This window comes from Streptomyces sp. CLV115, from assembly GCF_038448545.1.
Lineage (GTDB): Bacteria > Actinomycetota > Actinomycetes > Streptomycetales > Streptomycetaceae > Streptomyces > Streptomyces sanglieri.
The window spans coordinates 1-111,593 of sequence record NZ_JBCEWQ010000005.1 but is presented as its reverse complement, the minus strand read 5'-3'; the positions used below and the strand labels follow the sequence as shown (position 1 = coordinate 111,593).

Below are 111,593 nucleotides of genomic sequence, written 5' to 3'. Positions count from 1 at the left end.
CTCGTCGACCTCGAACCGGTCGTACGTCCAGCCGTCGAGGCCGAGTTCGGCGTACGCGGCCCGGTGGAGCACCGGGGAGAGCGAGTGCGCGATGGGCGAACCGAGGACGGCTGCCCGACGGCGCCGATCAGCCGAGGCCATGCTTTTCCTTGAACTTGTCGTTGAGCTTGTCGTGGTCGGCGGCCGTCTTGGTGAACTCCGTCTTCTTGCCGTCGAGCGAGATGAAGTACATCCAGCCGTCGCTGGTGGGGCTGAGCGTGGCGCGCAGGGCTTCGTCGCCCGGGTTGCTGATCGGACCCGGCGGAAGTCCCGCGTGGTAATAGGTGTTGTAGGGATCCGGGTTGGTCAGGATCTCGTTCGAACTGATCTTGATCTTGCTCTGCTTCTTGAGGTAATTGAAGGCGGAGTCGAATTGGAGCTTGCGGTTCGTGGCGATGTTGTCGGGCTTCAAGCGGTTGTAGACGACTTCGGCCATCTTGCGGAAGTCGTCGTGCGTGAGCCCCTCCGCCTGGACCAGGCTGGCGACCGTGAGGACCTGCCAGGGGCCATCCAGCTTGTACTTCTTGGCCGTTCCTTCGAGGTCGAGCTTCTTGTACTCGTCGTTGGACCGCTCGACCATCTTCTTGAGGATCGCCTCCGGCTTGGTCTCCTTCGTCACCGGATACGCGGCCGGGTAGAGGAATCCTTCCAGCGGATCCTTGATGTCCTTGTTCTTGCTCGCCCAGTCCGGCAGACCGAGGTCGGACGCATCGGACTTGGCGATGCCCTCGGTCGTGCCCGCCTTGAGGTCCAGCTTCTTGTCGACCAGCTCGTAGATCTGGACGTTGCGGCGTCCCTCGGGAATCACCAGAAGGTTCTGGCTCTTCGGGTCGACCATCATCTTGACGGCCTCGGCCGCGGACATCTTCGAGTGGAGGAGATACACCCCGGCCTGGATCGACTTCCCCTTGGGGTTCTCGCCCTGCGCGGAGACGAACGCGTCGACGCTCTTGACGACACCCTGCTTCTTCAGGATGTTGCCGATGTCGTAGCCGAAGGCTCCCTTGGGGATCTCCACCTCGACCGATCCGGAACCGCTGCCCGCGTAGTCGGGCGCCGCGCCGAACTTGTCCTTCCAGTACGAGTAGCCGAAGTAGCCCGCCCCGCCGAGGCCGCCGACCAGGACCAGCGAGACGACCAGACAGGCACAGCCGTTGCGGCTCTTCTTCTTGCCCTTGCCCCGGCGCTCGTTGCCGCCGCGGCTGCCGCGGCGCGACTCACGCGGGTCGTCGTCGTGGTCGTCGTCCTTGCCGTCGCCGTTGTCGTCGCGGTCGCCTTCGTCGTCGGCGCCCGTGAAGAACGGGTGGGTCTCCTCCGGCTGGACCTCGGGGTCCCAGTCCGGAGTCTGCGTCGGGGCCTGCTGGGGAGCGGCCTCACGACGGCCCGGGGGCTGCGGCGGCGGATACGCCTCCGGCGTGCCGTAGTAGTCCTGCGTCTCCCCGTAGCCGCCCTGTCCGCCGTACGGGTCGGCAGCCGGCTGGGCGTCGTACGGCATCGCGGCGGGCTGCTGCCCGGTGCCCCAGCCGCCGTTGTCGTACTGCGGCTGCTGGGGCTGCTGCGGCTGCTGCGGCTGCTGCGGCTGCTGCGCATACGGATCCTGCGGGACTCCGTAGCCGGGTTGCTGCTGCTGGTAGTGCTGCTGCGCGTACGGATCCTGCGCCTGCGGCTGCTGGGCGTACGGGTCCTGCTGCTGCGCGTACGGATCGTGCGGGTAGGGCTGCTGCTGGCCGCCGTACTGGCTCTGGCCGTGGGGGGACTGCTGTCCTCCCCATCCCTGGTCCCCGTACAAGGGGTCCTCGGGATGCCACGGTTCGGAGCCGGGGCCCCGGCCATACTCAGTCATCGATCCCCTAGAGCCGCGAGACGACGTTCCGTCTCTTGCTGTGCGGTGTTTGTTCGAAGCACCGCCGCATCGCGCGGAACGTTACCGTATCGCGATCAGACAACCACTTCGACGCCTTCGCCGGGTGCTCGGCCCGACGCCCGTTCGGACTCCAGAGCGTTCTGAAGGATCACCACAGCGGCAGCTTGGTCGATGACGGATCGGCCTTTCTTGGACTTCACGCCCGAAGCGCGCAGCCCCTGACTGGCCGTCACTGTGGTCATCCTCTCGTCCACCAGGCGCACCGGAATGGGTGCGACCGAGCGGGCGACCTCCTGGGCGAAGACCCGGATCTTGGCGGCGGCGGGCCCCTCACCGCCGCCGAGGGACCGCGGCAGGCCGATGATGATCTCGATCGGCTCGTACTCCTCGACGATCTGCCCGAGCCGCCGGTGGGCCGCCGGGACATCACGTCCCGGTACGGTCTCCACCGGCGTGGCGAGGATCCCGTCGGGGTCGCACGAGGCGACCCCGATCCGGGCGTCCCCGACATCGATCGCGAGACGACGACCGCGGCGCATCTGCGTCATTCCCGTCGTCACGCCGTCTCGGTGACGAGGCGTTCGACGGCGGACACCGCGGCGCCGATGGCCTCGGGGTCCTGGCCGCCGCCCTGGGCGACGTCCGGCTTGCCGCCACCGCCGCCGCCGAGGGTCTTGGCGGCGGTACGGACCAGGTCACCGGCCTTGAGACCGCGCTCGCGGGCGGCCTCGTTGGTGGCGATGACGGTGAGCGGACGGCCGTTGGCCGTGGTGAACAGGGCCACGACGGCCGGTCGGCCGCCCTGGATGCGGCCACGGACGTCGAGGACGAGCCTGCGCAGGTCGTCGGCGGTCGTGCCGTCGGGGACCTGGCCGGTGACCAGGGCGACGCCGCGTACGTCCTTGGCGGACTCGGCCAGTCCGGCGGCGGCCTGGAGGACCTTCTCCGCGCGGAACTTCTCGATCTCCTTCTCGGCGTCCTTCAGCTTGCCGAGCATTCCGGCGATCTTCTCCGGGAGCTCCTCGGGACGGCCCTTGACCAGCTCCTGGAGCTGGGCGACGACCGTGTGCTCCTTGGCGAGGAAGTTGTACGCGTCGACGCCCACGAGGGCCTCGATGCGCCGCACACCGGAACCGATGGACGACTCGCCGAGCAGCTTCACCAGACCCAGCTGGGCGGTGTTGTGGACGTGCGTACCGCCGCAGAGCTCCTTGGAGAAGTCGCCGATGGTGACGACCCGGACCCGCTCGCCGTACTTCTCGCCGAACTCGGCGATGGCGCCCTGCTTCTTGGCCTCGTCGATCGACATGACCTCGGCCTGGACGTCGAGTTCGCGCGAGAGCACGTCGTTGATCTTCTGCTCGACGTCGGTCATGACCGAGCCGGGGACGGCGTTCGGCGAACCGAAGTCGAAGCGGAAGCGGCCGGGCTGGTTCTCCGAACCGGCCTGGGCGGCCGTCGGGCCGAGCGCGTCGCGCAGGGCCTGGTGCGTGAGGTGCGTGGCCGAGTGGGCGCGGGCGATGGCACGGCGGCGCTTGACGTCGATCGAGGCGAGGACCGGAGCGCCGACGGTGACCTCGCCGACCTGGACGACACCCTTGTGGACGTGGACGCCGGGAACCGGCTTCTGGACGTCGCGGACCTCGATGACGGCGCCGGTGTCGAGCCGGATCCGGCCCTGGTCGGCGATCTGGCCGCCGCCCTCGGCGTAGAACGGGGTGCGGTCGAGGACGACCTCGACCTCGTCGCCCTCGGACGCGGCCGGGGAGGACACACCGTCGACGAGGAGGCCGACGATGGTCGACTCGCCCTCGGTGGAGGTGTAGCCGGTGAAGTCGGTGGCGCCGGAGCTGTCGGCGACCTCGCGGTAGGCGGACAGGTCGGCGTGACCGGTCTTCTTGGCGCGGGCGTCCGCCTTGGCGCGGTCCCGCTGCTCCTTCATCAGGCGGCGGAAGCCCTCCTCGTCCACGGCGAGGCCCTGTTCGGCGGCCATCTCCAGGGTGAGGTCGATCGGGAAGCCCCAGGTGTCGTGGAGCAGGAACGCCTTGTCGCCGGCGAGGACCTTGCCGCCGGCGGACTTGGTCTCGGTGACGGCGGTGTCGAGGATGTTGGTGCCGCCCTTGAGGGCCTTGAGGAACGCGGCCTCCTCGGCGAGGGCGACGGTCTCGATGCGCTTGCGGTCGGTGATCAGCTCCGGGTACTGCTGCCCCATCGTCTCGATCACGACGTCGACCAGGTCCTTGACGACCGGCCCGGTGGCACCCAGCAGCCGCATGTTGCGGATGGCGCGGCGCATGATCCGGCGCAGCACGTAGCCGCGGCCCTCGTTGCCCGGCGTGACGCCGTCGCCGATGAGCATCACGGAGGTGCGGACGTGGTCGGCGACCACACGGAGCGAGACGTCCGAGCCGTGGTCGGCGCCGTAGCGGACGCCGGTCAGTTCGGTGGCCCGGTCCATGACGACGCGCAGGGTGTCGGTCTCGTACATGTTCTGTACGTCCTGCAGGATCATGGCGAGGCGTTCCAGGCCCAGACCCGTGTCGATGTTCTTCGACGGCAGGTCGCCGAGGATCGGGAAGTCCTCCTTGCCGTCACCGGCGCCGCGCTCGTACTGCATGAAGACGAGGTTCCAGATCTCCACGTACCGCTCGTCGTTGACGGCCGGGCCGCCCTCGACGCCGAACTCGGGACCGCGGTCGTAGTTGATCTCGGAGCAGGGGCCGCAGGGTCCGGGGACGCCCATGGACCAGAAGTTGTCCTTCTTGCCCAGCCGCTGGATGCGCTCGGCCGGCACACCGATCTTGTCGCGCCAGATGGCCTCGGCCTCGTCGTCGTCGAGGTAGACCGTGATCCACAGCCGCCCGGGGTCGAGACCGAATCCGCCGTCCGCCACGGAGCTCGTCAGAGCCTCCCAGGCGTAACCGATGGCGCCTTCCTTGAAGTAGTCGCCGAAGGAGAAGTTGCCGCACATCTGGAAGAACGTGCCGTGCCGGGTGGTCTTGCCGACCTCTTCGATGTCCGGCGTACGGACGCACTTCTGCACGCTGGTGACGCGCGGGGCGGGCGGCTTGACCTCGCCGAGGAAGTACGGCTTGAAGGGCACCATGCCCGCGGGGACCAGCAGCAGAGTCGGGTCGTCCGCGATGAGCGACGCCGAAGGGACGACGGTGTGACCGCGCTCCTCGAAGAAGCTCAGCCAGCGGCGACGAATTTCAGCCGACTCCATCAGTGGTCCTCATTCCGGTTGTACGACTTGTAGGGGAGCTTGCGGTATTCGGTGGTCCCGAGGGACCTTTCGGGGCCGACGGGCTCGGACGCCTCGACGACGTAGTGCCGCCGCACCGGGAGGTCCGGATCGACCGGCGCCTCAAGGCCCAGCGCCTCGCCCAGCTCGGCCTCGCGCCGCGCCATGGACTCACGGACGTCCAGGGCGAAGTCCTTGAGCCTGTGCCCCGTCTCGATCGCCCGGTCCGCGGCCTGCGCCGCGAGGCTCTCGGGGGTGAGCTGCTTGAGCTTCCGGTTGACCTTGGCGGTGGCCCAGACACCGGCGGCGGCGCCGGCGGTGAACCAGAACGTACGGCGGAACATGGCTGCGTCAGTCCTTCGATCCGCGGGAGTTTCTGCCGTTGCGCTTCCTGCCGCGCGCCGACGGCACGGTACGGCCGACGACCACGGCCCGGCGGGCGGGTTCCGGTGAGGGGTCGGCCCTGCGGCCGATGGCCCGCCGCACCCCGTAGCCGAACGCGGCGACCTTGACGAGCGGGCCGCCGAAGGTCGAGGCGACGGTGGTGGAGAGCGCGGAGGCGTTGGAGGTGACTTCCTGGACGTCCGTCGCGATCGCGTCGACCTTGTCGAGCTGGGTCTGCGCGGAACGCACCGTCGCGGAGGCGTCGGCGAGCAGCGGGACCGCCTGTTCGGTCACGTCCGCCACGAGCTTGGTGGTCGCCCTGAGCGTCTGGGCCAGCCTCACCAGCACGACGGCGAGGAACGAAACCAGGATCGCCCAGAAGACGGCCACCAGGATCCCGGCCACCTCTCCACCGGACACAGTGCACCGCTCTCTAGCTTGTCGCTGTCTCTGTCTGTCTCTCCGGCGACGGCCGTCGCAGCGGCCGGTCGTCGTCCCCCGAGCCTATCGCGCCGGTGGTCGCACCCCATACCGCATTACCCCCGGAAAGGGTGGGCGTTGCCATAAGGAGATTGTACGGAGAGCTTTCAAGCCAGTACTCTGCGTGTCTCATGCGACGCCCCCAGCGCTCCGTTCCGTCCCCCCACGATCCGAACGGCCCCACCGCGCCCGGAAACCTCCCGGCGGAACTGAACAGATTCGTCGGCCGGGAGAACGAACTCGTCCGTCTCGCCCAGCTCCTGGAAGAGTCCAGGCTCGTCACCGTGATCGGCGTCGGCGGCGTGGGCAAGACCCGCTGCGCCGCCAGGATCGCCGCACTACTGGAGAAACGGTACTGCGACGGTGTCCGGATGGCCGAGCTCTCCGACATCCACGACCCCGAACTGCTGGAACACGCCCTGGTCGACGCCCTGGGGCTCACCGACCACACCGGCAGACCGCCCCGCGCCACCCTCGTCGAGCATCTTGCCGACCGCCGCCTCCTCCTGGTGATCGACGGCTTCGAGCACCTGGTCGACGCCTGCGCCGACCTCGTACGCGAACTGCTGCGCCGGGCCCCGCACCTGCGGGTGCTGGCCGCCGGGCGGCTGCCGCTCGAACTGGACGGGGAGCTGACCTTCCCGCTCCCCCCGATGACGGACGAGGACGCGATGCTGCTCTTCGCCGAGCGGGCCGTCGCCGTGCGGCCGGACTTCGAGCTGACCGACGAGAACCGCTCGACCACCCGGGAGCTGTGCCGCCGCCTGGACGGAATCCCGCTCGCGCTGGAGCTGGCCGCCGGGCGGCTGCGCGCCCTGTCCACCGTCCAGGTTCTGCAACGTCTGGACGACCGCTTCCGGCTGCTGACCGGTTCGAGCCGCAGCGCGCCGGCGCGCCACCAGACGCTGCGGACGGCGATCGGCTGGAGCCATGAACTCTGCGCTCCGGAACAGCGGTTGCTCTGGGCCCGGCTGTCGGTCTTCGCCGGACAGTTCGACCTGGAGGCCGTCGAATACATCTGCAGCGGCACCGGTCTGCCGGCCGAGTCGGTGCTCGACGTGCTCTCCGGACTGCTCGCGCAGTCCGTCGTGCTGCGCGAGGACTCGGAGCGCGGCACCCGCTACCGGATGCTGGACACGGTGCGGGAGTACGGCGCCGAGTGGCTGGCGGCCACCGATGACACCGACCGGCTGCGCCGCCGCCACCGGGACTGGTTCCTGGGGCTGGCGACCTGGTGCGAGCTCGACTGGTTCGGCCCGCGCCAGGGCGAGGTGGCCACCCGGGTCGAGAGCGAGCTGCCGAATCTGCGGCGGGCGATGGAGTATTCGCTGGAGAGCCCGGGCGAGGCCCATCTCGCGCAGTATCTGGCGGGCACCCTGTGGTTCCTCTGGGTGGGCTGCGGCCGGCTGTCGGAGGGGCGGCACTGGCTGGACCACGTGCTGGAGGAGGACACCCCGTACGACTCCTCGCGGCTGAAGGCGCTGTGGGTGCTCGGCTACGTCGCCGTGCTGCAGGGCGATCCGATCGGCGCGGTCGCCGCGCTGCAGGAGTGCCGGGACGAGGCGGAGCAGGCCGGTGACCCCACCGCGCTCGCGTACGCGGTGCACCGGACGGGCTGCCTGGCGCTCGTCACCGACGACATCGCCCGGGCCCAGGAGCTGCTGGACGAGGCACTGCGCCGCTACCGGGAGCTGGGCGAGCTGAACAGCAATGTGCTGATGGCCCAGATCGAGCTCGCGATGGCGATCGGCTTCCAGGGGGATCCGGACGGGGCGGCCGCGATCTGCGAAGAGGTCCGGGAGATCTGCGAGGACCACGGGGAGCGGTGGGCCCTGTCGTACGCGCTGTACGTACTGGCCTTCGTGGCGCTGCAGCGCGGCCGGCCGGAACGGGCCCGGGAGCTGCTCGGCCAGTCGCTGGCGATCAGCCACGCCTTCCACGACCTGCTCGGCTCGGTGCTCGCCCTGGAGCTGCTGGCGCTGATCACGGCCGTCGAGGGCGATCCGGCGGAGGCGGCGGTGCTCCAGGGGGCCGCCGACCGGATCTGGCCGTCGGTGGGGCTGCCGCTGTTCGGGTCGGCGCACTACGGGCAGCCCCGGGTGCGCTGCGAGGAACTGGCCCGCCGGGAGCTGGGCGACGACCGTTACGAGGCGGGGCTGCGCACGGGCGGGCAGCTGGATCCGGACAGCGCGGTGGCCAGAGCTCTGGCGAGCGGCCCCGCGGGGCACCGGGAGGCTCCGGGGCGGCTGCCCGGGACACTGCCCGGCCCCGGGAAAACGCTCAGGCCCGCCGCCTCCCGTACTGCGGGGAGGGGCGGGCCCGAGCGCTGGTGAGAGCGACTACGCCTGGATCAGCGGGCGTAGTACTCGACGACGAGCTGCTCGTCGCAGATCACCGGGATTTCCTTGCGGTTCGGGTCCCGGTCAAGGCGGAAGGCCAGGGCCTTCAGGTTCACCTGCAGGTAGCGCGGGGTCTCACCGTCGGTGTCGTAACCACCCTCGCGGGCCACCTGGAAGGGGTGCTTGTCGCGGCTGCGCTCGCGGACCATCACGATGTCGTCGGGACGGACACGGAACGACGGCTTGTCGACCTTGCCACCGTTGACCTCGATGTGGCCGTGGACGACCATCTGGCGGGCCTGGTAGATCGTCTTGGCGATACCCGAACGCAGGACGAGGGCGTCGAGACGGCGCTCGAGCTCGACGACCAGCGCCTCGCCCGTCTTGCCCTCGGCCTTCTTGGCGCGGTCGTAGGCGCGCGCCATCTGGCGCTCGCTGATGTCGTACTGCGCACGCAGGCGCTGCTTCTCCAGCAGACGGACCTTGTAGTCCGAGTTCTGCTTGCGACCACGGCCGTGCTCGCCCGGCGGGTAGGGGCGGGCCTCGAAGTACTTGACAGCCTTCGGCGTCAGCGCAATGCCGAGCGCGCGGCTCTTCTTGACCTTGGGACGCGACTGGTTAGGCACGTTCTCCAGACCTCCGTTGTAGGTTAGGTTAGGCTCACCTTACTTAAGGAGATCGCATGTCTCGCCCGGGGAACACCAGTCACATCACGGACAGCACTGACAGCGTCGACACCCCTCGGGGTGCCGATACGACGGAGGACCGATCAGATCGTGGTCAGCCGCGTCCCGGCGGGCTTGAAAACACTCGGATGCCGTCAGCAGCCGAGCGCACACGAACTCTCGTACAGAGTACCTGCTCGTCGGCGCTGCTCATCCCCGGGGTGGACACGGCGGCCTGGGACCAGCTGATGCCACTCACCCAGAACGTCGGTCCCGACGGGGATCTGTTCCTCGAACTCCCCGCCGATTCCCCGGCCGTACGGACCGCGACGCACGCCGAGGACGACGAGCTGACGGCTGTGCTGGAGTTCACGGACGTCGCCCCGGTCTCCGTCCCGCACCGCATCCGCGGCCGCGCGTGGGTCTCCGGCCGGCTCACCACCGTACCCGGCCTCTCGGGGCCCGGCCGGATGACGCTCAGGCTGGAGACGGGCGAGGCGTACGTCGACGACCTGTGGGGCGCCGAGGAGGTCGAACCGGAGGAGTTCCGGGACGCGGCCCCCGATCCGCTGATCGAGTACGAGGCCGAGCTGCTGCAGCACCTGCACTCGGCGCACGGCGAGCAGCTGGCGACGCTGTGCGGACTGCTGGGCGAACGGACACGGGGCCGCTGCGCCGCCCATCGGCCGTCCGTCGTGCCACTCACACTGGACCGGCACGGGCTGCGGCTGCGGCTCTGCGACGACCGGGGGCAGTGCTACGACGCCCGCTTCGAATTCCCCGCTCCGGTGCGGGACGTCGATGAACTGCGCGACGCGATGTACACGCTCTTCGAGGCGGCGGCGCGCTGAGCGGGAGCGCCGCCCCGCGCCCCCTCAGCCCGCCGACGGGCCGGTGTCGTCACCGGCCGTGCGGCCGAGCCGCTCGCGGACCCGCTCCACCACATCCGCGTAGCGCGCCTCCGCGCCGTACCGCGTGGGCCGGTAGTAGTGCTTGTCGCGCACGGCGTCCGGGGCGTACTGCTGGGTGGCGATGCCGCCGGGAACATCGTGCGGATACACATATCCCTGGGCATGGCCCAGCTTGGCTGCGCCCTTGTAGTGGCCGTCGCGCAGATGGGCCGGAACAGGACCCGCGAGACCCTTGCGCACGTCCTCCTGGGCGGCGGAGATCGCCAGCGTCGCCGCGTTGGACTTGGGGGCCAGGGCCAGCGCGATCGTGGCATGGCTGAGGGTGAGCGCCGCCTCCGGGAAACCGATCATGGCGACCGCCTGGGCGGCCGCGACGGCGGTGGGCAGCGCCGTGGGGTCGGCGAGGCCGATGTCCTCGCTGGCCGAGATCATCAGCCGCCTGGCGATGAACCGGGGGTCCTCCCCCGCCTCGATCATCCGGGCCAGGTAGTGCAGGGCGGCGTCCACGTCGGAGCCGCGGATCGACTTGATGAGCGCGCTCGCCACGTCGTAGTGCTGGTCGCCGTCCCGGTCGTACTTGACGGCCGCGCGGTCGACGGTCTCCTCCAGGGTCAGGAGGCTGATCTCCTTCTCCTGCTTGGACAGCGCGGCACCGGCCGCGGCCTCCAGCGCGGTCAGCGCCCGGCGGGCGTCGCCACCCGCGATCCGCAGCAGATGCGCCTCGGCGTCCTCGGGCAGGGACACCGCGCCGCCCAGCCCGCGCTCGTCGGCCAGGGCGCGCCGCAGCAGGCCGCTCAGATCGTCGTCGGTGAGCGATTCCAGGGTGAGCAGCAGCGAACGGGACAGCAGCGGCGAGATGATCGAGAAGTACGGATTCTCGGTGGTCGCCGCGATCAGCGTCACCCAGCGGTTCTCCACCGCCGGCAGCAGGGAGTCCTGCTGCGCCTTGGAGAAGCGGTGGATCTCGTCGAGGAAGAGGACGGTCTCCTTGCCGTAGCCGCCGGTGGCACGGCGGGCGCCCTCGATGACGGCGCGCACCTCCTTGACACCCGCGGTGATCGCGGAGAGCTCGACGAAGCGCTTGTTGGTGGCCTTGCTGACCACGTACGCCAGAGTCGTCTTCCCGATGCCGGGAGGGCCCCAGAGGATCACCGAGGACGGGCCGGCCGGCCCGCCGCTCCCGTCGCCGACCAGGCGGCGCAGCGGCGAGCCCGGCTTGAGCAGATGCTGCTGGCCGACGACCTCGTCGAGGGTGCGGGGGCGCATCCGGACAGCCAGTGGGCTGCTGGACGGGTCCTTCTCCTGGCGGTCTTCGGCAGCTGCGGTAAAGAGGTCGGGCTCCACGTTCGAAAGCCTATGCCACGGGACCGACATCCCTGCCGGGCCGGTGGCCCGGGAGGGACGAAGGGCCGGTCAGCTGGTCCAGAAGTCCCACCAGCGGGTCAGGATCAGCATGCCGATGATGCCGACCCACAGGACCGGCGGCACCCAGTGGAACTCCGTCAGGCCGTTGCGCAGCCAGTTCGGCGCGGGGATGATCCGGTGCTTGATGTTGTGCGTGGTGATGTAGCAGAACATGAAGATCGTCGCGACCCAGGCCAGGCAGCACCAGAGGCAGAGCGAGTTGATGTTGTAGAGCGACTGGTACTGGAGCCAGGTGCAGAAGCCGACGCCGAACAGCGTGCCGGCGTTCATCCCGAGCCAGTACCAGCTGCGGAAGCGGGCGCCCGCGAGCAGCGCCAGCCCGATGCCGATGATCACGGGGTAGGTGGCCATGCCGAGCATCGGGTTCGGGAACCCGAAGGCCGCCGCCTGCTCGCTCTTCATGATGTTGCCGCACGCGACGACCGGGTTGAGGCTGCACCCCGGTGTGAAGTTGGGGTCCTCCAGCAACTTGAACTTGTCGATCGTGATGACCCAGGCGGCCAGGAGTCCGGCAGCACCCGTGATCACCAGCAGCAGTGCGAGCGCCCGACCGCCGCCGATGGTCCTCTTCCCGCCGTCCTCGTCCTGTTCGGAGGAGGGATGGTCAACCGCTGCTGTCGTCATATCGCCGTTCCATCAGTGAGTGGCCTGCTGGGCACGGTCATTGTGCCGTACCACGGCACAGGTCTTCTGTTCGATGGACATAAAGGTGTGCCCGAAGGTCTACGCACGACCGGCGCGGAACTCAGGGGTCCGCGAGCGGCTCCGTGCCGTGACCGAGCTCGCGGTGGAGGTACGCCGCCCGAGGAGGCGCTGCGGCGGACCGACCGCCGTCGAGGGCCCGGACCTGGAGATCCCGGCCGGGCGGGGGTGTTCGGGATCCTCGGGCCGAACGGAGCCGGGAGGAACACGGCGGTGGGGATCCTGCCGGGTCGTCGCAGCCGCGACGGAGGGACCGCCGCGGTGCTCGGCCTCGACCCGGCCCGCGCCGACCGTCGCTGAGGTTCCCAGGTCGGCATCGCCCGGCAGGATGAATCCGCGGTCGCCGGGTTGACGGTACGCGGGACGGCGGCGCGCATCGGCCGCCACTGCCCGGGGCCGCCGGCGGCCGGCGTCGAACAGGCCGGGAGTACGGGAAGGTCGCGCCGGTCCCCGGCGCCCGGTGCGTCGGCGGGCCGGTGCCGTGCCTGCCGGCCTTCCGGCGGAAGGACCGGCGCGAGGGCCGGCCGGGGTGCGCACGGCCCCGGCGCGAGAGCCGCCCGGGGGTACGCACGCCCCGGCGCGCGTGGCTTCGGGGTGGCCGGCGGATCGTGCCGCCGGCCACCCCGACCGCGTCTCAGGCCAGGCGCTCGCGGACCGCCCCGACCACGTCGGACAGCGGCACGGCCGTCTGCTCACCGGACTCCATGTCCTTGAGCTGGACCGCGCCCTCGGCCAGGTCACGCTCGCCCGCGACGATCGTGAAGCGGGCCCCCGACCGGTTCGCGCTCTTCATCGCGCCCTTGAGGCCCCGGTTCCCGTACGCGAAGTCCGCCGCCACACCCTCGCGGCGCAGCTGCGTGACGACCCCGAAGAGCACCCGGCGGGCCTCCTCGCCGAGCGGCACCGCGAAGACGCTGGTGGTGGCGGGCAGTTCGAGCTCGACGCCCTCCGCCTCCAGCGCGAGCACCGTGCGGTCCACGCCGAGCGCCCAGCCGACCGACGGGAGCGCCGGTCCGCCGATCATCTCGGACAGGCCGTCGTAGCGGCCGCCGCCGCCCACCGCGGACTGCGAACCGAGTCCGTCGTGGACGAACTCGAAGGTGGTGCGGGTGTAGTAGTCGAGGCCGCGGACGAGCTTCTCGTCGTCCTCGTACACCACGCCCGCCGCCGAGAGCAGGTCGCGCACCTCCTCGTGGTACGCCTTGCAGGCGTCGCAGAGATAGTCGCGCAGCACCGGGGCGCCGGTCAGCTGCTTCTGCACCTCGGGCCGCTTGTCGTCGAGGACCCTCAGCGGGTTGATCTCGATGCGGCGGCGGGTCTCCTCGTCCAGGTCGAGCTCGCGCAGGAAGCCCTGGAGCGCGTCCCGGTAGACGGGGCGGCACTCCTTGTCGCCCAGCGAGTTGAGCAGGATGCGGAAGTTCCGCAGGCCCAGGGCGCGGTACGCCTGGTCGGCCAGGATGATCAGCTCGGCGTCGAGCGCCGGGTCCTCGGCACCGATCGCCTCGGCACCGACCTGCGAGAAGTGGCGGTAGCGGCCCTTCTGCGGGCGCTCGTAGCGGTAGTACGAGCCGGAGTACCAGAGCTTCACCGGCAGGTTGCCGAGCTTGTGGAGGTTGGCCTCCAGCGCTGCGCGGAGCACCGAGGCGGTGCCCTCGGGGCGCAGCGCCAGCTGGGAGCCGCCCTTGGTGGTGAGGGTGTACATCTCCTTGGTCACGATGTCGGTGGACTCGCCGACACCGCGGGAGAACAGGGCGACGTCCTCGAAGCCGGGCGTCTCGATGTAGCCGTAGCCGGAGTTCTTCAGGGGGGCGGAGATCGCCTCGCGCACCGCCAGGTACTTCGCGGAGTCGGGCGGGGTCAGGTCGTACGTGCCCTTGGGGGCGTTGAAAGTGCTCACGGGATTTCTCTCGTCACATTCCTCGTCGGGGCGCGTCCATACCGTGCAGATACGGATTCGAGGCGCGCTCACGGCCGATGGTCGTCTGGGGTCCGTGGCCGGACAGCACCACGGTCGAGTCGTCGAGCGGCAGGCACACGCGGGCCAGCGACTCGAGCAGCTCGGCGTGGTCGCCGCCGGGCAGGTCGGTGCGTCCGACGGAGCCGGCGAAGAGCAGGTCGCCCGAGAAGAGGATCTGCGGAACGTCCGCGGCCTCGGGCATCCTGAACGTCACCGACCCCTTGGTATGGCCGGGCGCATGCGCGACACCGAACTCCAGACCGGCCAGCTTCAGCAGGGCACCGTCGCTCAGCTCCTTGACGTCGTCCGGCTCCCCGATCGTCAGCTCGCCCATGAGCGGCATCCCGATGGAGCGGCCGAGGGCCTTCTCCGGGTCGCTCATCATGTACCGGTCCTCCGGGTGGATCCAGGCGGGGACGTCGTGCGCGCCGCACACCGGGACGACCGAGGCGACGTGGTCGATGTGGCCGTGGGTCAGTACGACGGCGACGGGCTTCAGCCGATGCTTCTTCAGTGCTTCCTCGACTCCGGCCGCGGCCTGGTGGCCCGGGTCGATGATCACGCACTCCTCGCCTGCGGCCGGGGCGACCAGATAACAGTTGGTCCCCCAGGCCCCTGCGGGGAACCCGGCAATGAGCACGATCGTCCTTAATGGTCGTCCGACGGCGGATTGCGACTGAGAAGGTCGCGGCAGTTCAGAGCCTACCGGCGCTCCTCATTCCACAGCTAACCCATATACGGTACGGGGCAGCCAGGGCCTCATCCCACGACCTACAAGGAGATCACCCGGTGGTCAGCAGCGATCAGCGGCGGCGGCAGCTCGCCAGGGAGAAGTTCGAGCGGCAGCAGCAGCGCCGGGAGGAGGCCCGCCGCAGGACGAGGCGGCTGACGGTCGTCATCGCGTCCGCCGTGGCCGTGGTGGCGGTCATCGGGGTGGGTTCCTATCTCGCCCTCGGCGACGACGACAAGAAGGACAAGGCGGACGCGGCCGCGAGTGCGAGCCCGTCGGCCAGCGCGTCGCCGGAGCCGAAGGAGAGCAGCGCGCCCGAGCCCGCGATGAAGATCGGCAAGAAGGCCGAGTACACGTTCTCGCTCAAGACGAGCCAGGGCGACATCGCGTTCGCGATGAAGGCGGCGAAGACCCCGCACACCACGAACTCCTTCAAGTCGCTGGCCGACAAGGGCTACTTCGACGGTACGAAGTGTCACCGTCTGACCACTCAGGGCATCTTCGTCCTCCAGTGCGGCGACCCCAAGGGCGACGGCACCGGCGGTCCCGGCTACACGATCCCGGACGAGAACCTGACCGCGCTGGGCAAGGCCGGCGCGGACGGCACGGTCACCTACCCGGCGGGCACGGTGGCGATGGCGAACACCGGCCAGCCGCACAGCGGCGGCAGCCAGTTCTTCCTGGTGTACAAGGACAGCAAACTGCCGCCCACCTACACCCCGTTCGGCACGATGGACGAGGCCTCGCTGAAGGCCGTCAAGGACATCGGCGCGGCGGGCGTGGCAGGTGGCACGGCCGACGGTGCGCCGAAGAAGGCCGTGGACATCTCGAAGGCGGCCGTCGCCAAGTCGTGACCGGCTGGGGCGGCCGGACCGGTCCGGCCGGTGCCGACGGGCGCGGGACGGATTTTTTTCGGCCGCGCTGAGTGCGGACAGCCGGGCGGCCGGTCGCCTAGATTGGCGTTGTGCAGGGCGGGCGCTGCCCGCCCCAGGAAACTGTGGACGATGCCAGGGGGGCGAACCCCCTCGCGGGCATCAGGTGGAGGAGGCGCTGTGAGCAGCGACCCGTGGGGCCGTGTCGATGAGACCGGCACCGTGTACGTGCGGACAGCCGACGGCGAGCAGGTCGTCGGATCGTGGCAGGCGGGTTCCCCCGAGGAGGCTCTGGCCTACTTCGAGCGCAAGTACGAGGGCATTGTGGTCGAGATCGGCCTCCTCGAACGGCGGGTGAAGACCACCGATCTGTCGGCGAAGGACGCGACGACCGCCATCGAGCATCTGCGTCTGCAGGTGGACGAGCATCACGCCGTCGGTGACCTCGACGCGCTGCGCAAGCGGCTCGACGCGCTCGTCGCGACGGTCGACTCGCGGCGCGAGGAGCGCAAGGCCCAGAAGGCGAAGCAGACCGACGAGGCGAAGCACGCCAAGGAGGCCCTGGTCGTCGAGGCCGAGGAGCTGGCGCAGAGCGAGCAGTGGCGCTCCGCGGGCGAGCGGCTCCGTGCGCTGGTCGACACGTGGAAGGGCCTGCCGAGGCTCGACCGCAAGTCCGACGACGAGCTGTGGCACCGCTTCTCGCATGCCCGCTCGGCGTTCTCCAAGCGCCGCAAGGCCCACTTCGCGTCGCTGGACGCCCAGCGCGAGGAGGCCCGCAAGGCCAAGGAGAAGCTGGTCGTCGAGGCGGAGTCGCTCTCCGGCTCCACCGACTGGGGGGCCACGGCCGCCCGCTACCGCGACCTGATGACGGAGTGGAAGGCGGCGGGCCGCGCCCAGCGCGAGGCCGAGGACGATCTGTGGAACCGCTTCCGCGGTGCCCAGGACGTCTTCTTCGCCGCCCGCGGCGAGGTCTTCGCCGAGCGGGACGCGGAGCAGGGCGAGAACCTCAAGCTGAAGGAGGAGCTCGCGGTCGAGGCCGAGCGTCTGGTGCCGGTGAAGGACCTGAAGGCGGCCAGGGCCGCGTTCCGGGCCATCAACGAGCGCTGGGAGGCCGTCGGCCACGTACCGCGCGACGCCCGCCCGAAGGTCGAGGGGCGGATGCACGCGGTGGAGCGGGCGCTCCAGGAGGCCGAGGAGTCGGAGTGGCGGCGGACGAACCCGGAGGCGCGTGCGCGTGCCGCGGGTCTGACCGGTCAGCTCCAGGCTGCCGTGGACAAGCTGCGTTCGCAGATCGACACGGCCCGCGCCTCGGGCAACAACGCCCGCGCCGACAAGCTGGCCAAGGAGCTGGAGGGCCGGCAGGCGCTGCTGGACCAGGCTCTGAAGGGGCTTGAGGAGTTCGGCGGCTGATCCCGCCCGGACGAAGAGGAGGGCCCCGGTACGTTCCGCGTACCGGGGCCCTCCTGCTGCGCGGCCGCTACGGCCTGCGGGCCGAGGTCACCCGGTACACGTCGTAGACGCCCTCCACGCCCCGTACCGCCTTCAGTACGTGGCCGAGGTGCTTCGGGTCGCCCATCTCGAAGGTGAAGCGCGAGGTGGCCACCCGGTCCCGGGAGGTCTGCACGGCCGCCGACAGGATGTTGACGTGCTGGTCGGACAGGACGCGGGTGACGTCCGAGAGCAGCCGGGACCGGTCGAGGGCCTCGACCTGGATGGCGACCAGGAAGACCGAGGACTGGGTCGGCGCCCACTCGACCTCCAGGATCCGTTCCGGCTGCTGCGACAGCGAGTCGACGTTGACGCAGTCGGCGCGGTGCACGGAGACGCCGCTGCCCCGGGTGACGAAGCCGATGATCGGATCGCCGGGGACGGGCGTGCAGCAGCGGGCCAGTTTGACCCAGACGTCCTCGACGCCCTTGACGACCACGCCCGGATCGGCGTTGGAACGGCGCTTGTTGCGGCTGCGCGAGGGCGGCGAGCTCTCGGCGATGTCCTCGTTGGCCTCGTCCTCGCCGCCGAGCGCCTGGACCAGCTTCTGCACGACACCGGCGGCGGCGACATGGCCCTCGCCGATCGCCGCGTACAGCGACGAGATGTCGGGGTAGCGCATCTCGTGGGCGAGGGTGACCAGGGAGTCGCCGGTCAGGATGCGCTGGATCGGCAGGTTCTGCTTGCGCATGGCGCGCGCGATGGCGTCCTTGCCCTGCTCGATCGCCTCGTCGCGGCGCTCCTTGGAGAACCAGGCCCGGATCTTGTTGCGGGCACGGGGCGACTTGACGAAGCCCAGCCAGTCCCGGGAGGGACCGGCGCCGGCCGCCTTGGAGGTGAAGACCTCCACCAGGTCGCCGTTGTCGAGCGTCGATTCGAGCGGTACGAGCCGCCCGTTGACCCGTGCTCCTATGGTCCGGTGGCCGACCTCCGTGTGCACCGCGTACGCGAAGTCGACCGGGGTCGCACCCGCGGGCAGCGCTATGACGTCGCCCTTGGGCGTGAAGACGAAGACCTCGTTGCGGGAGAGGTCGAAGCGCAGCGACTCCAGGAACTCGCCGGGGTCCTCGGTCTCCTTCTGCCAGTCCAGGAGCTGGCGCAGCCATGCCATGTCGTTGACGGTGTCCTGGCTCCGGCCGCCGCCCGTGTTCTTGGGGACGTCGGTACGCACCTTGGAGGCGCCCGCGACGGCCTCCTGCTTGTACTTCCAGTGCGCGGCGATGCCGTACTCGGCGCGGCGGTGCATGTCGAAGGTGCGGATCTGCAGCTCGACGGGCTTGCCGCTGGGACCGATCACCGTGGTGTGCAGCGACTGGTACATGTTGAACTTGGGCATCGCGATGTAGTCCTTGAACCGGCCGGGGACCGGATTCCATCGCGCGTGGACGGTACCGAGCGCCGCGTAGCAGTCGCGGACGGTGTCGACGAGGACCCGGATGCCCACCAGGTCGTAGATCTCGGCGAAGTCCCTGCCCCGCACGATCATCTTCTGGTAGACGCTGTAGTAGTGCTTCGGCCGCCCGGTGACGGTGGCCTTGATCCGGGCGGCGCGCAGGTCGGCCTGGACCTCGTCGGTCACTATGGCGAGGTATTCGTCGCGCTTGGGGGCCCGTTCGGCGACGAGACGGACGATCTCGTCGTACATCTTGGGGTAGAGGATCGCGAAGGCGAGGTCCTCCAGCTCCCACTTGATGGTGTTCATGCCCAGGCGGTGCGCCAGCGGGGCGTAGATCTCAAGCGTCTCGCGGGCCTTCTTCTCCTGCTTCTCCCGCTTGAGATAGCGCATGGTGCGCATGTTGTGCAGCCGGTCGGCGAGCTTGATGACCAGGACCCGGGGGTCCTTGGCCATGGCGACGACCATCTTGCGCACGGTCTCGGCCTGGGCGGCCTCGCCGAACTTGACCTTGTCCAGCTTGGTGACGCCGTCGACGAGCAGGGCGACCTGGTCGCCGAAGTCGCGGCGCAGGGTGTCCAGGCCGTACTCGGTGTCCTCGACGGTGTCGTGCAGCAGTCCGGCCATCAGCGTCGCCGGGTCCATGCCCAGCTCGGCGAGGATCGTCGTCACCGCGAGCGGATGGGTGATGTACGGGTCGCCGCTCTTGCGCTTCTGGCCGCGGTGCCAGCGCTCGGCGACCTGGTAGGCCCGCTCGATCTGGCGCAGCGTGGCCGTCTCGATCTTGGTGTCGTTGCTCCGGACGATGCGCAGCAGCGGTTCGAGCACCGGGTTGTACGGGCTGGAGCGCTGCACGCCGAGACGGGCCAGCCTGGCCCTCACCCGGTTGGACGAGCCGCCGGAGCGGGTCGTGGGGGCGCTCGGCGGGACCGGCCTGGCCGCGGGCTTGGCGGGCGGCTTCGGGGCGGACGCCGCCGGGGAGACGGGTGCGGCCGGCTGTGCGGGCGAAGCGGCCGCGGCCCCGGGTGCCGCGGCTCCCGCCCGGGCAGGGCCCGGTCCGGGCTCGGGGGCCGGGGGCTTCGGCTTGTCCGCGGGCTGCTTCTTCCCGGGCGTGGCTGAGGCCGCCGCGGGCTTGTCGGGCTGCGGGGCGGCGACTGGCTGGGCCTCGTCTGGCAAGAGCGCTCCTCGTGCGGATCCGGGTACCCGGAAAGGCCATCGTATCGACCCCGCGGCCGGTCCTCCCCCGGGGACCGTGAGAGTCCTGACAACGCGGGACGGGCACCCGGTTGTTCCCGGGTGCCCGTCCTGTGCCTGCGTGACAACGGCCCTCGTGTGCCGTTGGGCCGGAGATCAGCCCGTCCCAACCATGCAGTGCCGAGCCAGTGCTCGCATCAGGGCCTAGCTCAGATGGTGAGGGCGGAGAGGCCCCGCCCCTTCCCACCCTGCCCCCGTCAGTACCACCGCAAGAGGGCTGCCCCCTTGACCTTCATCTCCTTGGTGTCGGCAACGTTGCCCCACGGCACCTTTATCTGGCCGCTCTTCCCGCAGCCGGCGTTGTACCAGGTCTTCTTCCCCTTGGCATTGAAGCCCTTGACCTGCACACAGATGCTGCTGCCCTTGTAGACCTTCCAGGCGTAGCCCATCTTCATGCCCTTGGAACCGAAGTGGGGACAGCGATCGTTGATCGTGCTCCATTTCCCCGGGATCGACCCTGCATTCTTCCAACCCGGCATGCAGCCGCCCTTCGCACCCTGGGTGGTCGGCGCGGGCGCAACTGTCTGGCTCGCACTCGCAGGAGCGGCGCCCGCAGCGATTGCTGCAAAGGAAAGAAGGGAAATCGCCCCCGTGGCGATCTTGCGCGAAATCCTCATGTGGTTCCTCCCGTTGAGATGCCGATCAGCAGCATCAGGAAGATCCAATCAGGTAGTCACATAATCTGGCACCTACCTTTCGAGCCATTCTTGATCTCCATGGTGATGCGCAAACGCGAATCGGGTGCCCAGAAGAATCCTGGACACCCGATTCGTGCAATGCGGTACTCACACGTGGATGAGTGCCTCCAGCGGAGCACCCGCCAGACCCTGTTCCAGCCGGGCACGTCCGTCCAGGAATCCGAGCTCCATGAGGACTGCGACGCCCGCGACCTCGGCACCGGCCCGCCGGATCAGCTCCAGCGAGGCCTCGGCGGTGCCGCCGGTGGCGAGGATGTCGTCGATGACCATGATCCGGTCGTCGGCGGACAGATCCTCCGCGTGGATCTCGATCTCGGCGGTGCCGTACTCCAGCTCGTACGCCTGGCTGAGCGTGGCTCCGGGCAGCTTGCCCGCCTTGCGGACGGGTACGAAGCCGAGCCCGGCCCGGACCGCGACCGGGGCGGCCAGGATGAAGCCGCGCGCCTCCAGGCCGACGACCTTCGTGGCGCCGTGCCGTACGCACAGCTCGGCGAGGGTGTCGGTGAGCGCCGAGAAGGCCACCGGGTCCGCGAGCAGCGGGGTGATGTCCTTGAACAGCACGCCCGGCTTCGGGTAGTCCCGGACGTCGCGGATCCGGCTGAGCAGGAGCTCGCGGGTGGTGTCGGTGGTGCTGGTCATCGACGCTTCCCCGGGGTCCGGCCGTGGCCCCTGGGGGGCTGCTGGCGCTGGCCGACGACCGCGGCGGCGGGCGTCGCGTCCTGCGGGTGGTCGTCGTCCGACTGCTCGTCCTCGGCGGACTCGCCCTTGGCGGCGGCCGCCGCGCGCTTGGCGAGGATCCGCTTCTTCAGGGCCTTCATCTGCGGGTCGCGTTCCTTGAGGTCGGCGACGAGCGGCGTGGCGATGAAGATCGAGGAGTACGCACCGGCGGCGAGGCCGACGAAGAGCGCCAGGGAGATGTCGTTCAGCATGCCGGCGCCGAGGACGCCGCCACCGATGAACAGCAGACCGGCGACCGGCAGCAGGGCCACCACGGTGGTGTTGATGGAGCGGACCAGTGTGCCGTTGATGGAGCGGTTGGCGATCTCGCTGTAGGTCCACCGGGTCTGCTTGGTGATCCCGTGGGTGCCCTCCTTGAGGCTGTCGAAGACGACGACCGTGTCGTAGAGGGAGTAACCGAGGATGGTCAGCAGACCGATCACGGTGCCCGGGGTGACCTCGAAGCCGACCAGGGCGTAGACACCGACCGTGATGGTGATGTCGTGGATCAGCGCGACCAGGGCCGCGATGGCCATGCGCCACTCGAAGGCGATGGCCAGGTAGATCACCACGAGGACCATGAAGATGCCGAGGCCGGTCCAGGCCTTGTTGGCGATCTGCTCACCCCAGCTGGGGCCGACCAGGTCGGCGGCGATCTTCTCCGCGGGAACGTCGAGGTCCTTGGAGAGCGTGCTCTTGATCTCGTCGGACTTCGCGGTGTCGACCTCGGTGATCTGGATGCGCAGACCGCCGTTGCCGAGCTTCTGGACGATCGCCTGGTGGCCGGAGGCCTCCGTGGCCAGGTCCTCCGCCTTGGCGACGGTGACGCTGGTCTTCGGGGTGGTGAAGACCGCGCCGCCCTTGAACTCGATGCCCATGTTCAGGCCGCTGACCGCCAGGCCGACGATGGCCGTGATGGTGATCAGGATCGAGATCCCGTACCAGATCTTGCGCTTGCCGATGAAGTCGTAGCCGACCTCGCCTCGGTAGAGACGGGCGCCGAGAGTGCCGAGTCGCGACATCTCACGCCTCCTTCGGGTCAGTGGGGGCGTTGACACGGCGCGAGCGGCGAAGCGGCGGCTTGGCGCCGAGCCGCTTCGGGTCCAGGCCGGACCACGGGTGACCGCCGGCGAAGAACTTCGTACGGGCCATCAGCGTCATGACCGGCTTGGTGAAGAGGAACACCACGACCACGTCGAGCAGGGTGGTGAGACCCAGCGTGAACGCGAAGCCCTGGACCTTGCCGACGGTGACCACGAAGAGCACCGCGGCGGCGAGGAACGACACGAAGTCGGAGACCAGGATGGTGCGCCGGGCGCGCGGCCAGGCCCGCTCGACGGCCGGACGGAGCGTGCGGCCCTCACGGATCTCGTCGCGGACGCGTTCGAAGTACACGATGAAGGAGTCCGCGGTGATACCGATGGCCACGATGGCGCCGCAGACCGCCGGGAGGTTCAGCGCGAAGCCGATGGCCGGGCCGAGCAGCGACATGAGCGTGTAGGTCAGGATGCCGGAGGCCAGGAGGCTCAGAAGCGCGATGAACGCGAGGCCCCGGTAGTAGGCCACCAGGTAGATGACCACCAGGGCCAGACCGATGGCACCGGCGATCAGACCGGCCTGGAGCTGCTCGCCACCGAGCGCGGCGGTGACCGTGGTGACGCTCTGCTCCTTGAACGAGAGCGGGAGCGCACCGTAGGAGAGCACGTTGGCCAGGTCCTCGGCGGACTGCTGGGTGAAGCTGCCGGAGATCTCGGCGTTGGCGCTCAGTGCCGTGCGTACGGAGGGCGCCGAGACGACTTCACCGTCGAGCGCGATCGCGAACTGGTTCTGCGGCGACTGCTGCTGAGCGAGCTGGCCCGTGATCTTCTGGAACTTCTTGGCGCCACCCTTGGTGAACTCCATCTGAACGATCCACTGACCGTTCGTCTGGTCGATCGCCGCCTTGGCGCTGTCCACGTCGGTGCCGGACACCTGGGCCGGGCCGAGGACGTACTTCGCGTCGCCCTCGGAGCTGCACGCGACGACCGTGTCGGTGGGCTTGGCCCCCCGTGCGGCCTCGGCGCGGGACGCCTTGCTGGAGCAGTCCAGCGCCGCGAACTGCTTCTGCAGCTTGGCCGCGGCGGCCTCGTCGGCGGACGGCGTGGCGTCGGCCTTCGGTGTGGCGTCGGCCTTGGGCGTGGTGCTCGCCTTGGGGTTCGGCGTGGCGTCGGCCTTGAGGGCGCCGGTGACCGCGCGGCCCTGGGTGGTGGCGCTCGCGTTCGGCGTCGCCGACGTCTTGCCCTTGTCGGCGGTGGGGGCGCTGGGGCTGCCGGACGGGGTGGGCTTGCCGGACGACGAGGCGCTGGGCTCCGGGGTGGGCGTGCCCTGGGCAACGGTCAGCACCGGCCGGAAGTAGAGCTTGGCCGTGGTGCCGACCTGCTCCCGGGCCTGGGCCGAGTTCGTGCCCTTGGGAATGTTGACGATGATGTTGCTCTTGCCCTGTGTCTGGACCTCGGCCTCGGAGACGCCAAGACCATTGACACGGCGCTCCATGATCTGGACCGCCGTGTCCATGTTGGTCTTGTTGATCGCCGATTCCTGGCCCGGCTCGCTCTTCGCCTCAAGCGTGATCGAGGTGCCGCCCGCCAGGTCGATGCCGAGCCGTGGGGTTGGTTGATCGGCCAGGAACATCCCGCCGGTGAGCGCGACCATGGCGATCAGGATCAGAGCCAGGGAGCGCCCCGGCCTGCCCTGACCGCCTGCCGGCGCCCGCCTCTTCTTCGGTGCTGCCACCTTCTCGTTTCTCCCTGTCCAACCGCCCCGCGCCGGGTACGCGCCCGAGCGGCCACGAAGTGTAGTGGGGACCCGTCCCCGCAGAAGACCGCACGGTACCGGGAATGCCGGATGCCGGTGGGCTCACGGCATCCCCGGGCGTGGGTTACTTCGCGTCGGCCTCGCCGTCGTCCTTGCCCTCGGCCTTCTTGCCGGACTCGTCGTCCTTCGGCGCGGCGTCCTCGGTCTTCTTGCCGAGGTCGATCCGGGCGTCGTCCGAGGCGTCCTTGTCGGCGTCGTCCCCGGTCAGCGAGGAGGCGTCGTCGGGGACGACGGTGCCGTCGAGGTCGAGACCGCTCTCGTCGTCGCCGTGGACGATGCGGTTGTACTCCGCGTCGTCGAGGACGGCGCCGATGGCGTTCTTGGCGTAGATGGCATGGACGTCGGGCGCGATCTCAAGGAGAACCGTGTCGTCGTGCAGCTCCTTGACGGTGGCGTACATGCCCCCGATCGTCCGGACGCCGGTGCCGGGCTGCATCTCGTTGCGCATCTGGGCGGCGGCCGCCTGCTTCTTCTTGGCGGACCGCGTCATCAGGAACATGGCCCCGATGAGCACGATGAAGGGGAGGAGAGTCACGGGATTCACGGGACGAGTTTCCTTCGCACGACCGCGCTCGAAGGCGGCCTGTATCTACGGGGGTGGGTACACCGACCTGTAAGGGCGGCATCGGCGGAGTCTAAGCGAGTCCGCATCGATGGAACAACGCCCGGCGCCGCCCTGTGGTTCCTGCTCCGGTCAAGCTGTGACAGATCACGCCCCGAACAGGCCCTGTTGTCCCTTTCCGCCTTGCTGCGGAGGCACGAGCCCCAGATGGGCCCAGGCCGCGGGTGTCGCGACCCGTCCGCGCGGCGTCCTGGCCAGCAGGCCCTCCCGCACCAGGAAGGGCTCCGCGACCTCCTCGACGGTCTCGCGCTCCTCCCCCACGGCGACCGCGAGGGTGGACAGCCCGACGGGGCCGCCGCCGAAGAGCTTGAGCAGGGCGCCGAGCACCGCGCGGTCGAGCCGGTCGAGACCGCGGGCATCGACCTCGTAGACCCCGAGGGCGGTGGCGGCGACCGGGCGGTCGATCCGTCCGTCGGCCTTGACCTGGGCGTAGTCGCGGACGCGGCGCAGCAGCCGGTTGGCGATCCGGGGGGTGCCGCGGGAGCGGCCGGCGATCTCGGCGGCGCCGTCCGCGTCTATCTCCACGTCGAGGAGGCGGGCGGAGCGGTGGATGACGCGCTCCAGCTCGGTGGGGGCGTAGAACTCCATGTGGCCGGTGAAGCCGAAGCGGTCGCGCAGCGGCGGCGGCAGCAGTCCGGCCCTGGTGGTCGCGCCGACCAGGGTGAACGGCGGCAGTTCCAGCGGGATCGCCGTGGCGCCGGGGCCCTTGCCGACGATGACGTCGACCCGGAAGTCCTCCATCGCCATGTAGAGCATCTCCTCGGCCGGCCGCGACATGCGGTGGATCTCGTCGAGGAAGAGGACCTCGCCCTCCTGGAGGGAGGAGAGGATCGCGGCGAGATCACCCGCATGCTGGATCGCGGGGCCGGAGGTGATCCGGATCGGCGCGCCCATCTCGGCCGCGATGATCATGGAGAGGGTGGTCTTGCCGAGGCCGGGGGCACCGGAGAGCAGGACGTGGTCGGCGGTGGCGCCGCGGGCCCGGGCCGCCTTGAGGACCAGGTCGAGCTGTTCGCGCACCTTCTCCTGGCCGACGAATTCGTCCAGGTCCTTCGGGCGCAGCGCCGCTTCGACCGCGGTGTCCTCGCCGTCCGCGTCGGCATGGACGAGGCTCTCTTCGAGCCGCTCGTCGGTGTCGGGTCCGGTCTCGTCCCAGTTCATTCAGTCTGTCCCGCCTCGGGTGTTTCGGTGCCGTGCGGTGCCCGGCCCGGCGTCGGGGTGTTCCCCGGGGTGCGGCGCTCCGGTCAGCGCGCGCGGTTGAGGGTCTGGAGTGCGGCCCGCAGCAGCTGCGGCACGGGGGCCGCTCCGCCCTCGGCGATCGCCGCCTCGGCCTGCGGGGCGACGGCGGTGACCGCCTCGTCGGCCTCGCGGGTGGCGTAGCCGAGGCCGATCAGGGCGGCCTGGAGCTGGTCGCGCCAGGAGCTGGTGACGGCGGTACCGATGCCCTGGCGGCCGATGTGTGCGCCGACCGGCTCGCCGAGCCTGTCCTTCAGTTCGAGGAGGAGTTTCTGCGCGCCCTTCTTGCCGATGCCGGAGACGGCGGTGAGCGCCTTCTCGTCGCCGGTGGCGACCGCGGTGCGCAGGGCGTCCGGGCTGTGGGTGGCGAGCATCGCCTGGGCGAGCCGGGGCCCGACACCGCTGGCGGTCTGGAGCAGCTCGAAGACCTGCCGCTCGTCGTCGTCGGCGAAGCCGTAGAGGGTGAGGGAGTCCTCCCGTACGACGAGGGAGGTGGCGAGCCTGGCCTCCTTGCCGATCCGGAGGGGGGCGAGGGTGTTGGGCGCGCACTGGACGGCCATGCCGATGCCGCCGACCTCGATCACGGCCGTGGTCGGGGCGAGTGCGGCGACGGGGCCGCTGACGAAGGCGATCATCGGGGGACCTTCCGGACGGGAACTGCGGGGGTACGGGGGACGCGCGGGGTGCGGGACGCGGTGGCTGCCGCGTGGGCCTGCTGGAGGCGATTGACGGCGGGGGCACGCCAGATGTGGCAGATGGCGAGGGCCAGGGCGTCGGCCGCGTCGGCCGGTTTCGGCGGGGCGTCGAGCCGCAGCAGCCGGGTGACCATCGCGCCGATCTGTGCCTTGTCGGCGCGGCCGCTGCCCGTGACGGCGGCCTTGACCTCGCTGGGGGTGTGCAGGGCGACGGGGATGCCGCGGCGCGACGCGCAGAGCATGGCGACGGCGCTGGCCTGGGCGGTGCCCATGACCGTACGGACGTTGTGCTGGCTGAACACCCGCTCCACGGCGACGAATTCGGGCCGGTGCTCGTCGAGCCATTCCTCGATGCCGCGTTCGATGGCGACCAGCCGGTGGCCGAGCTCGGCGTCGGCCGGGGTGCGCACGACCCCGACGCCGAGCATCGTCAGGGGGCGGCCGGCGACGCCTTCGACGACGCCGACACCGCACCGGGTCAGCCCCGGGTCCACGCCCAGCACCCGCATGGGACGCCCCCTCCGTACCGATCGGTCAACTGTTCCCGCAGGCTATCGGCTCGCACTGACAATGCGACGGGCCGACGGGGTGTGTCCCCGTCGGCCCGTCGCTGAGGGCTGCGCCGAGCGTGGCTCAGGCGTCGACCTTCTCCATGACCTCGTCCGAGACGTCGAAGTTGGCGAAGACGTTCTGCACGTCGTCGCTGTCCTCCAGCGCGTCGATCAGCTTGAAGATCTTGCGCGCGCCTTCCTCGTCCAGCTCGACCTGCATGGTGGGCAGGAAGTTGGCCTCGGCGGAGTCGTAGTCGATGCCGGCCTCCTGGAGCGCGGTACGGACCGCGACCATGTCGGTGGCCTCGCTGACGACCTCGTACGTGTCACCGAGGTCGTTGACCTCCTCGGCGCCCGCGTCGAGCACGGCACCCAGGACGTCGTCCTCGGTCAGCTCGCCCTTGGGGACGATGACGACGCCCTTGCGGTTGAAGAGGTACGAGACCGAACCCGGGTCGGCCATCGAGCCCCCGTTGCGGGTCATCGCGACCCGTACGTCGGAGGCGGCACGGTTGCGGTTGTCGGTGAGGCACTCGATGAGCACCGCGACACCGTTGGGGCCGTAACCCTCGTACATGATCGTCTGGTAGTCGACGCCGCCCGCTTCGAGACCGCCGCCGCGCTTGACCGCGGAGTCGATGTTCTTGTTCGGTACGGAGCTCTTCTTCGCCTTCTGGATCGCGTCCACGAGGGTCGGGTTGCCCTCGGGGTCCACACCGCCGGTGCGGGCCGCGACCTCGATGTTCTTGATCAGCTTCGCGAAGAGCTTGCCGCGCTTGGCGTCAATCACGGCCTTCTTGTGCTTCGTCGTAGCCCATTTAGAGTGGCCGGACATCTGCCTTCTCCTTCGCGTCACCAAAAACGATTCGAACCCGAGAGATCCTACCGGGATCGAGTCAGCCGACTGCGCGCACCATGTCCACGAACAACGCGTGAACGCGATGGTCCCCGGTCAATTCCGGGTGGAAAGACGTAGCCAGGGCGTTTCCCTGACGGACGCCGACGATATGACCGCCGTGCTCCGCCACCACCTTGGCCTGCGCACCGACGGACTCCACCCAGGGGGCGCGGATGAACACGCCCTCCACGGGGCCGCCCTCGATTCCGGCGACCTCGACGGCCGCCTCGAAGGACTCGTTCTGTCGCCCGAAGGCGTTGCGGCGCACGATCATGTCGATCCCGCCGATCGTCTCCTGGCCCGAGCGCGGGTCGAGGATCTTGTCGGCGAGCAGGATCATTCCGGCGCAGGTGCCGTAGACGGGCATGCCCTCCCGTACCCGCTCGCGCAGCGGTTCCAGCATGCCGAACAGGGAGGCCAGCTTGGACATCGTGGTGGACTCGCCACCGGGAACGACCAGACCGTCGACCTCGGCGAGTTCCTCGGGACGCCGGACCGGCCTGGCCAGGGCGTCGGCCGAGGCCAGGGCGATCAGGTGTTCCCGTACGTCGCCCTGGAGAGCCAGGACTCCGATCACAGGGGTGTCGCTCATCAGTGATTACCAGCCACGGTTGGCGTAGCGCTCGGTCTCGGGCAGGGTGTCGCAGTTGATGCCGACCATGGCCTCGCCCAGGTTCCGGGAGGCGTCCGCGATGATCTTCGGGTCGTCGTAGAAGGTGGTGGCCTTCACGATCGCGGCGGCACGCTTGGCCGGGTCGCCGGACTTGAAGATCCCGGAGCCGACGAAGACGCCCTCGGCGCCGAGCTGGCGCATCAGCGCGGCGTCGGCGGGGGTGGCGACACCGCCCGCGGAGAACAGCACGACGGGCAGCTTGCCGAGCTCCGAGACCTCCTTGACGAGCTCGTACGGGGCGCGGAGCTCCTTGGCGGCGGCGTACAGCTCGTTGTTGTCGTAGCCGCGCAGGCGGGCGATCTCGTTCTTGATCTGGCGCAGGTGACGGACGGCCTCGACGACGTTCCCGGTGCCGGCCTCGCCCTTCGAGCGGATCATGGCCGCGCCCTCGGCGATCCGGCGCAGGGCCTCGCCCAGGTTGGTGGCGCCGCAGACGAACGGGGTGGTGAAGGCGAACTTGTCGCTGTGGTTGACCTCGTCGGCCGGGGTGAGGACCTCGGACTCGTCGATGTAGTCGACACCGAGGGACTGCAGGACCTGCGCCTCGACGAAGTGGCCGATGCGCGACTTCGCCATCACCGGGATGGAGACGGCCTCGATGATCTCCTCGATCATGTTCGGGTCCGACATCCGGGCCACGCCGCCGTCCTTGCGGATGTCGGCCGGAACCCGCTCCAGGGCCATGACCGCCACGGCGCCCGCGTCCTCGGCGATCTTCGCCTGCTCGGCGTTGACGACGTCCATGATCACGCCGCCCTTGAGCTGCTCGGCCATGCCGCGCTTGACGCGCGCGGTGCCGGTGGCCGGGGAGTCGGACTGCGGGGTGGTGGGAAGCGTGGACATGGATCGACCTCACTCGGAGAAAAGTTGCTGAAAAACGCTGCTCGGTGCAGTGCTGAGCAAACTCTCCGCGAACAGGCCACTGCAAGGGCCAATGGCAGGCCGGTGGATCGTTTTGAACGCGTACGGGGCGAGATGTGGCCCCCGTCACGCGCGAGCGGGGCGGTCCGGTCAGCTGACGGGGCGGTCCGCCAGGGCCACCGGGGGTTCGTCGTCCATCTCGAAGGCCAGCGGGAACGGGGCGTGTCCGGCCAGCCGGAACCACCGCACCTTGCGGTGCCGGCGCAGCGCGCGCGCCGCGCGCACGGCGTCGTTATGGAACCGCCGGGCCATGGGCACACGGCGCACGGCGGCGGCGAGTTCGAGCGCCGCCTCCTCGCCGCCGGGGATCTCCTTCACGGCCTCCACCTGCGCCGTCTCGCCGAAGACCGCCCGCAGCGCGGTGCTCAGCTCGCTCTCCGCGACCTCGCGGTGCTCCTCCTCCGCCTGGCGGGCCGCGTGCGCGGCCTCGTACAGGACGATGGAGGCGGCCGGATCGAGGACACCGGAGGTGGCCAGTTCCTGGGTGACCGACGCACGGCGCAGCAGCTGCGCGTCGAGGGCGGCCCGAGCGGCGTCGATGCGGGTGTGCAGCCGGTCCAGCCGTCCGGCGGTCCAGCTGAGGTACATACCGATCGCGACGATCGCGACGGCGATCCAGATGAGGGTTTCGATCACGGGCGGCAAGGCTACCGGTGAGGCACCGACGGCGTGCCCGCCCGGCCCCGGCTCCCCGGCTCCCGGCCGGCGGCCCTCACTCCCGAGCCAGCCCGAACCGGGCACGCAGTCCCGTGCGTTCGTCGGCCGCCACCGAGGCCGCCCCGTCGGTCACCGTCTCGTACACCGCGAGGATGTCCGCCCCGACCGTCGACCAGTCGAACCGGCGTACGTGCGCGGCGCCCCGCTCACGCAGCTCCGCACGCCGCTCCGGGTCGCCCAGCAGCCGGATCGCCGAAGCGGCCAGCGCGTCCGCGTCCTCGTTGGCGAAGAGCTCGCCCGCCGCGCCGAGGTCCAGCACCTGCGCGAACGCGTCCAGATCGCTGGCGAGGACCGGGGCACCGGCCGACATGGCCTCGACCAGGATGATCCCGAAGCTCTCGCCCCCGGTGTTGGGGGCCACGTACACATCGACGCTGCGCAGCAGCCGCGCCTTGTCCTCGTCGCTCACCATGCCGAGGAACTCGACCCGCCGGCGCATCGCCTCGGGCAGCGAGGCGACGGCCTCCTCCTCGTCGCCCCGGCCGGCCACCAGCAGCCGGGTGTCCGGGCGGGCGTCGAGGATCGCGGGCAGGGCCCGCATCAGGACCGGCAGGCCCTTGCGGGGCTCGTCGATGCGCCCGATGAAGCCGATCGTGCCGCCCTGCCACTCGGCCTTGGGCTCGGCGGCGGCGAAGAAGCCGACATCGACGCCGTTGGGGATGACGACGGCGTCACCGCCCAGGTGCTCGACCAGGGTGCGGCGGGCGTACTCGCTCACCGCGATGCGCGCGCTGATCTTCTCCAGCGCCGGCTGGAGGATCGGGTACGCGGCGATCATGGCCCGGGAGCGCGGGTTGGACGTGTGGAACGTGGCGACGATCGGCCCCTGCGCGGCCCAGCAGGCGAGCAGCCCCAGCGACGGCGAGGTCGGCTCGTGGATGTGGATCACGTCGAAGGTGCCGTCGTGCAGCCAGCGGCGCACCCGGGCGGCCGAGAGGAAGCCGAAGTTCAGCCGGGCGACGGAGCCGTTGTACGGGACGGGTACGGCCCGGCCCGCCGACACCACGTACGGCGGCAGCGGCGTCTCGTCGTCGGCGGGCGCCAGCACCGACACCTGGTGGCCCAGCCGGATCAGGTGCTCGGCCAGGTCGCGGATGTGGAACTGCACCCCGCCGGGCACGTCCCAGGAGTACGGGCAGACGATGCCGATCTTCACGTCGGGTCCTCCCGGGTCTCCAGATCGGCGAGCCAGAGCCGTTGCAGCATGTGCCAGTCCTCCGGATGGTCGGCGATCCCGACGGCGAAGGCATCGGCCAGCGCCTGTGTCATCGAGGACGTCTTCTCGGTGCGGTCGCCCGACTCGGGCAGCTCGACCGGCGCGTGGATCCGGGCCTTCATCACGGGCGTGTCGTCGTAGGAGAGCGTCACCGGCAGCAGCAGTGCCCCGGTCTGCTGGGCCAGCAGTGCCGGCCCGGCCGGCATCCGCGCGGTGTCGCCGAAGAACGTCACCTCGACCCCGGAGGCGGACAGATCGCGGTCGGCGACCAGACAGACCAGCCCGCCCGCCCGCAGCCGCCTCGCCAGGGTGCCGAAGGCCGCCCCGCCGCTGTGCGGCAGGACCTCCATGCCGAGCCCCTCGCGGTAGGCCACGAACCGGTCGTACAGGGTCTCGGGCCTGAGACGCTCGGCGACCGTGGTGAAGGGCACCTTGAGATCGGTGGTGACCCAGGCTCCCGCCAGGTCCCAGTTCCCCAGGTGCGGCAGGGCGAGGATGACGCCGCGCCCGGCGTCGAGTCCGTCGGTCAGCCGGTGCGCGTCCCGGACCTCTATGGACGCCTTGATCCGTGCCGGACTCCAGGTGGGCAGCCGGAACGACTCCATCCAGTAGCGCATGTACGAGCGCATCCCGGCCCGGGAGAGCTCGGCCAGCCGGGCCGGTGACGCCCCGGGGACGACCCGGGCCAGATTCGACTCCAGCCGCAGCACGCTCTTGCCGCGCCGCTTCCAGACCTGGTCTGCGATGGTGCGGAAGAGAGCCCGGGCGACCGGCTCGGGCAGCTTCTTGACCGCGCCCCAGCCGAGCCCGTACAGCCCGTCGGTCAGCCGGTCCCGCGGGCCGTTGCGCGGCTGGACCGGATCGTCGCTCACGGTGCGGTCCCGGTCCCCGGCCCCGCGGCGGCCGCCTCGGCCGCGTCGGCCTCGGCGGACTCGCGGCGCACGGTCACGACCCGCTGCACGAGCGTCACCAGGCTGCCCACGGCGACGATCCACAGCGCGATCGGCAGCAGGACCTGGATCCCGGGCACACCGAACTTGTGCAGACCGGCGAACCCGGCCGCGACCAGCGAGATCACCAGCCGCTCGGCACGCTCCACGAGCCCGTTGACCGCGACCGGCAGCCCGATCGACTCGCCGCGCGCCTTCGTGTACGAGACCACCTGGCCGCTGGCCAGACAGAAGATCGCGACCGCGCAGAGCGCGTTGTCGTCGCCGTTGCCCGCGTACCAGAGCGCGAATCCACCGAAGATCGCCCCGTCGGCGACCCGGTCAAGGGTCGAGTCCAGGAACGCGCCCCAGCGGCTGGAGACACCGGCCTGCCGGGCCATGTTGCCGTCGACGAGGTCGGAGAAGACGAAGATCGTGATGACGATCGTGCCCCAGAAGAACTCCCCCATCGGGAAGAAGACCAGCGCACCTGCCACCACCCCGGCCGTACCGATCAGAGTGACCGCGTCAGGGCTCACGCCGAGACGGAGCAGCAGCGCGGCGAACGGTGTGAGGACACGCGTAAAAAATGCACGCGCGTACTTGTTCAGCATGGCCTTCCCGAGGGTCGGTGGGCCGCGCGGCCCCTACGGCCACCGGCTGGCCCATCGTAGTCACGACCGCCGGACTCCACCGTCCGGGCACCCGGCGTCGCGCGGCGAGGTGCCATGTATGGACGCGGCCTGCCCCGAGTGGAAAGCTCGAATTACCGCGGGCGTCGCCGTAGCCGCCGCGGCGGCTCCCCAGTGCCCGTGCAGCTCTCTCCCCGCATCGCGTCGGTTTTCCTCCGCTCCCCGCCACTATCTGGGAGGCACGCATCATGGGCGACAGGACACACGCACACACCGGGGCCGCCGGCAGGGCAGCGACGGCCGGCCGGCCCTCATCCGTACGGAATGTGGTGCTGGTCGGCCACAGCGGCTCCGGAAAGACCACGCTCGTCGAGGCGCTCGCGCAGACCGCGGGCGCCGTCAACCGGGCGGGCCGGGTCGAGGACGGCGCCACCGTCTCCGACTACGACGAGATCGAACACCGCCAGCAGCGTTCCGTACAGCTCTCCCTGGTCCCCGTCGAATGGGGCGGGTACAAGATCAATCTGCTGGACACCCCCGGCTACGCGGACTTCGTCGGGGAACTCAGGGCCGGTCTGCGCGCGGCGGACGCGGCCCTGTTCATCGTGTCCGCCGCGCAGGAGGCCGAAGCGGTGGCGGGTGCCACCCGCGCCGTCTGGGAGGAGTGCGCGGCCGTCGGCATGCCGCGCGCCGTCGTCGTCACCCATCTGGACACGGCACGCACCTCGTTCGAGGAGATGACCCGGATCTGCGGTGAGATCTTCGGCGGTGACGACCCCGATGCCGTGCTCCCGCTCCATCTGCCCGTCCACGGCCCCGAGGGCGCCGACGGGCACGCCCCGCTCACCGGGCTCACCGGACTCCTCGGCCGGCGGATCTTCGACTACTCCTCGGGCGAGCGGCGGGAGAACCCGCCCCCCGAGGAACAGCTGCCGGCGCTCCAGGAGGCCCGCAACCGCCTCGTCGAGGGGATCATCGCCGAGAGCGAGGACGAGACCCTGATGGACCGGTACCTCGACGGGGCCGAGGTCGACATCAGGACACTCGTCGACGATCTGGAGCGCGCCGTGGCCCGGGGCACCTTCCACCCGGTCCTCACCGCCGCCCCCGCCGCTCCGGGCGCCCGCCAGGGCGTCGGCACCGTCGAGCTGCTGGACCTGATCACCGGCGGCTTCCCGACCCCGCCGGAGCGCCCGCTTCCCGACGTCACCCCCCTGCACGGGGCGTCGCGGCCGGTCCTGACCTGTGACCCGGACGGCCCGCTCGTCGCCGAGGTCGTCAAGACGGCCTCCGACCCCTACGTCGGCCGGATCTCGCTGGTCCGGGTCTTCTCCGGCACCCTGCGGCCCGACCAGACCGTCCATGTCTTCGGCCACGGGCTCACCGATCCCGGCCACGAGCCCCGGCCCTTCCACGAGACCGAGGTGCGCGTCGGGGCGCTCTCCTCCCCCTTCGGCAAGCAGCAGCGCCCGGTCACCTCCTGTGTCGCGGGGGATCTGGCCGGCGTCCCCAAACTGGGCGGTGCCGAGACCGGGGACACCCTCTCCGATCCGGACCGGCCGCTGATGCTCGATCCCTGGACCGCACCGGACCCGCTGCTTCCGCTGGCCATCGAGGCGCACAGCAAGGCGGACGACGACAAGCTCTCCCAGGGGCTCGCCCGGCTGGTCGCCGAGGACCCGACCATGCGCCTGGAGCAGAATCAGGACACCCACCAGGTGGTCCTGTGGTGCCTCGGCGAGGTCCACCAGGACGTGGCGCTGGACCGGTTGCGCAGCCGCTACGGCGTCCAGGTCGACGCCGTACCGCACAAGGTGCCGCTCCGTGAGACCTTCGCCGCCCCGTCGACCGGGCGCGGCAGGCACGTGAAGCAGTCCGGCGGCCACGGCCAGTACGCCATCTGCGAGATCGACGTGGAGCCGCTGCCTCCGGGCTCGGGCATCGAATTCGTCGACAGGGTGGTCGGCGGGGCGGTGCCCCGTCAGTTCGTCCCGTCCGTCGAGAAGGGGGTGCGGGCGCAGGCCGCCCGCGGGGTCTCGGCCGGCCATCCGCTCGTCGATGTGCGCATCACGCTGCGGGACGGCAAGTCCCACTCGGTGGACTCCTCCGACGCGGCGTTCCAGACCGCGGGCGCGCTGGCCCTGCGCGAGGCCGCCGCGGACACCCGTATCCAGCTCCTCGAACCCGTCGCCGAGGTCCGGGTCCTGGTCCCCGACGACTATGTCGGGCCGGTGATGAGCGATCTGTCCGGGCGGCGCGGCAGGGTGATCGGGACCGAGCAGTCCGGCACCGGCCGCACCCTGGTGCGGGCCGAGGTGCCCGAGCTGGAGATCGGCCGGTACGCGGTCGACCTGCGCTCCCTCTCCCATGGCGCCGGCCGGTTCGACCGGGCGTACGCCCGGCACGAAGCAATGCCCCCGCAGCTCGCCGAACGCCTCCGGGGACGGCCGGAGAACGACCCGAACGACTCATGACCGGCCATGCCGCCCGTCTTTGTCCACAGGGGCGGGCGGCGCGGCGATCCGGACGATACGCTTTGGTCCCAGCTCAGAAGGTGTGCCGGGCACGGCAGTTGGGAAACAGCCGCAGGAGCAGTTCCTCGGCGGTGAGTGGGGGCGACAGTGGCCAGCGACGGATTCGATTTCTCTCCCGGAGCACAGATCCCGCTCCAGGGGTCGGGCGGACAGGCGGTGGCGACGAACGCCCTCGCCTCCGCCGCGTACCGCGACAGCCCGGTGGAGAAAATCCTTGAAGCCAACAGCGAATGGCACAAGTCCGAAGTCAAGGTGGGCCGTTCCAAGCTCTTCAAGTCCGACTATTTCAAGCCCAATCTCGGCGAGGCGTTCTCCCGCGCCGTCCAGGAGCGCATGCTGGGCGGCGCCCGCGGCGCCCTCATCCAGTCCTTCGGGACCGACCCGCAGGCGGTCGTCGAGCACTGCCTGTCCGCGAGCCGACTCCGCAAGAGCCGTGACACCAAACTCACCGCCGTCACCGCTCTGTTCGGCTTCGTCTTCCTGCCCGGCATGATCCTGTGGGTCCTCGCGTTCCGCCTGCGCGACCTTCTCGGCGGCACCAAGGACAAGGCCCTCTCCGCCCTGGGCAGCGCGCTGCTGCCGATCATCGGCATCGTGGCGCTGGTCCTGCTGGTCGGCCTGCCGCTCAATGGATTCCTGGCGCTCTACGTCCGGGCGATGATCATCGCCCCGGTCATCGGCTGGTTCATCGCCAAGCGGATCGCCGAGTCCTCCGCCAAGGACATGCGCGCCCGCTGGGAGGGGCTCCTCTCGGGCGGCGGCGTCGTCGCCAAGATCCCCGAGGCCGTGCCGAAGAACCCGAACGAGACCTCCCGCGAGGCGCTCCGCCAGGGCCTGGAGAAGCTCACCGCCGAGCAGCAGTCCAACTCGGTCTTCTACGCGGGCCCCAAGGGCATCCTCGGCATGGGCACCCGCTGGGGCAGCTGGCAGCTCGCCGAGGAGCTCGTCTCCAAGGAACCCGGCAAGGAGTTCCACCAGTTCCGCAGCTGGGACCTGATCCGGGCCATCCACGACCAGCTCAAGGTGCTGGAGCGCGGCCCGCTGAACACCGGGGGGTTCCCCACCCCGTCGGTCACCCACTGGATCGTGTCCCCCGTCGGGGAGAACGCCGGCTCGGTCTCCCGCCCCGACGGCGAGGACGTCGCCACCTTCCAGGTCAAGCCGCACGAGATACAGCGGATCTGCAACCACCAGCAGTTCGGCAGCGGCGACCGGCACTATCTGGGTGTCCAGTTCACCCTCTGGGAAGGCCAGTTGATCATCACGATGATGATCACGGTCACGGTGCTCCACGAGACCCTGCGCATCGAGGTCACCGGACACGCGCTCGGCCCGGTCCACTCGCTGTTCACCAGCAAGCCCGCGGCCAAGACCAAGACGGTCAACAAGACCGTCCGGTTCTGGGAGACCCGCGACATCACCCTCCCGCTGGTCGAGCCCAGTGAGGTCGTCCGGCTCGCCCTGCGCGCCCCGTTCACCTGGTATCCGCCGCTGCTGGACTACCTGGGCGGCAAGATCGCCCTGCCCGAGCCGTTCGGCCTGCGGCACGCCTGGGCCGAGAAGCCGTGGCGCCACCGCTTCATGGCGGACGACGCGATGCGTGCCGCGACCCCGGTCCTGCGCGCCGTCCACAGCGCCGCCCTGCGCGTCCTCAAGGAAAACGGCGTCGACATCGAGCGCTTCGACAACCGCTCGATGATACTGAGCGGCGCGGTGCAGGACCCGACCCCGCGCAAGGCCGACCTGTACGACGCGTAGCCGGGCGCCCCGGCGCACGAAGGCCGCCCCGGCGGGAGACGCCGGGGCGGCCCTTGCGCAGGACATGGCCGGGATCAGCCGGCCGGCCAGGCGTCGGCCAGCATCTTGCGGGTGTCGGCGAGCAGCTGCGGCAGCACCTTCGTGTGGCCGACCACCGGCATGAAGTTGGTGTCGCCACCCCAGCGCGGCACCAGATGCTGGTGCAGATGGGCCGCGATGCCGGCCCCCGCCACCGAACCCTGGTTCATGCCGATGTTGAATCCGTGCGCCCCCGAGGCCGCCCGCAGTGCCACCATCGCCCGCTTGGTGAAGTCGGCCAGCTCCATGGTCTCCGGACCGTCCAGCTCCGTGTAGTCCGCCACGTGCCGGTACGGCACCACCATCAGATGGCCGCCGTTGTACGGATACAGGTTCAGCACCGCGTAGACGTGCTTGCCGCGCGCGACGACGAGCCCGTCCTCGTCCGAATTCGACGGGATCCCGCAGAACGGACAGCCGTCGCCGGCCTCCGGACCGGTCGGCTTGTTCTCGCCCTGGATGTACGCCATCCGGTGGGGCGTCCACAGGCGCTGGAACGCGTCGGGCGTTCCCACTCCGATCTGCTGCTCCGGCTCACTCGTCATGGCGATCAGCATATTGCTTCACTCCAGCGGTGCGTGTCGCCGGGGCCGCACCAGTGGGCCTACGGCGATGCTGAGGCGATGAGCGACCGGTCCGCCGACTCCGCCCCTCCTCGTCTCCTGCTCTGGGAACAGCGCACCGAGGTGCCGCTCCTCGGCATTTCGCTGATCTTCCTGCTCGGCTACGCGGTCCGGGTCCTCGCCCCCGACGACGCCGAACCCTGGCGGGACATCGCCCTCGCCCTGGTCGGCACCACCTGGCTGGTCTTCGCGGCGGACTACGCCGTACGGCTCCGGCTCAGCGGCCTCGGCCACCGCTTCGTCCGGGTGCACTGGCTGGACACACTGGTGCTGCTGCTTCCGCTGCTGCGGCCGCTGCGCCTGATCCGGGTCTACACCGCGGTCCAGCAGCGCCGGGACCAGCCGCGGCTGAGCCTGTACGCGCGCGTGATCAGCTACGCCGGCGCGTCGGCCCTGCTGCTCGGCTTCTCGGCGGCGCTCGCGGTCTACCACCAGGAACACAAGGACCCGGACTCCACGATCCATACCTTCGGCGACGCGGTGTGGTGGGCGTGCGAGACGCTCACGACGGTGGGGTACGGGGACGCGGTGCCGGTCACGCCGGGGGGCCGGATCGTCGCCACGGGTCTGATGATGTGCGGGCTGGCGCTGCTGGGGGCGGTGACGGGGTCGTTCTCGTCGTGGCTGCTCCAGGTCTTCCGGCGGGAGGACGAGAAGAGGCCCCCGGAGGGCGGGTAGCTCTCCGGGGGCCTCTCACCTTCGAGGTGTCCGTCAGACCTGGACGCGGTCCTCGACGGCCTTCTGGATCTTGGCGATGGCGTCCTCGACCGGGATGCCGTTCTCCTGCGATCCGTCGCGGTAGCGGAAGGAGACGGCGCCGTTGGCCATGTCCTCGTCGCCCGCGATGATCATGAAGGGCACCTTGGCCTTCTGCTGGTTCCGGATCTTCTTCTGCATCCGGTCCGAGGAGGCGTCCACGTCGACCCGCAGCCCCTTCCTGCGGGCCTTGGCCGCGAACTCCTGGAGGTACGGGACGTGCGCGTCACCGATCGGGATGCCCACCGCCTGGACCGGGGCCAGCCACACCGGGAACGCACCCGCGTAGTGCTCCAGCAGCACCGCGAAGAACCGCTCGATGGAGCCGAACAGGGCGCGGTGGATCATGACCGGGCGCTGCTTGGTGCCGTCCGGGCCGGTGTACTCCAGGTCGAAGCGCTCCGGCAGGTTGAAGTCGAGCTGCACGGTCGACATCTGCCAGGTGCGGCCGATGGCGTCCTTGCACTGCACCGAGATCTTCGGGCCGTAGAACGCGGCGCCGCCCGGGTCCGGGACCAGCGGCAGGCCCTGCTTCTCGGCGACCTGGCGCAGCGTCTCGGTTGCCTCTTCCCAGATCTCGTCGGAGCCGACGAACTTCTCCGGATCCTTGGTGGAGAGCTCCAGGTAGAAGTCGGTCAGGCCGTAGTCGCGGAGCAGGTTCAGGACGAAGGTGAGCGTCCGGTCGAGCTCCTCGGCCATCTGCTCCTTGGTGCAGTAGATGTGCGCGTCGTCCTGCGTGAAACCGCGCGAGCGGGTCAAACCGTGCACCACGCCGGACTTCTCGTACCGGTACACCGTGCCGAACTCGAAGAGGCGCAGCGGCAGTTCACGGTAGGAACGGCCGCGCGCGTCGAAGATCAGGTTGTGCATCGGGCAGTTCATCGGCTTGAGGTAGTAGTCCACCCCGTCGTCGAGCTGCATGGGCGGGTACATGCCGTCGGCGTACCAGTCCAGGTGGCCGGACTTCTCGAAGAGCTTGCCCTTGGTGGCGTGCGGGGAGTAGACGAACTCGTAGCCCTCCTCCTCGTGCCGGCGGCGCGAGTAGTCCTCCATGGCGCGGCGGATGATGCCGCCCTTGGGGTGGAAGACCGCGAGACCGGGGCCGATCTCGTCCGGGAAGGAGAAGAGGTCCAGCTCGTTGCCGAGCTTGCGGTGGTCGCGCTTGGCGGCCTCCTCCAGGAACTCCAGGTGCGCCTTCAGCTCGTCCTTGGTGGGCCACGCGGTGCCGTAGATGCGCTGGAGCATCGGGTTCTTCTCGCTGCCGCGCCAGTACGCCGCGGCGTTGCGCATCAGCTTGAACGCCGGGATGAACCGGGTGGTCGGCAGGTGCGGACCCCGGCAGAGGTCCTTCCAGCACAGGTCGCCGGTCTTCGGGTCGAGGTTGTCGTAGATGGTCAGCTCGCCGCCGCCCACCTCGACGTCCGCGCCGTCGTCGGAGGAGGCGGAGCCCTTGATGCCGATGAGCTCCAGCTTGTACGGCTCGTCGGCCAGCTCCTCGCGGGCCGCCTCGTCCGTCACGACCCGGCGGGAGAACTTCTGGCCCCGCTTCTGGATCTCCTGCATCTTCTTCTCGATGGCCTTGAGGTCCTCGGGGGTGAACGGCTTCTCGACGTCGAAGTCGTAGTAGAAGCCGTCCTTGACCGGCGGACCGATGCCCAGCTTGGCCTCGGGGAAGAGCTGCTGCACGGCCTGCGCCATCACGTGCGCGGTGGAGTGCCGCAGGATGTTCAGGCCGTCCTCGGAGGAGATCGCGACGGGCTCGACGATCTCGCCGTCGGCGACGACGTACTCCAGGTCCTTCAGCTCACCGGCGACCCGGGCGGCGACAACGGTGCGCTCGCCGGGAAAGAGCTCGGCCGCCGTAGTGCCCGTCGTCACCACGCGCTCTTCCCGCTCGGAATCGCGTTGGATGATCACACGGACGTCTGACACCGGTCTCTCCTGACTCAGGGGGAACGCACGCGTTCACAGTGCGCGTGCGCTACGAATCGTACCGAGGAGCGGGCCCCCTCTGCGAAACGGATTGGGCAGCCGGCCCCACCGCTCCCCCGCGGGCCCCCGGTCCCGGGCCCTGTTCGCCGGTGCAGGCCTCCTCGAAGTGGTCGACATTCTCCTGGAGCGACTTCATCATCCGGTCCCGTTCCGCGTCGTCGACCTGCACGGGCACGACGTGCGAGGTCCTCGTCAGCCGCCGGAAGCCGCCGCGGCTCTCCAGCCTGCCCTCCACCCGGATCGGCAGCCCCACGAGATGGGCGTGGCCGGCGATCCGGTACGCCTCCTCGTCCAGCTCCAGCCGCACGTGCGGCACCTCGGCGCCGGCCAGCACCCGCAGCCGGACGATCCCGGCGCCGCGCGGTGCCGAGCGGCGCATCCGGACGACGGCGCCGGTGATCCGTACCGGCACGGCGGGCTCGTCGTGCAGGTAGCGGGCGCCCGCCCGGCGCAGGGCCGGCAGGTCGCCCGGGGAGAACTCCACCGGCTCGGGCCGCGCCGGGCAGCCCTCGGGCGTCCCGGCGGCGGGTGCCCACTCCAGCGCGATCCCGGCCCCTTCCGAGCCCCGGACGAGTGCGATGACGGCCTCGGTCAGCTCCCGGCTGACGCCCGCCTCGACAGCGGTGTCGAAGGCCTCGTAGCCGCCGGTGGCCCGCTGGTAGTCCACGGCCTCGCGGGTGGCGTGCAGCGCTCGGTGGAGGCGTACGGCGACGGCGCGGCCCGGCTCCACCGGCACGAACGCGGCGAGTTCACGGCCGCCGGGCGCGGGCCCGACGAGGAGGCCTTCGAGCGCGGCCCGGGCCCTGCGGCGGTGGCGTGCGCCGTGGTAGCCGGTGTTTGCGCGTACGGCGAGGGCTCCGGCGAGCAGTATCTGCCGGGCGGCGGTGTGCAGCCGCTCCGCCCCGGCCCAGCCGGCCGCGCCCGCGACCGCTTCGGGGACCTCGCGCCACCAGCGGATCTCGTCGCTGGGCACGGCGAGGGAGACCAGGACCTCGCGTGCGGAGGGTGCGGCGCTGCGGGCGAGCGCGGTCAGCGCCTCGGCGAGGAGGTCCTCACTGTCGGGGAAGGCGGTGGTGTCGGGGACCAGGAGGCTCGTCCCGCCGCCGGGCGGGGCCGGTGGGCCCGGTGGGGTCCACCGGCTGTAGCGCCCGGCCGCCCCGCCCCTGCGCTGCCAGCCGTGCCGGCCGAGCAGTGCGCCGAGCACCGCGGGGTCGACGCGGGCGGGGTCCGGGACACCCCAGGGGAGCCGGACTGCATCGCCCCCCGGTCCCGCGGTCCCGACGGGGTGCGGGCGGGTGGCCGGCGGGGTCGCTCCGTCCGCGCAGTCGTCGTATTCGCCCATCGGCCGGTGCATCAGGGTCTCCCTCCCGCCCCTACGCGGGTCATGATCTCGCAGAGCGCCCGGTCGTCGAAGATCCGCGAGGTGGGGATCCGCACGGTCGTCCGGTGCCGGCCCGTCACCGCGTGGCCGGCCAGGTTGGTCCAGTAGCAGCAGTGCCGCAGGTCCAGCCGGTCGTGTCCGGCGCGCAGCCAGTCGTCCTGGCTGCGCGGCACGATCATCACGACGAGGATCTTGTGCACCGACACGGGGGTCCGCGCCAGTTTCACGAGGTGGGCGTTGTCGAGAGTGAAGGCGAATGTCGGTCCCGGCGGGTTCGGCGGGATCTGGTAGGTGCACTTGAGCTGCACCTTTATGGTCACTTCGTCGTCCACGGCATGGCCTGGGGCGCCGTGGCTGACATGCCAGTCGATGCCGTTGTCGGGGAAGGGCTGCGACAGGGAGCACCCCGCCGCGGCCGCGACGGCGTGCAGATGGCCCACCTGGAGCGTCTCCATGCAGGCGGTGGTTGCGAGTGTGCCGCGCAGCGGTTGGATCCGCTGGGACAGCAGCCCGCTCGGTTCGGGCTGCGCGAGCGCCATGGCTGCGTGTGCCTTCCGGGCTGTGCCGATCGGTTCTCCGGGGCGGGCGACGGACAACTTCCGTATCCCTCACCTGTGTTGTCACCGCACCGGAAGGCCCGCAAACGGCGTATCAGGCAAAGGGCGCGGGTATCACCGGACCGGGCAGAGGAATCACACATCTGCCGTTCGGGCACGAGGAGTTCGGGGATGACTCACTGGTACGAGGGGCCGCTGGCCGCTTTTGACACCGAGACAACAGGAGTCGACGTCGAGGGGGACCGGATCGTCTCGGCCGCCCTGGTCGTCCAGGACGCGGCGGGCGGGCGGATGCGCGTGACCCGCTGGCTGGTGAATCCGGGGATACCGGTACCCGTGGGGGCCACCGAGATCCACGGTCTGACCGACGATCACCTTCAGCGCAACGGCCGCTGGCCGGCGCCGGTGGTGGAGGAGATAGCCCGTGCGCTGGCCGAGCAGTGCGCGGCGGGGCGCCCGCTGGTCGTGATGAACGCGCCGTTCGACCTGACGCTGCTGGACCGGGAGCTGAAGCGCCACCGCGCCTCGTCGCTCGGGCCGTATCTGCAGAACTCCCCGCTGTGCGTGCTGGATCCGCGGGTGCTCGACAAGCATCTGGACCGCTACCGCAAGGGCCGGCGGACCCTCACCGATCTCTGCGAGCTGTACGGCGTGGTGCTCGACGGCGCCCACGACGCGGCGGCCGACGCGGCGGCCTCGCTGGAGCTGGTGCGGGCGGTGGGGCGGCGGTTCTCGTCCCGGCTGGACCGGCTGACCCCACCGGAGCTGCACACCTTGCAGGCCGTGTGGCATGCGGCGCAGGCACGTGGGCTGCAGGCGTGGTTCACGAAGAACGGCGCGGCGGAGGCGGTGGATCCGGCGTGGCCGCTGCGTCCGGAGCTGCCCGCCGCGGCGTGACCGGATGCCCGGTGTCCGCTTGCGCACACGCAGAAGCCGGTCCGTCGATTCTGCTGACGGACCGGCTTCTTCCGGGTGGGCGATACTGGGTTCGAACCAGTGACCTCTTCGGTGTGAACGAAGCGCTCTCCCACTGAGCTAATCGCCCGGGAACGGGTTGAACCATACAGGTCTCCGCGGGTCAGGTTCAAACCGCTTCCAGCCAGGCCGCGAGACCCCGCCGCCCGGCACGCATCATCAGGGCGTGATTGGCCCGGAACACCGGGCGTCCGGGTACCGCCAGCAGCCGCATCAGCCGCCGGCGCACCTCGACCTCCTGCTCGTAGACGGCCCGGCTGCCACCGTCGTGCGGGCCGACCGTCCACCGGATCCAGCCGTCCAGATCACCGCTGAGCGTCGCCTCGATCACCCCGGCCCGGGGGTCGCGGCGGCGTTCGCGGACGGTCATGACGAGGTCGTACGGGAGGAGCGAGCGGATGCGGGTGGTGCCGGTGGTGCCGTCGACCGGGGTGACCTCCCGGACCTGCGGCCACCAGCGCGGGTAGTCCTCGGCGCGTTCGAGGATCTCGTACACGGCGCCGGGTGGTGCGGGAAGGTCCCAGACACTCACGAATCGGTAGTGGCTCCAGTCCATGACCCCAGTCTGCTCGTACTCAGCCGGGCAACTGAGTATCCGAGCGCATGTCCGGACCTGTGGCTCGCGCCACACTCGCGTTCATGGAACATGTGCCGCCACCCGCCGAGGAATTGGCGCTCCTCGATCGCGAACTGGCCCGGCTGGACGCCCGCCGGTCCCAGTTGCTGGTTCGCCGTGCCTGGCTGCTGAGCGTGCTGACGCCGCCCGCCGGGCCGCCCGCCGGATCACCGGCTCCGCAGTTCGCCGCCCCGTTCGGGCCGCCCCCGACAGCCCGGCCCGCAGCCCCGTTCGCGCCTCCGCCCGGGTCTCCCGCCGCGGAGGCCGGACCACGCAGCGCGCAGAACGTGCTGCTCACCCTGGGCGGTCTGCTGCTGACGGTCGCGGCGATCGCGTTCACCCTGGTCAGCTGGGGTCACATGGGGATCGCCGGCCGTTCGGCGGTGCTCGCCGTGGTGACGCTCGCGGCGCTCGCCGCCCCCGCCGTGCTGCTGCGCCGCGGGCTGTCCGCGACGGCCGAGTCACTGGGCGCCCTGGCCTCCGTGCTGATGGTCCTCGACGCCTACGCGCTGCACCGGGTCGCGATACCGGACGCCGACGGGCCCGGTTTCGCCGCGGCCGCCTCGACCGTTCTGGCGGTGCTGTGGGCCGGGTACGGGCTGCTGCTCGACCGGCTCCGGCTGCCGCTGCCCCTGGCGGTGGTGAGCGCCCAGCTGCCCCTGCTGCTGTGGGCCTGGTCGGCGGGTGCGGGTGCCTCGGTGTTCGGCTGGGCGCTGCTGCTGACGGCGGCGCTGGACTGCGCGATCGCGGTGCGGGGGCCGGGCCTCGCGGTCCGGGTGACGGCCTGCGTCGGCGGCTGGACGACGGGCCTGCTGGGACTGGCGGTGGCCCTGGGGCAGTCGGTGTCCGCCGATGCGGTGCCGGACGCGCTGGCACCGGCCGCGCTGCTGCTCGCGGGCGCGGTGATCGCACTGTTCGGGGCGTGGCGTGCGCCCCGGGGCCTCGCGGTGGCCGGCGGTGTGCTGGCCGGGTTGTCCGGGGTGGCCGCGGTGGGCGGTGTGCTGCGTGCCGGGATGGCGTGGGACTGGTCGTTGCCGGTGTATCTGCTGTGCGGCGTGGTGCTGTTGGCGTCGGTACGGGCGCCGTTGCCCCGGCCGGTCGGGCAGGGCCTGGTGTGGGCCTCGTCGGCGGTGACCGCGGCCGCGGTGCTGGCCTCGGCGCCGCCGGTCGGGATGTCTCTGATGGGCACGGTGTCGCAGCTGGCCCGCGTGTGGTCCGGCGCTCCGGACGGTGGTGTCCGGGCCGCCCTGGGCACGGAGGGCCTGGCGTGGTCCCGGCTGACCGCGGCCCCGCTGGTGCTGCTGGTGGTGGCCGGTCTGCTCGGCCTGGCGCACCGGTCGTGGGACCGGCTGGTACGCGCGGCCGGTCCGGTGGTCCGGCCGGGTCCGGCCTGGCGGAACGCGGCGGGGACCGTCGCGACGGTGCTCTGCTGGGCGGGGCTCGTCACGTTGCCCGCGGTGCTGGGACTGTCGTACGCGCTGGCCGTGGCGGCGCAGTCGGTGCTGGTCGCCGCGGTGTTCGCGGTGGCGGTGCGGGCGCTGCGCCTCGGGGCGGTTGCCGTGGGGACGGCCGCGCTGGTGTGCGGGCTGGTCGGCGCGGTGAGCACGGGACTCCTCGCACTCGCGGCCCAGGCCACCACGTACGCGGTGTTCGCGGTGCTGCTGCTGGTGTCCGGGGCGGTCGCGGTGCTGCTCGACGACACCGCGACGCCGCCCCGGGGACTGCCGCGGGCCCGGGCGGCGCGCGCGGCGGGGACGCTGCGGATCGCGCAGTCGGTGTCGGCGTGCGGGGCCGTGCTGTGCGCGACGGTGCTCGCCCGTGCGGCCGGGGCGTCGCTGGGACTCGCCGGACACCGGGCGGCACCGCTGATGCTGGCCGTCCCCCTGGTGACGGTGCTGCTCGGGGCCCGGCTGCGGAACCGCCCGTCGGCCCTCCCGGTCGAGCTGACCGGCGCGACGGCGGCCGCGGTGGCGGTGGTCATGGCGGTGCCGGACCGGCCGTTCCTGGCGCTGGTTCTGGCGCTGGGCGGAGTGCTCGCGGCGGGCACGGCCGTACGGGCCGAACGCCGGCCGGTGGCCGGGTACCTGGCGGTGGCGCTGTTCGTCCTGGCGGCCTGGGTGCGGCTCTCGGCCTCGGGGATCTCGGCCCCGGAGGCTTACACCCTGCCGGTGACGGTGCCCGCCCTGGCGGTCGGCGTGCTGCGCAGGCGGCGCGACCCGGAGGCGTCGTCGTGGACGGCGTACGGAGCGGGTCTCACGGTGACGCTGGTGCCGAGCCTCTTCGCGGCCTGGATCGATCCGCACTGGCTGCGGCCGCTGTTGCTCGGTGCGGCGGCCCTGGTGATCACCCTGGCGGGCGCCCGGCTGCGACTCCAGGCGCTGCTGCTGGTCGGTGGCGCGGTGCTGGGCCTGGACGCCGTGCACGAACTGGCGCCGTACGTGGTCCAGGTGGTCGGTGCGCTGCCGCGCTGGCTGCCGCCCGCGGTGGCCGGGCTGCTGCTGCTGATGGTCGGGGCGACGTACGAGCAGCGCCTGCGCGATGCGCGGCGGCTGAAGGAGTCCGTGGGCCGGATGCGCTGACGGTGCGTCGCACGGGGCCGGCCCGATCACGGGACGGCCCCGGGACGCGACCGCGTGAACTCGCCCGTGAGATAGCGCAGTTCGCGCCCGTCGGCACCGCTGCGGGAATTCCCGGCGGAGTTCTCGAATCGTCCGCGACATTGCTCGCGGACGCCGAGGAGCGATCCCTTTCCGGGAATTCCCGCGGCCCCGGAAGTCCGGCCGGCCGGGGTATCCGGATGACCCTCCGGGTTTTGCGGACCCGGACCGTCCGCCACCGCCCGGATTGAATCGTTCGCGAAAGCGCTTGTGAATCATTCACCGGAACACCGGCGGGGGCCGGGAGGCCGGCCGGAAACGGAAAACGCAGAGGGCCCGTAAGACTCTGCGGTCTCACGGGCCCTCTGTCCGGGGTGGGCGATACTGGGTTCGAACCAGTGACCTCTTCGGTGTGAACGAAGCGCTCTCCCACTGAGCTAATCGCCCGGGCGCAGGCCAAACATTACCCCATGTCAGCGGCGCCCCATGACCACCCCCGGGTCACTCGTGGATCTTCCACGGCATGGTGATGCCGAACTTCCAGACGTAGATCCCCACCAGCACCGCGATGATCACCAGGCCGACCGACGTGAGGATGATGTTGCGCCGCCGGACCTTTGGGTCGAGCGCCCGCTGGGCGGCCTCGGTCACCTTCCGCCGGGTCCAGCGGAGCACCAGCTGCGCCCAGACGAACTCGGTCGCCCAGATCGCCATGCCGCCGAAGATCACCAGCCAGCCGGGGCCGGGCAGGGGCAGCATGATGATGCCCGCCACGACCACGGCGAGGCCGACGATGAAGACGCCGACCTGCCAGCTCAGGTGCAGCGTCCTGGACGCCTTGATGAACCCGGGCGCCCTGGAGCCGAGCTCCCGCTCCTTGGTCACACCCTCGGTGACTTCGCCCGTCACGCCGTCCGCCCCGTCCCCCGCACCGGACACCGGTGTCGCCGACGCGGCGTCCCCGTTCCGCACGTCACGCTCCGCATTCATGACAGCCAACCTACCGGAACGGCCTTCATCACCGGAATGGCCGCATAACCGAAAGTTACACACCGCCGTACGAGCTACCTGAAGGAACACAAAAAGGTCAGAGGGGTTTACAACGCCACCGTAGGTGGCATGTCGATTTCGCCGACGTGCGAATCCCCGAGCGCACACTGAGCGAAAGGCCCTGGCGCTTATGAACACCACGGTCAGCTGCGAGCTGCACCTGCGCCTCGTTGTGTCGAGCGAGTCCTCACTGCCTGTACCCGCGGGCCTGCGGTATGACACGGCCGATCCGTATGCCGTGCACGCCACCTTCCATACCGGAGCGGAGGAGACGGTCGAATGGGTATTCGCCCGCGACCTCCTTGCCGAGGGGCTGCACCGGCCCACCGGCACCGGAGACGTCCGCGTCTGGCCATCCCGTAGTCACGGCCAGGGCGTCGTCTGCATCGCGCTGAGCTCCCCAGAGGGCGAAGCCCTGCTCGAAGCCCCGGCGAGGGCCCTGGAGTCGTTCCTGAAGCGGACCGACGCCGCGGTTCCACCAGGCACCGAGCATCGTCACTTCGACCTGGATACGGAGCTCTCACACATCCTGGCCGAGAGCTGAGCCAGGCCGAGAGCTGCACGGCGCCGTCCGACTCGGGGAGACGGCGCCGCGCGGAAAACCTCATAAGGCGGACACCGGCGCCGTCATCACGGAATCCACCGTGGTGACGGCGCCGGTGCGCGCCCGGGGCTCGTGACGCCCCACCTCGCGCCCCGGGGGACGCCCACCGGCCATGGATACCCGCCCGTGGCCGGTATCCGCTCCCCGCACCCCCCACGGGCCGTCTCGGGCCGCTGCGCGGCCCGGCCGAGCCAGTAGAGTCAGCCCGCATCGGCGGACACCCGCCCGCCGGAGGCAGGGAGCTGAAGCGTGCTGATCCCCCACGACACCCGGATCGCCCTCGACACGGTGGTCGAACTGGTGAACACCGCACCCGAGAGCGAGCCGCCGGAGGGCGGGCAGCCGCAGAGCGGGCGGGGCGACGGCCTCGCCGACATCGACGCGCTCTACGACTTCGCGCGGCGCCATCGGATCAGCGGCGTGGACGAGCTCCACGACAAGGACCTGCGGGCGGTACGGGACGTACGGGCGCGCTTCGCCGAGATCTTCGCGACCGACGACGCCCGGACCGCCGCCTCGCTCGTCAACGCGCTCGTCGCCGCCGCCGGCACCACGCCCCAGCTCAGCAATCACGACGGCTACGACTGGCATGTTCACTACTTCGCCCCGGACGCGTCGATCGCCGACCACCTCGCCGCCGACTGCGGCATGGCGCTGGCCTTCATCGTGGTGGCCGGCGAGCAGGAACGGCTGCGCAGGTGCGAGGCACCGGACTGCCGGCACGCCTTCGTGGACCTGTCCCGCAACCGCTCCCGCCGCTACTGCTCCAGCCGCACCTGCGGCAATCGTCTGCATGTGGCCGCGTACCGGGCACGCCGCAAGGAAGCGGCCGGCTGACCGCTCACAGCATGAAGAGATCGTGCAGCGCGGCCATCAGCAACAGGCTGCCGACCACCGCGAGGAAGATCATCAAAGGCGGCTGGGAGAGCGCGAAGAGGCAGCCGCGCGGCTCTTCGTCAGGGCTTGCGGGGACATCGCCCCGGGAGGTGTCGACCATCTCAGGACGATCATGACTCAGACCACCCCCCGTTGGCGATCAACACGCCTTTTCACACCGGGAGTTCACCCACCCCGGCACCGGCCCGGATTCGCTCCGGCGTCCGATCTCCCGCCACACATTCGGCGCCGCACCCGGAGCGCCACGCATCCCAACTCCCCCGAGGGGAACGCCGGGACATCGTCGTCACTGGTCAACTCAGTCCGGCACGCAGCGAATTCGGGATGGAGCCGGCACACCCCGGCGGCTTCCGCCCCGCCGTCTCAGCGCGGTGTCGAGCTGGACGCCCGCACCACGAGCTCCGGCTGGAGCACCACACTGCGGTGCTCGTGCGTGCCGCCCTCGTCGTCCGACTCCTCCAGCAGGAGCTCCGCGGCCATCCGCCCCATGACGACTGCGGGCTGGCGCACCGAGGTGAGCGGTACCGCGGCGGCGGCGGCGAATTCGATGTCGTCGTAGCCGACGATGGCGATGTCCTGCGGCACCCGGACGCCCGCCGCGTACAGCGCCTGGAGCACCCCCAGGGCGAGCAGGTCGTTGGCGCAGAACACCGCGGTCGGCCGGGGCACCAGGCCGAGCAGCCGGGCCCCGGCATCGCGCCCCGCCGCCACGTCCAGCCGGTCGGAGGGGATCTCGACGAGCGCCTCGGGCGGCAGCCCGGCGTCCGCGAGGGCCGCCAGGGCGCCTTCGCGCCGGTCCCGGATCTGATGGAGGTCGCCCGGACCGCTGACGTAGGCCACCGAACGGTGGCCGGCCGAGACCAGATGGCCGACGGCGAGGGAGCCGCCGCGGACGTCGTCGACGGAGACCGCGCAGGTCCCCGTGCCCGGCGCCACCCGGTCCACCAGCACATGGGGGATCCGGTGGCGGGCGAACGCCTCCAGGTTCCGGCCGCTCGCGTCGGCCGGGGTGATCAGGACGCCGCAGACCCGTTGTTCGGCGAAGAGCCCGAGGTACTCGGCCTCCTCCGTCGGGCTCTGGTCGCTGTTGCAGACCATGACACCGAGACCGGCCGCCCGGGCGGCGCGCTCGGCGCCGCGGGCCACGTCCACGAAGAACGGGTTGCCCATGTCCAGGACGAGCAGGGCCATGATCCGGCTGCGGCCCGCCCTGAGCTGGCGCGCCGACTCGCTCCGTACGTAACCGAGTTCCTCGATGGCGGCGAGCACCCGGGCGCGGGTCTCCGGCAGCACCGCCTCGGGCCGGTTGATCACGTTGGACACGGTGCCCACGGAGACTCCGGCCTCCCGGGCCACATCCTTGATCCCTGCCACACGCGCCACTTGCCTGCCCCACTGCTGCCATCGTCCGCACCGGTCCGCGGCGTGTCCCCATCGTACGGATGGCGTCGCGGGGCGGACCGGTCCCGTACCGGAGAGCCCGGCTCCCCGAGCCGCCCGTCTCCCACGGATGAACTGTTTCAATCCGGTCGCCACAAGCTAGCTCTGCGTCTGTACACCGTCAACAATCGCCCATGAATCGATTCATCGCCCATGAGCCGACTGCCCCGGCCCTCCGCGGCCGGGGCAGAGACAGAGATCAGATTCCGTGCTTCTTCAGGATGGCCTCGATGTCGCTGAAGTCCTCGCCCGGCGCGGCGGCGGACTGCTGCCGGGGCTTCGCCTTCGGCTGCGCCCTCGTCCCCTGGGTGCCGGCGCCCAGGGAAGGCGCCGAGGCCGCGGGGGCGACCGCCTCGCCCTGCGCTCCCCGCGCGGCGGCCCGGCGTTCCTTGCGGGTGCCGCCGCCGCGGCGCTCGATCGCCCGGGTCGTCATGAACAGCAGCCACGCCACGCCGAGCAGCCCGAAACCGAGCCAGACACTCGGCTTGAAGGCGATCCCGGCGACCCAGTCCACGATCCCGGTCAGGACCAGCGCGATCGGGACGAGGGAGTAGGCGGCGATGCGGGTCGCGGCGAGGAAACGCTTTCGCCAGGCGGTGACGGCGGCGATGCCCAGGCCCGCCGCGGACACCGCGGAGCAGATGGTCTCGGCAAGCATCGGTGCCTCCTGGCTGCACGGGGAAACGTCCCTTCCATCCTGCACCGGTGACCGGCCCGGTGGCCACGATCCGGGACGGCATCAGGGACATTTCAGGGCCGGGATCCTCCCCAGGTGCCGATCGGCGCCGGGCCGGCCGTTCGCGGCCCGGTGGGCCGGGTGCCGATTGGGAGGCTCGCGCACGCCCTGGGAGACTGGCCGCATGAGCGATTCCACCCCTGCGGCCCCCGTCGTCCTCGACGTCTGGTGCGAGCTCCAGTGCCCCGACTGTCACCAGGCCCTCACCGATGTGCACGCCCTGCGGGCCAAGTACGGCGACCGGCTGGAGGTGCGGCTGCGGCACTTCCCGCTGGAGAAGCACAAGCACGCCCATGCCGCCGCGCAGGCCGCCGAGGAGGCCGCCGACCAGGGGAAGGGCTGGCCGTACATCGAGGCGGTGCTCGCCCGTACCGACGATCTCGCCCGCACCGGTGAGCCGCTGCTCGTCGAGGTGGCACGGGAACTCGGCCTGGACCCCGAGGAGATGGACACCGCACTCATCGACGGACGCCACATGCTGATCGTCGACGCCGACCAGGCCGAGGGCAAGGCGATCGGCGTCACCGGCACCCCGACGTATGTGATCGGCGACGAGCGGCTGGACGGCGGAAAGAGCCAGGACGGGCTGCGCGGGCGGATCGAGGAGATCGCCGACCGGCTGCTCGCCGAGCGCGGCTGAGCGGCCCGGTCCTCAGAGGTTCTTGACCAGGTTGTACCGAGTCGTCCGGTAGCCGAGCGACTCGTACAGCCGCAGGGCAGGTGTGTTGGACGCGAGAACGTGCAGTCCCAGCCGGTCGTCGCCCGCGCCGAGCGCGATGCGTTCCGCGTGGAGCATCAGCGCCCGGCCGTACCCCCGCCCCCGGAACTCCGCACGCACCTCGACGTCGAAGACGTAGCCCACCGGCATCCCCGGATGCATTTCGTACCGCGCCACCCAGACATGTCCCACGGTCTCGCCCTCGTGCACGAGGACGTGCATATGCGTCCCCTCGGTGGCGAGGCCGTGCGGCAGGTGCCGGGCGTGGCTGGTCCCGGCCTTCCGCATGGCCTGGTCCACGGGGACTCCGCGTTCGATCCAGGTCTGCGCGTACTCGGTGATCGCGTCGCGCTCCCAGTGCGCGAACTCCTCCTCCGTCATCGGCCGGACGCCGACGGAACCGGGCAGGGCGGGCGGGGCCGATTCCAGTTGTTTGACCATGTTCCGGCTGCGCTCGGTGTACCCCAGCGTGGTGGCGAGCGCGTGCCCCGCCGGATCGTCCGCCGGGACCATCACGCTCATCCGGGTGCAGCCCCAGCCGCGCAGCACCTCTTCGGCCGCCAGCGCCGCGATGGTGCCGCGACCGCGCCTGCGGCGGGACTCGTCGATGTGCAGGGAGCGCAGTACGCCCGCCTTCGCGCCGAAACCCGGATCGGTGCCGATCTCGACGGCGCCGACGGGCCGCCCGTTGTCGCACACGTCGTACGTGCGGGTCTGCGCACCGTCGGCGCCTTGCTGGATCGGCCCGGTCGGCCGGAGGGTGGTGGTCATCGGAGATGTTCTATCCACTGGAGCCCGGCTCGTCACCCGATTTCCGGGGCGGACATGCCCGGCTCTACGGGTCGAGGTCGTTTCCGGCCCGCTCGTCGAAGATCCGCATCGCCTTGGCGGTCACGGGGCCGACCCCGCCGGGCAGCTCCCTGCCGTCCACCCGGCCGACGGCCTGCACATCGCGCAGGGTGGAGGTGAGGAAGATCTCCTCGGCCCGCTCCAGGACGTCGAACGGCAGCTCGGTCTCCTGAGCGCCCGTCCACTCCGCGGCCAGCGCGCGGGTGATCCCGGCGAGGCAGCCGGAGGCGACCGGCGGGGTGTGCAGCTGCCCGTCGAGGACGACGAAGACATTGGACCCGGTGCCTTCGCAGAGCTGCCCCGCGGTGTTGGCGAAGAGCGCCTCCGAGGCACCGTGCTCGTGTGCGCGGGCGAGGGCGACGACGTTCTCGGCGTACGAGGTGGTCTTGAGGCCGGTGAGCGCGCCGCGTTCGTTGCGCGTCCAGGGGACGGTGATCACGGCGGTGGTGTCGGGACGGCGGGCCGCCTCGCCGAGGGCGACGACGAGGCCGGGTCCGGCGTCGCCGCGGTCGGAGCCCAGCGGGGAGAGCCCGCCGGTGTAGGTGATGCGGAGCCTGCCGAGTGCCATCGGGTTGGCGTCGACGACGTCGGCGCAGGCGCGGCGGACCTCGTCGAGGTCGGGGTCGGGGAGTCCGAGGCCGCGGGCCGAACGGGTCAGCCGGTCGAGGTGGCGGGTGAGGGCGAAGGGCCTGCCGCCGACGGTCTTGACCGTCTCGAAGATGCCGTCCCCCACGGTGAGTCCGTGGTCGAGCACGGACACCCTGGCGTCTTCGGCGTCGCGCAGTTCGCCGTTGACCCAAATCCTCATCACGCGGTCCTTCCTGTTGTTCCGTGATCGCCCGATGCCACAGCGAGCAGCCGGGACGCCTTGAGTTCGGTCTCGTCCCACTCGCGTTCCGGATCGGAGCCCCAGGTGATGCCGGCCCCGGTGCCGAAGCGGAGGACCGGCGCGGGACCGGTCCGGTCGATCCAGAAGGTACGTATGCCGACGGCGAGCGAGGCGGTGCGGCGATCGGCGTCGACCCAGCCGATGCCCCCGCAGTAGGGCCCGCGCGGGGCGGTCTCCAGCTCCTCGATGATCCGCAGGGCGCTGGACTTGGGTGCTCCCGTGACGGAGCCGGGCGGGAACGCGGCGCCGAGGAGTCCGGGCCAGCCGACGCCCTCGGCGAGCTCACCGCGCACGGTGGAGACGAGGTGGACCAGGCCGGGGTGCTTCTCGACCACGCAGAGGTCGGGAACGGTGACCGACCCGGTCGCGCAGACCCGGCCCAGGTCGTTGCGGACCAGGTCGACGATCATCACGTTCTCCGCGTGGTCCTTCTCCAGCAGATCGTCCTCGGTGCGCCCGGTGCCCTTGATCGGTCCCGATTCGACGGTCCGGCCGTCCCGCCTCAGGAAGAGTTCGGGGGACGCGGTGGCCGTCTCCACGCCGTGCGCGGGCAGCCGGATCGTGCCCGCGTACGGGGCGGGGTTGCCGCGGGCCAGCAGCGCGGTCAGCGCGTCCACGTCGGCGGCGTCCGGATCGGGCAGCGGCGCGGTCAGCACCCGGCAGAGGTTGGCCTGGTAGACCTCGCCCGCCGCGATGTACTCGCGGATCCGCCGTACGCCCGCGATGTACGCGGCGCGGTCCAGGGACGAGGTCCAGTCACCGGCCGCGGGCCCGTGCCAGGCACCTGGCACGGGGGCGGGCACCGCTTCGGTGCGTACGGAGCCGAAGCGCGCGCAGACGAGGCGGCCCTCGAAATCGGCGGATACGGCCCAGAACCCGGATGATTCAAGGGCTGCGGGATCACTGGTCACGTCCCGCAGATCGGACGCGACGAGGCCGCCGAAGCGGGCTATTGGGGCGAGGTCGTGCACGTCGTCGAGTCTAGGGCGGGCCGCGATGACCTGCGCCGGGCAGGCGCACCTCAGCACGCTGCACAAACGCGTTTTTGTACTGGCCCGGGAATCCGCTAGAGTTCAACACGTCGCCGGGACACGCAAGTGAACCGGGAAAGACAAGCGGACGTAGCTCAGTTGGTAGAGCGCAACCTTGCCAAGGTTGAGGTCGCCAGTTCGAACCTGGTCGTCCGCTCGCAGAAAGTGGGGGATCTTCCCGAGCCCTCACTCCTGGTGGAGTGGCCGAGAGGCGAGGCAACGGCCTGCAAAGCCGTCTACACGGGTTCAAATCCCGTCTCCACCTCCAAGGACGATTAGCTCAGCGGGAGAGCGCTTCCCTGACACGGAAGAGGTCACTGGTTCAATCCCAGTATCGTCCACTGGTCCGCAAGGATCCCCGCGCGATTAGCTCAGCGGGAGAGCGCTTCCCTGACACGGAAGAGGTCACTGGTTCAATCCCAGTATCGCGCACGCAGTACACGCAGGTTCACCCTGCGCGATTAGCTCAGCGGGAGAGCGCTTCCCTGACACGGAAGAGGTCACTGGTTCAATCCCAGTATCGCGCACCACCAGAAGCCCCGGTCGACTCGACGACCGGGGCTTCGTCGTTCCCGGCCAGCGGACTAGGGCTCGGACGACGCACCGCGGGCCCGGACGGAACGCGTCCGGGCCCGCGGTCACGCACTCAGCAGTGGTGTCCCGTTCAGGTGGTGTCCCGTTCAGGTGGTGTCCCGTTCAGGACGAGAAGAGCATGCGGCCGAAGCTCTTGTGGCGGTAGTGACCGCCGTGGCCGCCCTGGTACTGCGGGGCGCCCCAGGCGGGCGCCGGGGCGGCCGGGTACGCCTGCGGGGCCGGCGGTGCGGGCGGGGCCTGCTGCGTCCACTGCGCCTCGATGCGGGTGAGGGACTCCAGCTCGCCGTAGTCGAGGAAGATTCCCCGGCAGCCGCTGCACTGCTCGATCTGTATGCCGTTGCGGTTGTACGTGTGCATCTGTGCGTGGCACTTGGGACACTGCATGGTTCGGCTCACTCCTCGCCGTCGGGTCGCCGTCGCCGGAATTCATGCCCGCCGACGGTCGGTTCAGCCTACGACGAGTGTTCGGCGCCCAACTCGGGCGGGAGAGATGCAATTCGGGCACAGGCGTCGATCATTGTTTCTTCCACCTCATCCGGAGTCCGGCCCTCCACGGCCGACTTGGCGAATGCCAGCGCGGCGGCCTGCACGGTCAGCGCGCGGGCCGGCACATCCAGGTCCGGCCAGGGGTCGCCCTCGGCGCACACGGCGGGGCCGCCCGCCGCCCGGTAGGCGTCCAGGAAGCGGAGCCAGACCTCGGGGGGCAGGATCCCGGCCGCGTACCAGGCCGCGGGGCGGGCGAGGTCCCAGGCGGGATCGCCGAGACCGGCGTCGTCCACGTCGATGAGCAGCCAGGGTCCGTGCGGGGCCGGGTGGCGGACGAGTTGGCCCAGGTGCAGATCGCCGTGGCAGAGGAAGCGCGACCTGTGCGGGGGTGCGGCGGCCTCGTCGCGGGCCCAGGCCGGCAGCCGGCGCCAGGCTTCGAGTACGGGGGCGGTGGCCGGGTCGCCGGGCCGGGCGGCGCGCATCCGGGCGACGGCGTGTGCGGCCTTCGCGGGGCCCCGCATGGGCGGGAGCGCGAGGGAGGCCGGGGCCGGGGTCCGGTGCAGCCCGGCCAGCAGAACGGCGGCCTCCTCCCAGGGGGCGGTGTCCGGGTCGCCGGGGTCGACGGGCCGGCCGTGGGGCCAGAGGGTGACCGGGCGGCCGTGGAGGGTGGCGGGCGGTGCGCAGGGGCCCGGTGGCAGCGGGGCGAGCAGGATGCCGGTGAGACGGGGGTCGTTCGCGAGGGTGAGGCGGCTGAGCAGGCCGGGGGTGTCCGTGTCGGGGGCGTGGGCCTTGGCGACGACGGCCCCGCTGCGGACCACCGTGCCGTCCGCACGGTCCGCGAGCACCGTCGGAGGCGAGCAGGCGCACCGGGCTCCGGGGTGTTCGTGGGCGACCCGATGGGCGAGATCGCCCAGCGCGCGTACGACTGCGGTGGTCACGGTCTCCCCCGGTGGCGGACTGGTACGGGCGGGTCCGGTCCGCACCGGGCCCGCCGACGAGCGTACGCGCGCCGGAGCCGGTCGTGGACGGCGGTGAACGCCACCGCGCCCGAAGTCTTCGCGGGGAGGGTTTCCCGGGGCGGCGAGGAACGCTGATGCGCCGGAACGATGCTCGGGGCGACGGTGAACGCCGCTGTGCCCGAAGGGTGCACGGCCCGCCGGCACGGTCGCCCGGCCGTGAACGGCTCCGGAAAGCGCGATGTCCGGTCAGCTCCCCAGCTGACCGGACAAACGCTGCCGTCCGCCGCACCCCCGTCCCCACGGGGTTGTTGGCCGGATGTCCCGGTCCGGACCGCTCTTCCGGACCCGGGGCGCCGCTCAGCGCCCCAGCATCACGCCCACGGACGACGCCTGTGTGACCACTGCGTCCCAGCCGCCGAAGACGACCACGAGCAGGGCCGCCAGAGGAAGAACCATCGCCGTCGCCACCAGCGGGTGGCGCGTGCCGGAGGACGGGCGGCTGCCGAACGAGGCTTGGGCCCTGCGTCCTGCGCGGATCATGGTCCGCGGTGCCGTGTCCGCCATGGTTCCTCTCCTGACTCGATGTGGGGCGGCGGGCGTGTGACCTCGGGGGACGAGTATTGCGCCCGCCGCTTGACCTCAACATTAGGGACGCGGCGCGCTGCGGGCGTCATGCCCGCGTACCGATTGCCGGGCCTCCCGGAGGATGAGCCCCGGGCCGTCGGTGTACTCCCCTGGGTGGAGACCGGGCGCCCGACCCCGGGGACATCCCGGAGGGGTACCCGAATCGGCGCGATGGTCGCGCGGCACCGGAGCCGCTGTGCGACGCGGCCGACCGGCCCGCGCGGCGACGGGAACCGTGACTTCACTCACCCTTCCCCCTCCCTCTTTCCGGCGGCCCTCCCCCGGTGCGCCGACGGAGGCCGCGGGCGCGTGTCCCGGCCGAGGCCGGCGTCGTACGGCGGATGTCCAAAGTCGCTCCAACCACCGCTCGCCGCAACCGTCTTGGGGTCCGGGCCCGTCCGGCACGGCAACCGTCCGGGCCCCATGCCCCGTCAGGGAGCGGACCGCGCACGGACAATCGATGGGCCGGTGAGGGCGCGGCCTCTGAGCACCCCGGGCGCCGGGTACGTAAGCTGTGCCTCGTCAGGCGGACCAGGCAGCGGGGATGGGCAGACATGGCGATGATGCGGCTCCGGCGCGAGGACCCGCGTGTCGTCGGCTCGTTCAGGCTGCACCGGCGGCTCGGCGCGGGCGGCATGGGTGTCGTCTACCTGGGCTCGGACCGGCGGGGCCAGCGGGTGGCGCTGAAGGTGATCCGCCCGGATCTGGCGGAGGATCAGGAATTCCGCTCCCGTTTCGCCCGCGAGGTGTCCGCCGCACGGCGGATCCGGGGCGGCTGCACGGCGCGCCTGGTGGCCGCGGACCTGGAGGCGGACCGTCCGTGGTTCGCCACACAGTACGTACCGGGCCCCTCGCTGCACGACAAGGTCGCCGAGGAGGGGCCGCTGTCGGCGGCCGAGGTCGCCTCGATCGGGGCCGCGCTCTCCGAGGGCCTGGTGGCGGTGCACGAGGCCGGGGTCGTCCACCGCGACCTGAAGCCGTCGAACATCCTGCTCTCCCCCAAGGGCCCCCGGATCATCGACTTCGGGATCGCCTGGGCGACCGGGGCCTCCACTCTCACCCACGTCGGCACGGCGGTGGGATCGCCGGGGTTCCTGGCGCCCGAGCAGGTGCGCGGCGCGGCCGTGACGCCCGCGACCGATGTGTTCTCGCTCGGGGCCACGCTCGCCTACGCGGCCATGGCCGACTCGCCCTTCGGGCACGGCAGTTCCGAGGTGATGCTGTACCGCGTGGTGCACGAGGAGGCCCAGTTGCGCGATGTGCACGATGCCCTCGCACCGCTGGTGAGCGCCTGTCTGGCGAAGGACCCGGAGGAGCGGCCGAGCACGCTCCAACTCTCCATGCGGCTCAAGGAGATCGCGGCGCGGGAGGCGCAGGGGCTGCACGAGAGCCGGCCGCCCGTGCAGCGTTCGGCGCAGGAGCTGGACCGGCCGACCGGCCGTCTCGACGGCCCGTACACCGAGCAGCAGACCCGGCGGTCGGCTCCTCCCCCGCCCCGTCAGCAGAAGCAGAAGCAACCGCAGGGCAGCAGGCCCTCCTCCTCGCGGTCCTCCGCTCCCCGGACCGGTGGTTCACGCCCCCAGCAGCATCAGCCGCCGCGCAACACCACCCGGTCCGGGCGGCGCCCGCAGGGTACGAACGGGGCGAACGGCCGGCCGGGAACGCGGCCCGGGGCCCGCACGACTTCGGCGGGGCTGCGTCCCGCCAACCCTCGGCTGCTGCGTCAGCGGCTCGTCGTCTTCGTCGTGGTGACGCTGCTGGTGGCGCTCGGCATCGCGGCGGCCCAGGGCTGCCAGGGGCCGTCCCGGGGGCTGGGGACGGATCCGGGCCCCCGGCAGGACCGGAGCCACGCACTGATCGAGACGCCGTCCCAGGGCCTGCGGCCGGAGACGCCCTAGCCGGGCGGCTGCTCGGTCAGCCGCCCATGCGGTCGCCCGGTCAGTTCTGCGGGCGGCCCGATGCCACCGCGTAGAAGGCGACCGCCGCGGCCGCGCCCACGTTGAGCGAGTCGACGCCGTGCGCCATCGGAATGCGTACCCATTCGTCGGCGGCGACCAGGGCCCGGGTCGACAGTCCGTCGCCCTCGGCGCCCAGCATCAGTGCCACCCTGTCCATCCGGTGCGGTGCCGCCTCGTCGATGCTGCCGGCCTTTTCGTCCGGGGTCAGCGCGAGGAGCCGGAAGCCCGCTTCCCGTACGGTCTCCAGGTCCTTGGGCCAGGTGCCGAGACGGGCGTAGGGGACGGAGAAGACCGCGCCCATCGAGACCTTGACGGAGCGCCGGTAGAGCGGGTCGGCGCAGTCCGGGGAGAGCAGCACGGCGTCCATGCCGAGGGCGGCGGCGCTGCGGAAGATCGCCCCGATGTTGGTGTGGTCGTTGACGGCCTCCATGACGACGACCCGGCGGGCCGTCGTCAGCAGCTCGTCGGCCGTCGGCAGCGGCTTGCGCTGCATCGAGGCGAGCGCGCCGCGGTGCACGTGGTAGCCGGTGACCCGCTCGGCGAGTTCGGGACTGACCGCGTACACCGGGGCCGGGACCTCGTCGATGACGTCCCGCATGAGGTCGACCCACTTCGCCGAGAGCAGCATCGAGCGCATCTCGTAACCGGCGTGCCTGGCGCGCCTGATGACCTTCTCGCCCTCGGCGATGAAGAGGCCCTCCGCGGGCTCTCGCCTGCGCCGGAGTTCGACGTCGGTCAGTCCGGTGTAGTCACGCAGTCGGGGGTCGTCGGGGTCGTCGACGGTGATGAGATCAGCCACGGGTTTGATACTGCCTTGTCCGGTGTGTGGTGCCAACGGCTCGGAGGAAGATCCGTTACCGCTGGTTACTCGGTGAGGGTGCGGGCGGTGTCCGGGCCGGCTACTCGGCGGGGCGTGGTGCGGTGCCGGTGCCGACCGCGACGACATCGCCGATGACGATGACCGCGGGGGGACGTACGTCCTCGGCGGCGGCCCGTTCGGCGACGGTCGCGAGCGTCGCGTCGACGCGGCGCTGGGCGGCCGTGGTGCCCTCCTGGACCAGGGCGACCGGGGTGTCCGGGGACTTGCCGTGGGCGACGAGGGCCGCGGCGATGGCGCCGATCTTGTCGACGGCCATCAGCAGGACCAGGGTGCCGCGCAGCCGGGCGATCGCCTCCCAGTCGACCAGCGAGCGCTCGTCGTCGGGGGCGACATGGCCGCTGACGACGGTGAACTCGTGGGCGACCCCGCGGTGGGTGACGGGGATTCCGGCCGCGCCGGGCACGGAGATCGAGCTGGAGATGCCGGGGACGACGGTGCACGGGATGCCCTCGGCGGCGAGCGCCTGTGCCTCTTCCATGCCCCGGCCGAAGACGAACGGGTCGCCGCCCTTGAGCCGTACGACGGCCTTGCCGGCCCTGGCGTGCTCGATGAGCGCCTGGTTGATCGCCTCCTGTGCCATGAAGCGGCCGTAGGGGATCTTCGACGCGTCGATCACCTGGACGTGCGGCGGCAGTTCGTCGAGCAGGTCGCGCGGGCCGAGCCGGTCGGCGATGACGACGTCGGCCTCGGCGAGGAGGCGGCGGCCGCGCACCGTGATCAGGTCGGGGTCGCCGGGGCCGCCGCCGACCAGGGAGACTCCGGGGGCGGGCCGGGTGCGGTGGTGCGGGGCGGCGAGCGTGCCGTCGCGCAGTCCCTCGACAATGGCGTCGCGGACGGCGGCGGAGTGGCGCGGGTCGCGGCCCTGGGCGTCGGTGGACAGGACGGCGACGGTCACGCCTTCGCTGCGGCCGGTCGCCGGCGTCCAGGCGGTCGCCACATCGGCGTTGTCGCTGCGCACGCACCAGGTGCGGGTGCGCTCGGCCTCGGCGGACGCGGCGTCGTTCGCGGCGTCGTCGTCGGTGGCGATGAGCGCGTACCAGGTGTCTGTCAGGTCCCCGTCCTCGTACCGGCGGCGCTCCCAGCGGATCTCACCGGCGTCGGCCATCGCCTCGACGGCCGGGGTCGCGGACGGCGACACGAGGGTGATGTCGGCGCCGGCCGCGATGAGCGTGGGCAGGCGGCGCTGCGCGACCTGGCCGCCGCCGACGACGACGACGCGGCGCCCGCTCAGGCGCAGTCCGACGGGGTACGCGGGGTGATCGGCGTGCTCGGCCATGGCGGTGCGGACTCCTCGTGCGGTGCGGGGTGCGGGCCGCTGCGACGGTGGAGCGGCTGTGACGTGCGGTTTTGTGGGCGTGGGTCCACGATACGGGGTGCGTCGGGGCGGGGGCTGTCCCGCCCGAGACCGTGGCCCCTGCCGGAAACCACGTACCCGGCCCGGCGCTCGTGGCGCCGGGCCGGGTCGGCCGTGGCCGGGTACTACTTCTCGGTGACGCCCGCCGAGTCGAACGTCGCCACTTCGTGCATCGCCCGCGCCGCGCTCTGCACGATCGGCAGCGCCAGCAGCGCCCCGGTGCCTTCGCCGAGGCGGAGGTCGAGGTCGACCAGCGGGCGCAGGCCCAGCTTGTTGAGGGCGGCGACGTGGCCGGGCTCGGCGCTGCGGTGGCCCGCGATGCAGGCGGCGAGGGCCTCGGGGGCGATCGCCCGCGCGACCAGGGCCGCGGCGCCCGCGCTGACGCCGTCCAGGATGACGGGTGTACGGAGCGAGGCGCCGCCCAGCAGGAAGCCCGCCATCGCGGCGTGCTCCAGGCCGCCGACCGCGGCGAGCACGCCGATCGGGTCGGACGGGTCGGGCTGGTGCAGTTCGAGGGCACGGCGTACGACGTCGACCTTGCGGGCGTGCATCTCGTCGTTGATGCCGGTGCCGCGACCGGTCACCTCGGCCGGGTCCATGCCCGTGTACACGCAGATCAACGCGGCGGACGCCGTGGTGTTGGCGATGCCCATCTCGCCGGTGAGCAGGCCCTTGTTGCCTGCCGCGACCAGATCGCGGGCGGTCTCGATGCCGACCTCGATCGCGGCGAGCACCTCCTCGCGGGTGAGCGCGGGGCCGGTGGTGAAGTCGGCCGTTCCGGCGCGCACCTTGCGGGGCAGCAGGCCGGGCGTCGCGGGCAGCTCCATGGCCACACCGACGTCGACCACGCACACCTCGGCGCCCACCTGGGCCGCGAAGGCGTTGCAGACCGCGCCGCCGCCGAGGAAGTTGGCGACCATCTGGCCGGTGACCTCCTGCGGCCAGGCCGTGACGCCCTGGGCGTGCACCCCGTGGTCGCCCGCGAAGATCGCGACGGCCGCGGGCTCGGGAATCGGCGGCGGGCACATCCGGGACAGCCCGGACAGCTGCGCCGAGATGATCTCCAGCATGCCGAGTGCACCGGCGGGCTTGGTCATCCGCTTCTGGCGTTCCCACGCCTCGCCGAGCGCCTTGGCGTCCAGCGGGCGGATGTTGGAGATGGTCTCCTGCAGCAGGTCGTGCGGCTCCTCGCCGGGCAGGGCGCGGCGGCCGTAGGTCTCCTCGTGGACGACCCAGGACAGCGGGCGGCGCTTGGACCAGCCCGCCTGCATCAGCTCGGGCTCCTCGGGGAACTCGTCGACGTAACCGACGCAGAGGTAGGCCACGACTTCGAGGTGCTCGGGCAGGCCGAGGGCCCGGACCATCTCACGCTCGTCGAAGAAGCTGACCCAGCCGACACCGAGGCCCTCGGCGCGGGCGGCGAGCCAGAGGTTCTCGACGGCGAGTGCGGAGGAGTACGGGGCCATCTGCGGCTGGGTGTGCCGACCGAGGGTGTGGCGGCCGCCGCGAGTGGGGTCCGCGGTGACGACGATGTTCACCGGGGTGTCGAGGATGGCCTCGATCTTCAGTTCCTTGAACTGCTTGGCCCGGCCCTTGGGCAGCGACTTGGCGTAGGCGTCGCGCTGACGCTGTGCCAGTTCGTGCATGGAGCGGCGGGTCTCCGCCGAGCGGATGACGACGAAGTCCCAGGGCTGCGAGTGGCCGACGCTGGGCGCCGTGTGCGCGGCTTCCAGGACGCGGAGCAGAACCTCGTGCGGGATGGGGTCGCTGCGGAAGCCGTTACGGATGTCACGGCGCTCACGCATGACGCGGAGCACCGCCTCGCGCTCGGCGTCGTCGTAGCCGGGGGCCGGCGGGCCGGCAAGGGCCGCGGCCTCTTCGGACCCGGACGCCTCGGGGGCGTCGGAGGCGTCCGGCGCCTCGGGCGCCCCGTCTCCAGCGGCTTCCGGCTCAAGGGCCGGGGCCGGGGCCGCCTCGGCGGGCTCCTGGGCCCGGACTTCGGCAGGCAGGGCCTCGACGGGCAGGGCTTCGGGCTGCGCGGCGGCCACCGGGCCGGGCTCCGCGACGGGACCGGCCTCCACGGCCTCCGCGGGGGCCGTGATGTCCGGGGTCTCGATCACCTCGGGGCCCTGTTCGGGCTCCGGCTCGGACACCGCCGGAGCCTCGGCCACGGGGGCCGCGGCGGGCTCGGCGACCTCGGCGGTCACGGCGGGCTCGACCGTCTCGGAGGTCTCGACGACGGCCTCGGCCGCGACGGGCTCCGCCGGCGCCACGGGCCCCATGGCGATCGGGACGCGCTCGGGCTCGGGCTCGGGCTCTGCCACGACCTCGACCTCGACCTCGGCTTCGGGCTCGGGCTCCGCCGCGACGTTCTCCTCGGCCACGGGGGTCGGGGCCAGGTGCGGAGTCGTCGGCACCGAACCTTCCACGGGCACGAACTGACCCATGGGGACGGCTTGTGCGCCTTCCTGCGGCGCGATCGCTTCGGCGGCGATCTCGGCCGGGCCCTCTGCCGGGATCTCTGCGGGCGTCCCGGCCTCGGCCGGTACCGGTTCGGCGGCGGGAGCCGGAGCAGCCACGGCCTCCGGTGCCGCGACCTGAGCGGGCTGGGCGGGCTGGGCGGGCTGGGCATCGGGCACCGGCGCCGACTCGGCGACCGGCACCGAGGCGGCGGGCACCGAAACGACGGCCTCCGAAACCACCGGCTCCGGAACGACCTGCTCGGGAGCGGACTGCTCGGGGACGACCTGCTCGGGGACGGCCTGCTCCTGGACGGCCTGCTCCTGGACGGCCTGCTCCGGAACGACCGATTCTGCTGCCACGGGTGCGGTCTCCGGCTGCGGGGCCTGGGCCTGGGCCCCCCACGGGCTACCGCCCTGCGGCAGGATCTCGCCGAGCTGCGGGCCCGGCAGCGCCGACGCGTCGTCGGTCGGCAGCTCGAAGTACTCCGGGCCGGTGGTCGGCGGTCCGGCGTGGCGTGCGGGGGCCTGAGGGCGGGCCTGCGCCTGGGGCGCGCCCGCGGGTCCGCGGTCGGCGAGCGAACGCACGACTCCGCCGGTCGGCGCACCGCCGTAGGACGGCGTGCCGTCGGGCACGACCGGGCCGCGGTGCAGCGGCCGCCGCGCCGGGTTCTGGGTCTGGGCGGCCGGAGCGGGGGCGGAGGCCGGGATGCGCACGCCCGTCAGGTCGACCGAACCGGAGTCGCGGCCACCGGACTCGTGGGTTCCCTGGCCGGTTTCGGGCAGCTGCTCCGCCACCGCCTGCTGTGCGGCGTGCGCCTCAGCGGCCTGAGCCTGGGCCTGGGCGGGCTCCTGCACCTGGACCTGGACGGGGCCCTGGGGCTGTGCGGGGGTCTCGCCGGCCGGCTGGGCATAGGGCTGTGCCACGGGCTGGGCCTGATAGGCGGCCTGTCCGGGCAGCGGGGCCTGGGCGGCGACGCCCTCGGGGTACTGGCCGGGGGCCGGTACGGCCTGCGGGTCGCTCCAGGCTCCCTGCGGGCTCGGCATCAAAAGGAGGTCGTCGTCCTCGGAGACATGCTCGGAGGGAGCGAGGTAGGTGTAGGCGTCCGGGGCGGCGACGCCCGGCTGCTCCACCGTGCCTGCGTTCTCCGGCAGTCCCTCGACCGGGATCTGGCCGGTGTCACTCATGCGTACCCCTCGCCCATCGTCAGTGCTCCTTCGGCCCTTCGCCCGGGACGCCCGAACACGGCACGCCGGCGCTCGTCAACAAGAACGAGCGGGCTCGCCGCGCGGCACGAATCGGTCGCGGACATACTGCATTCTCGCGGTCGTTCGCCGCCGCGGCAGCTCATTTCGCCACGGCCCGCTGTGGACTGCGCCACGTCGCGCGTCCCCCGGTTCTGCCGTACCACAACGGGGGCCAAAACGGTCCCCTTTTCCGGACATTGACGAACGAAGCGACGAACGTCCCGGCGCGGTACAACGATCGGCCAGCCTACCTCCCGCTGTACGCCGACCAGGTCACGGGGCGAGGTCGGAACGCAGCGCCGACAGGAGAAACACGACCGAGCGCTCGCGCTCCGACCAGGCCTCCGTGTCGAGTTCGACGGACTGGAGCAGCGAGCAGCGGACCGTGTATCCGTTTCCGCTCAGGGCGGCGCCGAGCGCCTCGGCCTCGTCCCGGGTCGAGGCATGGGTGACGATGCGTTCCGGCCGCCGTTCGGTGACGGCGGTGACGACGGGCACCCCGCCGCCCCCGATCCGTACGACATCGGGTTCCGGCAGCCGTTCCAGCACATGGGGGGCCAGGCCCTCGACGACCTGGAGCTGTACACCGAACGCCCGCGCCGCCGCCGCGGTCCGGGCGCAGGCGGCCGGGTCGCTGTCGACCGCCAGGACCGCCGCGCCGAAACGGGCCGCCTCCACGGCCAGGGCACCGCTGCCGGAGCCGATGTCCCACAGCAGGTCGCCGGTACGGGGGCCGAGGCGGGCCAGCTGGGCGGCGCGCAGCCCCGACGACCCGCCCTCGCCGCTCTCCGTCGCGGCCCCGGTGTCCGCGCCCGCGTACGCCTCGGTGGGCAGTGCCCAGCCGCGTACGTCGTGGAGGCTGGCGGGGAGGCCGCCCGCGATCCAGGCGCCGGTGGCCTGTGGTTCGGGTCCGCCGCCGATGACGATGACCACGTTGGGGTCGCGCCAGACGTGGTCGGCGGCCTTCTCGGAGGTGACGACGGAGACCTGTTCGCGGCTGGTGCCGAGCTCCTCGCAGATGACGAAGGTGCGGTGGACGCCTTCGAGGAGCAGGGCGAGTTCGGCGGGGCCGGCGCCGGGCGAGGTGAGGACGGCGACCTTGTGGTGGGCGCGGCAGACGTTCACGGCGCGGCGCAGGGTGCGGGGGTGGGCGACGACCGTCCGGGCGTCCTCCCACGGCATGCCCGCGCGGGCGAAGGCGGCGGCGACCGAGGACACCGCCGGGACCACCTCGACCTCCAGGCCGTGTTCGGGTGCGCGGAGGTTGCGTACGACTCCGAAGAAGCCGGGATCCCCGTCGGCGAGGACCACGGCGCTGCCCCGGTGGCCGGCGATCCGGCGGGCGGCCAGGTCGATGGAGCCCAGGCGGATGCGTTCGGCGTTCGCCGGGACTTCGGGAAGTGCGAGGTGGTGGGCGGCTCCGGCAACGAGCGTGGCGGCCGAGAGGGCGGCGGTGGCCGCTGCCGTCAGTGGTGAGCCGTCCCAGCCGATCACGGTGACCCGATCGGCCATCTGTCGTCAGTCTCCTGGAGTCGTCGCAGGTGGGGGTGGTGGTGTGAGTCGGGCAGGGTGAGAGTACCCGGTCCGTGCCGACGCGGTGTCGGGGCCCCTTCGCGGGGTCAGTTCCAGTCGTTGTAGGCGCTGTAGCCGCCCGCGTCGGCGAGCTGCTCGGCGACGCCTTCGAGGTCTTCGGGGAGCAGGCCCCAGACGATCAGGTCGGTCCTGATGTCGGTCCAGCCGCCGTCCGTGCCGTTCTCGGTCCGGGTCCGCGCTATCCGGGCGTTGCGCAGGACTCCCTCGCTGATGCAGCCGAGCTTCTGGGCCACCTGTTGCGAGGCGGTGTTGTCGGCGGCGGTGCGCAGCTCGATGCGTTCGAAGCCCTGGTCGCGGAAGAGCCACTGGGCCAGTGCGAGCACGGACTCGGTGGCGTATCCCTCGCCGCGGGCCCAGGGGGCGGTGATGTAGGCCGCCTCGGTGGCGCGGGTGCGCCAGTCGGTGTTGCGGAGCCGGACCGAGCCGACCAGGCGCTGGGTGAGGAATTCGGTGACGGCGAGGACGATGCCGTCGCCGCCGGTGCGCTGGGCGGGGGCAATCCTGCGGACCCAGCGCTCGGCGTCGACCTGGGTGTAGGGGTAGGGGGCCTCGGTCCAGGCGACGACGAGTTCGTCGTTCATCATCTCGATGTACGCGGGGACGTCCGCCATGTCGAAGGGGCGCAGCACCAACCGATCCGTGCTGATGGAGATGTCCGGAAAGGTGGAAGTCATGCGCAGCTCCATGCCGAAGACCGTTAAAGGCACAGCATGCAGCATCGGGGCGGTGGTGCGCATGGGCGGGTCCGCACGGCGGAGCCCCGCGCCCCCCGGGTGGGGTGCGCGGGGCTCGTCGGACAAATGCCGTGCGGGTGTCAGGACTTGGCGGCGGTGCCGAAGGCCGGGACGACGGAGCCCTGGTAGGTGTCCTCGATGAACTTCTTGACCTCGTCGGAGTGCAGGAGCTTCACGAGCTTCTGGACGCGGGCGTCCTTCTCGTTGCCCTTCTTCACGGCGATGATGTTGGCGTAGGGGTTGCCGTCGGCCTTCTCCAGCACCAGGGAGTCCTTGGCGGGCTTGAGGTCGGCCTGGATCGCGTAGTTGCCGTTGACGACGGCGGCGTCGACGTCGTCCAGGGCACGGGGCACGGTGGCGGCCTCCAGCTCCTTGAACTCCAGGCCCTTCTTGTCGGTGATGTCGCTCAGCTTGGCGCTGGTGCCGACGCCGTCCTTGAGGGTGATGAGGCCGTTCTCGGCGAGCAGCTGGAGGGCGCGGCCCTCGTTGGTGGTGTCGTTGGGGACGGCGACGGTCTGGCCGGCCTTGATGTCCTTGAGGTCCTTGACCTTCTTGGAGTAGAGGCCGAGCGGCTCCAGGTGGACGGTGCCGGCGGAGACCAGGTGGGTGTTGTTCTTCTTGTTGAAGTCGTCCAGGTAGGGCTGGTGCTGGAAGAAGTTGGCGTCGACCTGGCCGGTCTCGGTGGCGGTGTTCGGCAGGACGTAGTCCGTGAACTCCTTGACCTCCAGCTTGAGGCCGGCCTTCTTCGCCAGGTTCTTCTGGACGAAGCCCAGGATGTCGGCGTGCGGCGTCGGGGACGCGGCGACGACGAGCGCCTTGGAGGTGTCGGCCTTGGCGCCGGCCTCGCTCTTGGTGTCCGGGTCGGACGAGGTGCCGCAGGCGGTGAGGCCGAAGGCGAGGGCGGCGGTGGCGGCGGCAGCCGCGGTGATCTTGATGTTCTTACGCACGAAAAGTGCCTCTTTCCGGTGGTGATGGTGGTGCGCCCGGACAAGGAGTTCGGGCTTGTGAGCGGAGTGGAGGTCTCAGGTGATGGTGCGGCCGCGGCGGGCCAGCAGCCGGACGGCGCCGTCGCCGATCAGCTGGATCACGGTCACGATGACGATCAGCAGCGCGACGGTGATGAGCATGAACCGGTTGTCGAAGCGCTGGAATCCGTAGGTGACGGCCTTGGAGCCGAGCCCCTCGCCGCCGACCGCGCCGGCCATCGCGGAGTAGCCGATGAGCACGATGACGGTGGTGGTGACGCCGGAGACGAGCGAGGGCAGCGACTGCGGCAGGAGCACCTTGCGGACGATCGTCGGGATGGATCCGCCCATCGACTGGACGGCCTCGACGAGCCCGTGGTCGACCTCGCGGACGGCGGTCTCGACGAGCCGGGCGAAGAACGGGACGGCGCCGACGGAGAGCGGCACAATCATCGCGGACGGGCCGATGAAGGTGCCGACGACCCAGGTGGTGAAGGGGATCAGGGCGATCAGCAGGATGATGAACGGCAGCGAGCGGCCGATGTTCACGATCACGCCGATGACCTTGTTCACCGGGGTGTTCTGCAGCAGTCCGCCCTTGTCGGTGAGGACGAGCAGGACGCCGAGCGGCAGCCCCACGAGCACGGTGACGACCGTGGACCAGAGCACCATGTAGAGGGTGTCGACGGTCCCCTGGGTGAGCAGCGGCTGCATTTCGGACCAGGTCACTTCGCCACCTCCTTGGTGAGCGGGGCGGGGGTCTGTACGGGGATGGCGGGGCCGTCGTTCGCCACGACCTCCGCCTGGAGGCCCTGCTCGCGCAGGAAGCCGATCGGGACGACGTTCTCCTCGAAGCGGCCGGGCAGCTCGATGCGCATCCGGCCGATCTGCTTGCCGCCGACGGTGTCCATCGCGGCGCCCAGGATCGAGATGTCGATGTTGTACGTGCGGGAGAGCTGGGAGATCACCGGCCGGCCGGCCGCGTCGCCGTGGAAGGTGACGTCGACGACCGTGCTGTCGGGGCCGGAGGCGGCGCCGCCGACGGGGAACAGCTCGTGGGCCAGTTCGGAGCCGGGGGTGGCGAGCAGTTCGCCGACGGTGCCGGACTCGACGATGCGGCCCTTCTGCATCAGCGCGGCGGAGTCGCAGACCGTCTTGACGACGTCCATCTCGTGCGTGATGAGCAGGACGGTCAGGCCGAGCTGCTGGTTGAGGTCGCGCAGCAGCTGGAGGATGGAGCGGGTGGTCTCGGGGTCGAGGGCCGAGGTGGCCTCGTCGGAGAGCAGCACCTTCGGGTCCCCGGCGAGGGCGCGGGCGATGCCGACGCGCTGCTTCTGGCCTCCGGAGAGCTGGCCGGGGTAGGCCCTGGCCTTGTCGGCGAGGCCGACCAGGCCGAGGAGTTCGAGGGCCTTGCGGGAGCGGTCCCGGCCGGGGACGCCGAGGATCTCCAGCGGGAGTTCGACGTTGGCCTGGACGGTGCGGGAGGCCAGCAGGTTGAAGTGCTGGAAGACCATGCCGATGCGGCTGCGCGCCTCGCGCAGTTCTTTGCCGGCCCGGTGGCCGCGCCCGGCGAGTGCGGTGAGGTCCTGGCCCGCCACGGTCACGGTGCCGGAGGTGGGACGTTCCAGGAGGTTGACGCAGCGGATCAGGGAGGACTTGCCGGCGCCGCTCTGTCCGATGACGCCGTACACCTCCCCCTCGCGGACGTGCAGGTCGACGCCGTCCAGGGCGGTGACCTCACGGCCGCGCGACTGGTAGACCTTCGTGAGGCCCGAAGTGGTGATCACAGGGGTTTCCGTCACTGTCGAGTGCGCGGCGCGGTGGCCGCCGGGCACGGGGCATTCGTCTGATGAGCCTGTTTGGACGTTTCGATCGGACGTTCCAAGCTGGGGTCCGGCACGGCTCGGGGCGGCGGGTGGCCGGGCAGCGGTGCCGGGGCAGGCTCGTTCCGCTGGATGCGGACGGCTCGGGCTCGGTCTCGCTTCGGGGCGCGAGGATCGGGCGGGGGCCCTCAGAAGGTGCGCATTCGACACATACAACGAGCACCGGGCGTCGTGATCGCCTCGGTCGCAAGGATGCGGCTGCTCGTCGTGGTCATGGGCCAAGTAAAACAGACGTAACGTTCCTCCCGACCCGGCTGTCCGAATAGCGGACAGTCGTGGATGGCCTCGTGAGACGGCCCGGCCGGATTCCGTGGCTCCCGGCCGACCGGCTGTGACCTGCGTCGATGCGGCGGAGAGCGCACGCAGGGGGCAGCGGCGACGGCGTCCGTGACCGGCCCGGAACAGTGCCGGGCTGTGGCAAAGGCCACGGACCACGTCCCGCTCGCCGGCCCGGCCCGCGACCCGCCCGGAGCGGCGGCGGGGGGCGCACGCAGGGGGCCGTTTGGTCCGTAATACCCTCACCCCATGCTTGTCGCCCTGACGGTCGCGGTCGCCGTGACCGCGCTCGCCCTCGCCGCCTGGTGCGGATTCGCCGCGTACCGGGACCAGCCGACCAAGGACTGGCACTTCATCGGGATGGCCGTGGTCTCGCTGCTGGCGCTGGCCCAGCTGGTGGTGGGCATCGTGCAGCTGTCCCGGGGCGAACGGCCCGAGCAGGGCATGACGATCTTCATCGCGTATCTGATCGGGGCCTTCCTCGCGGTGCCGGCGGCGGGTTTCCTGTCGCTGACCGAACGGACCCGGTGGGGTTCGGTGACGGTGGCGGCGGGCGCGGTCGTGCTGGCCGTCCTCGAAGTGCGGCTCTACGACATCTGGGGAAACTGACCGTGACCGACACCGATCGCACCCCCGCGGCGGCCACCGGCGAGAAGCAGCCCTTCGACCTCGGCACCGGCCCCGGCCGGGTCCTGGTCTGGTTCTACGGGGTGTTCACCGTCGCGGCCGCCTCCCGCTCGATCGTCCAGATGATCCTGGACTTCGGCAGGGCACCGCTCGCCTATGTGCTGTCGGCCGTCGCCGCGCTGGTGTACGGGTTCATCACGTACTCGCTGGTGCGCGGGGGCGAGAAGGCGCGCAGGTCCGCGCTGGTGTGCTGCGCCGCGGAACTGCTGGGTGTGCTGGTCGTCGGGACCTGGACGATGGCGGAGCCCTCGGCGTTCGCGGACGCCACCGTCTGGTCCGACTTCGGCATGGGATACCTGTTCATCCCGGTGATCCTGCCGGTCACCGGGATGATGTGGCTGCGCCGGGCCAGAACCGCGTAGCTCCCGCGCGCCGGCCCGTGCGGCTCCTACGCGCTGGCGACGTACGCCGGTTTCGTGGCGTCCTTCTCCAGGAGGATCATCAGGACTCCGTCCCGGCCGGTCTCGTTGCCGACGGGCGCGTAACCCGCCCGTCGGTAGAGCCGCAGATTACTCTCGCTGCGATGGCCGGTGTGCAGCCGGAACAGGGTGGCCGACCGCTCGTCGGTGAGTCCCGCCTCCGCCGCCCGCAGCAGCCGGGCCCCGAGACCGTGCCCCTGGAGCCGGGGGTGGACGCAGAGCCTGCCGATCTCCCCCGCGCCGTCCTCGCCGACGGCCCCCCGGACCGAGCCGACGACCTCGTCACCCAGCCGCGCCACGAACACCAGGTTCGTGGCGATCTCGGCGTGCAACGAGTCGAGGGTCTGGACGAGCGGGTCGATCCGGTAGTTCCCGTACAGCTCCGCCTCGCTCTGGAAGCAGAGGTACTGGAGTTTCAAGATCTGTTCGGCGTCCTGTTCCGTCGCCGCCGAGATGATCACGCTCATGCCCATCCGCGCATGCCTCCGCCCACCTGATCCACCGGTTGTCTAACGCTCCTTTCCCCGCAGTTCAGGAGCAGCAACCTCCGCCGCGAGCATTCTGCGCAGACATCCAAGGCAACGGGAACGGATCGGGCCCAAACTCCCCTGTGACATACCCAACTTCCCTGCGATTTCCCGGTAGGTGGGATCGCCGGGGGCGAGCATCGCCGCCATCAGCCGGGCGCACCTGCCGGGCAGCCGGTCCACCGCCGCGCGCAGCGCCCGCCGTTCGTCGGCGCCGAGGGCGAGCCGTTCGGGGCAGCCGGCCGGATCCGCGGCGGTCTCGTCGCGGAAGGGGCGTTCGTGCCGGGTGGTGCGGCGGGCCCGGCGGGCCTCCGCCCGAACGGTGTCCCGCACCCAGCGGGCCGGGTCCACCGGTGGCCCCTGACCCGCGAGCCGCTCCAGCAGCCGCAGCCAGACGGCCTGTTCGAGGTCGGCCGGTTCGACCGCCGCCCCCGTCGCCGAGGCGGCCGCCTCGGCCCTGGCCTCGGCGCTCACCAGCGGATGCAGGGCACGTACGAAGGTCACGGGGGTGGCGGCGGGGGCTGCCGGAACAAGATCGAGAAGGGTCATGCCCCGGCCGACGCGCCCGAGGCGGCGGCCGGTTGCCGTATCCGGCGGGCACCACCCGACCGGGGCACGCCCCGGCCGGGTGCTGACGCGGGTGTCACTTCGCGTTGTGGTCCGCCGCGGCGAGCAGGGCGGTGTCCGGGTTGTCGGAGAAGATTCCGTCGATGCCCGTCGCGAAGTACGCCTGGAACGCGCCGAACGCGTCACCGTAGGCGTTGGGGTCCGTGCCGCGCCGGAAGTCGGCGGGCAGGAAGCTGTTCTCGTTGCGCATGGTGTAGGGGTGCAGGACCAGGCCCTGCGCGTGCGCGTCCCTCACCAGGGTGGTCGGCTCGGTGAGCCGCCCCGCGGAGTCCTTGGGGATGACCAGGTCCAGGGTGGGGCCGATGCCCTGGGCGAAGGAGGCCATCCACTTCAGTCCCGCGGGCTTCACCAGGTCCGCGACGGTGCGCGGGTCGCCGGAGGTGACGAAGTCCCAGGGGCGCTCGCCCGCGCCGGAGAGCAGTACGACGCGCGGGGTGGCGACGAGCCGGGACAGCCGCTGGATGCTGCCGGGCTCGAAGGACTGGAGGATGAGCGGCGACTGCTCGCGGTGCCGGTTGTACCGGCGCAGCAGCTTGGCGAGCGGCTCCTCCAGACCGAGGCCGAGGCCGCGGAAGTAGGTGGGGTGCTTGGTCTCGACGTACAGCCAGACGGGCTTGCCGCGCCTGCGGCCCTCCCGGTCGGCCCAGCGCAGCACCTCCTCGAAGGTGGGGATCTCCCAGCGGCCGTCGTAGAGGGTGTTCTTCTGGCGGGTGCCGGGGATGCGCTCCTTGGCCCGCAGCGTCTTCAGCTCGGCGAGGGTGAAGTCCTCGGTGAACCAGCCGGTGAGGGAGACGCCGTCGACCTTCTTGGTGGTCCTGCGGCTCGCGAACTCGGGGTGCTCGGCGACATCGGTGGTGGCGGTGATGTCGTTCTCGTGACGGCATACGAGATGGCCGTCCCGGGTCGGCACCAGGTCCTGCTCGACCACGTGCGCGCCCATGTCGAGGGCCAGCTGGTAGGAGCCGAGGGTGTGCTCGGGCCGGTAGCCGCTGGTGCCGCGGTGTCCGATGACAGTGGGCACCGGCAGGTCGAGGCGGAAGCCGTGGCCGCCGTGCCGTCCGGAGTCCTTCCCGGCGGTGCTGCCCGCGGCGTCGGCCTGGCCGCCCGCCAGTCCGAGGGCGGCGGTGCCCAGTACGGCGGCTCCGGCTCCCAGCATGGTCCTGCGGCCGGGGCCGGCCTGCGCGCGCTCAGTCATGAATGCTCCTCGCGTGTGATGTCTGGCACCTGTCGGGCGAGGCCCGAGCGTAGGCAGCAGTACCGTCATGGAGGCGGCTCCTGCGCGAACATGGCGCAAACTCACGTCAACGCCACGTATCCGCTCCGTGAACCCGATGTGCGATCCGCGCGCACCCGCGAGTATCGTCCTCACCTGCATGGACCGTCACGATCCCGCACCTCGGCCGGCCCGGCCACTACACCGGAGGAACCGTTGTCCCGACACGCACTCATCAAGGCAGTGCTCGGACCGATCTTGCGCCTCATGTTCCGCCCCCAGGTCGAGGGTGTGGAGAACATCCCCGGGGACGGTCCGGTGATCCTCGCGGGCAACCATCTGACGTTCATCGACTCGATGATCATGCCCATCTGCTGCGACCGGCCGGTGTTCTACATCGGCAAGGACGAGTACGTGACGGGCAAGGGGCTCAAGGGCCGGGCGATGGCCTGGTTCTTCACCGGCTGCGGCATGATCCCGGTGGACCGGGACGGCGGGCGCGGCGGCGTCGCGGCGCTGATGACGGGCCGTCGGGTGCTGGAGGAGGGCAAGGCGTTCGCCATCTACCCCGAGGGCACCCGCTCCCCCGACGGCCGTCTGTACCGGGGTCGTACGGGCATCGCCCGGCTGACGCTGATGACCGGCGCGCCGGTGGTGCCGTTCGCGATGATCGGCACGGACAAGCTGCAGCCCGGCGGGGCCGGACTGCCGCGTCCCGGCAAGGTGACGGTCCGGTTCGGTGAGCCGATGGAGTTCTCCCGCTACGAGGGCATGGACCGCGACCGCTATGTGCTGCGGGCGGTCACCGACTCGGTGATGGCCGAGGTGATGCGGCTGTCCGGTCAGGAGTACGTCGACATGTACGCCACCAAGGCCAAGGCCGCCTGAGCCGACGCGGACAAGCGGCGCGGCGCGGCGCGCCAGGACGACGCGGAAGGGCCCGTACCCCAAAAGATCGTGGGTACGGGCCCTTCCGCCTGCCGTCGTCGCCCCTTCCGGGCCGGGCCGGCTACTGGTGCACGATGCCGTCCTCCAGCTTCTGGCCGCGCAGCAGGAACCAGGCGGCGACGGCCGTCGCCAGCAGGACCGCCGCGCCGACGCCCGCGGCGAGCCCCAGCCCCTCGACGAACGACTCCTGCGCCGCGGAGACCAGCGCCTGCCCCTGCGGGGCCGGCAGACCGTGGGCCGCCTCGACGGCGCCGCCCAGTGATTCGTGGGCCGCGGCCGCGGGGCCCGGCGGGACGCCGTGGGGGGTGTCGAACTTCTGGTAGACGCCGGTGACGATGGAGCCGAGCAGGGCGATACCGAGGGCCGCGCCGAGTTCGTACGCCGTCTCGGAGACCGCGCCGGCGGAGCCCGCCTGCTCCTTGGGGACGCTGGAGAGAATCACGTCGGAGGTGACGGTGAAGGCGAGGCCCGCGCCCACGCCGACGACCAGCAGTACCGCGCCGAGCAGCGGGTACGCGGTCTCCTGGTGGATCAGGGTGACCGCGGCGAGCGCCAGTCCGATGGCCGCGAGGCCGCCGGCCACCACCGAGCGCACCGAGAAGCGGCGGGCCGCCCGGCCCGCGATCAGACCGGCGACGACCGCGCCGACCGCCGCGGGCAGTTCGGCGAGACCGGCCTCCAGCGGCCCCCGTCCCTGGACGAGTTGGAGGAACTGGGAGAGGAAGAAGACCAGTCCGGACAGGCCGAGGATGGTCAGCAGGTCGGCGAGGACGGCGCCGGAGAAGCCCCGGTGGTGGAAGAGCCTCATGTCCAGCAGGGGCGCCGGAAGCGTGAGCTGCCTGCGCACGAACCAGCAGAGTGCGAGCAGACCGCCGATGCCCGCGGCGATGTTCTCCCAGCCCGGGCCGTGTGCCGCGAGTTCCTTGATGGCGTACACGACGCCGATCATGCCGACGAAGGAGAGCGCGACGCTGGCCAGGTCCCAGGGGCCGGGGGCCGGGTTCCTGGACTCGGGGATCATCTTCGCGCCGACGACCACGAGGACCGCCATGACCGGCAGGTTGATCAGGAAGACCGAGCCCCACCAGAAGTGCTCCAGCAGCAGTCCGCCGACCACGGGGCCGACGGCCGCTCCGGCGGAGGCCATCGCTCCCCAGATGCCGATGGCGAGGCTGCGCTCGCGCGGGTCGTGGAAGAGGTTGCGGATCAGGGCGAGGGTGGACGGCATCAGGGTGGCGCCCGCGACACCGAGCAGCGCCCGCGCCAGGATCATCATCTCGGGGGTGTGCGCGTAGGCGTTGAGCACGGAGACCGCGCCGAACGCCGTCGCGCCGCACAGCAGCAGCTTCTTGCGGCCGATGCGGTCGCCGAGGCTGCCCATCGAGACCAGGAGTCCGGCGATGACGAAGGAGTAGACGTCGCCGATCCACAGGAGCTGAGTGCCGGTCGGTTCGAGGTCCTCGGTGAGGAACGGGGTCGCCAGGCCGAGGACGGTGGCGTCGATCGCCACGAGCAGCACCGCGAGGACGAGCACGGACAGGGCGATCCACCGCCCGGGGCGGTGCAGCTCCTCGGGGGATTCCACGCGCTGTTCGATGCGGCTCATTGCTCCACGCTCCGGCGTGCACCGCCGAGCAGCAACTCGACGATCATGTACTGGAAGTCCTGGCTCGCGACCCGGCCGTCCTGGACGGCCCAGGCACCGCCGGAGACGAGCCCGTAGAAGGCCTCGGTCAGCCAGGCGGGGGTGAGGTCGATGCGGAACTCACCGCGTTCCTGGCCCCGTCTGAACAGGGCGGAGACCCGGGCGTCGAGGCGGCTCCAGCCCTCGTTCACCTCTTCGCCCTCGAAGAGCTGGTTCTCGGTGACGAGGAAGGAGAGCAGTCCGGCGCTCGGCTCGACGGCCGCGACCAGTCGGCGCAGCGCCTCCGGCGCGCCGCCCTCGTCGAGGGCGGCGGCGTCCAGAGCCGCTTCGAACTCCTGGATGCCCAGGCTCTCCAATGCTCTGACCAGGGCGTCCCGTCCGGCGAAGTGCCGGTGCAGGGTGGCGCGTCCGATGCCTGCGGCTTTGGCGACCTCGTCCATGGTGGCGGTCGATTTGCGGGTCAGCAGAGCGGCGGCGCTGCGAAGTACCTGCTCACGGTCGAGACTCATGAGACAATTGTAGACCACATGAGACAGTAGCGTCTCAACGGCCGTTCGCCCTGCTCGTCGTTCCAGCGGCTCGTCGACCCCGTCGGTCGTCTCGGCGGCCCGTTCGCCCCGTCAGTCGTCGAGGACCGCCAGATCCAGGCCGGGGAGATGGGACGGGTCGCGGATCACGGACATCTCGACGATCCTGTCCCGGGCCACCGTGAAGATCATGACCGAGAAGCGGTGGCCCTCGCCCGTCGCGATGACGGCCGGTTCCCCGTCGACCAGGGCCCCCCGGGACGACCGCGCGAACGGTGCGAACATCATCGCCTGACGGGCCACGGCCGCCGCACCCCGTACCAGGCCCGGGGCACCGGCACCGTCGGCGCCGATGTCGGACCGCACCACCACGTCCGGATCGAGCACGGTCAGGAGGGCCTCGAATTCACCGTCCCGGGCGGCGGCCAGAAAGGCGTTGACGACCTCGCGCTTGCGGGCGAGATCCGGGTCCGGAACCGGGTCCGCGCCCTGGACCCGGCGCCGCGCCCGGCTGGCAAGCTGCCGCGCCGCCGCCGGGGTACGGTCCACGACACCCGCGATCTCGTCGAACGGCACGGCGAACATGTCGTGCAGCACGAAGGCGAGCCGCTCGGCGGGGTCGAGCGTTTCGAGCACGACGAGCATCGCCAGACCGACCGAGTCGGCCATCAGCGCCTGCTGCTCGGGGTCGGCCTCCGGCCGGCCGCCGAACTCCGGGCCCGGGGCGGTCTCCTCGGGTGCGCCGGCGCCGAGCGGCTCCTCGCGGCGGGAGCGGCGCGAGCGGAGCATGTCCAGGCACACCCGTCCGACGACCGTCGTCAGCCAGCCGCCCAGGTTCTCGATCGCCCGGTCGTCGCTACGGCCGAGCCGGATCCAGGCCTCCTGGACGGCGTCCTCCGCCTCGCTCGTCGAGCCGAGCATCCGGTAGGCCACGGCCTTCAGCCGGCTCCGGTTCTCCTCGAAGCGCTCCGCCAGGAATTCGTGTCCGTCCACAGCCGCATACCTCCGTCGTGTTCCGTCACAGCACTGACGTACAGAACCCCGTCGATGTGACGGACGGCCCGCGCCGCTCCCCGGTCAGCTCCAGCGCAGTCCGGCGCGATGCCGCCAGTAGGCCTCGGGCTCCTCCACCAGCGCGTCGAGCCGGGCCCGCCGCTCCTCGTCGAGACCGACGACGGCCGCGTGCAGGTTTCCGGCGAGCTGGCCGACGGTGGCCGCGCCGGAGAGCACCACCCCGGCCCAGGGCTGGTGCAGCACCAGGGCCAGGGCGACCGCGTCGCTGCCGAGCCCGGCGTCGGCGGCGATCTCCTGGACCACGGCGGGGGCCTCCGTCCCGGCGAGCCGCCCGTTGGCCATGGCCTCCTTGACGATCACGGTGAGTCCGGCGGCATGTGCCTCGGCGAGCGCCGTCCCGGCCGAGGTCTCCAGGGCGTTGTAGGTGGCCTGCACGGTACGGAAGAGCGGCTCGCCGTCCACGGTGACGGTCAGAGCGGCCCGGATCGCGTCGGCCTGGGCGGGCCCGCTGGTGGAGAGGCCGACGCTGACCCCTTCGGCGGCGAGCGCGGCCAGCCGTTCGTGCAGCTCCTTGTCCGTGAGGGCCGGACTGTCGGCGGTGACCGAGTGGATCTGGTAGAGGTCGAGGCGGTCGCCGAGCAGCGCGTCGGTCTCGGCCCGCTGGCGCAGGAACGTGGCGAGGCTGTGGTCCTTGACCTCGTGCGCCTCGGCCTCGACGCTCCAGGCGGCCGTGTAGGTGTAGCCCCATTTGCTGCCGATGACGACGTCGTCCGCCTCGGGGTGGGCCGTCAGCCAGTCGGCCAGGAACTCCTCGGAGCGGCCGTAGGAGCGGGCCGCGTCGAAGTAGCGGACGCCCTGGGCGTAGGCGGCGTCGAGCAGTTCATGGGTGCGGGCGCGCATCGCCTCGACGCTGCGGTCGTCGGGCAGATCGCGGTCGCGGTGGAGATTGATGTAGCCGGGCCTGCCGACCGCCGCCAGGCCGAGCCCGATGTGGGCGGTCGGAGTCGTCGCTGTGGCCAGCCGGGCGAAAGGCATCGTGGAGCTCCTCCTCGGTCGGTGCGCTCCACGTCAACGTAACCCAGCCCGCGGAAACCGGAAGGCGAGGAGCGTACGTACGCTCCCCGCCTTCCGCGCGGTTCCGGCCCCCGGGTCAGTTCTTCGCGGTGGCCCATGCCTGCTGGGTGGCGAGGTCCGACTTCACCTCGGCGAGCTGGACGGCCACGGCCGAAGGGGCCGTGCCGCCGCGGCCGCTGCGGGAGGCGAGCGCGCCGGCCACGTCGAGGACCGTGCGGACCTCGGGGGTGAGGTGCTCGGAGATCTTGGCGAACTGCTCGTCGGTCAGCTCGTCGAGCTCGATGCCGTGCTGCTCGCACTCCTTGACGCACTCACCGGCGACCTCGTGGGCGACCCGGAACGGCACGCCCTGCTTGACCAGCCACTCGGCGATGTCGGTGGCGAGCGAGAAGCCGGCCGGGGCCAGCTCCGCCATGCGCTCGCGGTTGACGGTGAGGGTGGCCATCATTCCGGTGAAGGCGGGCAGCAGGACTTCCAGCTGGTCGCAGGAGTCGAAGACCGGCTCCTTGTCCTCCTGGAGGTCGCGGTTGTACGCGAGCGGGAGCGCCTTCAGCGTGGCCATCAGGCCGGTCAGGTTGCCGATCAGCCGGCCGGACTTGCCGCGGGCCAGCTCGGCGATGTCCGGGTTCTTCTTCTGCGGCATGATCGAGGAGCCGGTGGAGAAGGCGTCGTGCAGGGTGACGAAGGAGAACTCCTTCGTGTTCCAGATGATGACCTCCTCCGCGATCCGGGAGAGGTTCACGCCGATCATCGCGGTGATGAAGGCGAACTCGGCGACGAAGTCGCGGGAGGCCGTTCCGTCGATGGAGTTGGCGACGGAGCCGTGCTCGAAGCCGAGGTCGGCGGCGACCGCCTCCGGGTCGAGGCCGAGGGACGAACCGGCGAGGGCGCCGGAGCCGTACGGCGAGACGGCGGTCCGCTCGTCCCACTGGCGCAGCCGCTCGGCGTCCCGGGACAGGGACTGCACATGGGCCAGGACGTGGTGGGCGAAGAGCACCGGCTGGGCGTGCTGGAGGTGCGTGCGGCCGGGCATCGCGACGTCCGGGTGGGCCTCGGCGAGGCCGACCAGCGCACCCTGGAGGTCGGCGATCAGGCCGCCGATGATCCGGGCGTGGTCGCGCAGGTACATCCGGAAGAGCGTGGCGATCTGGTCGTTGCGGGACCGGCCGGCCCGCAGCTTGCCGCCGAGGTCGGGGCCGAGTCGCTCCAGCAGCCCGCGCTCCAGCGCGGTGTGGACGTCCTCGTCGGCGATGGTGCCGGTGAAGGAGCCGTCGGCGACATCGGCCTCCAGCTGGTCGAGACCGGCGGTCATGCGGCCCAGCTCGTCCTCGGTGAGCAGACCCGCCCTGTTCAGGACACGCGCGTGGGCGCGGGAACCGGCGATGTCGTACGGCGCGAGCCGCCAGTCGAAGTGGACGGAGGCGGACAGCTTGGCCAGTGCCTCGGCCGGACCGTCGGCGAAGCGGGCGCCCCAAAGGCGTACGTCGCTGTTGCCGTTGCCGTTGCTCACTGCGTGCTCCTCGGAAGAACAGGGTGATGGGTGTGCGGCCGTCTCCCCGCGCGGGGCCGGAGAGGCGGTGACGTAACTACTGGGGGTCGGGCGAGGTCACGCTGCGCCGTCGTGCCACCCGAGTGGGTATAACTATGCAGAGCTCCGTATGTTTTGTCAAAGCTGTGCGGTCGGCACGCCGCCTCCCCGCCGGACGCCCCGGGCATCCCGTCCCGCCAGGTGAAATCACCTCGTCGGCGCCGGAGCCGGCGACGACAATGGCAGCCATGGGGAAAACATATGAACGCATCGACGGACGGATCAGGACCTTCATCGAAGAGCAGCACATCTTCTTCACGGCGACGGCGCCCCTGGACGGCGAGGGCACGGTCAACCTCTCCCCCAAGGGCGTCAGCGGTTCGTTCGCCGTGATCGACGAGCTGACCGTGGCCTATCTGGACTTCGCGGGCAGCAATGCCGAGACCGTCGCCCATCTCCGCGAGAACGGCCGGATCACGCTGATGTGGTGCGCCTTCCAGGGGCCGCCGAACATCGTGCGGGTGCACGGCCGCGGCGAGCCGGTCTTCCGGGACGATCCCCGGTTCACCGGGCTGCTCGAACACTTCCCCCGGGTGGATCCCGCCTCCCACGGGCTGCGCGCCGTCGTCGTGGTGCGGGCCGACCTCGTCCGGGACACCTGCGGATTCGCGGTGCCGTTCATGTCGTACGAGGCGGACCGCCCGCTGCACGCCCGGCGCTTCGCCCGCGAGGACGACGCCTCGCTCGGCGCCTACTTCGAGAAGAAGGAGCACATCGCGACGAGCATCGACGGGCTCCCGGGACTGCCGCTCCCGCTGCCGGCCATGCCGCGGGCAGAGCGCGAACCGGCGGACGGGGAACCGGCGGATCGCTGCGAGGCGGACGGGCATTGAGCCGTACGGAGCAGATCCGCGGGTGCCGCCCGGCCGGACGGCCTACCGTCCGGGCATGCGCAGATCCCTGGTGACCCTCTCGGTACTGCTCGCGCTGGCGGGCACCGTCGCGGCCCGGCCCGCCGCCACCCCGCCGCTCCCGGACCGGATGGCCGACACCGGCGGCGGCACCCAGCTGATCACGGCCGAGGCCCCGGCCGAGGACTCCACCACCGGCACCGTCACCTGGTGGACCCGGCGCCGGGGCACCTGGGTGAAGTCCGGGTCCGCCCCCGCCCGTTTCGGTGCGAAGGGCCTGACCGAGGGGGCGTCGCGCGAGCAGGGCACGAACACCACCCCCACCGGTCTGTACGACCTGCCGTACGCCTTCGGCATCGAGCCCGCACCGGCCGGCACCGTCCATCCCTACCGCCGGGTCGGCGACCGCTCGTGGTGGTGCCAGGACAACGCGGCGCGGGCCTACAACCGCTGGGTGGAGCCGCTGCCCGAGGACTGCCGGGCGGGCGAGGCGGAGCATCTGATCGCGTACCCGACGCAGTACGCCCGTGCCCTCGTCATCGGCTTCAACTACGAACGGCCGGTGCGCGGGCGCGGTGCCGGGATCTTCCTCCACGTCAACGGGCCTGGCTCGACCGCCGGTTGCGTCTCCGTACCGGCGGCCGCGATGGACCGGATCCTCCGCTGGGTGGACCCGGTCCGCCGACCGCACATCGCGATCGGTACCGGTTCGGGCCCGACCGCGATCACCCGCTACTGACGCGGTCCGGCCGGCACGGTGCGCTCAGCGCTCGTTCTGCGCCAGCCGCAGCAGATGGTCGGCGAGCGCCTGGCCGCCCGCCGGGTCGCGGCTGATCAGCATCAGGGTGTCGTCACCCGCGATGGTGCCGAGGATGTCGTGCAGTTCGGCCTGGTCGATGGCCGAGGCGAGGAACTGGGCCGCGCCCGGCGGCGTGCGCAGCACCACGAGGTTGGCCGACGCCTCGGCGGAGATGAGCAGTTCGGCGGAGAGCCGCCGCATCCGCTCCTCCTTCGCGGACCCGCCCAGCGGGGCCTGCGGGGTGCGGAATCCGCCCTCGCTCGGCACCGCGTAGATCAGCTCGCCGCCGGTGTTGCGGATCTTCACCGCGCCCAGCTCGTCCAGGTCGCGGGAGAGCGTCGCCTGGGTGACGCTCAGCCCGTCGTCCGCGAGCAGCTTGGCCAGCTGGCTCTGCGAGCGCACCGGCTGCCGGTTCAAAATGTCCACGATCCGGCGGTGGCGTGCGGTGCGGGTCTGCGGCACGGACGGCCCGCCGTGCTCGGTTTCCTGCGCCTCGGTCATCGTCGTCGCCTCATTCTCCGGATCGTCCGTCCCCTTGTGCCGCGTCGAGAGCGCCGGGCAGCGCCCGGAGCAACGCGTCCACTTCCGCGTCGCCGATGATCAGCGGCGGCATGAGCCGCAGGACATCGGGGGCGGGCACGTTCACCAGGAAACCGGCTCCCTGAGCCGCCTGTTGCACCTGGGGTGCGAGCGGCTCGGTGAGCACGATACCCAGCAGCAGTCCGGAGCCCCGGACGTGGGAGACCAGCGGATGGCCGAGGCCCTCCACACCGTCCCGGATCCTCTCGCCGAGCCGCTTCACCCGGTCCAGGACGCCGTCGGCGGCCAGGGTGTCCAGGACGGCGAGACCGGCGGCGCAGGCGATCGGGTTGCCGCCGAACGTCGTGCCGTGCTGGCCCGGCTTCAGCAGCTCGGCCGCCGGGCCGAAGGCGACGGTCGCGCCGATCGGCAGTCCGCCGCCCAGGCCCTTGGCGAGGGTGACGACATCGGGCTCGATGCCCTGGTGGGCCTGGTGCTCGAACCACTGGCCGCAGCGGCCGATGCCGGTCTGCACCTCGTCGAGCACCAGCAGGGTGCCGGTGGCGCGGGTGATCTCCCGGGCGGCCTCCAGATACCCGGCGGGCGGTACGACCACACCGTTCTCGCCCTGGATCGGCTCGATGATCACCAGCGCGGTGTCGGTGGTCACGGCGGCCCGCAGGGCGTCCGCGTCGCCGTACGGGACGTGCGTGACGTCACCGGGCAGCGGAAGGAACGGTTCGCGCTTCTTGGGCTGGCCGGTCAGCGCGAGCGCGCCCATGGTCCGGCCGTGGAAGCCGCCGTCGGTGGCGACCATGTGGGTACGCCCGGTCAGCCGGCCGATCTTGAAGGCGGCCTCGTTGGCCTCGGCGCCGGAGTTGGAGAAGTAGACGCGGCCGGTGCGGCCGAAGAGCTGGAGCAGCCGTTCGGCGAGCGCGACGGGCGGCTCGGCGATGAAGAGATTGGAGACGTGGCCGAGCGAGGCGATCTGGGTGGAGACGGCCTCGACGACCGCGGGGTGGGCGTGGCCCAGCGCGTTCACCGCGATACCGCCGACGAAGTCGACGTACTCGGCGCCGTCGGCGTCCCACACCCGGGCGCCCTCGCCGCGGACCAGGGACAGCGGCGGGGTTCCGTAGTTGTCCATCAGCGCGTGGCCCCAGCGCTGTGCGAGTTCCTGGTTGCTCATGACTCCCCCTGCGCGTCGGGCTGTGCGTCGGGCACGACCATCGTGCCGATTCCTTCGTCGGTGAAGATCTCCAGCAGGATCGAGTGCTGGACCCGGCCGTCGATCACGCGGGCGGTCTCGACACCGTTGCGCACGGCGTGCAGGCAGCCCTGCATCTTCGGCACCATGCCGCTGGACAGCTCGGGCAGCAGCTTCTCCAGCTCGGTGGCGGTGAGCCGGCTGATCACGTCGTCGCTGTTGGGCCAGTCCTCGTAGAGGCCCTCGACGTCGGTGAGGACCATCAGCGTCTCGGCGTTCAGCGCGGCGGCGAGTGCCGCGGCCGCGGTGTCGGCGTTGACGTTGTAGACGTGGTTGTCGTCGGCGGAGCGGGCGATGGAGGAGATGACCGGGATCCGGCCGTCGTCCAGCAGCGCCTGGATCGCCCCGGTGTCGATGGCGGTGATCTCGCCGACCCGGCCGATGTCGACGAGTTCGCCGTCGATGGTCGGCCGGTGCTGGATGGCGGTGATCGTGTGCGCGTCCTCGCCGGTCATGCCGACGGCGAGCGGACCGTGCTGGTTGAGCAGGCCGACGAGTTCGCGCTGGACCTGTCCGGCGAGCACCATCCGTACGACGTCCATCGCCTCGGGCGTGGTGACGCGCAGGCCCGCCTTGAACTCGCTGACCAGGCCCTGCTTGTCGAGCTGGGCGCTGATCTGCGGGCCGCCGCCGTGCACGACGACGGGCTTGAGGCCGGCCTGGCGCAGGAAAACGACGTCCTGGGCGAAGGCGGCCTTCAGCTCGTCGTCGATCATGGCGTTGCCGCCGAACTTGATGACGACGGTCTTGCCGTTGTGCCGGGTCAGCCAGGGCAGGGCCTCGATGAGGATCTGCGCCTTCGGGAGTGCGGTGTGTTTCCGCGCCGCGCTCATGAGCTGTACGCGCTGTTCTCGTGGACGTAGTCCGCGGTGAGGTCGTTGGCCCAGATGACGGCGGACTCGGTGCCGGCGGCGAGATCGGCGGTGATCCTGACCTCGCGGTAGCGCATGTCGACCAGGTCGCGGTCCTCGCCGACGCCGCCGTTCTTGCAGACCCAGACGTCGTTGATGGCGACGTTCAGCTGATCGGGCTCGAAGGCGGCCTTCGTCGTACCGATCGCGGAGAGCACCCGGCCCCAGTTGGGGTCCTCGCCGTGGATGGCGCACTTGAGGAGGTTGTTGCGGGCGATGGAGCGGCCCACCTCGACGGCGTCGTCCTCGGTCGCGGCGTTGACGACCTCGATCCGGATGTCCTTGGAGGCGCCCTCGGCGTCACCGATGAGCTGGCGGGCCAGGTCCGCGCAGACGGTCCGTACGGCCTCGGCGAACTCGCCCTGCCCGGGGGTGATTCCGCTCGCCCCGGAGGCCAGCAGCAGCACGGTGTCGTTGGTCGACATGCAGCCGTCGGAGTCGACCCGGTCGAAGGTGGTACGGGTGGCGGCGCGCAGCGCCGAGTCCAGTCCGGCGGTGTCCACATCGGCGTCGGTGGTGAGGACGACCAGCATGGTGGCGAGGCCCGGGGCGAGCATGCCCGCGCCCTTGGCCATGCCGCCGACGGTCCAGCCCGCGCCGCCCGCGACGGCGGTCTTGTGGACGGTGTCGGTGGTCTTGATCGCGATGGCGGCCTTCTCGCCGCCGTGCTCGCTGAGTGCGGCGGCGGCCGTCTCGATGCCGGGCAGCAGCTTGTCCATCGGGAGCAGCGTGCCGATCAGCCCGGTGGACGCGACCGCGATCTCACCGGCGTTGTGGCCGGTGAGCACCTCGGCGGCCTTCTCGGCGGTGGCGTGGGTGTCCTGGAAGCCCTTGGGGCCCGTACAGGCGTTGGCACCACCGGAGTTGAGGACGACGGCGGTGACCTCGCCGCCCTTGAGCACCTGCTCCGACCAGAGGACGGGGGCGGCCTTGACGCGGTTGGAGGTGAAGACGCCCGCGGCGGCGCGACGCGGACCGTGGTTGACCACGAGGGCCAGGTCCGGGTTACCGCTCTCCTTGATTCCCGCGGCGATGCCCGCCGCGGAGAACCCCTGTGCTGCCGTGACGCTCACGGTGCGACTCCGATCGTGGAAAGACCCGCGTCCTCGGGAAGTCCGAGGGCGATGTTCATGCTCTGCAGGGCGCCGCCGGCGGTGCCCTTGGCGAGGTTGTCGATGGCGCTGATCACGATGATCCGGCCGGCCGCCTCGTCGTGGGCGACCTGGATCTGTACGGCGTTGGAACCGTGGACGGACGCCGTGGCGGGCCACTGGCCCTCGGGGAGGAGCTCGACGAAGGGCTCGTCCGCGAACGCCTTCTCGTACGCGTCGCGGACCGACTCGGCGCTCACGCCGGGCTTCGCCTTCGCGCTGCAGGTGGCAAGGATGCCGCGGGGCATCGGCGCCAGGGTCGGCGTGAAGGAGACGGTGACCGGTTCGCCGGCGGCCGCGCTGAGGTTCTGGATCATCTCGGGGGTGTGCCGGTGGCCCCCGCCGACGCCGTACGGGGACATGTTGCCCATCACCTCGGAGCCGAGGAGATGCGGCTTGGCCGCCTTGCCCGCTCCGGAGGTGCCGGACGCGGCGACGATCACGGCCTCGGGCTCGGCCAGCTGGGCCGCGTACGCCGGGAAGAGCGCGAGCGAGACGGCGGTCGGGTAGCAGCCGGGCACGGCGATACGCTTGGACCCCGCCAGCGCGGCGCGTCCGCCCGGCAGTTCGGGCAGACCGTAGGGCCAGGTGCCCGCGTGCGGAGAACCGTAGAACTTCTCCCAGTCCGCGGCGTCCTTGAGCCGGAAGTCGGCCCCCATGTCGACGACCAGCACCTCGTCACCGAGTTGCTCGGCGACGGCGGCCGACTGTCCGTGCGGGAGGGCGAGGAAGACGACATCGTGCCCGGCGAGGACCTCGGCGGTGGTCGGCTGAAGCACCCGGTCGGCGAGCGGCCGCAGGTGCGGTTGCAGCGCGCCGAGCTTCTGCCCCGCGTTGGAGTTGGCCGTGAGCGCCCCGATCTCGACCTGGGGGTGAACCAGCAGGAGACGGAGCAGCTCCCCACCGGCGTATCCGCTCGCCCCTGCCACTGCCGCACGTACCACCATCGAAACCCTCCTCGTTGATGGCATGACTATACGCATCACTGCACTTTTATGCAAAGCTTTTGGCCTTTGATCAACGGTAGCGCCGCGGCTGGGCGCGCCGCCGGTCCGGAGATATCCACTCACCGGGGATATCCACGCGAGCAGGGGCCACAGGGGCGTGGCAGGCCGGCGCAGTGATCTCCGACTTGCCTGGTTCCTCGCGCACCGGGAAGTCGCACCGGGCGTCGCACAGGATCTGGGGGACGTGGCGATCGGCGGCCGGTTCAACAGCCGGGTCGGCCCTGGCACCGTTCTGATCGACGACATCGCGCAGCGGCTCGCGCCGTCGGTGCGCCCGGCCGGGGCGTGCGCCGGTCCTACGCCGGGGTCTGCCCGGCCTGCGCGCCGCATGATGGCAGCAGCGAGCCGTTCATGCGGGCATATCGACCATGAACGCATCTTCCATCAGGTATCCCCTGTTCACTGCTCGGTGGCGCCCTGCCATGCCGGAACGAGCCGAGGAGTCGACGTCGATGAAGAAGTTTGCCGCCACGGGTGCGGCCGTCGTGCTGAGCTGGGGACTGGGTACCGCACCGGCGAACGCGTCGCCGGTCCACTACCACCTGCAGAACGTGGCCACGCTCGACTGCCTGGACTTCCGGGCCGACTACGGGCCCTACGCGACAGGCTGCAACGAGGGCGCGTACCAGACCTGGCTGATGAACGACGCCATCGGCCGGCTCTCCGAGATGCGGCAGAACGCGGGCGACAGGCTGTGCCTGGTGGCCCGCAACGGTCAGGCGACGATGAAGCCCTGTTCGTCCAGTGACCCGGCGGCCCTGTGGAAGGCGTACGCCACCGCCGCGGGCTTCGAGCTGATCAACAACGTGACCAAGACCTGCCTCGGCGAGGGCTCGGGGAGCATCGCCCACGTCACGCTCGTCAAGTGCACCGGTGGCAACTCCCAGCAGTGGACGCTCTACCGCTGACCTGTTCGACGCCTTGCGAGTGGCGAACGGCCGGGGCGGCGGTGGGCACTCACGAGGCGTCCCGGAGACCCGGGGCGGGTCACGGCACCGTCCTTCCGCCGGGCCGTGACCGTGCCCGCCCGTCGGTCCCGAACGCGTCGATGTCAGGATGGTTCCATGACGAGCAAGGTTTACTTCGACATCACCATCAACGACGAGCCCGCCGGGCGGATCACGTTCAAGCTGTTCGACGACATCGTTCCCAAGACCGCGGAGAACTTCCGCGCGCTGGCGACCGGTGAGAAGGGCTTCGGTTACAAGGGGTCCTCGTTCCACCGCATCATCCCCGAGTTCATGCTCCAGGGCGGCGACTTCACCGCGGGCAACGGCACCGGCGGCAAGAGCATCTACGGCGCCAAGTTCCCGGACGAGAACTTCAAGCTGAAGCACACCAAGCCGGGCCAGCTGTCCATGGCCAACAGCGGCCCCGACTCCAACGGCTCGCAGTTCTTCATCACGACGATCGTGACGTCGTGGCTGGACGGCAAGCACGTGGTGTTCGGTGAGGTCGACGACGAGGCCGGCATGGACCTGGTCAAGAAGATCGAGGCCCTCGGCACGCAGAGCGGCCGCCCGCAGGCGAAGATCACCATCGCGGACAGCGGCGTTCTCTGACCCGCACGCACAGCAGCTGGATCGAGCGCGGCGCCCCCCCCGGCAGTCCCGCCGGGCGGCGCGCTCCGTCGTACCGGCGGCCGGGCGACGCCGGCTCCGCTCGGTACGGTGCCGGGATGGGGAACACATTCCACGGCGGGGGCCGCACCCTGTCCCTGTCCAACGGCGGCACGGCGGTCTTCGTCGACGTGCTCGTACTGGCCGTGTCCGATCTCGCCGACAGTGCCTGGGAGTACCGCTTCGCCACCCTGCTGGCCCTGCAGGACCAGGGCGTCATGGGGCGCGGAGCGGTCGGATTCGACCTGGAGGACATCGACTGGGGCCGCTCACCGGGCGAGCAGGCGGCGGCGAAGGGTTTCGTCCTGCGGGTGCTCGATCTGGCGCTGCGCAGGCACCGGTGGGACGAGCTGGGCTACGAGCCGCCGTTCGCCGAGGAGTATCTGCGGCAGTACCGCGAGATGGTCGAGGCGTTCGACCCCGCCGACGCCGGGCTCCGCAACGGCGGCAACCCGCCTTTTCCCGGCCCGGAGGAGGCCGCCATGGCGTCGTGCGTGCGGCACCGCCTCCTGTGCGTGCCGGAGTACGGGGAGGCATGCGTCTTCTGCAACTCCTCGCACTGAGCCCCGCGACCGGAGCGCACCCCCGACCGTCAACCGGCAGTTGACACCTGGAGACTGTCAACCTACGGTTGACACATGGAGAATCCCGTACGCCCGACGCATCCCGTGCGCCTCGACGAACTGATCGAGGCCATCAAGAAGGTTCACACCGACGCCCTCGACCAGCTCTCCGACGCGGTGATCGCCGCGGACCACCTCGGTGACGTGGCCGACCACCTGATCGGACACTTCGTGGACCAGGCCCGGCGCTCCGGTGCCTCCTGGACCGACATCGGCAAGAGCATGGGGGTGACCAGGCAGGCCGCCCAGAAGCGGTTCGTGGCCAAGGACCCCGGCGAGGTGTCGGATCTCGACCCCAGCCAGGGGTTCAGCCGCTTCACCCCGCGCGCCAAGAACGTGGTGATGGCCGCGCAGAACGAGGCCCGCTCCGCACACAACGACGAGGTGGGCACCCAGCACCTGGTACTGGGGCTGCTCAGCGAACCGGAAGGGCTGGCGGCCGCCTTCGTCAAGGCCCAGGGCATCACCCTGGAGGCCGTCCGCGGGGCCGCGACCGAGGCGCTGCCGCCGGCCGCGACCGGCGAGCTGCCGGAGCTCGTTCCGTACGACGCCGGGGCCCGCAAGGCGCTGGAGCTGACGTTCCGCGAGGCGCTCCGGATGGGCCACAACTACATCGGCACCGAGCACATCCTGCTCGCGCTGCTGGAACAGGAGGACGGTACGGGGGTGCTGACCGGTCTCGGCATCGACAAGGCGGCCGCCGAGGCGGGCATCGCCGAGGCCCTCAGCCTGATCGCCGCCCCGCCGGAGAACGGCTGAGCGGTGCGGTGCCGGCCGCCGCACAACGGCGGCCGGCATCCGGCTCCCCCGACCGCCAGGGCGAATTCCGGCCAGTGCCCGGCGGCCGGGGCTTCGAGGGCGAGAGGACTGCGGCCGACGTGGGCACCGCGCACGGAGCGGGCAGTCCCCGGCCGTGAACCGTGCGCCGACCAGGGCTTCCCGCCCCGTCGGCGGTGCGCCGGCCGTCCCGGTGAACGGTCAGCGGACTCCCGCTTCGAGCCTGAGACTCCAGCGGCCCGGCACGCCGGTCAGCGTGACCGTGGAGAGCGGCCCGACGTCCACGCTCCAGTACGCCGACGGCGGGGCCTTGAGCGCGTAGACGAGGGCGGCCCGGACGACCGCCGGTTCGGCGACGGCGACGATGGCGCCCTCGCACACGGGGCGGGTGTCCAGCCAGCCCCCTATCCGCGAGATGAAGGCGAGCAGCGGCTCGCCACCGTGCGGGGCGGAGCGCGGATCGGCCAGCCAGGCATCGACCGCCGCGGGTTCGCACGCCGTGACGTCGGCGAGGGTACAGCCCCGCCAGCGGCCCATGTCGCAGTCGCGCAGGGCCGGTTGGACGAGCGGGGCGAAGCCCAGCGCGTCGCCGGTGGCACGGCTGCGCGGGGTCGGCGAGCAGTAGCGCAGCTCGGCTGCGCCCAGCGGCATGAGGGCGGGCGCGGCGAGCCCGATCTCGTACAGACCGGTGTGGTCGAGCGGCCGGTCGTCGTCGAAGCGCTCGGCGAGCAGGGCGGAGCTGCGAGCCGCGGCGACCAACGAGACTCTGGAAGTCATGGCGGTGATCGTGGATCCGAACACCCTTCCGGTCAAGAGGGCCTCCGCAAGTCCGTACGGCCCGGTCCGGAACGAGGCGGATCCCACCACCCCCGCCCCCGATTGGCCAAAAGCGCCCTTCTCATGGGACACCCGGGTCTGCCGGGTCAGGGTCGCGGGCCGCCGCCGGAACCGGTCAGTACCTCCTCGCAGGCGGTGCGCAGCCGGCGGATCCCCTCGGCGATCTCGGCCGCCCCGGCGGCCGCGGCAAAGCTCAACCGGATCTGCGGGGACGGGGGTTCGGCGCAGAAGTAGGGGCGGCCGGGCGCGATGGCGACGCCCGCGCGCAGGGCCGCCGAGACCACCGCGGACTCGTCCGTGCCGGCCTCCGCCTCGGGCAGGCGCAGCCAGAGGCTGCCGCCGCCGGCGGGGAGGTGCGGAAGCGTGAGACCGGGCAGTTCCAGGCTCAGGGCCGTCGTCATGGCGGTGCGCCGGTCGCGCAGAGCGGTCGACACGGAACGCAGGTGGTGGCCCCACGCCGGGGAGCCGACGAGTTCGAGCGCCGCCTCCTGGAGCGGGCGGGGGACGAAGAAGCTGTCGACGATCTGGATGGCGCGCAGCCGGCCCAGCACCGGCCCGCGGGCGGCCAGCGCCCCCACCCGCAGGCTCGGCGAGGCGATCTTGGTCAGGGAGCAGACATGGACGACCACCCCGTCCGGGTCGTCGGCGGCCAGGGGGGCGGGCAGCGGGCCGGCGTCGTCGTGGACGAGCCGGCGCGCGAAGTCGTCCTCGACGACGAAGGCGCCCGCCGCGCGGGCGATCCGGACCACCTCGGCGCGCCGTTCGGGGGCCAGGACCGCGCCGGTCGGGTTCTGGAAGAGCGGCTGGCAGACGAAGACGCGGGCGCCGGTGGCCCGGAACGCCGCTTCGAGCAGCTCCGGCCGTACGCCGTCGGCGTCCATGGGCACCGGCACGGGCCGCAGTCCGGCGGCGCGGGCGACCGCCAGCATGCCCGGGTAGGTGGGTGACTCGACCAGGAGCGGGGCGCCGGGCGGGGCGAGTGCGCGCAGCGCGGTGGCCAGGGCGCTCTGGCCACCCGCGGTGATCAGTACGTCGGCGGCGCCGAGCGCGGGCCCGATCTCGCGGGCGAACCAGGCCCGCAGTTCGGTCAGGCCGTCGGTGGGCGGCCGGTCCCAGGCGCCGGGGCGGCGGCCGGCCCGGGCTAGGGCGGCGGCGAGCGCCCGCTCCGGCTGCAGCGAGGAGTGGAGGTAGCCACCGTTCAGCTCGATGACTCCGGGCGGCGGTGCGGCGAGCGTGACCAGGACCCCGGAGGCGTCGACGGTGCGCGGCACCGCCTCCGGCCCGCCGTCGCCGCTGAGGGACACCTCCTGCCAGGAGGTGTCGCCCGGCGGGGACACATCGGTGCGGGGCTGCGCCCGGAAGGCTCCGGAGCCGGGCCTGGTGACCACGAGCCCCTCGGCGACGAGCTGGGCGACGGCCCGGGAGACGGTGACGGGGCTGACCCGGAAGCGCTCCACCAGGGCCCGACTGGACGGCAGCTTTCCACCCGGTGAGTAGCGGTTCAGTTCGACCCGGAGGGATCCGACCAGGTCGGCGACACTGCTACGCTCGTTCATGAGAGCAGAGAGTAGCGCTATCGATGACAACTCGATAGCACTCGGCCGGTCGTCCGGCGCCCGTCCCGGCGCCAGTAACGACACCGTCGATCACACCAGCACCAGCACCAGCACCAGCACCAGCACCAGCACCGACAGCAACGCCGCCGCCGGCCGTGGGTCGCACCGCGGCGGCCTCGTGCTCGCCGGGCTCGGCGTCTTCGCCTTCTCGCTGACCTTTCCCGCCACCGCCTGGGGCCTGGAGAGCTTCGGCCCCTGGTCCCTGGTGGCGCTGCGTACCCTGCTCGGCGCGGTGATCGCGGGCGGGGCGCTGCTCCTGGGACGCGTCGCGCCGCCGGACCGCCGGCACTGGGCCGGGCTGGCCGTGGTCGCCGCGGGCGGGGTGATCGGCTTCCCGCTGCTGACCACGCTGGCGCTGCAGACCTCGACGACCTCGCACGCGGCCGTGGTCGTGGGCCTGCTGCCGCTGACCACCGCGGTGTTCTCCTCGCTGCGGACCGGAGCGCGGCCGTCGCGCGCCTTCTGGATCGCGGCACTGGCCGGCGCGGCCGTGGTGATCGCGTTCACCGCGCAGCAGAGCGGGGGCGAGCTGTCCGGCGCCGATCTGTATCTGTTCGGCGCGCTGCTGACGTGCGCGGCGGGCTACACGGAGGGGGGCAGGCTGGCCCGGGTCCTGCCGGGCTGGCAGGTGGCTGCCTGGTCGCTGGTGCTCTGTCTGCCGCTCTCGGTGGCGGGGACGGCGCTCGCGTTGTCGGCCGAGCCGGTGCGGCTGACCGCTCACGGGGTGATCGGCCTGGTCTGGGTGGCGGCCGGTTCGGCGTTCCTCGGGCTGTACGTCTGGTACCGGGGGATGGCGGAGATCGGGGTGCCGCGGGCCAGCCAGCTCCAGCTCGCGCAGCCGCTGCTGACCCTGCTGTGGTCGTTCCTGCTGCTCGACGAGACGGTCCCGGCGGCGGCGCCGGCGGCCGCGATCGCGGTGCTCGTCTGCATCGCGGCCACCCAGCGGACGGGGCGTGAGCGGCGTACGCGGTGAACGCCCCGTCCTCCCCACCGGGCAAAGCCGGCTTTCGGTCATAGACTTGTCGACATGGACCGTCACCCGTGAGGAGGTCAGTCCCGATGGAGGCACACGCGGGCGACCGGCTGCTGATGCACGGCAGGACCGTGGGACAGCACGACAAGGTCGCAGAGATCGTCGAAGTGCTCGGGGCCGGGGGCACTCCCCCGTACCGCGTCCGCTTCGAGGACGGACACGAACACCTGATTTCACCCGGTCCCGACAGCGTCGTACAGCACACCGGCACCCGGAAGCAGGCCCCGGAGACTCCGTAGCGGCCTCCGGCGGCCGGCACCGCTCCTCGCTCCCGGTACCGGGCCGGGCCGGTCCGTTCCCGGCGGCCCGGCCCGATCACCCGTCGCGTCCACCCCGTTCGGTCAGCGGGGTGGGCGCACCCTGCTGCGGTAGTGGTCGCCCACCACCCGGTCCATGGCCCCGATCCGGTCCCTGACCACGTCCTTCCCGGAGAAGTACACATGGCCGCGCACCTGGTCGTACCGGGCGGCGAGGTCGATGTGCCGGGAGAGTTCGGCCGGGTCCTGCCAGGCGGCGGGCTGGGCCGGGTCACCGGCCTTGTACAGCGCCTCCCCCACGAACAGGTCGACCTCCGTGCCGCGCACCACCTCGCTCCACCACGGCAGCAGCTTGGCGTAGTCGGCGGCGGCGAAGCCGATGTTCCAGTAGATCTGCGGGCAGATGTAGTCGATCCAGCCCTTCCTGATCCAGCCGCGGGTGTCGGCGTACAGATCGTCGTAGGTCTGCACGCCCGCCCTGGTGTCGGAGCCGAGCGGATCGGTGGAGGCGTTGCGCCACACCCCGAACGGGCTGATCCCGAACTGGACGTTCTTCTTGATCTTCTTGATCCGCTCGGAGGTCTCGCGCACCAGCTTGTCGGTGTTGTCGCGCCGCCAGGCGGCCTTGTCCGGGAAACCCGCGCCGTACTTGCGGTACGTGGCGTCGTCGTCGAAGACCTGCCCGGCCACCGGGTACGGGTAGAAGTAGTCGTCCCAGTGCACGGCGTCGATGTCGTAGCGGCGGACCGCATCGAGCATCGCGTCCTGGACGAAGCTGCGGACCTCCGGAATCCCGGGGTTGTAGTAGAGCTTCCCGCCGTACGGCAGGACCCAGTCGGGGTGCAGCCGGGCCGGGTGGGTGGCGGCCAGCCGGGACGGGTCGGTGTGGTTGGCGACCCGGTACGGGTTGAACCAGGCGTGCAGCTCCAGTCCGCGGCGGTGTGCCTCGCGGACGGCGGTGCCCAGCGGATCCCAGCCGGGGTCCTTGCCCTGGACGCCGGTGAGGTACTGGGCCCACGGTTCGTAGGGCGAGGGCCACAGCGCGTCGGCGGTCGGCCGGACCTGGAGGACGACGGTGTTCAGCCGCCGGTCCACGGCCTCGTCGAGGTAGGCGATCAGCTCGGCCTCCTGGGCGGCAGCGCTCAGGCCGGGCGCCGAGGGCCAGTCCAGATTGGCGACGGTGGCGACCCACATTCCGCGCAGCTCGCGCCGGACGACATGGCGGTGGCGGGAGTGCTCCGGCGCACCGGTCCGCCGGGAAGGACCTGCGAAGGCGTCACCGGCCAGGGTGACGGTGCTCACCATCCCCGCGACCACCCCGGCCGCTCCCGCCACAAAGCTTCTTCGGGCCATTTGCCGCATTTCGCTGCACCTGCCGTCTCTCTGTCATCGTTGTCAACGATCCGTCGCCCCTGTATTCAGGCGTAACGCAGAGCATGCCCGCCCCGGCCCACGATGACCCGTAAGGCGCGGAGTAACGTCGGGGGGTCGGGGCGGGCACCGGTATCAGACGGGAACCTGCGACACGCAGAACAGCGAAAGGCACGAGGTGACGGACTCTATGGCCGACATTGCACGCGTCGGAGTGGTGGGCTGTGGCCAGATGGGCGCGGGCATCGCGGAGGTGTGCGCCCGCAGCGGTCTTGAGGTCATGGTGGCCGAGACCACCGGCGAGGCGTTGGAGATCGGCCGCACCCGGCTGCACAACTCCCTCTCGAAGGCCGCCGACCGCGGCAAGATCACTCCGGAGGAGCGCGACGAGACACTCGCCCGGCTGAGCTTCACCACCGACCTGGGCGAATTCGCCGACCGCGATCTCGTCATCGAGGCCGTCGTGGAGAACGAGCAGGTCAAGACCGAGATCTTCCAGGTGCTCGACCAGGTGGTGACCCGGCAGGACGCGATCCTCGCCTCGAACACCTCCTCCATCCCGCTGGTGAAGCTGGCCGTGGCGACCTCCCGCCCGGACCAGGTCATCGGCATCCACTTCTTCAACCCGGCCCCGGTGCAGAAGCTCGTCGAGCTGATCCCCGCCCTGACGACGTCCGACGAGACGGTCAAGCGGGCCGAGGCCCTGGTCCAGGAAGTGCTGGGCAAGCACCCGATCCGCGCCCAGGACCGCTCCGGCTTCGTCGTCAACGCGCTGCTGATCCCGTATCTGCTCTCCGCGATCCGGATGTTCGAGTCGGGGATCGCCAGCCGTGAGGACATCGACAACGGCATGGAGCTCGGCTGCGCCCACCCGATGGGCCCGCTCAAGCTCTCCGACCTGATCGGTCTCGACACGGTGGCCTCGGTCGCCGACTCGATGTACGCGGAGTTCAAGGAGCCGCTGTACGCCGCTCCCCCGCTGCTCCAGCGCATGGTGGACGCGGGCAGGCTCGGCCGCAAGACGGGCTCGGGTTTCTACCCGTACTCCTGATCCTTCCTCCGCGCCCGTACGGGGCCGGGCCGGGCAATCCCCGGACCGGCCCCGTACGCGGTCGTGCGGTGCTCAACCCAGCCGTAAGTGGCGCAGCATCATCAGTCCGGCGGCCATGCCCGCGGCCGGGATCTCGCCGCGCAGGATCAGGCCGGGCACCAGCTTGAGCGGTATCCACTCGCGGCGCGAGGACTCGAAGGCGTCGCTGGGCGTGCCGGTCCAGTCGGCCCGGTCGGACCAGTAGAGGTGGTGCCGGGCGTCGATGAGGCCGTTCGACGGCTCCACGGTCAGCAGCGGGCGCAGCGGACCGGGGCGCCAGCCGGTCTCCTCCTCCATCTCCCGGGCGGCGGCGGCCTCGTTGTCCTCGCCGTCCTCCACGACGCCCGCGGCGAGCTCCCAGCCCCAGCTGTCCGTGATGAACCGGTGCCGCCAGAGCAGCAGCACCTCGTCGGCCTCGTTGACCGCGGTGGCAGCCGCGACGGGGCGCAGCCGGATGAGGTAGTGGTCGAGATGGCGTCCGTCGGGGATGACGACGTCCGCCAGATTGACCCGGAACCAGCGGTTCTCATACACAGTTTGTTCGTTCAGGTTCGTCCATTGCACGGTTTTGCCACCTTCCGACAAGTAGGTGGCAACATCGCAGCAGGAGCAGGACCGGAAGGGAACGTACCGGTATCCCCCGCTCCGCGCTCACAGCGGTACGCGCAACGCCCCGTCGATCAGTTCGGCGGCCCGCCCCGCATCCGCGCAGCCGCTCGCGACCAGGTCCTCGCGCACGGCGCGCAGCCGGTCACGCAGCCGCCGCGACTCCATGCCCCCGGCCCGCTCCGCCATCTCCACCGCGGTGGCCGCCGCCCGGTCCGCCTCCCCCTGACGCAGTTCGACATGGGTCAGCATGGCCAGCCGGTGCACCCGGCCCCGGTCGTGCGCCGGGATCCGCACCGCCTTCGCCGCGTGCTCCCGGGCCCCCGGCAGATCGCCGATGCCGAGCAGCGCCTCGGCCACCTGCACATCGACCAGTCCCGGCTGCACGTAGCCCGTCTCGTCCGGTTCCCGGCCCGGCAGGATGCGCCCGGCCTCCGACTCGGCGCGCCGGATGCACTCGCGGGCGCCGCTCGCGTCGCCGAGACGGGCGTACGCCTTGGCCTGCATCGCGTACAGATCGGCGGCGAGCGCCGGGCTGATGTGTCCGGTGGCGGCCCGCAGCGCCGCCTGGGCGAAGGCCACGGACTGGCGGTAGTCGGCGAGGAGGAGCGACTGGTTGACCAGCAGGGCGATCACATAGCCGCCGAGCCCCCGGTCCCCGCTCGCCTTGGCCAGCCGCAGCGCCTGGTGGAAGTAGCGCTGGGCGAGCCCGTGCGCGTCGGAGTCGTACGCGCAGATCCCCGCGACCGCCACCAGCCCGCCGGCCGCCCGGTACAGCCGGCGGCCCATCGCGTCGCTGTAGCCGCCACGCAGCAACGGGGCGGCCTCGGCGTTGAGGAAGCCGACGACGCGGGACCGGGTCGCGATTCCACCCGCCCGGCGGTACATCAGTTCGTAGTGGGTGCGGGCCGCGCGCAGGGTCACTATGTCGGCCATGGAGACACGGGTCGCCCCGTCGCGGGAGACATCGGCGTCCTCCGGCGGGTTCTCCCACTCCCATACCGGCATCACCGCCGTGGTGCCCGTGACGGCGGCCGGGGCGAGGGCTTGCGGGCGCTGCGCCTCGTCCGAGCGCCACAGCGCGGTGGCCCGCTCCACGAAGCCGGTGAGCGGGGAGCCGGGTACGGGAGAGCCGGTGCCCGGGGCCGCCATGCCGATGTCTTCCAGCGAGACGGGCCTGCTCAGCCGGTTGCCGAGCACCTCGCAGATCAGGTCGGGCACCTGGCCGCGCGGGCGCTGCCCCTTCAGCCAGCGGGCCACGGCGGTGTGTTCGTACCGCAGTCGCAGTCCGCGGGGGCGGCCGGCCCGGTTGATGTGCGCGGCGAGGCCCGCCCGGGAGACGCCCGCCTCCTCGATCAGGGCAGCCAGCAGAATGTTGGGCTCCGTTGCCCCCATGTGCCCCTCCGGTGGTTCGGCACGCCGAGGCGTGTCGCACCAGTGGAGCACGATTCACACGGGGTGTGAACGCAATGCCCGAACCGTCCCGCTGCGCACCCTGTTGCGCCGGCGCGCGGATCGGTTGAATCAGTCGTCTCGCAAGAGGCGGACGGGTCGTCTGCTCCCCCTCGTACAGTACGACGACCCGCAACCGCGCCGTCCGCGCCGCCGACCTGCCCGACGCTCCGAGGCAGCGCGGACGGCGCCGGACCGCACGGCCCACTGCCCACGGATCGGAGGGTGGCTGCGGGATCGGCTCGGAGCCGGGTTCCCCCGGGCCGCGCCGGGGCCCGCGTGCGGTCCACGCCGTTCGGCGAGCATGGCAGGAGGGGGGGCTCCGATGACCGGATGCGCCCCTCCTCGCCGTGTCCGTGCGGAACGCTACGCGCCCCGCAGCACCGCGCCCGTCCGCTCGGCGGCCAGGGCCACCGCCGCGTCGCGCGCGGCCGAGGCCTCGTCCACCGTCAGCGTGCGGTCCGCCGCGCGGAAGCGCAGCGCGTACGCCAGGGACTTGCGGCCCGCACCGATCTGCTCACCGGTGAAGACGTCGAACAGCCGCACCGATTCGAGGAGTTCGCCCGCGCCTTCGCGCAGCGCCCGCTCCACGTCGGCGGCCGGGACGTTCTCCGCGACGATCAGCGCGACGTCCTGGGTCGCCACCGGGAAGGTGGAGATCCGGGGCGCCTGGAGCGCGCCGTCGACGGCCTGCTCCAGGACGTCGAGCTCGACCTCGGCGGCGCAGGTCCGCTCAGGCAGGTGGAGCGCCTTGACCACCCGCGGGTGGAGTTCGCCCGCGTGCCCGAAGAGCGTCTCCTCGCCGTTCACCATGACGTACAGCGCGGCGCAGCGGCCCGGGTGCCAGGGCGCGTGCTGGTCGGCGCGCACGGTCACCTCGACACCGGCCTCGTGGGCGATCGTGCGGGCGGCCTCGACCGCGTCCGCCCAGTCGGCCGGGCGGCCCCTGCCCCACCAGCCGGCCTGCTCGCGGGCGCCCGCGAGGACGACCGCGGCGCGGCGCGGCTGACGCGGCAGCGAGGCGTCGAGCCCGGCGATCTCCTCCGCGGTGGGCCGGCAGTCGACGGGCAGCCGTACGGCCTTGGTCTCCGTGCCCGTGGGCCGGAAGACCAGGCCGGTCTCGAAGAGCGCGAGGTCGTGGCTGCCGCGTCCGTCGTTGCGCCGCAGTGCGCCGAGCAGGCCCGGCAGCAGCGTGGTGCGCAGCGCCGGCTCCTCGTCGGAGAGCGGGTTGACGAGCTTGACGGTACGGCGGCGGGCGTCGTCGGCGCCGAACCCGAGCTGGTCGAGGACGGCGTCGCCGATGAACGGGTAGTTCAGCGCCTCGACGTAGCCGGCTCCGGCGAGCGCCCGGCCGACCCGGCGGTGCAGCCGCTGGCGGTCGGTGAGCCCGCGGCCCGACGGCGGGGTGGGGAGGGTCGACGGGAGGTTCTCGTAGCCCTCCAGCCGGATGACCTCTTCGGCGAGGTCGTTCGGCTCGCCGAGGTCAGGGCGCCAGGACGGCACGGTGACGATCAGCTCGTCCTGCCCGTAGACGTCGCAGCCGACCTCCTGGAGGCGGCGCACGACGGTCTCGCGCCCGTAGTCGACGCCGGCCACCTTGTCGGGGTGGTTCGCGGGCATCGCGATGGTGCGGGGCGCGGACGGGGCGCTGACCTCGGTGACCCCGGCCTCGGCGGTGCCGCCGGCGAGCAGCACCAGCAGGTCGACGGTGCGCTGCGCGGCGGCAGCGGCGGCCTGTGGGTCCGAGCCGCGCTCGAAGCGCTTGGACGCCTCGGAGGACAGCTTGTGGCGGCGCGCGGTCCGGGCGATCGAGATCGCGTCGAAGTGCGCGGCCTCGATGACGACCTCGGTGCTGCGGTGCTCACCGTCCTGGACGTCCGCGATCTCGGTGTTGGCACCGCCCATGACGCCCGCGAGGCCGATCGGCCCACGGTTGTCGGTGATGACCAGGTCCTCGGCGTCCAGGACGCGGACCGTTCCGTCGAGGGTGGTGAGCTTCTCGCCCTGCTGGGCGCGGCGCACCCCGATCGGCCCGTCGATGCGGGTGCGGTCGTAGGCGTGCAGCGGCTGGCCGAGTTCCAGCATCACGTAGTTGGTGATGTCGACGGCGAGCGAGATCGGGCGCATCCCGGCCTTCTGCAGCCGGCGCCGGAGCCAGATCGGGGAGCGGGCCTCGGGCTGGAGACCGACGACGGTGCGCGCGGTGAACCGGTCGCAGCCGATCGGGTCGGCGACCTTGACCGGGTAGCCGTACGCGTTCGGCGCGGGCACGTCCAGCAGCGCCGGGTCGCGCAGCGGCAGCCCGTACGCGATGGCGGTCTCGCGGGCGACGCCGCGCATGGAGAGGCAGTAGCCCCGGTCCGGCGTGACGGCGATGTCCAGCACCTCGTCGACGAGCTGGAGCAGCTCGATCGCGTCGGTGCCGACCTCGTGCTCGGGCGGCAGCACGATGATGCCGTGCGTGCCGTCGTCGCCCATGCCGAGCTCGTCGGTGGAGCAGATCATGCCGTGCGAGGTCTTGCCGTACGTCTTGCGGGCGGCGATCGCGAAGTCACCGGGCAGCACGGCGCCCGGGAGGACCACGACGACCTTGTCGCCGACGGAGAAGTTGCGGGCGCCGCAGACGATCTCCTGCGGCTCGCCGGTGCCGTTGGCGCTGCCGACGTCGACCGTGCAGAAGCGGATGGGCTTCTTGAAGCCCTCCAGCTCCTCGATGGTCAGTACCTGTCCGACGACCAGCGGGCCCTTGAGGCCGGCGCCGATCTGCTCGACGGTCTCGACCTCCAGACCCACGGCGACGAGCTTGGCCTGTACGTCACGGCCGGTCTCCGTCGCCGGCAGGTCGACGTACTCCCGCAGCCAGGAAAGCGGGACGCGCATCAGATCTCCATCCCGAACGGCCGGGTGAACCGGACGTCACCCTCGACCATGTCTCGCATGTCTTCTACGTTGTGGCGGAACATCAGCATCCGCTCGATGCCGAACCCGAAGGCGAATCCGCTGTACTTCTGGGGGTCGACGCCGCAGGCGATGAGCACCTTGGGGTTGACCATGCCGCAGCCGCCGAGCTCGATCCAGCCCTCGCTGCCGCAGGTGCGGCAGGGGCGGTCCGGGTTGCCGACGGAGGCGCCGCGGCAGACGTAGCAGACCATGTCCATCTCGGCGGACGGCTCGGTGAACGGGAAGAAGTTCGGCCGCAGCCGGGTCTTCATGTCCGGGCCGAAGAGCGCCTGGACCATGTGGTCGAGGGTGCCCTTGAGGTCGGCCATGGTGAGGCCCTCGTCGACGGCCAGCAGCTCGATCTGGTGGAAGACCGGGGTGTGCGTCGCGTCGAGCTCGTCGGTGCGGTAGACGCGGCCGGGGCACACGACGTAGACCGGGGGCTCCCGGTCGAGCAGGGAGCGGGCCTGGACCGGCGAGGTGTGGGTGCGCAGCACGACCCCGGACTCGTCGTTCCTGGCGCCGTCGGGGCCCTGGACGAAGAAGGTGTCCTGCATCTGCCGGGCCGGGTGGTCGGGCACGAAGTTCAGGGCGTCGAAGTTGAACCACTCCGCCTCGACCTCGGGGCCCTCGGCGACCTCGTAGCCCATGGCCACGAAGACGTCCGCGACGCGCTCCATGATGGTCGTCAGCGGGTGGCGGGCGCCGGCCGGGGTGCGGTCGTAGGGCAGCGTGACGTCCACCGCCTCCTCGACCAGCACGCGGGCGTCCCGCTCCGCCTCCAGCTCCGCCTGACGGGCGGCGAGGGCCTTGGAGACCGCGCCGCGGGCCTGGCCCACGCGCTTGCCCGCCTCGGCCTTGGCCTGCGGCGGCAGTGCGCCGATCTCGCGGTTGGCGAGCGACAGCGGCGAGGTGCCCCCGGTGTGCGCGGTCTTCGCCTGGGCGAGCGCGTCGAGGTCACCGGCGGCGGCGAAGGCGGCGAACGCCTCGTCCCGCATGCGCTCGATCTCTTCCGGTTTCAGTGCCTCGACCTCGACTGGGTCGTACGACTTGTTCGGTGCCGACATCTCTTCCCGTGCTTCCGATTGGCTGATACTGCGCTTACCGGGGAAGGCCCCGGACCCCCATGGCCCCGATCGACGACTGGAGGACGCAAAGGTGCCAAAGGTCGAGTCTAAGGGCCACAGGATGTGTGGGAGGCCCGCGGGCCGCTCAGACCAGGTAGGCCGGCGTGCTCACGGGCAGGATAAATCGGAACTCCGCGCCGCCGCCGGGGCCGCGGCCGACCGTGATCGTGCCGCCGTGCGCCTCGACGATGCCCTTGACGATGTAGAGGCCCAGGCCCGTACCGCCGCGCTTGCTCCCCCGCCAGAAGCGGGTGAAGACACGGCCCATCGACTCCTCGGGAATGCCGGGGCCTTCGTCGCTCACGGTGACCGCCGTTCCCTTCTCGTCGCTCGCGGGTGCGGGTGCGACTTCGATGGTGACGGTTCCCTCGCCGTGGCGCACCGCGTTTTCCAGCAGGTTGCCGAGCACCTGGTCGACCTTGTCGGGGTCGGCCCAGACCGCGGGCAGCGGCTGGCAGGTACGGACGAGGAAGCGGTCGGGGTCCTGGCCGGTCGCGGTGAGGGCCTGGACGTGCCGTTCGACGGCGGCGGAGAGGTCCACGGGCTGGCGCCGCAGCTCCAGGCGTCCGGAGTCGATCCGGGAGATGTCGAGCAGCTCGGCGATGAGCCGGGTGACACGGCCGGCGTCGGCGTCGACCGTCTCCAGCATCAGGCGCTTCTGGTCGTCGGTGAACCGCTCCCACTTGGCCAGGAGCGTCGCGGTGAAGCCCTTGACCGAGGTCAGCGGGGAGCGCAGCTCGTGGGCGACCGTGGCGATCAGCTCGGCGTGGCTGCGTTCGTTGCGGCGGCGGGCCTCGGTGCCGCGCAGCGAGACCACCACCCGCCGCACCGGCCCGGTCGGGTGCTCGCGCACGTAGCGGGCGGAGACCAGGACCTCCCGGCCGCCGGGCAGCAGCAGATTGCGCTCGGGCTGGCCGACCCGGGTGGCGAGGCCGTCGTAGGGGTCGGTCAGCTCCCACCAGCGGCGGCCCTTGAGGTCCTCCAGCGGCAGTACGTGCTCCAGGGCGCGGCCGAGGGCGGCGGCCCTGGGCACCGCGGTGATCCGGGTGGCCGCGGCGTTGAAGCAGATGATCCGGCCGGTCTCGTCGGCGACGGCCAGGCCGTCGGGCAGATGGTCGGGATCGATCCCCATGTCGAAGACTCCGGGCTCCGGATTCTCGGCCGCGTCGCCCGCCCCGGCGGCGGGTTCGCAGGCGCGCACGACGGCCGTATGTGTCTCGCGCGGCCTGCTCATGCCGACAGCCATATCCCGTACCCCACCTCTCGAACCGGTGCAGTGGGCCCCCGAGTTCGCCACCCTACTAGTCGTCGGTGACCCGGCGACACCCTGCGATGTCACCGCGGGCGCTGGGCCCTCGCGGAGGCGTACAGGCATACGGCTGCCGCCGTCGCGAGGTTGAGGCTCTCCGCCTTGCCGTGGATGGGCACCCGCACCACGGCGTCGGCCAGTGCCCGGGTCTCCTCCGGCAGGCCCCAGGCCTCGTTGCCGAACACCCAGGCGGTCGGCCCGCCCATGGTGCCCGCGTCGAGTTCGTCGTCGAGGTCGTCGTCGCCCGCGCCGTCGGCGGCGAGGATCCGTACCCCGGCCGCCCGCAGCCCCTGCACGGCCTGCTCGACCGGGACGCCCACCGCGACCGGCAGATGGAAGAGCGAACCGACCGACGCCCGGACCGACTTGGGGTTGTAGAGGTCCACCGACGCGTCGGTGAGCACGACGGCGTCGGCGCCCGCCGCGTCGGCGCAGCGCAGCACCGTCCCGGCGTTCCCGGGGTCGCGCACGTGGGCGAGGACGGCGACCAGCTTCGGCTTAGCGGCGAGGATCGCGTCGAACGGGGAGTCGAGGAAGCGGCAGACGCCGATCAGGCCCTGCGGGGTGACGGTCTGCGACACATCGGCGAGCACCTCGCCGTCGGCGAGGTGCACCCGGGCGCCGGCCGCGTGGGCGGCGGTGACGATGTCGGCGTACCGCTCGGCCGCCTCCACGGTGGCGAACAGCTCGATCAGGGTCGGCTCGCCGTCGCTGCCGCGGTGCCCGGCGGCCTCGCGCACGGCCTGCGGCCCCTCGGCGATGAACCTGCGCTCCTTGCCGCGGAAGTTGCGCCTGGCCAGCCGCCGGGCGGCGGCGACGCGTGGCGATCGCGGGGAGATCAGTTCGGGGGTGCCCATGGTCGGCGGCGAGCCTCTCTGCATACGGAGGTGGCGGACGTACGGAACGTGTCGTGCAACGCACCGGACCCGCAGACGGCGAGCGCCTGCGGGTCCGGAACGGAAGACAGTGCGACCTGGATCAGGCGGCCTTCGGGGCGTTGACGTCGCTCGGGAGGGCCTTCTGGGCAACCTCGACGAGGGCGGCGAACGCGTTGCTGTCGTTGACCGCGAGCTCGGCCAGGATCTTGCGGTCCACCTCGATGTTGGCGGCCTTCAGACCCTGGATGAGGCGGTTGTACGTCATGCCGTTCTGGCGGGCAGCGGCGTTGATGCGCTGGATCCACAGCTGACGGAAGTCGCCCTTGCGCTTCTTGCGGTCGTTGTAGTTGTAGACGAGGGAGTGGGTGACCTGCTCCTTCGCCTTGCGGTACAGGCGGGAGCGCTGGCCGCGGTAACCGCTGGCCTGCTCGAGGATTGCCCGGCGCTTCTTGTGAGCGTTTACTGCCCGCTTGACGCGTGCCACTTTTTAACTCCTTGTAGCGGGGCTGGTGTTCGCGGTGTCGACTCACCCAGCCCGGAAACGAATTGGTCCCGGTCTCGAATTCGGCGCCCACGGATTCACCGCGGGCCGCGAACTCACTTGCCGAGAAGCTTCTTGATCTTCTTGGCGTCGGACGGAGCCACTACGACCGTGCCGGTCAGCGAGCGGGTCTTCTTGGACGACTTGTGCTCAAGAAGGTGGCGCTTGCCGGCGCGCTCACGGAGCACCTTGCCGGAGCCGGTGATCTTGAAGCGCTTGCTGGCACCGCTGTGCGTCTTGTTCTTCGGCATCGCGCCGTTCTCTCCTCGTCAGTGGCGCCCCTCGCGGTGCGGGCACCGGGCAGCAGGGGCGTCAGATCTTGGTGGGAATTCCGGGGTGACCCGGGGCCGCCTGGATGGCGGCCCCCGGAGGTCAGGCCTCGGAAGGTGTCTCGGCCGGAGCCTCGGGCTGCGCTTCGGCAGCCTCGTCCGCGGCCTCGGCGTCGGGGGTGGAACCCTGACGCTCCGCCTTGCGGGCGGCCTGAGCCTCACGGGCCTCGGCCATGGCTTCGGTCTTCTTCTTGTGCGGGCCCAGAACCATGATCATGTTCCGGCCGTCCTGCTTCGGGTTGGACTCGATGAAGCCGAGTTCCTCCACGTCCGAAGCCAGACGCTGGAGCAGTCGGAAGCCCAGCTCGGGGCGGGACTGCTCACGACCACGGAACATGATCGTGATCTTGACCTTGTCGCCCTGCTTGAGGAACCGGACGACGTGACCCTTCTTGGTGTCATAGTCGTGCGGGTCGATCTTCGGCCGGAGCTTCATCTCCTTGATGACCGTGTGCGCCTGGTTCTTGCGCGCCTCACGGGCCTTCATGGCCGACTCGTACTTGAACTTCCCGTAGTCCATGAGCTTGCACACGGGCGGACGGGCGGTCGCCGCCACCTCGACCAGGTCGAGGTCGTACTCCTGTGCGAGTTCCAGGGCCTTGGCAAGCGGAACAATCCCGACCTGCTCGCCGCTGGGACCGACAAGTCGCACCTCGGGAACGCGAATCCGGTCGTTGATGCGGGGCTCGGCGCTGATGGATCCTCCTCGGTAGCACCACGCGGCCGCCTGGCGGACAGCCACGTAACGTCTGTTTCGTTGGACCAACCGCACAAGGGCAAGAAAAATGCCCCGGACGGGACACAGGCGGGGCTCCTGGAACAACCGGAACCACCGCGGTCAACCGCGGGGCGCATCGGGCGGTCCCATCGTCCGTACGGAACGATGGTCACCGCCTGACCGGATGACCCGCCGTCCCGGGGGACGGTCAGGTGGGAGATCGGAGCCTCCACTTGTGGGCCGGGCACATAGCTGCCCAGCCGGTCGTTACACAAGGTTAGCAGCTCCCCCGGGCGGACGCTAACCGGCTCCCGCCCGCCGCTCCCGCGGACGGGGAGGCTCCGGCGTGGGCCTATCGTATGGCCCATGAGTGACGCGACCCCCACCAGTGATTCCCCCGGCTTCGACGACATGACCCGCGACATCGCGGAGGTCCCCGCGGTCGAGGTGATCGTCACGGTCGCGGTCAATCTGATGAGCGCCGCCGCCGTGAAGCTCGGGCTGACCGAGGACGGCGACGAGCACAAGGACCTCGACGAGGCCCGCAAGCTGGTGCACGCGCTGGCCGGCCTGCTGGACGGCAGCGCCACCGAGATCAGCTCCTTCCACGCGGCACCGCTGCGGGACGGCCTGAAGTCGCTGCAGCTCGCGTTCCGCGAGGCGTCGCTCGTACCGGACGAGCCCGGTAAGGGCCCCGGCGAGAAGTACACCGGCCCCGTCTTCGGCTGAGCCGCTCCCCCTTTTCCGCGTTCCCCCGAAACCGCAGAGTCCCCTGCCCGACGTCCGGGCGGGGGACTCTTCTGCGTACGGGTCGATCAGCGCGTGAAGAGCGGCTCGCCCGGGGCGGCGGCGTCGGCCGGGAGCAGCGCCAGGTCCAGGCCGCGCACCAGACGGGCACGCAGGACCTCGTCGGCCGCCAGTGCGTCCGCGACCCGGCGGGCCGCCTCGGCGGGCTCGGTGCCGGCGGCGAGTACCAGGGCGAGGGTGCCGTCGGCCCGGCCCGGCCCGAGGTGGGCCCGGAGCACCGAGGGTTCGGCGGCGACCGCGTTCCGTACCGCCGAGGTGACGGCGGGGTCGTCCAGCGGATCGGCGCTGGTGCGGCCCTCGGCGAGGGCGAGCAGCGCGGAGCCGGTCAGCTCGAACGCGACCGGGCCGGCGAGGTCGAGGACGACCGTGTCCGCCTGCTCGTGCGCGGCGGCCTGCAGCGCCTGGTGCAGGGGTACGGCGACGGGGCGGGCCTGCGGATCCCAGCGGGCCAGTGAGTCGGTCGAGGTGAAGGCGGGCAGGGCCCGGCGGTCTCCGGCCCGGAGGGTGGGCACGGCCATGTCGCTGGTCTTCTCGCGGCGCAGTCCGCCCACCCGTCCCCCGTCGCCGCCCTTGCCGGACGCCCGGCTCACCTCGACGTCCTCCTCCACCTCGCCCAGCACGGCGACGACCGGGACGAGGAGCCGGGCGCCCCTGAGGGCTTCGAGTACCGGGCCGACGGCCTTCCGGTCCTCGGCCCAGGCGGCCAGAGCCGTCGTCAGTGCCGGGTCGGCCGTGCCGTCGTCGTCGGAGTATCCGGGGTCCGGAATGTTCTTCTGCGCCACGGGGCGAGCCTAGTGCCTGGGCCGCGCCGTCCCGTCGACAGGTCCGTATCGTCCGTACCGGCCGCCGGACCGCCCGGGTCACGGCGACTGAGGGTGAGGAGCCGGAAGTGGATCTCGACGTGGCGCTGACCGCGGCGGTGGAGCCGCTGACGGCCGGTGCGGACGGTGTGCGGGTGTCGGTCGCCGTGCTGGACACCGGCAGCGGGGCGCGGGCGGTCCACGGGGACGGTTCGTTCGACACCGCCAGTGTCGTCAAGGTGGATCTGGTCGCGGCGCTGCTGCTGGCCGCCCAGGACGAGGGGCGCGCGCTCACCCCGTTCGAGCGCGGGCGCGCCGCGGCCGTGATCGAGCGGAGCGACAACGCCTGCGCCACCGTGCTGCTGCGGGAGATCGGCGGCCCGGCGGCGCTCGACGCGGCCAATGCCCGGCTGGGCCTGACCGGGACGACGGCGGCGCATGCCTGGGGGCTCACCCGGACCACGGCAGCGGACCGGCTGACGCTGTTGCGGGCGGTGTTCGGCACGGAGTCGGAGCTGAGCGCCGAGTCCCGTGCGTACCTGCGGAGGCTGATGGAGCGGGTCGAGGCCGGTCAGCGATGGGGGGTGTCGGCGGCGGGCGACGGCTGGGCCCTGAAGAACGGCTGGATGCCACGGACGACGACCGGACTGTGGGACATCAACAGCATCGGCCGGGTCCGGGCCGGCGGGCGCACCTGTCTGGTGGCGGTGCTCTCGGACGGGCAGCCGACGAAGGAGTCGGGGATCGCACTGGTCGAGGCGGTGGCGAGAGCGGCGGTGGGGGTGCTCGCCGGAGCGCGGTGAGCCGGGGCGCGGCGAGCCGGGGCGGTCGGCCCGTACGGAGGCCGGCGCCGCGCCTCCTGTCGCAGGGAGCGGTCAGCCCCGTACGGAGGCCGGGCCGCGGCCCCTGTCGCGCCAGAGCACCACGGCCAGGGCCAGCAGTGCCGCTCCGAGGCCGCCCGCGCCGGCCGCGAGCCAGCCCGCGGGGCTGCTCTCGTGGTGCTCGGGGGTGGGACCGGCGCCGAAGTAGCGCTTGCGGTAGCCGGCCCCGGTGGATTCGGCGCGCAGACCGGCGGGGCGGAGTGCGGCGCCGGCCTCGATGGCCGCGGCGGGGTCGACGATGCCGTAGCCGCGGGCGTCGTCCCGGCCGGACGCCGGGGCGCCGCGGGCCGTGTCCGCGAGGAGCTTCTTGATCTGGGCCGGCGAGAGCCCCGGGTGCGCGGCGCGGACCAGGGCGACGGCGCCGGAGACGAACGCGGAGGCGGCGGAGGTGCCCCACTCCACGTAGTACTGCTGGTCGGGTGCGGCGACGACGATGTCGACCCCGGGTGCGCTGACCGTGGCGTACCAGCGGCGGGTGGAGAACGCGGCGTGGGTGCCGTACCGGTCGACGGCGGCGACCGCGATCACGCCCGGGTAGGCGGCGGGGTACGAGATGTGGTCGCCCTTCTCGCCGCCGTTGCCCGCGGAGGCGACGACGACGGCCCCCTTCTTCAGCGCGTACTGGATGGCGGCGTCCTCGCCGGCCTCGGGGTGCGCGGACTTGCTGTCGTCGCCGAGCGAGAGGTTGATGACGTCGGCGCCGTGGTCGGCGGCCCAGCGGATGCCGTCGGCGAGGGCCGTGCCGCGCGACTCCCGGGCTTTGGCGCGGGACGGGTCGGAGGCTTCGAGGATCACCCGGACCGGGAGGATCTTCGCCTCGGGCGCGATGCCGAGCACCCCGTCGTCACGTCCCGCTCCATGGCCGTGGCCTGCGATGATGCCTGCCATCGCGGTGCCGTGGCGGGCCCAGGAGCGATCGCCGCGGCGGGCGCCGAAGCCGATCATGTCCTTGCCGGGAAGTACTTGGCCGGTCAGGTCGGGCAGGTTGCCGTCGACCCCGGTGTCGACGACGGCGACGGTGATGCCCCGGCCCTTGGTGGTCCGCCACGCCTCGTCGGTGTGGAGTGTCTGGAGGCCCCACTGCTGGTCCCGGATGGCGTCGGCGCCGGCCGGTGTCGCGGGCAGGAGCGCGAACGCGGTGGCGGCGCAGACCGCGCCCAGGGCGCGGCGGCGGGTGCGGCGGCTCATTCCGGCTTCTCCGTGAGGTCGGTGACGGTCCTGCGCAGACCGCGTTCGATCCGGTCGGCGATGCCCTTGGCCTCGTTGCCGAGCCCGGCCTGGGCGGCGGCCGTCGTGGCGTTCGCGGCCATGGCCCTGTCGACGGGCTGCGGGTCGGTGACGGTGCGCCCGTCGGCGAAGCCGGACACGGCGAACGCGACGACGGGCAGGTCGGTCAGTACGCGGACGGTCCAGCTGGCGCGCTGGCGGTCGCCGAATCCGGCGGCGGCCGTGCCCTTGACGGGGTAGGTGCGGGGCATCAGGTCGGTGCGCCGGCCGAGGTGCTGGCCGGTGAAGCGGGTGCTCAGCGCCTTCATCGCCGCCTCGTCGCCCTCGGTGAAGATCAGGCCGACCGTGGTGACGCTGCTGGCGGTGGCGTCGGTGTAGGTGGCGCGGAGCATGCGTGCGCAGCCGACCGGTCCGAGGGTCCGGGCCAGCAGCGGGTCCAGGCCGGCCCGGCAGCCGCTGTCCGGGGCGACGGCGATCCGGGTCCAGACCCGGTCGGCGCCGCCGGGGCCCGCTCCGTCGCCGTTCAGGGTGCGGGGGAAGAGGGTGTCCACGGGGACGCTGTGCCAGGCGGAGCGGCCCACGGTGTAGGTGCTGTGGGCGGTCGCGTCGGCCGAGGAGTCGCTGGTGAGCCAGGCACCGGTGGCCGCGCCTCCGATCAGTCCGAGCCCGAGCACGACACAGGCCGCGGCGGTCGCGGTCCTGGCGGGGCGGCGGGTACGGATCGGGCGCAGCCGGGTGGTGGTCTCGGCGGGCGTCTCGGGGCGGGGCAGGACGTACGGCGG

Annotated in this window: 105 protein-coding genes and 7 tRNA genes (1 of these 112 running past the window's edge); 32 read left to right on the top strand and 80 right to left on the bottom strand. The window is 71.5% G+C overall.

Going from position 1 to position 111,593, the window contains the following annotated elements:
* From AADR41_RS03370 to AADR41_RS03345, 6 genes are all read right to left on the bottom strand, one after another.
* A protein-coding gene (locus AADR41_RS03370) for a shikimate dehydrogenase (RefSeq protein ID WP_342279853.1) crosses the window boundary here: on the bottom strand, nt 1-141 show its start. The gene continues 696 nt to the left of window position 1, outside the view; only the first 141 of its 837 coding nucleotides appear in the window; it begins with the start codon at nt 139-141; its stop codon lies beyond the left edge, outside the window.
* Nucleotides 128-1,882 carry an endolytic transglycosylase MltG gene (gene mltG / locus AADR41_RS03365; RefSeq protein ID WP_342279852.1) on the bottom strand — a complete coding sequence of 585 codons (1,755 nt, stop codon included), beginning with the start codon at nt 1,880-1,882 and terminating at the stop codon, nt 128-130. Before mltG ends, AADR41_RS03370 begins: the two co-directional genes overlap by 14 nt.
* Nucleotides 1,883-1,977: 95 nt before the next feature.
* Nucleotides 1,978-2,451, bottom strand: a complete 474-nt coding sequence (gene ruvX / locus AADR41_RS03360; protein ID WP_329202825.1) for a Holliday junction resolvase RuvX — start codon at nt 2,449-2,451, stop codon at nt 1,978-1,980.
* 8 nt (nt 2,452-2,459) lie between these two features.
* Complete coding sequence (gene alaS / locus AADR41_RS03355) at nt 2,460-5,129, bottom strand: alanine--tRNA ligase (protein WP_342279851.1); 2,670 nt, start codon at nt 5,127-5,129, stop codon at nt 2,460-2,462.
* A complete protein-coding gene (locus AADR41_RS03350) occupies nt 5,129-5,491 on the bottom strand; it encodes a DUF6167 family protein (protein WP_342279850.1) in 363 nt (120 codons plus the stop codon). The genes alaS and AADR41_RS03350 overlap by 1 nt, the downstream gene beginning before the upstream one ends.
* 7 nt (nt 5,492-5,498) lie before the next feature.
* Nucleotides 5,499-5,936 (bottom strand): DUF948 domain-containing protein, encoded by a 438-nt coding sequence (locus AADR41_RS03345; RefSeq protein WP_342279879.1) that lies wholly within the window; start codon nt 5,934-5,936, stop codon nt 5,499-5,501.
* 206 nt (nt 5,937-6,142) lie between these two features.
* Between AADR41_RS03345 and AADR41_RS03340 the strand changes: the two genes are divergently transcribed.
* Nucleotides 6,143-8,344 carry an ATP-binding protein gene (locus AADR41_RS03340; RefSeq protein ID WP_342279849.1) on the top strand — a complete coding sequence of 734 codons (2,202 nt, stop codon included), beginning with the start codon at nt 6,143-6,145 and terminating at the stop codon, nt 8,342-8,344.
* A 17-nt stretch (nt 8,345-8,361) separates the two neighbouring features.
* On the opposite strand, the gene rpsD is transcribed toward AADR41_RS03340, so the two are convergent.
* Nucleotides 8,362-8,976, bottom strand: a complete 615-nt coding sequence (gene rpsD / locus AADR41_RS03335) for a 30S ribosomal protein S4 (RefSeq protein ID WP_018103888.1) — start codon at nt 8,974-8,976, stop codon at nt 8,362-8,364.
* A gap of 188 nt (nt 8,977-9,164) precedes the next feature.
* On the opposite strand from rpsD, the gene AADR41_RS03330 reads away from it, so the two are divergent.
* Nucleotides 9,165-9,866: a DUF2470 domain-containing protein gene (locus tag AADR41_RS03330; protein WP_342279848.1), complete on the top strand. Its 702-nt coding sequence runs from the start codon at nt 9,165-9,167 to the stop codon at nt 9,864-9,866.
* Nucleotides 9,867-9,890: 24 nt separating this feature from the next.
* On the opposite strand, the gene AADR41_RS03325 is transcribed toward AADR41_RS03330, so the two are convergent.
* From AADR41_RS03325 to AADR41_RS03310, 4 genes are all read right to left on the bottom strand, one after another.
* The gene (locus AADR41_RS03325; RefSeq protein WP_342279847.1) at nt 9,891-11,270 is read right to left on the bottom strand and encodes a replication-associated recombination protein A; all 1,380 of its coding nucleotides are present in this window, start codon (nt 11,268-11,270) and stop codon (nt 9,891-9,893) included.
* A 69-nt stretch (nt 11,271-11,339) separates the two neighbouring features.
* Nucleotides 11,340-11,975 (bottom strand): vitamin K epoxide reductase family protein, encoded by a 636-nt coding sequence (locus AADR41_RS03320; RefSeq protein ID WP_266789311.1) that lies wholly within the window; start codon nt 11,973-11,975, stop codon nt 11,340-11,342.
* 712 nt (nt 11,976-12,687) lie between these two features.
* On the bottom strand, nt 12,688-13,950 hold the full coding sequence (gene hisS, locus AADR41_RS03315; protein WP_342279846.1) for a histidine--tRNA ligase: 1,263 nt from the start codon (nt 13,948-13,950) through the stop codon (nt 12,688-12,690).
* 13 nt (nt 13,951-13,963) lie between these two features.
* Complete coding sequence (locus tag AADR41_RS03310) at nt 13,964-14,650, bottom strand: MBL fold metallo-hydrolase (RefSeq protein WP_124718836.1); 687 nt, start codon at nt 14,648-14,650, stop codon at nt 13,964-13,966.
* A 149-nt stretch (nt 14,651-14,799) separates the two neighbouring features.
* Between AADR41_RS03310 and AADR41_RS03305 the strand changes: the two genes are divergently transcribed.
* Nucleotides 14,800-15,594 (top strand): peptidylprolyl isomerase, encoded by a 795-nt coding sequence (locus tag AADR41_RS03305; RefSeq protein ID WP_342279845.1) that lies wholly within the window; start codon nt 14,800-14,802, stop codon nt 15,592-15,594.
* A gap of 198 nt (nt 15,595-15,792) precedes the next feature.
* Nucleotides 15,793-17,022: a DUF349 domain-containing protein gene (locus AADR41_RS03300; RefSeq protein ID WP_342279844.1), complete on the top strand. Its 1,230-nt coding sequence runs from the start codon at nt 15,793-15,795 to the stop codon at nt 17,020-17,022.
* A 67-nt stretch (nt 17,023-17,089) separates the two neighbouring features.
* Here the strand turns inward: AADR41_RS03300 and AADR41_RS03295 are convergent, their stop codons facing one another.
* The 16 genes from AADR41_RS03295 to pgsA all read right to left on the bottom strand — a co-directional run bounded on the left by AADR41_RS03295 (nt 17,090) and on the right by pgsA (nt 33,087).
* Nucleotides 17,090-19,669, bottom strand: a complete 2,580-nt coding sequence (locus tag AADR41_RS03295; protein WP_342279843.1) for a RelA/SpoT family protein — start codon at nt 19,667-19,669, stop codon at nt 17,090-17,092.
* Between the two features lie 275 nt (nt 19,670-19,944).
* Entirely contained in the window at nt 19,945-20,364 is a 420-nt protein-coding gene (locus AADR41_RS03290) for a hypothetical protein (protein WP_342279842.1), read from the bottom strand.
* 168 nt (nt 20,365-20,532) lie between these two features.
* Nucleotides 20,533-21,084 (bottom strand): adenine phosphoribosyltransferase, encoded by a 552-nt coding sequence (locus tag AADR41_RS03285; protein WP_342279841.1) that lies wholly within the window; start codon nt 21,082-21,084, stop codon nt 20,533-20,535.
* Nucleotides 21,081-22,184, bottom strand: coding sequence for a protein translocase subunit SecF (gene secF, locus AADR41_RS03280; RefSeq protein ID WP_342279840.1), 1,104 nt, complete (start codon nt 22,182-22,184; stop codon nt 21,081-21,083). Before secF ends, AADR41_RS03285 begins: the two co-directional genes overlap by 4 nt.
* A gap of 1 nt (nt 22,185) precedes the next feature.
* The gene (gene secD, locus AADR41_RS03275; protein ID WP_342279839.1) at nt 22,186-23,934 is read right to left on the bottom strand and encodes a protein translocase subunit SecD; all 1,749 of its coding nucleotides are present in this window, start codon (nt 23,932-23,934) and stop codon (nt 22,186-22,188) included.
* Between the two features lie 145 nt (nt 23,935-24,079).
* Complete coding sequence (gene yajC, locus AADR41_RS03270) at nt 24,080-24,559, bottom strand: preprotein translocase subunit YajC (protein WP_342279838.1); 480 nt, start codon at nt 24,557-24,559, stop codon at nt 24,080-24,082.
* A gap of 165 nt (nt 24,560-24,724) precedes the next feature.
* The gene (gene ruvB, locus AADR41_RS03265) at nt 24,725-25,798 is read right to left on the bottom strand and encodes a Holliday junction branch migration DNA helicase RuvB (protein WP_342279837.1); all 1,074 of its coding nucleotides are present in this window, start codon (nt 25,796-25,798) and stop codon (nt 24,725-24,727) included.
* Nucleotides 25,799-25,881: 83 nt separating this feature from the next.
* Nucleotides 25,882-26,508 carry a Holliday junction branch migration protein RuvA gene (gene ruvA, locus AADR41_RS03260; protein ID WP_342279836.1) on the bottom strand — a complete coding sequence of 209 codons (627 nt, stop codon included), beginning with the start codon at nt 26,506-26,508 and terminating at the stop codon, nt 25,882-25,884.
* Nucleotides 26,505-27,077, bottom strand: a complete 573-nt coding sequence (gene ruvC, locus AADR41_RS03255; protein ID WP_342279835.1) for a crossover junction endodeoxyribonuclease RuvC — start codon at nt 27,075-27,077, stop codon at nt 26,505-26,507. The genes ruvA and ruvC overlap by 4 nt, the downstream gene beginning before the upstream one ends.
* Before the next feature lie 124 nt (nt 27,078-27,201).
* Nucleotides 27,202-27,954 (bottom strand): YebC/PmpR family DNA-binding transcriptional regulator, encoded by a 753-nt coding sequence (locus AADR41_RS03250; RefSeq protein ID WP_072484508.1) that lies wholly within the window; start codon nt 27,952-27,954, stop codon nt 27,202-27,204.
* 61 nt (nt 27,955-28,015) lie between these two features.
* Nucleotides 28,016-28,609 carry a pyridoxal 5'-phosphate synthase glutaminase subunit PdxT gene (pdxT, locus tag AADR41_RS03245; protein ID WP_342279834.1) on the bottom strand — a complete coding sequence of 198 codons (594 nt, stop codon included), beginning with the start codon at nt 28,607-28,609 and terminating at the stop codon, nt 28,016-28,018.
* Between the two features lie 6 nt (nt 28,610-28,615).
* Nucleotides 28,616-29,533 (bottom strand): pyridoxal 5'-phosphate synthase lyase subunit PdxS, encoded by a 918-nt coding sequence (pdxS, locus tag AADR41_RS03240; RefSeq protein ID WP_342279833.1) that lies wholly within the window; start codon nt 29,531-29,533, stop codon nt 28,616-28,618.
* Between the two features lie 168 nt (nt 29,534-29,701).
* On the bottom strand, nt 29,702-30,199 hold the full coding sequence (locus tag AADR41_RS03235) for a hypothetical protein (protein WP_342279878.1): 498 nt from the start codon (nt 30,197-30,199) through the stop codon (nt 29,702-29,704).
* A 124-nt stretch (nt 30,200-30,323) separates the two neighbouring features.
* Nucleotides 30,324-31,484 carry a glycosyltransferase family 4 protein gene (locus AADR41_RS03230; RefSeq protein ID WP_342279832.1) on the bottom strand — a complete coding sequence of 387 codons (1,161 nt, stop codon included), beginning with the start codon at nt 31,482-31,484 and terminating at the stop codon, nt 30,324-30,326.
* Nucleotides 31,481-32,416: a phosphatidylinositol mannoside acyltransferase gene (locus AADR41_RS03225; RefSeq protein WP_342279831.1), complete on the bottom strand. Its 936-nt coding sequence runs from the start codon at nt 32,414-32,416 to the stop codon at nt 31,481-31,483. Before AADR41_RS03225 ends, AADR41_RS03230 begins: the two co-directional genes overlap by 4 nt.
* Nucleotides 32,413-33,087, bottom strand: coding sequence for a phosphatidylinositol phosphate synthase (pgsA, locus tag AADR41_RS03220; RefSeq protein ID WP_342279830.1), 675 nt, complete (start codon nt 33,085-33,087; stop codon nt 32,413-32,415). Before pgsA ends, AADR41_RS03225 begins: the two co-directional genes overlap by 4 nt.
* A gap of 266 nt (nt 33,088-33,353) precedes the next feature.
* Between pgsA and AADR41_RS03215 the strand changes: the two genes are divergently transcribed.
* Nucleotides 33,354-35,579 (top strand): elongation factor G-like protein EF-G2, encoded by a 2,226-nt coding sequence (locus AADR41_RS03215; RefSeq protein WP_342279829.1) that lies wholly within the window; start codon nt 33,354-33,356, stop codon nt 35,577-35,579.
* 147 nt (nt 35,580-35,726) lie between these two features.
* Nucleotides 35,727-37,397 carry a hypothetical protein gene (locus tag AADR41_RS03210; RefSeq protein WP_342279828.1) on the top strand — a complete coding sequence of 557 codons (1,671 nt, stop codon included), beginning with the start codon at nt 35,727-35,729 and terminating at the stop codon, nt 37,395-37,397.
* 74 nt (nt 37,398-37,471) lie between these two features.
* Here the strand turns inward: AADR41_RS03210 and AADR41_RS03205 are convergent, their stop codons facing one another.
* Nucleotides 37,472-38,032 (bottom strand): HIT family protein, encoded by a 561-nt coding sequence (locus AADR41_RS03205; protein ID WP_342279827.1) that lies wholly within the window; start codon nt 38,030-38,032, stop codon nt 37,472-37,474.
* Between the two features lie 66 nt (nt 38,033-38,098).
* Here AADR41_RS03205 and AADR41_RS03200 point away from each other — a divergent pair, with 66 nt between their 5' ends.
* Nucleotides 38,099-38,776, top strand: coding sequence for a potassium channel family protein (locus AADR41_RS03200; RefSeq protein WP_342279826.1), 678 nt, complete (start codon nt 38,099-38,101; stop codon nt 38,774-38,776).
* Nucleotides 38,777-38,809: 33 nt separating this feature from the next.
* Here AADR41_RS03200 and thrS read toward each other — a convergent pair whose 3' ends face one another.
* From thrS to AADR41_RS03185, 3 genes are read right to left on the bottom strand one after another with little or no spacing between them, the layout of a single operon-like run.
* Nucleotides 38,810-40,786: a threonine--tRNA ligase gene (gene thrS, locus AADR41_RS03195; RefSeq protein WP_342279825.1), complete on the bottom strand. Its 1,977-nt coding sequence runs from the start codon at nt 40,784-40,786 to the stop codon at nt 38,810-38,812.
* Nucleotides 40,787-40,835: 49 nt separating this feature from the next.
* Nucleotides 40,836-42,200 carry a hypothetical protein gene (locus AADR41_RS03190; protein ID WP_342279824.1) on the bottom strand — a complete coding sequence of 455 codons (1,365 nt, stop codon included), beginning with the start codon at nt 42,198-42,200 and terminating at the stop codon, nt 40,836-40,838.
* Complete coding sequence (locus tag AADR41_RS03185; protein ID WP_342279823.1) at nt 42,200-42,766, bottom strand: DUF4365 domain-containing protein; 567 nt, start codon at nt 42,764-42,766, stop codon at nt 42,200-42,202. The genes AADR41_RS03190 and AADR41_RS03185 overlap by 1 nt, the downstream gene beginning before the upstream one ends.
* A 189-nt stretch (nt 42,767-42,955) precedes the next feature.
* Between AADR41_RS03185 and AADR41_RS03180 the strand changes: the two genes are divergently transcribed.
* Nucleotides 42,956-43,681 (top strand): 3'-5' exonuclease, encoded by a 726-nt coding sequence (locus tag AADR41_RS03180; protein ID WP_342279822.1) that lies wholly within the window; start codon nt 42,956-42,958, stop codon nt 43,679-43,681.
* Nucleotides 43,682-43,757: 76 nt separating this feature from the next.
* On the opposite strand, the gene AADR41_RS03175 is transcribed toward AADR41_RS03180, so the two are convergent.
* Together AADR41_RS03175 and AADR41_RS03170 are read right to left on the bottom strand one after the other, a co-directional pair.
* Nucleotides 43,758-43,829, bottom strand: a tRNA-Val gene (locus tag AADR41_RS03175).
* A 39-nt stretch (nt 43,830-43,868) separates the two neighbouring features.
* Nucleotides 43,869-44,315: an SRPBCC family protein gene (locus AADR41_RS03170; RefSeq protein ID WP_342279821.1), complete on the bottom strand. Its 447-nt coding sequence runs from the start codon at nt 44,313-44,315 to the stop codon at nt 43,869-43,871.
* 83 nt (nt 44,316-44,398) lie between these two features.
* Between AADR41_RS03170 and AADR41_RS03165 the strand changes: the two genes are divergently transcribed.
* Nucleotides 44,399-46,954: an SCO7613 C-terminal domain-containing membrane protein gene (locus AADR41_RS03165; RefSeq protein WP_342279820.1), complete on the top strand. Its 2,556-nt coding sequence runs from the start codon at nt 44,399-44,401 to the stop codon at nt 46,952-46,954.
* 393 nt (nt 46,955-47,347) lie between these two features.
* On the opposite strand, the gene AADR41_RS03160 is transcribed toward AADR41_RS03165, so the two are convergent.
* Both AADR41_RS03160 and AADR41_RS03155 read right to left on the bottom strand, forming a co-directional pair.
* Nucleotides 47,348-47,419 (bottom strand) — tRNA-Val (locus AADR41_RS03160).
* Between the two features lie 54 nt (nt 47,420-47,473).
* The gene (locus tag AADR41_RS03155; RefSeq protein ID WP_342279819.1) at nt 47,474-47,962 is read right to left on the bottom strand and encodes a TIGR02611 family protein; all 489 of its coding nucleotides are present in this window, start codon (nt 47,960-47,962) and stop codon (nt 47,474-47,476) included.
* A 190-nt stretch (nt 47,963-48,152) separates the two neighbouring features.
* On the opposite strand from AADR41_RS03155, the gene AADR41_RS03150 reads away from it, so the two are divergent.
* Together AADR41_RS03150 and AADR41_RS03145 are read left to right on the top strand one after the other, a co-directional pair.
* Entirely contained in the window at nt 48,153-48,566 is a 414-nt protein-coding gene (locus tag AADR41_RS03150) for an SsgA family sporulation/cell division regulator (protein ID WP_003959770.1), read from the top strand.
* A 309-nt stretch (nt 48,567-48,875) separates the two neighbouring features.
* Complete coding sequence (locus tag AADR41_RS03145; RefSeq protein ID WP_342279818.1) at nt 48,876-49,463, top strand: CGNR zinc finger domain-containing protein; 588 nt, start codon at nt 48,876-48,878, stop codon at nt 49,461-49,463.
* A gap of 4 nt (nt 49,464-49,467) precedes the next feature.
* On the opposite strand, the gene AADR41_RS03140 is transcribed toward AADR41_RS03145, so the two are convergent.
* From AADR41_RS03140 to AADR41_RS03130, 3 genes are all read right to left on the bottom strand, one after another.
* Nucleotides 49,468-49,623, bottom strand: a complete 156-nt coding sequence (locus tag AADR41_RS03140; RefSeq protein ID WP_266917187.1) for a hypothetical protein — start codon at nt 49,621-49,623, stop codon at nt 49,468-49,470.
* Between the two features lie 263 nt (nt 49,624-49,886).
* Nucleotides 49,887-50,906, bottom strand: coding sequence for a LacI family DNA-binding transcriptional regulator (locus AADR41_RS03135; RefSeq protein ID WP_342279817.1), 1,020 nt, complete (start codon nt 50,904-50,906; stop codon nt 49,887-49,889).
* 256 nt (nt 50,907-51,162) lie between these two features.
* Nucleotides 51,163-51,621 (bottom strand): hypothetical protein, encoded by a 459-nt coding sequence (locus tag AADR41_RS03130; protein WP_342279816.1) that lies wholly within the window; start codon nt 51,619-51,621, stop codon nt 51,163-51,165.
* 202 nt (nt 51,622-51,823) lie between these two features.
* On the opposite strand from AADR41_RS03130, the gene AADR41_RS03125 reads away from it, so the two are divergent.
* Nucleotides 51,824-52,339: a DsbA family protein gene (locus tag AADR41_RS03125; RefSeq protein WP_342279815.1), complete on the top strand. Its 516-nt coding sequence runs from the start codon at nt 51,824-51,826 to the stop codon at nt 52,337-52,339.
* A 12-nt stretch (nt 52,340-52,351) separates the two neighbouring features.
* Here the strand turns inward: AADR41_RS03125 and AADR41_RS03120 are convergent, their stop codons facing one another.
* The 3 genes from AADR41_RS03120 to AADR41_RS03110 form a co-directional block, all read right to left on the bottom strand.
* Nucleotides 52,352-53,188 carry a GNAT family N-acetyltransferase gene (locus tag AADR41_RS03120; protein ID WP_342279814.1) on the bottom strand — a complete coding sequence of 279 codons (837 nt, stop codon included), beginning with the start codon at nt 53,186-53,188 and terminating at the stop codon, nt 52,352-52,354.
* A gap of 64 nt (nt 53,189-53,252) precedes the next feature.
* Entirely contained in the window at nt 53,253-54,074 is an 822-nt protein-coding gene (locus tag AADR41_RS03115; protein ID WP_342279813.1) for an aminotransferase class IV, read from the bottom strand.
* Entirely contained in the window at nt 54,074-55,126 is a 1,053-nt protein-coding gene (locus AADR41_RS03110; protein WP_446750973.1) for a chorismate-binding protein, read from the bottom strand. Before AADR41_RS03110 ends, AADR41_RS03115 begins: the two co-directional genes overlap by 1 nt.
* Before the next feature lie 144 nt (nt 55,127-55,270).
* Between AADR41_RS03110 and AADR41_RS03105 the strand changes: the two genes are divergently transcribed.
* The 5 genes from AADR41_RS03105 to AADR41_RS03085 all read left to right on the top strand — a co-directional run bounded on the left by AADR41_RS03105 (nt 55,271) and on the right by AADR41_RS03085 (nt 55,716).
* Nucleotides 55,271-55,343, top strand: a tRNA-Gly gene (locus tag AADR41_RS03105).
* Between the two features lie 37 nt (nt 55,344-55,380).
* Nucleotides 55,381-55,454, top strand: a tRNA-Cys gene (locus AADR41_RS03100).
* Between the two features lies 1 nt (nt 55,455).
* Nucleotides 55,456-55,527 (top strand) — tRNA-Val (locus AADR41_RS03095).
* A 19-nt stretch (nt 55,528-55,546) separates the two neighbouring features.
* Nucleotides 55,547-55,618 (top strand) — tRNA-Val (locus AADR41_RS03090).
* Nucleotides 55,619-55,641: 23 nt separating this feature from the next.
* Nucleotides 55,642-55,716: transfer RNA gene (locus tag AADR41_RS03085), tRNA-Val, on the top strand.
* A 166-nt stretch (nt 55,717-55,882) separates the two neighbouring features.
* On the opposite strand, the gene AADR41_RS03080 is transcribed toward AADR41_RS03085, so the two are convergent.
* From AADR41_RS03080 to AADR41_RS03070, 3 genes are all read right to left on the bottom strand, one after another.
* On the bottom strand, nt 55,883-56,164 hold the full coding sequence (locus AADR41_RS03080) for a TFIIB-type zinc ribbon-containing protein (RefSeq protein ID WP_342279812.1): 282 nt from the start codon (nt 56,162-56,164) through the stop codon (nt 55,883-55,885).
* Nucleotides 56,165-56,232: 68 nt separating this feature from the next.
* Nucleotides 56,233-57,204, bottom strand: a complete 972-nt coding sequence (locus AADR41_RS03075) for an aminoglycoside phosphotransferase family protein (RefSeq protein ID WP_342279811.1) — start codon at nt 57,202-57,204, stop codon at nt 56,233-56,235.
* 378 nt (nt 57,205-57,582) lie between these two features.
* Nucleotides 57,583-57,789, bottom strand: coding sequence for a hypothetical protein (locus AADR41_RS03070; RefSeq protein ID WP_124718801.1), 207 nt, complete (start codon nt 57,787-57,789; stop codon nt 57,583-57,585).
* A gap of 614 nt (nt 57,790-58,403) precedes the next feature.
* Here AADR41_RS03070 and AADR41_RS03065 point away from each other — a divergent pair.
* A complete protein-coding gene (locus tag AADR41_RS03065) occupies nt 58,404-59,747 on the top strand; it encodes a serine/threonine-protein kinase (RefSeq protein ID WP_342279810.1) in 1,344 nt (447 codons plus the stop codon).
* Nucleotides 59,748-59,787: 40 nt separating this feature from the next.
* Here the strand turns inward: AADR41_RS03065 and AADR41_RS03060 are convergent, their stop codons facing one another.
* The 8 genes from AADR41_RS03060 to AADR41_RS03025 form a co-directional block, all read right to left on the bottom strand.
* Nucleotides 59,788-60,606, bottom strand: a complete 819-nt coding sequence (locus AADR41_RS03060; RefSeq protein WP_342279809.1) for a TrmH family RNA methyltransferase — start codon at nt 60,604-60,606, stop codon at nt 59,788-59,790.
* 100 nt (nt 60,607-60,706) lie between these two features.
* The gene (gene cobA / locus AADR41_RS03055) at nt 60,707-61,963 is read right to left on the bottom strand and encodes a uroporphyrinogen-III C-methyltransferase (RefSeq protein ID WP_342279808.1); all 1,257 of its coding nucleotides are present in this window, start codon (nt 61,961-61,963) and stop codon (nt 60,707-60,709) included.
* 203 nt (nt 61,964-62,166) lie between these two features.
* Nucleotides 62,167-65,688: a nicotinate-nucleotide--dimethylbenzimidazole phosphoribosyltransferase gene (gene cobT / locus AADR41_RS03050; RefSeq protein WP_342279807.1), complete on the bottom strand. Its 3,522-nt coding sequence runs from the start codon at nt 65,686-65,688 to the stop codon at nt 62,167-62,169.
* Nucleotides 65,689-66,021: 333 nt separating this feature from the next.
* Nucleotides 66,022-67,260, bottom strand: coding sequence for a precorrin-6y C5,15-methyltransferase (decarboxylating) subunit CbiE (cbiE, locus tag AADR41_RS03045; RefSeq protein ID WP_342279806.1), 1,239 nt, complete (start codon nt 67,258-67,260; stop codon nt 66,022-66,024).
* A gap of 107 nt (nt 67,261-67,367) precedes the next feature.
* Nucleotides 67,368-68,015: a GNAT family N-acetyltransferase gene (locus tag AADR41_RS03040; protein WP_342279805.1), complete on the bottom strand. Its 648-nt coding sequence runs from the start codon at nt 68,013-68,015 to the stop codon at nt 67,368-67,370.
* 140 nt (nt 68,016-68,155) lie between these two features.
* Nucleotides 68,156-69,022: a MetQ/NlpA family ABC transporter substrate-binding protein gene (locus AADR41_RS03035; RefSeq protein ID WP_342279804.1), complete on the bottom strand. Its 867-nt coding sequence runs from the start codon at nt 69,020-69,022 to the stop codon at nt 68,156-68,158.
* A 75-nt stretch (nt 69,023-69,097) separates the two neighbouring features.
* On the bottom strand, nt 69,098-69,769 hold the full coding sequence (locus tag AADR41_RS03030) for a methionine ABC transporter permease (RefSeq protein ID WP_342279803.1): 672 nt from the start codon (nt 69,767-69,769) through the stop codon (nt 69,098-69,100).
* Complete coding sequence (locus tag AADR41_RS03025; RefSeq protein ID WP_342279802.1) at nt 69,766-70,827, bottom strand: methionine ABC transporter ATP-binding protein; 1,062 nt, start codon at nt 70,825-70,827, stop codon at nt 69,766-69,768. The genes AADR41_RS03030 and AADR41_RS03025 overlap by 4 nt, the downstream gene beginning before the upstream one ends.
* A gap of 621 nt (nt 70,828-71,448) precedes the next feature.
* On the opposite strand from AADR41_RS03025, the gene AADR41_RS03020 reads away from it, so the two are divergent.
* Both AADR41_RS03020 and AADR41_RS03015 read left to right on the top strand, forming a co-directional pair.
* Nucleotides 71,449-71,808: a hypothetical protein gene (locus AADR41_RS03020; protein ID WP_124718793.1), complete on the top strand. Its 360-nt coding sequence runs from the start codon at nt 71,449-71,451 to the stop codon at nt 71,806-71,808.
* Nucleotides 71,809-71,810: 2 nt separating this feature from the next.
* Nucleotides 71,811-72,248 carry a hypothetical protein gene (locus AADR41_RS03015; protein WP_266917162.1) on the top strand — a complete coding sequence of 146 codons (438 nt, stop codon included), beginning with the start codon at nt 71,811-71,813 and terminating at the stop codon, nt 72,246-72,248.
* A 26-nt stretch (nt 72,249-72,274) separates the two neighbouring features.
* Here AADR41_RS03015 and AADR41_RS03010 read toward each other — a convergent pair whose 3' ends face one another.
* The 3 genes from AADR41_RS03010 to AADR41_RS03000 all read right to left on the bottom strand — a co-directional run bounded on the left by AADR41_RS03010 (nt 72,275) and on the right by AADR41_RS03000 (nt 74,654).
* Complete coding sequence (locus AADR41_RS03010) at nt 72,275-72,778, bottom strand: GNAT family N-acetyltransferase (RefSeq protein WP_342279801.1); 504 nt, start codon at nt 72,776-72,778, stop codon at nt 72,275-72,277.
* A 36-nt stretch (nt 72,779-72,814) separates the two neighbouring features.
* On the bottom strand, nt 72,815-73,381 hold the full coding sequence (locus AADR41_RS03005) for a sigma-70 family RNA polymerase sigma factor (RefSeq protein ID WP_342279800.1): 567 nt from the start codon (nt 73,379-73,381) through the stop codon (nt 72,815-72,817).
* Nucleotides 73,382-73,475: 94 nt separating this feature from the next.
* Nucleotides 73,476-74,654: a glycerophosphodiester phosphodiesterase gene (locus tag AADR41_RS03000; protein WP_342279799.1), complete on the bottom strand. Its 1,179-nt coding sequence runs from the start codon at nt 74,652-74,654 to the stop codon at nt 73,476-73,478.
* A gap of 234 nt (nt 74,655-74,888) precedes the next feature.
* Here AADR41_RS03000 and AADR41_RS02995 point away from each other — a divergent pair, with 234 nt between their 5' ends.
* Nucleotides 74,889-75,560 (top strand): lysophospholipid acyltransferase family protein, encoded by a 672-nt coding sequence (locus tag AADR41_RS02995; protein ID WP_124718788.1) that lies wholly within the window; start codon nt 74,889-74,891, stop codon nt 75,558-75,560.
* A 121-nt stretch (nt 75,561-75,681) separates the two neighbouring features.
* Here AADR41_RS02995 and AADR41_RS02990 read toward each other — a convergent pair whose 3' ends face one another.
* The 5 genes from AADR41_RS02990 to argH form a co-directional block, all read right to left on the bottom strand.
* Entirely contained in the window at nt 75,682-77,226 is a 1,545-nt protein-coding gene (locus AADR41_RS02990) for an MFS transporter (protein WP_342279798.1), read from the bottom strand.
* Nucleotides 77,223-77,774: a TetR/AcrR family transcriptional regulator gene (locus tag AADR41_RS02985; RefSeq protein WP_342279797.1), complete on the bottom strand. Its 552-nt coding sequence runs from the start codon at nt 77,772-77,774 to the stop codon at nt 77,223-77,225. The genes AADR41_RS02990 and AADR41_RS02985 overlap by 4 nt, the downstream gene beginning before the upstream one ends.
* Before the next feature lie 111 nt (nt 77,775-77,885).
* On the bottom strand, nt 77,886-78,785 hold the full coding sequence (locus tag AADR41_RS02980; RefSeq protein WP_342279796.1) for a sigma-70 family RNA polymerase sigma factor: 900 nt from the start codon (nt 78,783-78,785) through the stop codon (nt 77,886-77,888).
* An 84-nt stretch (nt 78,786-78,869) separates the two neighbouring features.
* Nucleotides 78,870-79,841, bottom strand: coding sequence for an aldo/keto reductase (locus AADR41_RS02975; RefSeq protein ID WP_342279795.1), 972 nt, complete (start codon nt 79,839-79,841; stop codon nt 78,870-78,872).
* A gap of 115 nt (nt 79,842-79,956) precedes the next feature.
* Nucleotides 79,957-81,390, bottom strand: coding sequence for an argininosuccinate lyase (argH, locus tag AADR41_RS02970; protein WP_342279794.1), 1,434 nt, complete (start codon nt 81,388-81,390; stop codon nt 79,957-79,959).
* A gap of 266 nt (nt 81,391-81,656) precedes the next feature.
* On the opposite strand from argH, the gene AADR41_RS02965 reads away from it, so the two are divergent.
* Together AADR41_RS02965 and AADR41_RS02960 are read left to right on the top strand one after the other, a co-directional pair.
* A complete protein-coding gene (locus tag AADR41_RS02965) occupies nt 81,657-82,301 on the top strand; it encodes a pyridoxamine 5'-phosphate oxidase family protein (protein WP_342279793.1) in 645 nt (214 codons plus the stop codon).
* A gap of 55 nt (nt 82,302-82,356) precedes the next feature.
* Nucleotides 82,357-83,058, top strand: coding sequence for a L,D-transpeptidase family protein (locus AADR41_RS02960; protein ID WP_342279792.1), 702 nt, complete (start codon nt 82,357-82,359; stop codon nt 83,056-83,058).
* A 24-nt stretch (nt 83,059-83,082) separates the two neighbouring features.
* On the opposite strand, the gene AADR41_RS02955 is transcribed toward AADR41_RS02960, so the two are convergent.
* The 5 genes from AADR41_RS02955 to argC are packed head-to-tail and all read right to left on the bottom strand — an operon-like array spanning nt 83,083 to nt 87,913.
* The gene (locus tag AADR41_RS02955) at nt 83,083-83,619 is read right to left on the bottom strand and encodes an arginine repressor (protein WP_093541137.1); all 537 of its coding nucleotides are present in this window, start codon (nt 83,617-83,619) and stop codon (nt 83,083-83,085) included.
* Nucleotides 83,620-83,629: 10 nt separating this feature from the next.
* A complete protein-coding gene (locus AADR41_RS02950; RefSeq protein ID WP_342279791.1) occupies nt 83,630-84,826 on the bottom strand; it encodes an acetylornithine transaminase in 1,197 nt (398 codons plus the stop codon).
* Nucleotides 84,823-85,737 carry an acetylglutamate kinase gene (argB, locus tag AADR41_RS02945; protein WP_342279790.1) on the bottom strand — a complete coding sequence of 305 codons (915 nt, stop codon included), beginning with the start codon at nt 85,735-85,737 and terminating at the stop codon, nt 84,823-84,825. The genes AADR41_RS02950 and argB overlap by 4 nt, the downstream gene beginning before the upstream one ends.
* Nucleotides 85,734-86,888: a bifunctional glutamate N-acetyltransferase/amino-acid acetyltransferase ArgJ gene (gene argJ, locus AADR41_RS02940; protein ID WP_342279789.1), complete on the bottom strand. Its 1,155-nt coding sequence runs from the start codon at nt 86,886-86,888 to the stop codon at nt 85,734-85,736. Before argJ ends, argB begins: the two co-directional genes overlap by 4 nt.
* On the bottom strand, nt 86,885-87,913 hold the full coding sequence (gene argC / locus AADR41_RS02935; protein ID WP_342279788.1) for an N-acetyl-gamma-glutamyl-phosphate reductase: 1,029 nt from the start codon (nt 87,911-87,913) through the stop codon (nt 86,885-86,887). Before argC ends, argJ begins: the two co-directional genes overlap by 4 nt.
* Nucleotides 87,914-88,425: 512 nt before the next feature.
* Between argC and AADR41_RS02930 the strand changes: the two genes are divergently transcribed.
* From AADR41_RS02930 to AADR41_RS02915, 4 genes are all read left to right on the top strand, one after another.
* A complete protein-coding gene (locus AADR41_RS02930; RefSeq protein WP_342279787.1) occupies nt 88,426-88,881 on the top strand; it encodes an RICIN domain-containing protein in 456 nt (151 codons plus the stop codon).
* A gap of 156 nt (nt 88,882-89,037) precedes the next feature.
* Nucleotides 89,038-89,535, top strand: a complete 498-nt coding sequence (locus AADR41_RS02925) for a peptidylprolyl isomerase (RefSeq protein ID WP_342279786.1) — start codon at nt 89,038-89,040, stop codon at nt 89,533-89,535.
* 116 nt (nt 89,536-89,651) lie between these two features.
* Nucleotides 89,652-90,155, top strand: coding sequence for a hypothetical protein (locus AADR41_RS02920; protein WP_342279785.1), 504 nt, complete (start codon nt 89,652-89,654; stop codon nt 90,153-90,155).
* 75 nt (nt 90,156-90,230) lie between these two features.
* Entirely contained in the window at nt 90,231-90,974 is a 744-nt protein-coding gene (locus AADR41_RS02915; RefSeq protein WP_342279784.1) for a Clp protease N-terminal domain-containing protein, read from the top strand.
* A gap of 219 nt (nt 90,975-91,193) precedes the next feature.
* Here AADR41_RS02915 and AADR41_RS02910 read toward each other — a convergent pair whose 3' ends face one another.
* Both AADR41_RS02910 and AADR41_RS02905 read right to left on the bottom strand, forming a co-directional pair.
* Nucleotides 91,194-91,769, bottom strand: coding sequence for a histidine phosphatase family protein (locus tag AADR41_RS02910; RefSeq protein WP_342279783.1), 576 nt, complete (start codon nt 91,767-91,769; stop codon nt 91,194-91,196).
* A 146-nt stretch (nt 91,770-91,915) separates the two neighbouring features.
* Nucleotides 91,916-93,385, bottom strand: coding sequence for an aminotransferase-like domain-containing protein (locus tag AADR41_RS02905; protein WP_342279782.1), 1,470 nt, complete (start codon nt 93,383-93,385; stop codon nt 91,916-91,918).
* On the opposite strand from AADR41_RS02905, the gene AADR41_RS02900 reads away from it, so the two are divergent.
* Together AADR41_RS02900 and AADR41_RS02895 are read left to right on the top strand one after the other, a co-directional pair.
* The gene (locus AADR41_RS02900; RefSeq protein ID WP_342279780.1) at nt 93,384-94,418 is read left to right on the top strand and encodes a DMT family transporter; all 1,035 of its coding nucleotides are present in this window, start codon (nt 93,384-93,386) and stop codon (nt 94,416-94,418) included. The genes AADR41_RS02905 and AADR41_RS02900 overlap by 2 nt on opposite strands.
* A gap of 86 nt (nt 94,419-94,504) precedes the next feature.
* The gene (locus AADR41_RS02895; RefSeq protein WP_342279779.1) at nt 94,505-94,717 is read left to right on the top strand and encodes a DUF1918 domain-containing protein; all 213 of its coding nucleotides are present in this window, start codon (nt 94,505-94,507) and stop codon (nt 94,715-94,717) included.
* A gap of 102 nt (nt 94,718-94,819) precedes the next feature.
* Here AADR41_RS02895 and AADR41_RS02890 read toward each other — a convergent pair whose 3' ends face one another.
* Nucleotides 94,820-96,097: a glycoside hydrolase family 10 protein gene (locus tag AADR41_RS02890; protein WP_342279778.1), complete on the bottom strand. Its 1,278-nt coding sequence runs from the start codon at nt 96,095-96,097 to the stop codon at nt 94,820-94,822.
* Nucleotides 96,098-96,296: 199 nt separating this feature from the next.
* Here AADR41_RS02890 and AADR41_RS02885 point away from each other — a divergent pair, with 199 nt between their 5' ends.
* Complete coding sequence (locus AADR41_RS02885; protein ID WP_342279777.1) at nt 96,297-97,157, top strand: 3-hydroxybutyryl-CoA dehydrogenase; 861 nt, start codon at nt 96,297-96,299, stop codon at nt 97,155-97,157.
* 72 nt (nt 97,158-97,229) lie between these two features.
* Here the strand turns inward: AADR41_RS02885 and AADR41_RS02880 are convergent, their stop codons facing one another.
* From AADR41_RS02880 to infC, 9 genes are all read right to left on the bottom strand, one after another.
* On the bottom strand, nt 97,230-97,760 hold the full coding sequence (locus tag AADR41_RS02880) for an NUDIX domain-containing protein (RefSeq protein WP_342279776.1): 531 nt from the start codon (nt 97,758-97,760) through the stop codon (nt 97,230-97,232).
* Nucleotides 97,761-97,847: 87 nt separating this feature from the next.
* Nucleotides 97,848-99,197: a transcriptional regulator gene (locus AADR41_RS02875; protein ID WP_342279775.1), complete on the bottom strand. Its 1,350-nt coding sequence runs from the start codon at nt 99,195-99,197 to the stop codon at nt 97,848-97,850.
* Between the two features lie 423 nt (nt 99,198-99,620).
* Nucleotides 99,621-102,134 (bottom strand): phenylalanine--tRNA ligase subunit beta, encoded by a 2,514-nt coding sequence (pheT, locus tag AADR41_RS02870; protein ID WP_342279774.1) that lies wholly within the window; start codon nt 102,132-102,134, stop codon nt 99,621-99,623.
* Entirely contained in the window at nt 102,134-103,261 is a 1,128-nt protein-coding gene (pheS, locus tag AADR41_RS02865; RefSeq protein ID WP_326764629.1) for a phenylalanine--tRNA ligase subunit alpha, read from the bottom strand. Before pheS ends, pheT begins: the two co-directional genes overlap by 1 nt.
* Before the next feature lie 145 nt (nt 103,262-103,406).
* On the bottom strand, nt 103,407-104,567 hold the full coding sequence (locus AADR41_RS02860) for a sensor histidine kinase (RefSeq protein WP_342279773.1): 1,161 nt from the start codon (nt 104,565-104,567) through the stop codon (nt 103,407-103,409).
* Nucleotides 104,568-104,656: 89 nt separating this feature from the next.
* Entirely contained in the window at nt 104,657-105,487 is an 831-nt protein-coding gene (locus AADR41_RS02855) for a TrmH family RNA methyltransferase (RefSeq protein ID WP_342279772.1), read from the bottom strand.
* A gap of 121 nt (nt 105,488-105,608) precedes the next feature.
* Nucleotides 105,609-105,992, bottom strand: coding sequence for a 50S ribosomal protein L20 (gene rplT, locus AADR41_RS02850; RefSeq protein ID WP_072484442.1), 384 nt, complete (start codon nt 105,990-105,992; stop codon nt 105,609-105,611).
* Nucleotides 105,993-106,105: 113 nt separating this feature from the next.
* Entirely contained in the window at nt 106,106-106,300 is a 195-nt protein-coding gene (gene rpmI / locus AADR41_RS02845) for a 50S ribosomal protein L35 (protein ID WP_072484441.1), read from the bottom strand.
* A gap of 121 nt (nt 106,301-106,421) precedes the next feature.
* Complete coding sequence (gene infC / locus AADR41_RS02840; protein WP_329200305.1) at nt 106,422-107,120, bottom strand: translation initiation factor IF-3; 699 nt, start codon at nt 107,118-107,120, stop codon at nt 106,422-106,424.
* Nucleotides 107,121-107,462: 342 nt separating this feature from the next.
* Here infC and AADR41_RS02835 point away from each other — a divergent pair, with 342 nt between their 5' ends.
* On the top strand, nt 107,463-107,825 hold the full coding sequence (locus AADR41_RS02835) for a DUF1844 domain-containing protein (protein ID WP_342279771.1): 363 nt from the start codon (nt 107,463-107,465) through the stop codon (nt 107,823-107,825).
* Nucleotides 107,826-107,911: 86 nt separating this feature from the next.
* Here the strand turns inward: AADR41_RS02835 and AADR41_RS02830 are convergent, their stop codons facing one another.
* On the bottom strand, nt 107,912-108,685 hold the full coding sequence (locus AADR41_RS02830; protein ID WP_342279770.1) for an SseB family protein: 774 nt from the start codon (nt 108,683-108,685) through the stop codon (nt 107,912-107,914).
* 107 nt (nt 108,686-108,792) lie between these two features.
* Between AADR41_RS02830 and AADR41_RS02825 the strand changes: the two genes are divergently transcribed.
* Nucleotides 108,793-109,506: a serine hydrolase gene (locus tag AADR41_RS02825; protein WP_342279769.1), complete on the top strand. Its 714-nt coding sequence runs from the start codon at nt 108,793-108,795 to the stop codon at nt 109,504-109,506.
* 72 nt (nt 109,507-109,578) lie between these two features.
* Here the strand turns inward: AADR41_RS02825 and mycP are convergent, their stop codons facing one another.
* Nucleotides 109,579-110,772 (bottom strand): type VII secretion-associated serine protease mycosin, encoded by a 1,194-nt coding sequence (mycP, locus tag AADR41_RS02820; RefSeq protein ID WP_342279768.1) that lies wholly within the window; start codon nt 110,770-110,772, stop codon nt 109,579-109,581.
* Nucleotides 110,769-111,581 carry a hypothetical protein gene (locus AADR41_RS02815; protein ID WP_342279876.1) on the bottom strand — a complete coding sequence of 271 codons (813 nt, stop codon included), beginning with the start codon at nt 111,579-111,581 and terminating at the stop codon, nt 110,769-110,771. Before AADR41_RS02815 ends, mycP begins: the two co-directional genes overlap by 4 nt.
* Between the last annotated feature and the right edge of the window lie 12 nt (nt 111,582-111,593).

What these genes read in the sequence shown, in the direction of transcription:
- AADR41_RS02885 (WP_342279777.1), top strand. Translation starts at nt 96,297, where the DNA reads ATGGCCGACATTGCACGCGTCGGAGTGGTGGGCTGTGGCCAGATGGGC.
- secF (WP_342279840.1), bottom strand. Translation starts at nt 22,184, where the DNA reads ATGTCGCGACTCGGCACTCTCGGCGCCCGTCTCTACCGAGGCGAGGTC.
- mltG (WP_342279852.1), bottom strand. Translation starts at nt 1,882, where the DNA reads ATGACTGAGTATGGCCGGGGCCCCGGCTCCGAACCGTGGCATCCCGAG.
- AADR41_RS03200 (WP_342279826.1), top strand. Translation starts at nt 38,099, where the DNA reads ATGAGCGACCGGTCCGCCGACTCCGCCCCTCCTCGTCTCCTGCTCTGG.
- argC (WP_342279788.1), bottom strand. Translation starts at nt 87,913, where the DNA reads ATGGTGGTACGTGCGGCAGTGGCAGGGGCGAGCGGATACGCCGGTGGG.
- AADR41_RS02905 (WP_342279782.1), bottom strand. Translation starts at nt 93,385, where the DNA reads ATGAACGAGCGTAGCAGTGTCGCCGACCTGGTCGGATCCCTCCGGGTC.
- AADR41_RS03000 (WP_342279799.1), bottom strand. Translation starts at nt 74,654, where the DNA reads ATGACTGAGCGCGCGCAGGCCGGCCCCGGCCGCAGGACCATGCTGGGA.
- AADR41_RS02835 (WP_342279771.1), top strand. Translation starts at nt 107,463, where the DNA reads ATGAGTGACGCGACCCCCACCAGTGATTCCCCCGGCTTCGACGACATG.
- AADR41_RS02960 (WP_342279792.1), top strand. Translation starts at nt 82,357, where the DNA reads ATGCGCAGATCCCTGGTGACCCTCTCGGTACTGCTCGCGCTGGCGGGC.
- AADR41_RS03125 (WP_342279815.1), top strand. Translation starts at nt 51,824, where the DNA reads ATGAGCGATTCCACCCCTGCGGCCCCCGTCGTCCTCGACGTCTGGTGC.
- AADR41_RS02925 (WP_342279786.1), top strand. Translation starts at nt 89,038, where the DNA reads ATGACGAGCAAGGTTTACTTCGACATCACCATCAACGACGAGCCCGCC.
- ruvB (WP_342279837.1), bottom strand. Translation starts at nt 25,798, where the DNA reads ATGAACTGGGACGAGACCGGACCCGACACCGACGAGCGGCTCGAAGAG.
- AADR41_RS02895 (WP_342279779.1), top strand. Translation starts at nt 94,505, where the DNA reads ATGGAGGCACACGCGGGCGACCGGCTGCTGATGCACGGCAGGACCGTG.
- AADR41_RS03010 (WP_342279801.1), bottom strand. Translation starts at nt 72,778, where the DNA reads ATGGGCATGAGCGTGATCATCTCGGCGGCGACGGAACAGGACGCCGAA.
- AADR41_RS03005 (WP_342279800.1), bottom strand. Translation starts at nt 73,381, where the DNA reads ATGACCCTTCTCGATCTTGTTCCGGCAGCCCCCGCCGCCACCCCCGTG.
- pheS (WP_326764629.1), bottom strand. Translation starts at nt 103,261, where the DNA reads ATGTCGGCACCGAACAAGTCGTACGACCCAGTCGAGGTCGAGGCACTG.
- AADR41_RS03140 (WP_266917187.1), bottom strand. Translation starts at nt 49,623, where the DNA reads ATGGTCGACACCTCCCGGGGCGATGTCCCCGCAAGCCCTGACGAAGAG.
- AADR41_RS03040 (WP_342279805.1), bottom strand. Translation starts at nt 68,015, where the DNA reads ATGACTTCCACCTTTCCGGACATCTCCATCAGCACGGATCGGTTGGTG.
- AADR41_RS03070 (WP_124718801.1), bottom strand. Translation starts at nt 57,789, where the DNA reads ATGGCGGACACGGCACCGCGGACCATGATCCGCGCAGGACGCAGGGCC.
- mycP (WP_342279768.1), bottom strand. Translation starts at nt 110,772, where the DNA reads ATGAGCCGCCGCACCCGCCGCCGCGCCCTGGGCGCGGTCTGCGCCGCC.
- AADR41_RS02875 (WP_342279775.1), bottom strand. Translation starts at nt 99,197, where the DNA reads ATGGGGGCAACGGAGCCCAACATTCTGCTGGCTGCCCTGATCGAGGAG.
- AADR41_RS03320 (WP_266789311.1), bottom strand. Translation starts at nt 11,975, where the DNA reads ATGACGACAGCAGCGGTTGACCATCCCTCCTCCGAACAGGACGAGGAC.
- AADR41_RS02985 (WP_342279797.1), bottom strand. Translation starts at nt 77,774, where the DNA reads ATGAGTCTCGACCGTGAGCAGGTACTTCGCAGCGCCGCCGCTCTGCTG.
- AADR41_RS02930 (WP_342279787.1), top strand. Translation starts at nt 88,426, where the DNA reads ATGAAGAAGTTTGCCGCCACGGGTGCGGCCGTCGTGCTGAGCTGGGGA.
- AADR41_RS03130 (WP_342279816.1), bottom strand. Translation starts at nt 51,621, where the DNA reads ATGCTTGCCGAGACCATCTGCTCCGCGGTGTCCGCGGCGGGCCTGGGC.
- AADR41_RS03330 (WP_342279848.1), top strand. Translation starts at nt 9,165, where the DNA reads ATGCCGTCAGCAGCCGAGCGCACACGAACTCTCGTACAGAGTACCTGC.
- AADR41_RS03120 (WP_342279814.1), bottom strand. Translation starts at nt 53,188, where the DNA reads ATGACCACCACCCTCCGGCCGACCGGGCCGATCCAGCAAGGCGCCGAC.
- ruvX (WP_329202825.1), bottom strand. Translation starts at nt 2,451, where the DNA reads ATGACGCAGATGCGCCGCGGTCGTCGTCTCGCGATCGATGTCGGGGAC.
- AADR41_RS03340 (WP_342279849.1), top strand. Translation starts at nt 6,143, where the DNA reads ATGCGACGCCCCCAGCGCTCCGTTCCGTCCCCCCACGATCCGAACGGC.
- AADR41_RS02950 (WP_342279791.1), bottom strand. Translation starts at nt 84,826, where the DNA reads ATGAGCAACCAGGAACTCGCACAGCGCTGGGGCCACGCGCTGATGGAC.
- AADR41_RS03285 (WP_342279841.1), bottom strand. Translation starts at nt 21,084, where the DNA reads ATGACCAGCACCACCGACACCACCCGCGAGCTCCTGCTCAGCCGGATC.
- AADR41_RS02975 (WP_342279795.1), bottom strand. Translation starts at nt 79,841, where the DNA reads ATGCCTTTCGCCCGGCTGGCCACAGCGACGACTCCGACCGCCCACATC.
- AADR41_RS03185 (WP_342279823.1), bottom strand. Translation starts at nt 42,766, where the DNA reads ATGGCGCTCGCGCAGCCCGAACCGAGCGGGCTGCTGTCCCAGCGGATC.
- AADR41_RS03165 (WP_342279820.1), top strand. Translation starts at nt 44,399, where the DNA reads ATGGAACATGTGCCGCCACCCGCCGAGGAATTGGCGCTCCTCGATCGC.
- AADR41_RS02965 (WP_342279793.1), top strand. Translation starts at nt 81,657, where the DNA reads ATGGGGAAAACATATGAACGCATCGACGGACGGATCAGGACCTTCATC.
- AADR41_RS02900 (WP_342279780.1), top strand. Translation starts at nt 93,384, where the DNA reads ATGAGAGCAGAGAGTAGCGCTATCGATGACAACTCGATAGCACTCGGC.
- AADR41_RS02990 (WP_342279798.1), bottom strand. Translation starts at nt 77,226, where the DNA reads ATGAGCCGCATCGAACAGCGCGTGGAATCCCCCGAGGAGCTGCACCGC.
- cobT (WP_342279807.1), bottom strand. Translation starts at nt 65,688, where the DNA reads ATGAGTGACACCGGCCAGATCCCGGTCGAGGGACTGCCGGAGAACGCA.
- ruvA (WP_342279836.1), bottom strand. Translation starts at nt 26,508, where the DNA reads ATGATCGCCTTCGTCAGCGGCCCCGTCGCCGCACTCGCCCCGACCACG.
- AADR41_RS03215 (WP_342279829.1), top strand. Translation starts at nt 33,354, where the DNA reads ATGGGCGACAGGACACACGCACACACCGGGGCCGCCGGCAGGGCAGCG.
- pgsA (WP_342279830.1), bottom strand. Translation starts at nt 33,087, where the DNA reads ATGCTGAACAAGTACGCGCGTGCATTTTTTACGCGTGTCCTCACACCG.
- AADR41_RS02860 (WP_342279773.1), bottom strand. Translation starts at nt 104,567, where the DNA reads ATGGCTGTCGGCATGAGCAGGCCGCGCGAGACACATACGGCCGTCGTG.
- AADR41_RS02920 (WP_342279785.1), top strand. Translation starts at nt 89,652, where the DNA reads ATGGGGAACACATTCCACGGCGGGGGCCGCACCCTGTCCCTGTCCAAC.
- pdxT (WP_342279834.1), bottom strand. Translation starts at nt 28,609, where the DNA reads ATGAGCGACACCCCTGTGATCGGAGTCCTGGCTCTCCAGGGCGACGTA.
- AADR41_RS03115 (WP_342279813.1), bottom strand. Translation starts at nt 54,074, where the DNA reads ATGAGGATTTGGGTCAACGGCGAACTGCGCGACGCCGAAGACGCCAGG.
- ruvC (WP_342279835.1), bottom strand. Translation starts at nt 27,077, where the DNA reads ATGCGGGTGCTGGGCGTGGACCCGGGGCTGACCCGGTGCGGTGTCGGC.
- AADR41_RS02955 (WP_093541137.1), bottom strand. Translation starts at nt 83,619, where the DNA reads ATGACCGAGGCGCAGGAAACCGAGCACGGCGGGCCGTCCGTGCCGCAG.
- AADR41_RS03350 (WP_342279850.1), bottom strand. Translation starts at nt 5,491, where the DNA reads ATGTTCCGCCGTACGTTCTGGTTCACCGCCGGCGCCGCCGCCGGTGTC.
- AADR41_RS03170 (WP_342279821.1), bottom strand. Translation starts at nt 44,315, where the DNA reads ATGGACTGGAGCCACTACCGATTCGTGAGTGTCTGGGACCTTCCCGCA.
- AADR41_RS03080 (WP_342279812.1), bottom strand. Translation starts at nt 56,164, where the DNA reads ATGCAGTGTCCCAAGTGCCACGCACAGATGCACACGTACAACCGCAAC.
- pheT (WP_342279774.1), bottom strand. Translation starts at nt 102,134, where the DNA reads ATGCGCGTCCCGCTTTCCTGGCTGCGGGAGTACGTCGACCTGCCGGCG.
- AADR41_RS03150 (WP_003959770.1), top strand. Translation starts at nt 48,153, where the DNA reads ATGAACACCACGGTCAGCTGCGAGCTGCACCTGCGCCTCGTTGTGTCG.
- alaS (WP_342279851.1), bottom strand. Translation starts at nt 5,129, where the DNA reads ATGGAGTCGGCTGAAATTCGTCGCCGCTGGCTGAGCTTCTTCGAGGAG.
- AADR41_RS03180 (WP_342279822.1), top strand. Translation starts at nt 42,956, where the DNA reads ATGACTCACTGGTACGAGGGGCCGCTGGCCGCTTTTGACACCGAGACA.
- rpmI (WP_072484441.1), bottom strand. Translation starts at nt 106,300, where the DNA reads ATGCCGAAGAACAAGACGCACAGCGGTGCCAGCAAGCGCTTCAAGATC.
- AADR41_RS03205 (WP_342279827.1), bottom strand. Translation starts at nt 38,032, where the DNA reads ATGCTGATCGCCATGACGAGTGAGCCGGAGCAGCAGATCGGAGTGGGA.
- AADR41_RS02855 (WP_342279772.1), bottom strand. Translation starts at nt 105,487, where the DNA reads ATGGGCACCCCCGAACTGATCTCCCCGCGATCGCCACGCGTCGCCGCC.
- cbiE (WP_342279806.1), bottom strand. Translation starts at nt 67,260, where the DNA reads ATGGCCGATCGGGTCACCGTGATCGGCTGGGACGGCTCACCACTGACG.
- AADR41_RS03290 (WP_342279842.1), bottom strand. Translation starts at nt 20,364, where the DNA reads ATGAGGATTTCGCGCAAGATCGCCACGGGGGCGATTTCCCTTCTTTCC.
- AADR41_RS02910 (WP_342279783.1), bottom strand. Translation starts at nt 91,769, where the DNA reads ATGACTTCCAGAGTCTCGTTGGTCGCCGCGGCTCGCAGCTCCGCCCTG.
- AADR41_RS02890 (WP_342279778.1), bottom strand. Translation starts at nt 96,097, where the DNA reads ATGCGGCAAATGGCCCGAAGAAGCTTTGTGGCGGGAGCGGCCGGGGTG.
- AADR41_RS03065 (WP_342279810.1), top strand. Translation starts at nt 58,404, where the DNA reads ATGGCGATGATGCGGCTCCGGCGCGAGGACCCGCGTGTCGTCGGCTCG.
- AADR41_RS03250 (WP_072484508.1), bottom strand. Translation starts at nt 27,954, where the DNA reads ATGTCCGGCCACTCTAAATGGGCTACGACGAAGCACAAGAAGGCCGTG.
- AADR41_RS03155 (WP_342279819.1), bottom strand. Translation starts at nt 47,962, where the DNA reads ATGAATGCGGAGCGTGACGTGCGGAACGGGGACGCCGCGTCGGCGACA.
- AADR41_RS03235 (WP_342279878.1), bottom strand. Translation starts at nt 30,199, where the DNA reads ATGTACCTCAGCTGGACCGCCGGACGGCTGGACCGGCTGCACACCCGC.
- argB (WP_342279790.1), bottom strand. Translation starts at nt 85,737, where the DNA reads ATGAGCGCGGCGCGGAAACACACCGCACTCCCGAAGGCGCAGATCCTC.
- AADR41_RS03020 (WP_124718793.1), top strand. Translation starts at nt 71,449, where the DNA reads ATGCTTGTCGCCCTGACGGTCGCGGTCGCCGTGACCGCGCTCGCCCTC.
- AADR41_RS03190 (WP_342279824.1), bottom strand. Translation starts at nt 42,200, where the DNA reads ATGCACCGGCCGATGGGCGAATACGACGACTGCGCGGACGGAGCGACC.
- AADR41_RS02915 (WP_342279784.1), top strand. Translation starts at nt 90,231, where the DNA reads ATGGAGAATCCCGTACGCCCGACGCATCCCGTGCGCCTCGACGAACTG.
- pdxS (WP_342279833.1), bottom strand. Translation starts at nt 29,533, where the DNA reads ATGTCCACGCTTCCCACCACCCCGCAGTCCGACTCCCCGGCCACCGGC.
- cobA (WP_342279808.1), bottom strand. Translation starts at nt 61,963, where the DNA reads ATGGCCGAGCACGCCGATCACCCCGCGTACCCCGTCGGACTGCGCCTG.